Raw genomic sequence first — 113,004 nt, forward strand, 5'->3', positions numbered from 1 at the left:
CGCGGCACGGGGTTCGTGGTGGCGGACCGCCCTCGCGACCAGCTCGGCCTTGCCGCCCCACTGGCGGTAGAGCGTCGCTTTGCTGGTCCTGGTGCACGCGGACACGGCCTCCATGGTGAGGGCGTCGTATCCGACTTTCCCGAGCAGGTCGAGGACGGCTTCGTAGAGTTCGGCAGTGCGCTCGGGAGTGATCCGGCGGCGTCGCCCGGTCGAGGTCTCGGCCATGCGGTTCACCTTCCCCTTACGTGAAACGAAACTGTTTCGTACATTTTACCGCCGGTGCGGCCTCGGACGGTCGGACTCGGGGCCGGTGTCCGGGGCCGGTGCTCGGGGCGGTCAGGTCAGCGGCATGACCTTGCGGTAGGCGGTCACGGCGATGACTGCGACGCAGACGTGCATCACGAGCAGTGCCGCGACACCTGTGGCGCCGCCGTCGCCGAAGAGGAAGAAGTCGGGGACGAAGGACACGGCCACGACGACCGGAGCGAGCCACCGGATCACTGCCTCGGGATCGTCGGACACCTTGCGCACGACGGCCCATCCGGCGGTGCCCGCGAGTACGCCCACCGTGGTCAGGAATATGTAGGAACCCGGCTTCAGCGGCTGGAACCCGTCGGGAGCGCCCGCCGCGTGGGCCACGACCGCGATCACCACGTTCACGAGGGTGGAGAGCACGATGGCGGCGACCGCGCCGCCGGCGACGACGAGAGGGCCTCGGCGGACGGGTGTCTTCTGGGCGATAGCGGTCATGGTGTCTCCAGGGGGAGTGGTGGGGGAAGAGGCTGCCGGATCCCCGACAGGTGTTTGAAACCTCAAGCGCAATCATGTGAGGCATAGCTTGAAAGTTCAAGAGCGATGTGCCGGGGGTGACCCGTGATCCAGCAGGACCGTCACGTCCCCGAGGCCCAGGTGGGTCTGCTCGTCCGGGACGCCCTCGACGGCCAGGGTCGCGTGTTGCCGTGATGTGGCGGGACGCGTGACCGTCGGCGTTCACGGCCCGCTGTGAGACAGTGTGTAACGAAAGAGAGAAGAGAAGCGAGTCCCTCCGGATCCGCGGACGCAGGTGAGAAAAGAGGTGCAGCGATGTCACGGTCCAGCGTCGACCCCCGCGCCCGCCGCAGCCGGGTGGCCGCTCTGGCCGCCGCTGCCGAACTCCTCACCGAGGACGGACCCGAGGGCGTCACCCATGCCGCGGTGGCCAAGCGCGCGGGCGTCGGCCGTGCCACGGTCTACCGGCACTGGCCCGAGGTGGAGTCCCTGCTCCTCGACACGCTGGCCGACGCGGCCCGTCCGTTGCTCACGCTCGACGACGGACCCGTCCGTGAGCAGCTGGTCGGCTATCTCACCCAGCAGGCCGAGTGGCTGAACCAGCCGGTCTCCGCCGCCGTCATCGCCTCCGTCATCGACCGCGCCGAGCGGGACGAGGGGGTACGGCGGATCCGGGAGGAGATGTTCGGCCGGACCGACGAGCACGTGGTCGAGGTGCTCGCCGCCGCCGTCGCGCGTGGCGAGTTCCGGCCCGGCATCGAGGACAACGTCAGGGAACTGGTCGCCCGGATTCTCGGCCCGCTGCTCTTCCGGCGCTTCATGTTCGGCGTGCCGCTCGACGACGACGTGGTCGTCCGTACGGTCGACGCGGCGCTGGCTCCCTGGGCGCCGAAGGACTGAGGTTCCGGCCGCCGGAGACCGAGGTGAGGCGCACCGCACCTCGGCCACATGCTCGTTGGTGTGGCCGTGTGTCCCTCAGGTGACCTCGCTGAGATCCTCGTCGAGCCGTGCCGCGTCTTCGGAGTCTGACGGCCGGTTCGCCACGAGCCGGGTCAAGTGCGCCTCAAGGGCTTCGAGTTGCTCGGGCCCCATCTGCGCCGCCCACCGTTCGCGCACACCGTCGAAGAGCGAGGCGCCGAGCGTCATCATGTCGTGTCCGCGGTCGGTGACCCGGAGCCGCTTGAGGCGGCCGTCGCCCGGGTCGGGCTGCCGTTCGACGTACCCGAGCCGCTCCAGTGCGGCGATCGTTCTGGCGGCACCCTGCTTGGAGACCGAGAGCCGGCGGCCGAGCGCCGAGGCCGTGTCCGCCCCCTCGTCGATGCCGCGCAGGGCGAACTCGTGGCCCGCGCGCACGCCCGGGTGTCCGCGGAGCGCCAGTTCGCCGTGGACGTCGTCCACCATCGATCGGAAGCCGCCGAGAAGCAGCAGCGCGAGTTCGGCGCCCGGTGAACGTGCCATGCGGCGAAGCATACGAGAGCCAGAGGTCGACAACCATGTTGTCGACCTATAGATTGACAACCATGTTGTCGATCGAATCCAGGAGAACGATGCACCCCGCAACCGGCGGCGCCACCGTCCCGGGCGTCGAACACCACCACGCCAGGCTGAACGGCACCGAACTGCACTACATATCGGCCGGGACGAACGGCTCGCCCGTCGTGCTGGTCCACGGCTTCCCCGAGACCTGGTGGGTCTTCCGCAAGCTGATTCCGCTGCTCAGTGAGCGCCACCGCGTGTTCGTTCCCGATCTGCGCGGCTTCGGCGACTCCGCCGTCGCGACCACGGTCCACGACAGTGCGACCGCGGCCCAGGACCTGAGCGAACTGATCGAACGGCTCGACGCGGGCCCCGTCCACCTCACCGGCCAGGACGTCAGCGGTCCCACCACGTTCCGCGTCACCGCCACCCGCCCCGACCTCGTACGAAGCTATGCGGCGATCGAGACCGGGCTGCCCGGGTTCGGTGTCGAACGACTCGCCGACGTCGCCCACGGCGGTGCCTGGCACATCGGCGTGCTCGCCGCCCCGGGCATCCCGGACATGCTGCTCGCCGGACGAGAACGGGCCTTCCTCGCGGAGTACGCGATCCCGTCGCTCTGCGTGGCGCCCAGCGCGTTCACCGACGACGACATCGACGAACTCGTCCGCTCCTACGCACGACCCGGCGCGTTCAACGGCGCGGCCGGACTGTACCGATCGATGCTCCGCGAGGGCGACGAGATCCGCCGACTGGCATCCCGGAAACTCACCACGCCCGTGCTCGCCGTCAGCGGCAGATCGGGAGAGTTCACCCCGGCGACCCTGCGCCAGGTCGCCGAAGACGTCAGCGCTCTCTCCCTCGACGGGATCGGCCACTACACGGCGATGGAGGCCCCCGACAGGCTTGCCGACGGCCTCCTGTCCTTCTACGAGAAGATCGACAACCTGAAGTAGCGCGAGGCGTTCGAGCGCACGGTGAACAGCTGGCGCTCCGGGCCACCGGGCCGTTCGCGGCAGTGGAAGAAAGAGGGGCCGCCCCAGCAGGTCGTTGTGGTGTTGGACGTAGGGCGAGAGCGGGGCGGCGGCCATAGAACGGGCCGGGTGGGGCACGGCACCAGCGTGTTCGGTCTGTCCCTTCAGAGCCGGCAGCTGATCTCCATGCCGTCCTCGACGGGGAACGCGACGCTGCGGTAGCCGTTCGCCGGGTCGCGTACGTAGTCGAGGTAGGGCCGCATGCTCGCGAAGGAGGTGTCGTCGGCCACGACGAGTGTGCCGGGTGCCAGCCGGGGTTCCAGCAGTTTCAGCACGGGCAGGCAGAGATCCTTCCAGCCGTCGAGGAGGACGAAACCGGCTGGGGCGTCGAGGCCGCCGAGCCGGTCCCGGGCGTCGCCCTCCAGCACGGTGATCAGGTCGTCCAGGCCGGTGTCGGCGAAGGTGCGGCGCGCGGCGGCGATCTTCTCCTTGCTGAGTTCGGTGGTGACGACCCGTCCGGCGCCGTTGTCGCGTACGGCGGCGGCCAGGTACAGCGTGGAGATCCCGTACGACATCCCGAACTCGACCACCGTGTCCGGGTGGACGGCGCGGACCAGGCTGTAGAGCAGTTCTCCGCCCGCCGCCGAGATCGGCATGTAGATCTCGGCGGCGGCGTCGGCATGTTCCTGGGGCGACATGGACGCCGTCCCGGATCCCCAGTCGATCCGGGACGCGACGGCGTCGTCCTGCCCGGCTTCCTCGAACATCCTGCGCAGGGCGGCCTGGACGCGGGGCTCGGTGAGTGTGTCTGCGTGATGAGTCATGAGCGCTAGAGTAGACGCAACGTTGCGTCAACTCTAGCGCTTTTGCGTCAGCCCTAGAGTTCTTCGACGCCTCCAGAAGCGAACCCGTCTGCGGAAAGGGCGAGATGACTTCAGGTCCTGGACGACGCCATCACGGCAACCGGCACGGCCGTAGCGAAGAAGCGCGGGTGGCCGTGCTGGAGGCGGCCGACGACCTGCTCGTCGAGCTGGGCTTCGCACGCGTCACCATGGAAGGCATCGCCGCGCGGGCAGGGGTGGCCAAGCAGACCATCTACCGCTGGTGGAGCGCGAAGACCGACGTCCTGATCGACGCCTTCCTCCAGGACGCGGACGAGGACCTCACGCCGTCCGACTCCGGTGACCTCGCCACCGACCTACGGGCCTATCTGCGCCGGCTGGCCCTGTTCCTCGGCGAGTCCGACCCGGGCGCCGTCTTCCGGGCCCTGCTCGCCCAGGCCCAGCACGACCCGGCGTTCGCGCGGGAGTTCCGCTCCCGCTGCCTGGCCCCGCAGCGCCACCGCGACCGCCTGCTGCTGGAACGAGCCGTGACCTCGGGGCGCCTGCCCTCCGATCTCGACCTGGAGACGGAGACGGACCAGCTGGTCGGCCCGCTCTATTACCGCGCAGTGGTGTCGGGCGGACCGGTCGGCGAGGACTTCACCGACGCCCTCGTCGAGGCGTTCCTGCTCCGGCACGGTGGCTAGCGGTGGTCTGTCGACTGCGCGACCTGCTCGCCGCGCGAACGAGACCGGCACCGCGACGAACGACCCTTCCAGCCCGACAACGAAAGTGGCGCGCTCATGCGACAAGTGCGGTACGACCGTTTCGATGGTGTCGACCAGCTGTGGATCGATGAAGTGCCCGAGCCGGAAGGCGCTTCGGGGCAGGCGGTGGTGCGGGTCCACGCCTCGTGCATCAATCCGGGTTCCGTGCCCGCGTCGCTGCACGGAGCGTCGTACACGCCCATCCGGGACCTTGCCGGTGTGGTGGTGGGCGTCGGCGACGGCGTCCGGGAAGTGAAGCCCGGAGACGAGGTGCTCGGCTGGTCACAGGACTGGACGGCGCACGCGGAGTACGTTGCCGTACCGGCGGCGCAGCTGATCGCGAAGCCGGCCGGGCTGTCTTGGGACGTGGCCGGATCCCTCTTCGTCACGCCCATGGCCGGATTGGCCGGAGTCAAAGCCGTTGATCCCTCCGAAGGGGAGGTCGTCGTCGTATCCGCTGCCGCCGGAGGCGTCGGCTTCACCGCCGCGCAGCTCGCGCGGCGCACTGGTGCGACCGTGATCGGTATGTGCAGCCCGTCAAAAGCGGATCATGTGCGCGAACGCGACATCATCCCGGTCTCATTCGTCGGCAACGTCGCGAGCAATGTCCGGGAGGCGGCCGGCGCTCGCGAGATTGACGCTTTCATCGACGCGTTCGGGTCGGGTTACATCCAACTCGCACTGGACCTGGGGATTCCCCGCGACCGCATCAACACCGCCGTCGACTACAAGTCCGCCAAGGAGCAAGGTGTCACGGCGCGCGGGACCATGGACGCCGGAGGCCTCCCCGCCTACCGCATGCTGGCCGAACTCGCCGCCTCGGGTGACCTGGCCGTTCCCGTCGCCGCGACGTACCCGCTGGCCCAGGTCAAGGCCGCGTACACCGCCCTCCTCGCCGAGCGTCGGCCGTTCGGGCGGGTCGTCCTGCACCCGCAGGAGTAATCGCGAACACGGGCGGGAACGGCTGCTTCAGTAGGGTGACTTCGCATGACCGACACCGAGATCGACACCGGCACCGACACCGAGATCGAGATCACCGCGGACCTGGTCCGCGATCTGCTGGCGGAACAGCATCCTGACCTCGCGGGACTGGCCGTCCGTGAGGTGGCGGGCGGCTGGGGCAACCAGATGTGGCGCCTCGGGGACGAGTTGGCCGTACGCATGCAGCGCATGGACCCCACCCCGGAGCTTCAGCTCAAGGAGCGGCGGTGGCTGCCCGTGCTGGCCCCGAGGCTGCCGCTCCCGGTGCCGGTTCCGGTGCGGTTCGGTGAACCGTCCGCGCGCTTTCCCAAGCACTGGACCGTGATGACGTGGGTTCCCGGTGAGCCGTTGGACCACGGGTCGATCAGCCGTGGCGGCCACGCGGCCGACGTGCTCGCGGAATTCCTCCGGGCGCTCCACGGGGAGGCGCCCGCCGACGCGCCGAACGGCGCGGGCTTCGGCGTTCACCCCAAGGAGTGCGCGGACGGCTTCGACCACTTCTTCGGAGCGGTGGCCTCCAGCGGCAGCGACGATGTCGGCAACATCGACGGCATCGACGGCATCGACGCCATTGGCGGTCTCGCGGGCACCGGCGGCCTCGGGGGCGACATCCGCGCCGTCTGGGAGGACGCCGTCGCGGCTCCCGAGTGGGCGGGTCCGCCGGTGTGGGTGCACGCCGACCTTCACCCCGCGAACGTCGTCGTCTCCGACGGAACGCTCGCGGGCGTCGTCGACTTCGGCGCCCTGTGCGCCGGTGACCCGGCCTGGGACCTCGCCGCCGCGTGGGTGCTGCTGCCCGAGGGCACGGCCGCACGGTTCTTCGAGGCGTACGGCCGTGCGGACGAGGCCACCGTCCGGCGCGCCCGTGGGCTGGCCGCCATGAAGTGCCTCTTCCTGATGCTCATGGGGCGGAACGGGGAGCGGGGCCTTCCGGGCGGCAAGCCGAACTGGGGACCTCTGGGCCGTACGGCACTCGACCGGGTTCTGAAGGGCGTGTGACGCGCGGGTCACCGCCAGCCGAGCTCCGGTGCCACGTGGGTCAGGACGCTCTCCAGCACATGGGCGTTGTAGTCGACCCCGAGCTGGTTGGGGACGGTCAGGAGGAGGGTGTCCGCGGCCTGGATGGCCTCGTCCTCCCGGAGCTGCTTCACCAGCACGTCCGGTTCGGCGGCGTACGAGCGTCCGAAGATCGCCCTGGTCTTGTCGTCGATCATGCCGACCTGGTCCCGCGAGTCACGGTCGTGGCCGAAGTAGGACCGGTCCAAGTCGTCGGTCAGGGCGAAGATGCTGCGGCTGACCGACACCCTCGGCTCGCGCGTGTGGCCCGCCTCCTTGAAGGCCTCCCGGTACGCCTCGATCTGCTTGCGCTGCTGGACGTGCAGCGGTTCGCCGGTCTCGTCGTCCTTCAGGGTGGAGCTCTGGAGGTTCATGCCCAGCCGCGCGGCCCAGACGGCGGTCGCGTTCGAGCTGGAGCCCCACCAGATCCGCTCGCGCAGGCCCTCGGAGTACGGTTCGACGCGCAGCGGTCCGGGCGGGTTGGGGAACATCGGCCGGGGGTTCGGCCGGGCGAAGCCGTCGCCCTCGATCACCTTGAGGAACGTCTCGGCGTGCCGGCGGGCCAGGTCCGCGCCGGTCTCCCCCTCCTCGGGGGCGTAGCCGAAGTAGCGCCAGCCGTCGATCACCTGCTCCGGTGAGCCGCGGCTGATGCCGAGCTGGAGCCGCCCGCCGGAGATGAGGTCGGCCGCGCCCGCGTTCTCGGCCATGTACAGCGGGTTCTCGTAGCGCATGTCGATCACACCGGTGCCGATCTCGATCTTCGAGGTCCGCGCGCCGATGGCCGAGAGCAGCGGGAACGGGCTGCCCGCCTGCTGCGCGAAGTGGTGCACGCGGAAGTACGCGCCGTCCACGCCCAGTTCCTCGGCGGCGACCGCCAGGTCGATGGACTGGTGCAGGAAGTCGGCGGCGGACCGGGTCCTGGAATGCGGACTCGGCGACCAGTGGCCGAACGAGAGGAAACCTATCTTCTTCACAGGGGCGACAGCGTCCGGCGGGCGCGATTGATTCCCCTGATCCCCGTGCCGATGCTTCCCTCGACTCCCCGCGCCGAGGCACCGTGACCTGGTCGATCGGCCGGTGACGGGGGTGCCACCGGTTCGGTGCCGGGTCGGCCGCGGGTGGCCGGCTCTGGACCGTTCCATGTGGGCCGGGCCCGACCGGCGTACCTTCTGCTGTGACCCTCAACTTCGCCCCGGGAGCAGCAGCATGAGCGCCAGCGCCAGTTCGACGTCCGGGAGCGGGGCGCGGTCCGACTCGGCCTGGGCACCGCTGGCCCGGCCCGTGTTCCGGGCCCTGTGGATCGCCCAGTTCGTGTCGAACATCGGTACCTGGATGCAGACGGTCGGCGCCCAGTGGCTGCTGCTCGGGCACGGGGCGACCATGGTCACCCTGGTGCAGACGGCGTCGAGTCTGCCGATCGTGATGCTGGCGCTGCCCTCGGGCGTCCTCGCCGACCGGTTCGACCGGCGGGGGCTGCTGCTGGTCGCGCAGTTCGCGATGTTCGCCGTGTCGGCGGTGCTGACCGTGCTCGCCTTCGCGGACGCGCTGTCCGCCGTACCGCTGCTCGTTCTCACCTTCCTGCTCGGCTGCGGCACGGCGTTGATGGGGCCGTCGTGGCAGGCGATCCAGCCCGAGCTGGTGGAGCGGGAGCAGCTCGGGCAGGCGTCCGCGCTGGGCGCGGTGAACATGAACCTCGCGCGGGCGGTGGGTCCCGCGCTCGGCGGTGTGGTGGTCGCGGCGGCCGGCGCGGGCTGGGTGTTCGGCTTCAACGCGCTGTCCTTCCTCGGGATCGCCGCGGTACTGCTGCTGTGGCACCGCCCGAAGACCACCGTCCCCGCCGCTGAACGCGAACGGCTGCTGACCGCGCTGTACGCGGGCCGCCGCTACGTCTGGAACGCTCCAGGTATCCGGCGCGTCCTGCTGCGCACCGCCCTCTTCATCCCCGGCGCGGCGGCTCTGTGGTCGCTGCTCCCGCTGATCGCCGCCGACTCGCTCGGGATGGGGTCGGGCGGCTACGGCCTGCTGCTCGGCGCGGTCGGGTCAGGCGCGGTGGGCGGCGCGTTCGCCCTGCCGTGGCTGCGCCGGCGGCTGGGCGTCAACGGCATCCTGGCCGCCGGTGCCGTCGTGTTCGCCCTCGTCCTGCTGGTCCTCGCCACCGTGCACGTCACCTGGCTCGCGGTCCTGGTGCTGCTGCCCGCCGGAGTCGCCTGGATCGGTGTCCTGTCCACCCTCAACGCGGCCGTGCAGACCCGGCTGCCGGGCTGGGTCCGGGCCCGCGGACTCGCCGTCTACCTGCTGGTCTTCCAGGGCGGCCAGGCCGTCGCCGCCCCCGTGTGGGGCGCCCTCGTCCAGTGGCTGGGCCTGACCACGGCCCTCCTCACCGGCGCCGCCGTCCTGCTGCTCGGCGCACTCACCCTCCGCCGCTGGCGGCTCTACGGCACGGAGGGCATCGACCCCACCCTCTCCGACCACTGGCCCACCCCGCCGCTGGTCTTCGTGCCCGGTCCCTCCGACGGGCCGGTGCTGGTCTCCGTCGTGTACCGCGTCGCACCGGACGACGGTCCCGCGTTCGTCGAGGCGATGGACAACGTGGCCCGTTCCCGCCGCCGGACCGGGGCACTCACCTGGGGCCTGTTCCAGGACGGCAACGAACCCGGCCGGTTCATCGAGAACTACCTGGTCGGCTCCTGGGCCGAGCATCTCGCCCAGCACCACAACCGCCTCACCACCACCGACCGCGCCTTCGAGGACAGGGCCCGTGCCCTGCTCCTGCCCGGCACCGGCCCCGAGGTCACGCACGCCTTCGACGCCGCCACCGTAGGACCGGTCCACTGAGGGTGATCACGTCGACGGCGCAGCCAAGTCCCGCTGCCCGCCGGCCGTCAACTCCCGCTCCGCGCCCGCCGGATCACTCCGGATGCGCCACCGCCTCCTTCTGGAGCCGCACCGCCGCCAACAGGCTCAGCCCCGGTTCCGCCTGCCGCAGGGCCCGCACCGCCTCGACCGAGGCGAGGTCCCCGGTGAAGCCTGCCGCCGTCAGCCGGGACCGCACCCAACCCGCGCGCAGCCGGGGCTCGTCGGCGGCGGCGGTGGACTCGACGAGCGCGACAGCGCGTTCCAGACCGGGGCGTTCCTCGGGCGAGGCGTCGGCCAGTGCCTGACGCAGGGCCGCCGCGATCACGTCCGTGTCCCGGACGGTCAGCACGAAGGTGTTCTTCTTGCTCAGTCCCGTGATTCCTGTCATGGGGAAGAGCTTGATCGTCACTTCCGTTGGCTGCCAAGGGATTTGAGGAGACTCAGAGACTCAGTGCCCGGACCGACTCCCCGCGGCCCGAGCGCCGACCTCAAGGACCGGACGGCCAAGGGGCAGTACCGTCTGTAGGTCCCGCCGGACGCATGCGCCGCCCCTCTGCCCCCACTTCTCGGAGGACCCCATGCCCGTACGCCGTATCGGTCTCGTCGTCCACCAGGGGCGGGCGACGGCCCGGGACGCGGCGCGTGCCGTGCACGCCTGGAGCGAGGCCCACGGCGTGCGCTGCACGGAGATCGACGTGTGGGCCAAGGACCAGCACCGCCGCGCCGGGCGCGAGGAGTCCGAGGCGGCGGGCCGCCCCGACCTCGTCGTCACCCTCGGCGGCGACGGCACCTTCCTGCGCGGGGCCCGTATCGCCGTCAAGAGCGGGGCGGACGTCCTCGGCGTCGACCTCGGCAAGGTCGGCTTCCTCACCGAGGTCCCGGCCCGCGACATCGGCGACGCCCTCGACGCCGTGGACGAGGGGCGGGCCGTCGTGGAGGAACGCATGACGCTGACCATGCGCGCCTCCCGCCCCCTGGACATCCCCGAGGAGATGGAGGCACTGCTGCGCTACGGCCGCGGTCCCGCGCTGCCGCCGCCGCAGGTCAGGCCCGAGACCACGGAGGGCGGCGGCTGGGGATGCGCGCTGGACGTCACTGCCCTCAACGACGTCGTCCTGGAGAAACTCGCCCGCGATCGGCAGGTCGGCGTCGGTGTCTACCTCGCCGGACGCCTGCTGGCGACCTACTCCGCCGACGCGCTGGCCGTCGCCACCCCCACCGGCTCCACGGCCTACAGCTTCGCCGCCGGTGGACCGGTCCTCTCACCCCACATGGACGCCCTCGTCTTCACGCCCATCGCCCCGCACATGACCTTCGACCGGAGCGTGGTCGCCGCCCCCGACGAACCGGTCGGCCTGCGCGTCCTGCCCCACTCCGGCCAGGCCGCCGTCAGCGTCGACGGCCAACTGCGCGGTGTCCTGGACCCCGGGGACTGGATCGGCGTCTTCCGCGCCCCGCAGCGGGTCCGCCTGGTCCGCCTGCGCCCCACCGACTTCTACGGCCGGCTGCGCGACCGGTTCCGGCTCACCGACGCCCCCGCCACCGCCCTGGACGGCCCCGCGGCCCCCTTCTTCCGCCCCGACACCCCGGTCCCGCCGGACCTCGCGGGCATGCGCCTGCCCCCGCCGACCGACGCGCGCTGAAAGGCCGTAGCGGAAGAAGTGCGTCGGAAGCGGGCGTCGTCCGGCCCCGCACGTACGGGCGACTTTCACATGGGCGCCACCGGACCCTTCCCTGACGTTTGTTGCCCTTGGAACACTCGCACCGCGCGCATTTCGCCATGTTCCGGCCGGCCGCGCGTCAGGCTGAGAGGTGTCTCACCCATGTCCGAAGTCAACCGGCGTCGGTTTCTCCAACTCGCTGGTGCCACAACGGCGTTCACCGCGCTGTCGAACAGCATCGAGCGGGCCGCGGCGCTCCCCGCGCACCACGCCTCCGGGAGCATCGAGGACGTCGAGCACATCGTCGTCCTGATGCAGGAGAACCGGTCCTTCGACCACTACTTCGGTTCGCTCAGAGGCGTCCGCGGCTTCGGCGACCCGCGTCCGGTCGTGACCCGGCAGGACGGCAAACCGGTCTGGTACCAGTCGGACGGCACGAAGGACATCCTGCCGTTCCGCCCCGACGCGGACGACCTGGGCCTCCAGTTCATCCAGGACCTCCCGCACAGCTGGAACGACGGGCACGCCGCGTTCGACAACGGCAAGTACGACAAGTGGGTGCCGTCCAAGGGCTCCACGACGATGGCCTACCTGACGCGCGAGGACATCCCCTTCCACTACGCGCTCGCCGACTCCTTCACCATCTGCGACGCGTACCACTGCTCGTTCATCGGCTCCACGGACCCCAACCGCTACTACCTGTGGACCGGTTACACCGGCAACGACGGCCAGGGCGGCGGCCCCGTCCTCGGCAACGACGAGGCCGGCTACAGCTGGACGACGTACCCCGAGCGCCTGGAGAAGGCCGGAGTCTCCTGGAAGATCTACCAGGACGTCGGCGACGGCCTCGACGCGGCCGGCGGCTGGGGCTGGATCCAGGACGCCTACCGCGGCAACTACGGCGACAACTCGCTGCTCTACTTCAAGCAGTACCAGAACGCCCAGCCCGGCGACCCGCTCTACGACAAGGCCCGCACCGGCACCGACGCCACCAAGGGCGAGGGCTTCTTCGACCGGCTGAAGGCCGACGTCAAGGGCGGCAGGCTGCCGAAGATCTCCTGGGTCGTCGCCCCCGAGGCCTTCACCGAACACCCCAACTGGCCGGCGAACTACGGCGCTTGGTACGTCTCCCAGGTCCTGGACGCGCTGACCTCCGACCCCAAGGTGTGGGCGAAGACGGCCCTGTTCATCACCTACGACGAGAACGACGGCTTCTTCGACCACCTCGTGCCGCCGTTCGCGCCGGGCTCGGCCGCGCAGGGCAAGTCGACCGTCGACGTCGGCCCCGACCTCTTCGCGGGCAACGCCAGCCACCCCGCCGGCCCCTACGGCCTCGGCCAACGCGTCCCGATGATCGTCGTCTCGCCCTGGAGCAAGGGCGGTTACGTCTGCTCGGAGACCTTCGACCACACCTCGGTCATCCGCTTCATGGAGCGCCGCTTCGGCGTCCACGAGCCCAACATCTCGCCGTGGCGGCGCGCGATCTGCGGCGACCTGACCACCGCCTTCGACTTCTCCCGCAAGGACACCCGCACGGTCCCGCTGCCGGACACCGACGGCTACCGGCCGCCGGACGACAACCGCCACCCCGACTACGTCCCGACCCCGCCCGCCAACCCCGTGCTGCCGAAGCAGGAACGCGGACTGCGCCCGGCCCGCCCGCTCAAGTACGCGCCCCTGGTGGACGGTTCGGCCGACCCGGGCTCCGGCAGGTTCACGCTCACCTTCGCCTCCGGCGCGAAGGCCGGCGCCAACTTCCTGGTCACCTCCGCCAACCGCACGGACGGGCCCTGGAGTTACACCACCGAGGCCGGCAAGACCGTCTCGGACACCTGGAACTCGGCGTACTCGAACGGCTCGTACGACCTGACCGTGCACGGCCCGAACGGCTTCCTGCGCGTCTTCAAGGGACCCGGCGGGAGCGCGGCACCCGAGGTCACCGCCCGCGACCACGGCGACGACGTCGAGCTGGTCTTCACCAACAAGGGCTCCCACGCGGTGCAGTTGAGGGTCGCGGACGGCTACGGCGGGAAGAGCCGGACCGTGAAGGTGCGGGCGGGCGACAGCGTCCGGCACACCTTCGACCTCGGTGGGAGCAGGCGGTGGTACGACCTGACGGTCACCTCGGACGGCGACGCGGGCTTCCTGCGGCGATTCGCCGGACATGTCGAGAACGGCCGCCCGGGGGTCAGCGACCCGGCGCTCGGGCGGGCGTGACCGTGGCCGTAGCGCCGGTTGTGTTCCGGGGCACTCGCGGTAGTGTGCCCCGGTGACCACGCATTCGAACACACCTGCAGGCTGGTACCCGGATCCGCACGGAGCGCCCCAGACCCTCCGTTACTGGGACGGCGCGAAGTGGACCGACCACACCAACGCGGACCAGCAGGCACAGGGCGCCAAGCAGGCGCCGCCGCAGGCCGTGCCGCAGCAGCCGGCCGGTCCTGACCCGCGGGTTCAGCGGCAGGTGCAGCAGCAGGCCGGGGTCGCCGCGGGCGGCCCCGGCGGCGGCAGCCTGTTCAGCGAGCCGGTCCTCGTGGTGAACCAGAAGGCCAAGCTGATCGAGCTGACCAACGAGTACAAGGTCATGGATCAGAACGGCAATCTGATCGGCACCGTCACCGAGGTCGGCCAGAGCGCGCTGAAGAAGGCCATACGCTTCGTCTCCAGCCTCGACCAGTTCATGACCCACCGGCTGGAGATCCGGGACGCCCACGGGCAGCCGCAGTTGGTGCTGACCCGGCCCGCGAAGATCATGAAGTCCCGGGTGATCGTGTCCCGCCCGGACGGCTCGCCGGTGGGCGAGATCGTCCAGCAGAACATGATCGGGAAGATCAACTTCGGGATGATCGTCAACGGTCAGCAGATCGGCGCGATCAAGGCGGAGAACTGGCGGGCCTGGAACTTCGCCATCGTCGACCACGCGGACAACGAGGTCGCCCGGATCACCAAGACCTGGGAGGGCCTCGCCAAGACGATGTTCACCACCGCGGACAACTACGTCCTCCAGATCCACTACCAGCTGCCCGAGCCGCTGCTGAGCCTGGTGGTGGCGACGGCCCTGACCGTCGACACCGCCCTCAAGCAGGACTCGCGGGGCCTGGGCTGACCCCGGTCACAGCGCGGTGAGGTGCCCCGGCTCGGACCGCCGGTCCGGCTGCCGGGGCATCAACGCCGGTTCCGCGGAGGCCGATCGGGCCTCCAGCGCCAGCACGGCGGCCACGGGATGATCGTGGTCGCCGTACTCGTTCGGCAGCGCCACCGCCGGGGTCACCCGGGTCAGCAGCACCACACCCCACGACGCGAGTCCGGCCCCCGCCAGCGCGAGCAGCACGCCGGCCGCGCCGCCCTGGAGGCGTTCGCCGAGCAGGGCCAGCCCGATCGCGGCGGCGGCCACCGGGTTCGCCAGCGTCACCACCGCGAGCGGGGCACCGAGGCCGCCCCGGTAGGCGGTCTGCGACAGCAGCAGCCCGCCCGCCGCGAACACCGCGACCAGCAGGGCCACTCCGACCACCTGCGTGCTCAGCAGCGGGCCCGAGCGGTCCGTCGCCGCGACCGTCACGGTCTGCGTGAGCGCGGAGGCCACACCCGAGGCGACACCGGACGCGGAGGCGTGCCGCAGCCCGGGCTTCGCGCCGCGCCGGGCCAGCACGCCGATCAGCGCGCAGGTCGCGCCCGCGACCGCCAACGCCTGCGGAACGCTGAGGACTTGATCGGGCTGCGGCCCCGACGCCGTGACCAGCAGCGCCGACAGACCGAGCAGTGTCAGCGCGGTGCCCCGCCACTCGCTCGCGCCGACCCGCCGCCCGGCCACCCGCGCGCCCATCGGCACGGCGGCGACCAGGGTGAGCGCGCCCAGCGGCTGTACGACGGTCAGCGGGCCGTACTTGAGGGCGACGACGTGCAGCAGCGCGGCCGACGCGTTCAGTACGACCGTCCACCACCAGGCGCCGGTGGCGAGCAGCCGCAGCGTGCCCGCGTCGGAGTTGCGGGAGGCCAGCCGCTCCTGCGCCACGGCGGCAGCCGCGTAGGCGACGGCCGAGAAGAGGGAGAGGCCGACGGCGACGAGGGTGGCGTTCATCGGCCCGCTCCGACGAGAACCGGCTCTTCGGGGACCAGCCGTGGCCGGCCCCGGCCGGCCGTGGTCGCCGTCCGGTGCGGGGGACGGATGAACGCGAGGGCGATGCCGAGCATCGCGGTGGCCACGATCGCGTCGAGCCAGTAGTGGTTCGCCGTGCCCACGATCACCGTCAGGGTGACCAGCGGGTGCAGCAGCCACAGCCAGCGCAGGCGCGAGCGGGTCGCGACGATCAGGCCGATCGCGACCATCAGGGCCCAGCCGAAGTGCAGCGAGGGCATCGCCGCGAACTGGTTCGAGAGGTGGTCGCTGGTCGGCGGGCCGTAGACCGAGGGGCCGTAGACCTTGGCGGTGTCGACCAGGCCCGTCGCGGCCAGCATCCGCGGGGGTGCCAGCGGGAACACGAAGGGCAGGACCAGGGCGGCGGAGGTGACGGTCGCCAGGACCCGGCGGGCCCAGACGTAGTGCGCGGGGCGGCGCAGGTACATCCAGACCAGGAAGGCCACGGTGGCCGGGAAGTGGACGGTCGCGTAGAAGGTGTTCGCGAGGTGCACGAGGGTGTCGCTGTGCAGCAGCACCGACTGCACCGAGCCCTCGTCGGGCAGCCGCAGGGTCCGCTCCAGGTCCCACACGTGGCGGGCGTTGTGCAGTGCCTCGGTGGTGTGGCCGGTCGCCAGCTGACGGCCGAACTTGTAGACGAGGAAGAGCCCTGCGACGAGCAGGAGCTCACGGACGAGCGGGGGCCGCGCTATCGCGCTGGTCCCCTTCTCTGCAGGCTCGGTGCGGGCATTCATCCCCCGGCCCCTTCGCTGACGGTGGTGCGTGTGGTGGTGCTGGCCGGGCTTGTGACCCTTCCGGCGGACCGAACTCATCGGTACGGGTTCGTTCCGATACGCCAGTGTACCGATACGAGACGGTACCGATACGGTGGAGTACCGGTACACTGGCGTATCGATAGCGAAACGAGACACACTGGAGAGCGGACCCCCGGTCCGCGGGTCGAGCGAGGAGAAGAGCCATGACGTCGCAGGCTGAGGACGCACCGGACACGGTCGCCGCCTCGCGCCGCTCCAAGATCACGCCCGAGCGTGAGCGGGAGTTCTTCGACGCCGTGCTCGACCAGATAAGAGAGTGCGGCTACGACTCCGTCAGCATGGAGGGCGTCGCCACCAGCACCCGGTGCAGCAAGTCCACGCTGTACCGCCAGTGGGGGACCAAGCCCCAGTTCGTCGCCGCCGCGCTGCGCGCCAACCGCCGGGTGCGCTTCACCGGCATCGACACCGGCTCCCTCGCGGAGGACCTGCGCCAGGCCGCGCGGGCCGCGGGCGCCTGGTCGGCGAAGGACACCAAGCTCGTCGCGGCCCTCGGCCATGCCGTCACCCAGGACAGCGAACTCTCCCAGGCGCTGCGCGAGGCGCTCGTCCACCCCGAGATCACCGCGCTGGAGGACATCCTGCGCCGCGGTGTGGAACGCGGCGAGATCCCGCCGGACCACCCGGCGCTGCCGTACGTCCCCGCCCAGATCTTCGGCGTCCTGCGGGCCCGCCCCGTCCTGGAGGGCTGCTACGCCGACCCCGACTACCTGGTGAGATTCGTGGAGGCCGCGGTGCTCCCCGCACTCGGACTCACCTGAGAATCAGGCCGCCGTCCACGGGATGACCGGACGGTGACCTGGCCGCGCCGCACCGTGGGGACGGGGGCGGCGCGCACCCCCCGGCCGGGTGGGGTTCCTCTTGAGCGGAGAGGCGCCCCACCCGGCCGACCGCGTACCGGGGCGGAACGGGATCAGATCGTCTGGCCGTCGCCGCTGCCCGAGGCCGCCTTGATGCTCGCGGTGATCTCGTCGATCACGGACTCCTTCTGGCCCACGTCGACGCCGAAGCGGACCACGACCATCTGGCCGGTGCTCGCGGGCGAGGGGAACGCGAGCGACTCGACGTAGCCGTCCGCGCCCTTGCTGGTGATCGCCTTCCAGCGCACCAGATAGCCCTTCTGCCCGGCGACGGTGACGGCCTTGGAGGCGAGCACCTCGTGGGAGGTGATGCTGCCGTAGGTCGTACCGCCGTAGGACTCCTTGGCGTTGGCGGCGATGTCCGCCTTCGCGACCTCCTCGGCGGTGGAGCCCTTCGTGCCCAGCAGCACCGCGGGCGCCGAGTACGCCCCGCCGTTGGTGCAGGTCTGGGACGTGTTGCCGGGGCACTTGTACGAGGTGTTCGACGTGACCTGCGCGCCGCCCTCGATGACCTGGCCGTACCAGTCGGACGGCACGGTGAAGCTGATGCCGTCGAGCGAGTCGGTCACCGTGCCGCCCGCGGCGACCTTCGGCTGCGCGGACTGGCTGGGCGCGGGGGTCGCGCCGCCCGTACCACCGGAACCGCCTGTCCCACCGGAGCCGCCGAAGGGGTTGCCCTGGCCGCCGTTCCCGCCGGAACCGCCCGTCCCGCCCTGTCCCTCGGGGCCGCCCTGGCCGCCGAAGCCGCCCTGCCCGTTCGGCGCCTGCTGGTTGCCGGCCCGGTCGCCGTTCCCGCTGCCGTTGCCGGACAGCGCGTAGGCGCCGACGCCGATGGCCGTCAGGACCGCGACGGCCACCGCCACGGCTATGCCCGTGCGCAGATTGCGGCGGGACGCGGCCGGGGGCTGCGCGGGATACGCCGGATACGCCCCGGGGAACGCCGGCTCGGCCGGGGGACCCCATTCGCCGGCCGACCCGGCCGGGCGGGTCCGGTCCGTCCATGCCTTGCCGTCCCACCAGCGCTCGGTGGCGGGACCGTCATTCGTCTGCCCGGGATCGGGGTACCACCCGGGGGGAGTCACCTGCGTCATGTCCCTACCGTATGAGGCGTCGGTGAAAGCGGGATGAGAGGATCCGGCCGCGGTGCGAGGCCGCCGTCGGTCACGCGGTGCCACGCGATCATCGGCCCGGACGGCGCCACAACGAGTTTGAGCTGATGCACAGCTTCGCTCGGCGCCGGACAAGGGTGTTCACGATGTTGCGCAAGTGACCGGAAGTGACTTGATTCCGACCGCTTCTGACTGTTCGTCATGCCCCTATACCCCGCCGTCACCCGATGTGGCAACAGCTGCCCGGACCGGGCTCCGCTCCGGCGGTCCGGCGGCTACGCTCAAGGTCTGTACGTCGTTCGGCCTACTCGGGGAGGAGTCGGGATGACGGAGGACCGGCCTCCGGAGGTCGCCTCGGCCTCCCTGTGGGAGCGTGACAAAGAGGTCGCCGGCGTCGTGGGAGCGATCGACGCGCTGTGCGCGGACCAGTCCTCCTCGGGCAGTCTGCTCGTCGTCCGGGGCGAGGCGGGATTCGGCAAGACCGCGCTCCTCGCGGAGGTCCGCCGGCTCGCCGAGGAACGCCACTGCGCCGTCTGGCAGGCCCGCGGCGGCGAGACCCTCAAGTCCGTCCCCTTCAACGTCGTACGACAGCTGCTGCAACCCGCCCTGCTCTCGCTGATGCCCGAAGAGGCGCGCGAGTACCTCGGTGACTGGTACGACATCGCCGGCCCCGCCCTCGGCATCGCCGAACCCGGCGAACGGCAGGCCGACCCGCAGGGCGTGTGCGACGGCCTGGTCGCCGCCGTCCGCAGACTCGCCAAACGCGAGTGGCCCCTCGTCCTGCTGATCGACGACGCCCACTGGGCCGACCAGGAGTCCCTGCGCTGGCTCGCCGCGTTCGCCGAGCGCCTCGACGACCTCTCCGTGCTGGTCGTGGTTGCCCGCAGGCCCAGCGAGGTCACCGGCGAGCGTGGCCGCTACCTGGAGACGATCGGCGACCTCACCGGCCACCCCGTCACCCACCTCAGCGTCCTGACCCCGAAGGCGACCGCCGGCCTCACCCGCGCCACCGTCGGCCCGCACGCCGACGACCCGTTCTGCCGCGAGGTGTGGGCCGTCACCGGCGGCAACCCGTACGAGACCGTCGAGCTCCTCGCCAAGGTGCAGGACAGCCAGCTCCAGCCGGTCGAGTCCTCGGCCGCCGAACTGCGCGTCCTCAACCGCGCCTCGCGCGGCGACGGACTCGTCGCCCGCCTCGACGGCCTCGGCGCCGAGGCCACCCGGTTCGCCTGGGCCGCCGCCATCCTCGGCACCGGCATCTCCGTGAAGCTGGTCGCCCGGCTCGCCACCATCACCGGCGACGAGGCGGACCGCTGCGCCGAACTGCTGCGCAGCGCCCGCATCCTCACGGCCCCCGACCCCGCCGCCTCCCGGACCGACACCGGCGAGCTGGAGTTCGCCCACCCGCTGATCGCCAGCGCCGTCTACGACTCCATCCCGGGCGGCTGGCGTACGGCCATGCACGGCATCGCCGCCCAGGTCGTCACCGACTCCGGACGCGGCGCCGCGGCAGCCTCCCGGCATCTCCTCCAGGTGCACCCGGAGGAGGACCAGGAACTCGTCGAGCAGCTGCGCGAGGCCGCCAGGGAACACCTCTCCATCGGCGCCCCCGACGCCGCCCGCCGCTGTCTGGAACGCGCCCTGGTGGAGCCGCCGGTCGCCGAGACCCACGCCAGCGTCCTCTACGAACTGGGCTGCGCCACCCTGCTCACCGCGCCCGCCACCACCATCGGCCACATCCAGAGCGCTCTGGCCATGCCGGGCCTCGACGGCCACGCGCGCGTGGACGCCGTCTTCCGGCTCTCCCAGGCACTCACCCACAACAACCAGCTGGAGGAGGCCGTCCGCACCGTGGAGGCGGAGGCCGCCCGGCACGAACCGGGCACCGCCCGGATGCGCCTCCAGGCCGTGCAGTACATGTGGGAGGGCATCCACGCGGGCGAGGGCACCTCCCCGGGACGCTCCGAGCGGCTCGCCGAACTCGCCTCCACCTGCACCGGCCGGGACAACTCCGAGCGCGCCCTGCTCATTCTGCGCGGCTTCGACGCCATGACCCACGGCGAGAACGCCGAGGAGGTCGTCGAGGTCTGCGACCGCGCCCTCGTCAACGGACGGCTCGCCCCCGGACTCGGCTGGACCGACACCGAGTGGGGCCTCGAAATCCTCATGATGCTGGCCAGCGCCTACGCCTACACGGACCGCCTCGACCGCGCGGAGAGCCTGTACAACGAAGCGCTGCGCGCCTACGAGTCGGCGGGCTGGAGCGGCGGCCACCTCTCCCTGGCGCACGCCTACCTCGGTCTCGGCCTGCGCAGGCGCGGCCGGCTCCGGGAGGCGGAGATCTCGCTGCGCGAGTCGCTGCGACTGGCCGAGCGCGTCGGCCGCGGACTGCCCCTGTACTGGTCGGCGACCTGCAACCTGGTCGACACGCTGCTCGCCCGCGGCCATGTCGAGGAGGCCTGGGAGATCGCCGAACAGTACGACTTCGCACCGCCCTACCCGTCCACCATCGTGCTGCCCGACCCCCGTTGCGTGCGCGGCCGGCTGCTGATCGCCGTGGGCCGCACCAAGGACGGCATCAACGAACTGGAGGAGGCCGCGAAGGCGGCCAGCGTACGCAGCCACCACAACCCGGTCCTGGTGCCCTGGGCCATCGACCTCGCCCGGGCCCTCGCCGTCGAGGACCCGAACCGCGCGGCCCAGCTCGCCTCCGACGCCCGCCGCCGCGCCGAACGCTTCGGCACGGACACCGCCATCGGCGAGGCCCTGCGCTGTGCCGCCGCGCTGGAGACGGGTCAGCGTGCGGTACGGCTGGCCGCGCAGGCCGTCGCCTACCTGGAGTCCTCGCCCTGCCAGTACGAGCACGCGGCGGCACGGGTGGAGTACGGGATCGCCGCGCGGTCGGTGGCGGAGATCAACAGGGGCTTGACGCTGGCCCGTTCGTGCGGGGCGGACGGTCTGGCGGCACAGGCGCGGACGGTACTGGAGACGGGACGGGGGCTGCGCTGAGCCACGGTCCGGAGGCGGGCCGGCGGGGGCCGCGACCGGCCCCGACGCACCCGCACCCGTGGCCGTAGACGTGGCCGTGGCCGCGACCGACTCGCCGCGCCACGCCCGCCCTCAGCCGTCGCTCTCCTCCTCCAACACCCGCTGCGCCACGGCGAACGCCGAGTTCGCCGCGGGCACCCCGCAGTACACCGCACTCTGCAACAGCACCGCCCCGATCTCCTCCGCGCTGAGCCCGTTGCGGCGGGCCGCCCGGACATGCATGGCCAGCTCGTCGTAGTGCCCGTGGGCGATCAACGCCGTCAGCGTGACCATGCTCCGCTCGCGCCGAGACAGCGTGGGATCGGTCCAGATCTCCCCCCACGCATAGCGCGAGATGAAGTCCTGGTAGCGCGCGGTGAAGGCGGTCTGCCGGGCCTGCGCCCGGTCGACGTGCTCGTCGCCGAGCACCTCGCGCCGTACCGCCATCCCGCGTCGGGCACCGCCGTCGAGGTGCGCGCGCAGTGCGGTCAGGACGGCCTCGGGGCATTGGGCGGGCGCCAGATGGGAGGCGCCCGGGATCTCGACGAGGGCGGCGCCCGCGACGGCGTCAGCGATCTCCCGGAGATGGGCGGGCGGGGTCGCCCGGTCCTCGCGGCCGGCGATCACCAGGGTCCGCGCGGTGATCCCGGCGAGCCGCTCGCGCAGGTCGAAGGCCGCCAGCGCGTCGCAGCACGCGGCGTACGCGGCCGGATCGGCGTTCCGCTGGTCGGCCACCAGTCGCGGCACGGTGAACCCGGGGGTGAACCAACGGGAGTCGGCGTTCTCGGCCAGCCAGTCCAGTCCCTCGGCGCGCACCCGGGCGGCCCGTTCCTCCCACGGCTTCGATCCGTTGAAGTGCGCGGAGGAGCAGATGACGGCGAGCGACGGGACCCGCTCGGGGTGGTGCAGGGCGAGGTGCAGGCCGACCGCACCGCCCAACGACACGCCCGCGTAGGCGAATCGGTCGATCCCGAGGGAGTCGGCGAGCGCGAGGACCAGGTCGGCGAGGTCGCCGACGGTCGCCCCGGGACCGATGAGTCCGGGTGCCGAACCCCCGTGCCCGGGCAGGTCCCAGCGGATCACCCGGTGGGTGATGGACAGTTCGGGCGCGACCTCGTCCCACAGGGCGTACGACGTGCCCAGCGAGGGCCCGAGCAGCAGCGGGGGAGCGGAGGCTGGGCCCTCGGCACGGAAGTTGAGCAGCTTCTCGGTCAACGTCGCTCCAGCGCACGGTCGGTGAGGGCTCCGGCGGAACCCGTGTAGCGGGCGGGGTCGGTGCGGGCGGGCAGGTCGAGGTCCTGCAACTCGGGCTCCTCGGCGAGCAGTTCGGCCAGCGGGCGGTGCTCCGCGTAGGTCCGCCGGGCGGCCCGGGTCAGCAGCTCCTTGGCCCTGGCCCGGCCGAGCAGCGGCGCCAGTTCGGCGGACAGCCGCTCGGAGACGATCAACCCATGGGTGAGGCCGAGGTGTTCACGCATCACGTCCGGGTGCACCCGCAGTCCCTCGGCCAGTTCGGCGGCATCGCGGGCCGCGCCCCCGGCCAGCCGGAGCAGTTCCCTGAGCGGCTGCCATTCGGCGTGCCAGGCCCCGGCCGGCCGTTCGTCCTCGGCGACCAGCGAGCCGTGGAGGACGGCCGCGAGCTGCGGTGCCTGCCGTGCGGCGGCGGCGATCAGCGTGGCCCGTACGGGATTCGCCTTGTGGGGCATCGCCGACGAGCCGCCGCCGCTGCCCTCGGAGACCTCGGCGATCTCGGTGCGGCCCAGGACGAGGACATCGGCGGCGAGTTTGCCCAGCGCGCCCGTGGTGAAGGCCAGACAGGCGGCGAGATCGGCGATCGGTGTCCGCAGGGTGTGCCAGGGCAACAGCGGCGCGGCCAGGCCGAGTTCGCGCGCGTACGCTGCCGGAAGCGCGAGCGGGTCCGGGGCGCCGTACGCCTCGAAGGCCGCCAACGTGCCTGCCGCGCCCCCGAGTTGGACGGGCAGCCCGTCGCGCACCACTCGCACCCGGTCCCGTGCGTCGAGCGCCAGCGACCGCCACCCGGCGGCCTTCAGCCCGAAGGTCGTCGGTACGGCGTGCTGGGTGAGCGTGCGGCCGGGCAGCACGGTGTCGCGGTGGGCGGCGGCCAGTTCCGCCAGCGCGGTCTCCGTGCGGGTGAGGTCGGCCAGGACCAGGTCGAGGGTGCGGGCGGCGACCAGCATCGTCGCGGTGTCCATGATGTCCTGGCTGGTCGCGCCCCGGTGGACGTGCGGGCCGTACTCCGCGCCGACCGCCTCGGTGAGGTCCGCGACCAGCGGGATCACCGGGTTCCCGCCGCCCCGGGCGCGCTCGGCGAGGGACCTCACGTCGAAGCGGTCCGGGTCGGCCGCGGCCGTCACCGCCGTCGCGGCCTCGGCGGGGGCGAGTCCCAGCGCCGCCTGCGTGCGGGTGAGCGCGGCCTCCGCGTCGAGCAGGGCGCGCAGGTACGCGGTGTCGCCGGTCGCGGTCGCGGCGGGGGAGGCGGCCCACCCGGGGGCGAGCAGGCCGGTGTCCGACGGGTCGGCAGAAGTCACTGGAACTCCAGGAAGACCGTTTCGCCTTCGCCTTGAAGGCGGATGTCGAAACGGTAGGTGCCCCGGCCCTCGTCGCGTGCGATCAGCGTGTCGCGCCGCGCCGGGTCCAGCCCGGACAGCAGCGGGTCGGCGGCGAGCGCGGTCTCGTCGCCCGGGAGGTAGATCCGGGTGAAGAGGTGCACCAGCAGTCCGCGCGCGAAGACGCACGCGCTCAGGTACGGGGCGCTGTGCCCGCGCGCGCCGGGCCGCAGGGTCCGCGCGTACCAGTGGCCGTTCGCGTCGGTCTGGATACGGCCCCAGCCGGTGAACTCCACGCCGGTGCGGCCGAGATGGCCGCCGCTCGCCGGGTCGCGGCGCATCGAGCCGTCGGTCGTGGACAGGTTGCCGTCGGGGTCGGCCCCCCACAGTTCCACGAAGGCGTCCGGCAGCGGCCTGCCCTCGCCGTCGTACACGTGTCCCTGGACGGTGACGGTGTCCGGGTGCCCGACCGGTGCGATGTCGCCGCCGCCGGGGAACGGCAGCGCGTAGCCGTAGAAGGGGCCGACCGTGTGCGACGGGGTCGGGAGCACGGTCTCGGGGCGGCTCGTGTCGATCTTCGTCATGGCGGGTCAGCGTCCTTCTTCGATCCAGGTGGCGTGCGGGCCGTCCAGCACGATGTCCCAGTGGTAGCCCATCGAGAACTCGGGCACGGACAGGCTGTGGTCGTAGGTCGCCACGAGGCGCTGCCGGGCCGCGTCGTCCGTCACCGACTGGATGATCGGGTCGTAGGGGAACAGCGGATCGCTCGGGAAGTACATCTGGGTCACGAGGCGCTCGGTGAACGCCGTGCCGAACATCGAGAAGTGGATGTGCGCCGGACGCCAGGCGTTGACGTGGTTGCGCCAGGGGTAGGGGCCCGGCTGGATCGTGGTGAAGCGGTAGTTGCCCGCGTCGTCGGTCAACGTCCGCCCCACACCGGTGAAGTTGGGGTCCAGCGGGGCGTCGTGCTGTTCGCGCTGGTGCGCGTAGCGGCCGGCCGAGTTCGCCTGCCAGATCTCCACCAGCTGTCCCCGGACGGGCCGTCCGTCGCGGTCCAGCAGCCGCCCGGAGACGGTGATCCGCTCGCCGATCGGCTCCCCGTGGTGCTGCCGGGTCAGATCGTTGTCGATCTCGGTGATGTCCCGCTCGCCGAAGGCGGGGGAGGCCAGTTCCACCAGCTCCGGGTCCTTGGACACGTCGATGGTGACCGGGGGCTGTTTCGGGTGCCGCAGGAGCGAGGAGCGGTAGGGGGCGTAGTCGCGGCGCGGGTGGTGCTCGACCGGGGCGCCGTCCGCGACCCGCTTCTCGTACGCCGCGTGCTCGGCCGCTATTTCGAGGTCGATGTCGTGCTGGGTGAGAGTCATGGGGGTTCCTACCGTTCGAGGACGAGGGCGAGGCCCTGGCCCACGCCGATGCAGAGGGTGGCGACACCGACTCCCGAGCCCTTGCGGGCGAGTTGGTGGGCGACGGTGCCGGCGAGCCGGGCACCGGAGGCGCCGAGGGGGTGGCCCAGCGCGATGGCGCCGCCCTGCGGGTTGAGGATCGCCGGGTCGAACTCGGGCCATTCGGCGACGCATCCGAGCACCTGGGCGGCGAAGGCCTCGTTGAGTTCGAGCACTGACAGATCGTCAAATGCCTTGCCCGCCTTGGCAAGTGCCCGGTTGACGGCCTCGACGGGAGCGAGTCCGAAGTAGTCCGGGTCGAGCGCGTGCACACCGGTCGCCGAGATGCGGGCGAGCGGCTGACGGCCGGTGGCCCGCAGGCCTTCCTCGTCGGTCAGCAGCAGGGCGGCGGCACCGTCGTTCAACGGGGACGCGTTGCCCGCCGTGACCGTCCCCTCCTCCGTGCGGAACGACGGCTTGAGCCGGGCCATCGCCGCCAGGGAGGCGTCGGCCCGTACGCATTCGTCGGCGGCGAACGCGACCGGGTCGCCCTTGCGCTGCGGGACCGGCACGGCCGTGATCTCGCCGTCGAAGAGACCCGCGGCCTGCGCCTCGGCCGCCTTCCGGTGGCTGGCGAGCGCGAACTCGTCCTGCTGCGCGCGGCTGATCTTGTGTTTGTCGGCGATCAACTCCGCGCTCTCGCCGAGCGGGATCGTCCACCGCGGGTCCATGGCCGGGTTGACCATGCGCCAGCCGAGCGTGGTCGAGTACAGCTCGGTGTGCCCGGCGGGGAAGGGCCGGTCCGACTTGGGCAGGACGTACGGCGCCCGGGTCATCGACTCCACTCCGCCGGCCACGGCGATGGAGGCGTCCCCGGTGGCGATGGCGCGGGCCGCCTGGATCACCGCCTCCAGACCGGAGGCGCACAGCCGGTTGACGGTCACGCCCGGCACGGAGGTGGGCAGGCCCGCCAGGAGGGTGGCCATGCGGGCCACATCGCGGTTGTCCTCGCCGGCGCCGTTGGCGTTGCCGAGGTACACGTCCTCGACCCGGGCCGGATCCAACTCCGGGCTGCGGGCGAGGAGTTCGCGGATGGCGTGGGCCGCCAGGTCGTCGGGGCGGACGGCGGCCAGACCCCCGCCGTACCTGCCGAACGGGGTGCGGACGGCGTCGACGATGTAGACGGTGTTCACAACAGTCCTTCCGGGACGGTGAGTTCGGCGTCGGTCCTGGCGACGATCTCCTCGACGGACACACCGGGCGCCGTCTCGGTCAGCACCAGCCCCTCGGGCGTCACGTCGATCACGCCGAGATCGGTGATGACCCGGTTCACGCACGCCTTGCCGGTGAGCGGCAGCGCGCACTCCTTGAGGATCTTCGGGGAGCCGTCCTTGGCCACGTGCGTCATCACGACGATCACGGTGCGGGCGCCGTGGACGAGGTCCATCGCCCCGCCGATCCCGGTGACCAGCTTGCCGGGGACCGCCCAGTTGGCGAGGTCGCCCCCGGCCGAGACCTGCATCGCGCCCAGCACGGCGACGTCGATGTGACCGCCCCGGATCATCCCGAAGGAGAGCGCGGAGTCGAAGAAGGAGGCGCCGGGCAGGACCGTCACGGTCTCCTTGCCGGCATTGATCAGGTCCGGGTCGACCTCGTCCTCGGCCGGATACGGGCCGGTGCCCAGGATGCCGTTCTCGGATTCGAGGATCACCTCGACGCCCGGCGGGAGGTGGTTGGGGATCAGCGTCGGCAGGCCGATGCCCAGATTGACGTACTGCCCGTCCTGAAGTTCGCGGGCCGCGCGGGCCGCCATCTGTTCACGGTTCCAGGCCATCAGCTGCTCACCGTCCGCTGCTCGATCCGCTTGTCGGCGGCCTGTCCGGGGGAGAGGGCCACCACCCGCTGCACGAAGATCCCCGGCAGATGCACCGCGTCCGGGTCGATCCCGCCGGGTTCCACCAGCTCCTCCACCTCGGCGATCGTCACCCGGCCCGCCATGGCGGCGAGGGGGTTGAAGTTGCGGGTGGACTTGTTGAAGACGAGATTGCCGTGCCGGTCGCCCCGCGCGGCGCGGACGAGCGCGAAGTCGGTGCGGATGCCGCGCTCCAGGACGTACTCGGTGCCGTCGAAGTCCCGTACCTCCTTGGGCGGGGAGGCGAGCGAGACGCCGCCGCGGCCGTCGTAGCGCCAGGGCAGTCCGCCCTCGGCGACCTGGGTGCCCACGCCCGCCGGGGTGTAGAAGGCGGGGATGCCCGCGCCGCCCGCGCGCAGCCGCTCCGCGAGGGTGCCCTGCGGGATCAGCTCGACCTCCAGCTCCCCGGCCAGGTACTGGCGGGCGAACTCCTTGTTGCCGCCGATGTAGGAGCCGGTCACGCGGGTGATCCGGCCGGCGGCGAGCAGGACGGCGAGGCCCGACTCCATCGCCCCGCAGTTGTTGGACACCACGCCCAGGGAGCCGACTCCGCGCTCGTACAGCGCCTGGATCAGCACGTTCGGTACACCGCTCAGCCCGAAGCCGCCGACCGCCAGTGTCGCTCCGTCCGGTACATCGGCCACGGCCTCCAGGGCTGTGGCGACCACCTTGTCCATCCGTGTAGCTCCGTCCCGTCCGAGCGCCCGGTCAGCAGTCCATGCGGTTCAGCTCACCGCAGTTCGTCAGGGCACTGAGCATTTCGGTGAAGTTTCCTTCACGCTGCCACTGCGGGGCGCCCGCGTCAAGACCCGGGAGAAGAGGCAGGTCGGTAGCGTGCACAGGCCTGGACTCCGGCCCAGGGGCTGCGGGTATCGTTCAGTGCACGGACGAATACGAGATCGGGAGAGCACATGGGCGCGGTGGACATCAGCCTCCACCCCGGGCACCTCGCCCGGCGGCTCCAGCAGGCGCACTACCTGCTGTGGAACACCATGGTCTCCGAGGAGATCACCTCGCCGCAGTTCGCGGTGCTCAACGCGCTCGTCGCGGAACCGGGGCTCGACCAGCGCACGGTGGGGGAGCGGGTGGGCCTGGACCGGTCCACCATCGCCGAGGTGATCAGCCGGCTGAGCCGCCGCGGGCTCCTCGACAAGGTGCGTGACACGCGCGACGGCCGCCGCTTCCTGCTCCGCGCCACCGACGAGGGCCGCCGCGCGCACCGCAAGCTCGCCGTCCGCACGGCCCGGATGAACCAGGTCTTCCTGGCCCCGCTCACCGCCGGGGAACAGGACGTCTTCCTCGACCTCATCCAACGGGTGTCGGACGCGGCCGAGGGACTGCGCAACCCGGCGGAGCCCCTCACGGCCCGGCACTGACCCCCGACCGTCAGGCCTTCGCGAACACCACCCAGACCTGGCCCTTCGCGAAGTTCACCGGGGTGCCGTCGGAGCTGGTGAACTCCGTTCCGCCCGCGGCCGTCGGACGCTTCCAGTCGACGCCGAAGGTACGGCCGTCCCGCAGCACGTCCGCCTTCCCTGAGCCGACCGTCACGGTGTACGGCGTGTTGTTGCCGAGCACGTCGTGGTAGGCGGACCTGCGGATCTGCACGTACTGGATCACGACCGTCGCCGGGGCCAGCCGCTTGCCGGCGGTCGTCACGGCCGGGGTGCCGTCCTCGGTGACCAGCCAGCGGCGCTGCGACCCGGACCAGGTGAAGGTGAAGCGCGCCGCCGGATAGCGCACGGTCCGAGAAGCCGTCGCCTTGCCGCCCGCCGGGGCCGCGCCGTAGCGGAAACCTGTGGTCAGGGCCGCCGCGCCGGGGGCCGAGGAGAGCAGGTCGGTCGGGCGCAGGTAGAGGTTGTGCGGGGCGGCCTTGGTCACGCCCCGGTAGTAGGCGCTCGCCACCTCGTCGGGCGACGCGGACCGCAGCGGTGCCTTGGCGATCAGCGGCAGCAGCTTGCGCTGTGCCCCGGAGAAGGCGAGCGTCGGGTCGTCGAACTGGCGCAGCAGCTCCAGATCCGAGACGCGGGCGCTGCGCACCGGCCCGACGGACTTGGGCAGCTTGGTGGCGAACACCGCCATCAGCCGACTCAGTCCGCCCTCGACCTGCTCGGCGTAGACGATGTCCGCCGAGTCGAGGCCCGTCTGCGGGCGGGCCGCCGGCACGTTGTCGATCTTCACGGCGAGCACCGGCCCCGCGGCGGGGGCGACCGTGCCGCCGCCGCTCGGGCTCTCGGCGGGGCTCTGCGTGGGGGACTGGCTCCGGCCGCGTCCGTCGTCGGAGGTGCCGCCGTGATGTGCCGTGCAGCCCACCGCGAGGGAGGCCGTCATCGTGACGGCCAGCAGCGCCGCTCTTCTCGCGCCGCGACGCCGGGGCGCCTTCTGTCCCATGCCCACCGTTGCCACCAGTCCGTGTTTTCGCTTGTGCGCTTATAAGTTCATTGGTGGCCATACCCGCTCGGTTGTGATTGTGCGCGTCGAATGGGCCGATCGGCCCAGGGGAAGATCCGGAAGGGTTCGGTCCGGGGCCGGAGGTCCAGAGGCCCGGGGGCCCAACGGCCTGCGTTCAGCCCGGAGGGCCGAGGATCTCCGCGAGGTCGTAGCGCACCGGCTCCTCCAACTGTGCGTAGGTGCAGCTCTCGGGCGTACGGTCCGGGCGCCAGCGGCGGAACCGCGCCGTGTGCCGAAAGCGCGCGCCGTTCTCCATGTGGTCGTACGCCACCTCGGCCACCCACTCCGGCCGCAGCGGCACCCAGGACAGGTCCTTCTTGCCCGACCAACGGCTCGGCGCCCCCGGCAGCCGGGCACTCTCGTGGGCCGCCTCCTGCGCCCAGGCCGCCCACGGATGCCCCGCCGGATCGTCCATGCCCAGCGGCGCCAGCTCCTCGATCAGCTCCGCGCGCCGCTTCATCGTGAACGCGGCCGACACCCCCACGTGCTGAAGGGTGCCCTGGCCGTCGTAGAGACCGAGCAGGAGCGAACCCACCACCGGTCCGCTCTTGTGCAGGCGGTACCCGGCCACCACCACGTCCGCCGTCCGCTCGTGCTTGATCTTGAACATCGCGCGCTCGTCCTGGCGGTAGCGCAGGTCCAGCGGCTTCGCCACCACACCGTCGAGCCCGGCCCCCTCGTACTGCTCGAACCACCGCCGCGCCACCTCGATGTCGGTGGTCGCCGGCGCCAGATGCACGGGCGCGCCCACGCCCGACAGCGCCCGGGCGAGGAGCGACCTGCGGTCGGCGAGCGGCATGTCCATCAGTGACTCGTCGGCCAGGGCCAGCAGGTCGAAGGCGACGAAGGCGGCCGGGGTCCGCTCGGCCAGCGTCCGCACCCGCGACTCGGCCGGGTGGATGCGCTCGGTCAGCGCGTCGAAGTCGAGCCGCCCCTCCCGCGCGATCACGATCTCGCCGTCCAGCACACAGCGCGTGGGCACCCGCTCCCGCAACGCCTCGACCAGCTCGGGAAAGTACCTGGTCAACGGCTTTCCGGTCCGGCTGCCCAACTCGACCTCGGCACCGTCGCGGAACACGACCGCCCGGAAGCCGTCCCACTTCGCCTCGTAGTGCATGCCCGGCGGAATCCTCGCCACCGACTTGGCGAGCATCGGCTTCACGGGCGGCATCACCGGCAGGTCCATGCTTCCGATTCTGCGCCTCCCCCTCGCCCGCCGCCCGGTGTGCGAGGTCCGGGCGGCGGGCCTACGGTGGCTCGCATGGGCGAAGCGGTGGAACTGGAGGCGGGCGGCCGGACCGTACGGCTGTCCAGCCCCGACAAGATCTTCTTCCCGGAGCGCGGCTTCACCAAGCTGGACCTCGCCCGCTACTACATCGCGGTCGGCCCCGGCATCCTGCGCGCCCTGCGCGACCGCCCCACCACCCTGGAGCGCTACCCGGACGGGGTCGAGGGCGAGAACTTCTTCCAGAAACGGGCGCCCAAGAACATGCCCGACTGGATCCCGACCGCCCACATCACCTTCCCCAGCGGACGCAGCGCCGACGAGATGTGCCCCACCGAAGAGGCCGCCGTCCTGTGGGCCGCCCAGTACGGCACGCTCACCTTCCACCCCTGGCCGGTCCGCCGCGCCGACGTCGACAGCCCCGACGAACTCCGCATCGACCTCGACCCGCAGCCCGGCACCGACTACGCCGACGCGGTCCGCGCCGCCCACGAACTCCGCGCCGTACTCGACGAGTTCGGCGGACTGAAGGGCTTCCCCAAGACCTCCGGCGGACGCGGCCTGCACGTCTTCGTCCCCATCGAACCCAAGTGGACCTTCACCCAGGTCCGCCGCGCCGCCATCGCCGTCGGCCGCGAACTGGAACGCCGGATGCCCGAGCAGGTGACGATCAAGTGGTGGAAGGAGGAGCGCGGCGAGCGCATCTTCGTCGACTACAACCAGACCGCCCGCGACCGCACCATCGCCTCCGCCTACTCCGTACGGCCCCGCCCGTACGCCCCGGTCTCGGCGCCGCTGCGCTGGGACGAGGTCCCCACCGCGCACCCCCGCGACTTCGACCTCGCGACGATGCCCGCCCGGTTCGCCGAACTCGGCGATGTGCACGCCGACATGGACGACCACCGCTACTCCCTCGACGCCCTCCTCGAACTGGCCCGTCGCGACGAACACGACCACGGGCTGGGCGATCTGCCGTATCCGCCGGAGTACCCGAAGATGCCCGGGGAGCCCAAGCGGGTCCAGCCGAGCCGCGCGAAGAAGGACCCCGGCACGTCCTCCGCGGGATCATGAACGCATGACCCTCCTGCTGACCCGCAGCGACCTCGGTGACCTGCTGGAGCCCTCGGCCTGTCTCGCCGCGCTGCGCGACGGCTTCCGCGCCGTGGGGGCCGAACCGGCGATCCCCGGCCAACGGGTGCGCACCGACCTGCCGTTCCCTGGCACGGCCACCGCCCTGATGCCCGGGCTGCTGCCCGGCATCGAGGCCTACACCGTGAAGGTCAACGCCAAGTTCCCCGGCGCGCGGCCCGCGTTGCGCGGTGTCATCTGCCTGTACAGCGGTGTGGACGGCGAGTTGCTCGCCCTCCTGGACTCGGCGACGGTGACCGCCTGGCGTACGGGCCTCGCGGCGGCGCTGGGCACCCATGTGCTCGCGGGCCCGGCCGAGGGCGCGGTGGTGGGGGTGATCGGCGCCGGGGCGCAGGCCGAGCTGATGGTGCGCGGGCTGGGCGTCCTGCGGTCCTGCGGCCGACTCGTCGTCCACGACACGGACGTCGAGCGCGCGGCCGACTTCGCCGCACGGCACGGCGGCCGGGTGCTGGGGTCGGCGACGGAGATCGCCTCGGCCGCCGACACCGTGCTCCTGGCGACCTGGTCCCGCACCCCGCTGCTGGCCCTCGCGGACACCCGGGCGGGCCAGCACCTCACCAGCCTCGGCGCCGACGAGCCCGGCAAGCGGGAACTCGCCGCGGACCTGCTCGACGCGGCGCTGCTCGTCGTCGACGACCGCCAACTGGTCGCCGCCGTGGGCGCGTTGGCGCCGGACGCCATCGACACGACACTCGGTGACGTACTGCGCGGCGACCACCCGGGCCGCACCGACACCGCGGCCCGCTCCGTGTACGCCCCGGTCGGGCTGCCCTGGCAGGACCTGGCGCTCGCCTGGCTGGCGTACCGGCGGGCGGAGGCGGACGGGGTCGGGCGCCGGGTGAATCTGCTGGGGTGACTCCGACGACTACGGGGGGCCGGTCGGTCTGGGAGCGCTCTCACCGTCCGCTTCGCCCGCGGCTATCCTGATCCGCAGCATCGAGGAGGGGTCCAGAAGTGACCGAGACAGCACCGCGCCCCACGCTGGAAGCCGTGGCCGCGCGGGCGGGGGTGTCGCGGGCCACCGTGTCCCGGGTGGTCAACGGCGGGGACGGGGTGCGGGAGTCACTCGTCGAGCGGGTCCGGCTGGCCGTGGACGAACTCGGCTACGTCCCCAACCAGGCCGCTCGCAGCCTGGTGACCAGGCGGCACGACGCCATCGCCGTGGTGATCGCCGAACCGGAGACCCGGGTCTTCGCCGACCCCTTCTTCGCCATGCAACTCCGGGGCATCAGCAAGGAGTTGACCGCCCACGACTCCCAACTCGTGCTGCTCCTCACGGAAGGCCGCGCCGATCACGCCCGCGTCGGCCGCTATCTGGCCGGCGGACATGTGGACGGCGCGCTCGTCTTCTCCCTCCACCTCGACGACCCGCTGCCCGGACTGATCCAACGGGCCGGTGTCCCCACGGTGTTCGGCGGCCGGCCCTCGTGGAGCGAGGGCAACCCCGTGTCCGGGCCCACCGTGTACGTCGACAGCGACAACCGGGGCGGTGCCCGCGAGGCCGTACGCCATCTCGTCGGGCTCGGCCGCACCCGGATCGCGCACATCACCGGCGCCCTCGACCAGACGTCCGCGGTCGACCGGCTCGACGGGTTCCGGGACGTCATGGTCGACGTCGACCCCCGGCTCATCGTGGAGAGCGACTTCACTCCGGGCGGCGGCGAGCGCGCCATGCGTGAACTGCTCGACCGCCGCCCGGACGTGGACGCCGTGTTCGCCGCCAACGACCTCACCGCCTACGGCGCCCTGAAGGTGCTGCGCGAGAAGGGGCTGCGGGTGCCCGAGGACGTGGCCGTGATCGGCTTCGACGACATGCTCCCGGTCGCCGAGCAGACCGAGCCGCCGCTCACGACGGTCCGTCAGGACATAGAGGAGATGGGCCGGTTGATGGCGCGCCTGCTGCTGCGCGGCCTCGACCGCGGCGGGCCCGACGACGGCATCGGAGGCGCGCCGTCCAGTGTGATCCTGCCGACCACACTGGTCCACCGCGCCTCCGCGTAGGCCGCTCCCCGGGGCGCCGCCTCAGTCCTGCGGGGGCGCGCTCGTGATGACGGCGAAGCGGGCGCCGTGCGGGTCGGTGAGCTGGGCCATACGGCCGACCCCCTCCATGGTGGCGGCGGGCACGACGACCTTGCCGCCGGTCTCCAGCGCCCTGGCCACGGTCGCGTCCACGTCGGCGACCTCGAAGTAGGCCAGCCAGTACGCGCCCGACGCCGCGCCGTCGGAGTCGAGGTCGAGCGGGACGACACCGCCGAACATCGCGTCCTCACCGGCACCCGCCGGGTTGAGACAGGTGTAGTCACCGCCCGGCATGGGCGCGGCCGAGGTCTCCAGACCGAGCGTGGAGTGGTAGAACGCGGCGGCCGAGGCGACGTCCGGCGTGTACAGCTCGACCCAGTTCAGCGAACCGGGGTCGCCCGCCACGTCGACCCCCTTGGTCCGCCCCGGCTGCCAGATGCCGAACGCGGCGCCCGCCGGGTCCCTGAGGACCGCCATGTGTCCCTCGCCCATCACGTCCATCGGCTGGAACAGGACCGCGCCGTGCGCCTGTTCCACCGCCTTGGCCGTGGCCTCCGCGTCCGGGCTCTGGAAGTACACGGTCCACGCGGACGAGTCGTGCTCCGGGGGCAGCGGCATGCCGCCGGCGACCGTCCTGCCGTCCAGCTGGAAGAAGCCGTAGCCGCCGGCCTCGGGCCCCGCCGACTGGAACTCCCAGCCGAAGAGACCGCCGTAGAAGGAGACGGCGCCGTCGAAGTCGGGCGAGCCGACGTCCAGCCAGTTGGGAGCGCCGTTGACGAAACGGGTGGTGAGCATCTTTGCCCTCCTCGGTGAAGGGTCCCGTGTCGAGGGGGCCCGTTCTCTGCTCTGCCGAGTCTTGCACCGCCCACTGACAATCGCCGCCGGTGCGGCCGCGGTGAGTCGGCCCGGCCGTTTCGTTCACCCTCGGTGACCGCGGAAGTTCTCCGTGTTTTCCTCCGGTTCCGCGCGCCGCCGTGCGCCGCCGGGGGCGCGGCGCCACCATCTAGGTGGCCGGAGGCCCCGGAGCGCGGCGTTGATCCCGCGTTGATCGAACGTTTTTCACCGCACGGCACGCTGCTGGGCATGCACATCGACACGATCACCTCGCCCGACCTGGACTGGCAGCAGGAGGCGTTGTGCGCGCAGACCGGGGCGGACTTCTTCTTCCCCGAGCCCGGCAGCTCCGTCCGGGAGGCCAAACGCATCTGCGGCATGTGCCCGATCCGCTCCGCCTGTCTGGAGTACGCCCTCGACAACGACGAGCGCTTCGGCGTGTGGGGCGGCCTCTCGGAGAAGGAACGCCTGGAACTCAGACGCGCCTCCCGGTGACTGCCACCAGGGCGTTTATCGATGTCCCGCGCTCGGGGGAGTGCGGTTAGGATCCGGGGGCGCACCCGGGCGTAGCGCAGAGGCAGGCGCACGTCTTGGCAAGACGGTCACATCGGTTCGAATCCGGTCCCCGGCTGCGTTCGCGGGCCCTGTGGAGCAGAGGCAGACTCGCCACCCTGTCAAGGTGGATACGCCGGTTCGAATCCGGCCGGGGCCCACTTCGGAGCACGGCCGGGGCGGGAGTCGATGACGGACGAGGGCGGGATCACCGAGGCGGAACTCGCGGCCTTCCACCACACGGTGGGCAGGCTGCGGCAGTTGCCCGTCGACGATCCGGTGCGCCTGCGCGCGGAGCAGGTCGCCGCCTCCTTCGCCCGCGACGGCCGGCTGCGGCGCCGCAAGGCGCGCGGCGACGAGGTGTCCGCCGCCGACGCGGCGGCCGTGGCCGCGACCGCGACGGGCGCGGTGAGCCGCCGCGAGGACGCCGCGCTGCGTTCGGCGCAGGGGCCGGCCGACGGGCCAGTGCCGGTCGGCACCGGGGCCCTCTACCGCAAGCCGCGCGGTTGCTATGTCTGCAAGTCGCCCTATCGGCAGGTGGATTCGTTCTACCACCGGCTGTGTCCCGAGTGCGCCGCCGACAACTCCGCCCGCCGTGCGCTGAGTACGGATCTGAGCGGGCGCCGGGTGCTGCTCACCGGCGGGCGGGTGAAGATCGGTTTCCAGCTGGCCCTGATGATGCTGCGCGACGGCGCGGAGGTGCTGGTCACCTCGCGCTTCCCGCACGACACCGTGCGCCGCTTCCGCGCGGAGCCCGGCAGCGAGAAGTGGCTCGACCGGCTGACCGTGCTCGCCGTTGACCTCCGCGACCCGCGCCAAGTCCTCGGCCTGTGCGAGGAGTTGCGGACGACCGGCGAACCGCTCGACATCCTCGTCAACAACGCGGCGCAGACCGTACGGCGGCCCCCGCAGTCGTACGCCCTGCTGGCCGCGGGCGAGCGCGACGCACTGCCCGAACGGGCCCGCCGGGCACCGGGGTTCACCCCGATGCGGCTGCTTCCGGGCGGGGCCTCGACGCTGCCGGTCGTGCTGCGCGAGGCCGACGAGGCCGGACTGCTGCCCGACCCGTCACCGGAGAACTCCTGGTCCGCGCGGCTCGGCGCGCTCGACCCGGCCGAGGTCCTGGAGACCCAGCTCGTCAACGCGCTCGCCCCCGCCCTGCTGTGCGACCGGCTGCTGCCGCTGCTCCTCGCGTCACCGCGTCCGCGCCGGTATGTCGTCAACGTGACCGCCGTGGAGGGCCGGTTCGCCGTCCGCAACAAGACGGCCGGACACCCGCACACCAACATGGCCAAGGCCGCGCTCAACATGCTCACCCGCACCAGCGCCGCCGAACTCGCCGCACAGGGCGTCCACATGTGCGCCGTCGACACGGGCTGGATCACCGACGAGAACCCCGCCCCCAAGAAGAGCCGCATGGCCGGGGCCGGCTTCCGCACACCGCTGGACATCGTGGACGGCGCGGCCCGCGTCTACGACCCCATCGTGCGCGGCGAGGCGGGGGATCCGGTGTCCGGGGTGTTCCTCAAGGACTACCAGGAGGCGGCGTGGTGAGCGGGGACACGGAGGAGACGGGCGGGACCGGCTTCGCCGGGGTGGTGTACGTCCCGCCGCGTCCGGTCGCCGAACTCGGGCCGCTGCTCGCCTGGTTGCGGGCCGGGCGGCCGGCCGGGGAGCGGCTGGACTTCACCGTGGGCACGGCCCTGCCGGACGGCCGGCTCGACCTGTGCAAACAGGGCCTGGGGCCGGAGGGCGCCGCACGCGTCGCCGAGGCACTGGCCCAAGGCCCCTCGCCCGTACGGCACTTGCTGCTCGGTACGGACGGGCTCGGCGACGAGGGTGCCGAGGCCGTGGCCGCCGGGAGCGGTGCGGTCCAGACGCTCTACCTCGGCTGCAACGGGATCACGGCCGGCGGTGCCTGCCGGATCGCCGACCGGTTGCGGGCCTCGCCGCACGTCGTGACCGGGGTGTGGCTCAAGCGCAACCCCCTGGGCGGCGGGGGTGGGCGGGCGGCGGCCGAACTCATCGAGTCCGCGCGGTCGTTGCGCACCCTCGACCTCGTACAGACCGGCCTCGACGCGGCGGCCGTGACCGTCCTCGCGGACGCGCTGCTGGCCGCCGCCGGCAACGGGCGCCGGATCGAGCGGCTCTTCGTCGGCGGCAACCCGCTCGGCGAGGACGGCGCCGCACCGCTCGCCGCCGTCCTCGCGGCGGGCGCGATCGACGAACTCTACGTATCCGCCGCGCGGTTGGGCGACGCGGGTGCCCTGCGGCTGGCCGCCGCCCTGGAACGGGCACCGTACGGACGGCTCGCGCGGCTGTCCCTCGCCAGCAACGGCATCGGACCGCGGGCCGCCGCACGGCTGGTGACGGCGGCCACCGGGGCCGGGGTCCGGCTGCTGGACCTCGGCCGGGTCCGGGCGGCGGCGGTGCTGGGCGCGGCCGACAACCACGTCGATCTGGACGCCGCCGAGACCATCGCCCACACCCTCGTGGCCGCCGAACACCGCCTCACCCACCTCGTCCTGACCCACACCGGGATGCGCAGCCGCGAGGCCCACCGCCTCCTCGACACGGCACCCCGGGCACTCACCCCCACCCGCTTCGTCCTCGGCCGGGGCGTCGCCGCCAGCGTCAAGCGCCGCCTGGAGACCTTCACCACCGGCCTCCCGGCACCGGCACTCGCCCCCGACGTGGCCGCCGTCCGCAGCGTGCACCGCACGGCGCGGCTGGAGGAGGACTAGAGCGGCCCACTGGGTCGGCGGCGGGCCAGACCCGTGAAGACGTCCGTCCAGAAGCGCTGTTGGTCCGCGGACGCCCCCACCAGATAGGTGGCCCGGAGCTTCGCCGGCAGCAGGGCCACCATGCGGGCCACCACCGCGCGGTGCTTCTTCAGCTGGGACAGCTCCGCGTTGGCGAGGATCTGGTGGACCACGTCGCTGTCGTCGCCGCCCTCGTCGGTGTGCTCGGCGGCGCGGCGCAGCCGGGCCTCCCACCGGTCGGCGTCACGGGCCAGTTCGCGCAGGCCGGTGACCGGGCGGCCCTTGAAGCGGTCGACCAGGGCGGTGAGCGGTACGGGCGCGTACTCGCCGTCGCCGAGGTAGACCGTCGCCATCTCCAGCGGCAGCCCCTTGCGGTGCAGCTTGATCAGCCGCTCCAGGGTGCGCTTGGTGATCCAGGCGCGGCCGTCGTCGTCGATGTCGTGTTTCCACCACTCCAGGACCGTCTCGGCGTCCGCGCCGTACCGCGCGAGCAGCCACTCGTTGGCCGGGATGTCCGCCGGGTCCACCGTCAGCGAGGCCGTGAACCGGGTCGCCTGGGCGATGTTGTTCCGTGCCACCAGCAGCTTCCGGCCCAGGTGGTACGGCGGGTTCTGGACGGCTATCTGGGCCCGCAGGTTCTCGATCCGGCGGCCGGCCAGCGACCACTCCTGGGTGATCTCCATGAGCTTGGCGAACGCGGCCTTGTCCTTGGGGCGGTTGTACTCGTCCCACACGATCGCCTTGGGCTCGGGACCGGTGAAGTTCGCGGCCAGCAGGTTGTCCAGGGTGCCGTCCGACGAGGGGATCGGCGCGCACAGGTCCTCGACGTTCGTCACCGGCAGCGAGAAGTACAGCGGCTCCCGGCCCAGGCCCGCGCGGACCGTCTCCCGGACCAGCTGCGTCTTGCCGCAGCCGGGCGGCCCTTGCAGCAGCACCGTCCAGCGGTTGCGCAGCGCGGCCCGCACCACCTGCCGTACCGGGTCGGGGACCGTGGCCGGGTTGGGCACGCCGAGGGCCTCGGCGACGCGGTCCAGGATCTCCGCCGTGCGGTTCTGCCCCGGCCCGCCGTCCGGGCCGGGCTCGGCCAGCCGCAGCCGCTCGCCGTCGATCAGGGGCAGGCCCCAGCGGAGCGGGAAGCCCTCCTTCGCGTTGGCCAGGACATGGTCCAGCGTGCGCGGGGACAGCAGTTCGCGCAGCGCGGGGGAGAGCGAGGCCCACACGGCGAACACCGGATTCAGGTCCCAGGGGCGGTACTTGGCGGCGAGATGCCGGCGCCAGGACGTGTCGTTCGCCGTGATCCGCATCGTGACCATGCGGTCGAGCAGCGCGAGGTCGCCGCGCCGCACGGAGGTCTCCGACAGCGACTCGTTGTCCGTGAGGAAGACGCCGACGCAGCCCAGGGCCCGCAGATCGTGCTCGCCCAGCGTCCAGTCGCAGGCGATCTGCATCAGCTGCGACTGGATCGTGTCGCCCGCCTGCAACGAGTCGTCGATCAGCAGCACGAACGGTGTGCCAGGCTTCAACTGGCTCATCACCAGCTGGCGCAGGACCAGTTCACCGGAGCGCGGGTCCCGGACCGGCGCGTTGATCAGCAGGTCGTCCGGTGTCAGATTCGCCGCCGGGACGTACACCAGCGTGGTCCCGGGGTGGGCGCGGTCGAGGTGCGAGAAGAACGTCGCCGTCTTGCCGATCCCGTGCTCGCCGAAGATCTGCCCGGTCTGCCCCAGGTCGATCATCGCGTCCACGAAGGACTCGAGACGCGACAGATCGTGCCGGTCGCGCCGGCCCCCGGCTGCCGTCAACTGCTCTGTCTCCGTGCTCATTTACCGCGATCCTGTCGTGACGCGATGGCAGTCCATCGCGGGGGTGTGCGTCTCGGGCCACTCGCTGCCGCCCTCGGTGATCAGCCAGATCCATTTGTCCGGCTCGGCGGGCGCGATCGGCGGCGCGTAGCCGTCGGTGAGCATCACGACCGCGTCCGGGGTGACGTCGAACCGGCGGCCGTTCACCACCGAGCGCCCCTCCACGTAGTCCGCGACCACCTGGAAGCTGGTGCCGCCACCGCCGTGCACCCGCTCGCCGGGCTGGAACGGCATGACCACGGCGTCGAAGGACAGCCAGTGCGCCTCGACCCCGTCGATGCGGCCGACGAGTTCGGTGAGCCAGGTGATCACGTGCTGGGGCATCGAGCCCGAGGTGTCGTAGGCGATCACCAGGACCTTGTCGCGGACCGGGCCGCGGCGGGAGAGCATCGGGTCCTGGCCGAGGGCCGCGAGCAGGGCGCCGCGCTTCTTCGGGTACACCAGCCGCTCGCCGTCGCGGAGTTTCGAGCCGAGGACGTCGACCAGCCAGCGCTGCCACCAGTGGACCGTGCGCGTGCGCGCCGTCTCCCCGCGCAGGACGCCCGCGCCCAGGGTCCCCCAGATCCGGGCGGCCCGCGCGGAGCCCTCCTCCGTACGACCCATCAGGTCGAGCAACTCCCGCTCCGCGCCCGCGTGTCCGCGCCGGGCGGCCAGCAGGGAGTTCAGCAGCGCGGACGAGACGACCGCGTCCACCGTCTCCTGGTCGGCCGGTACCCCGCCCTCCAGCAGGTGCACGCACAGCCGCCGCTCCGGGACCGGGGGACGCGCCATGCGCTTCAGCTCGCCGTAGACCTTCATGTCGGTCGCGACGAACTCGTCGTAGGGGACGGGCTCCAGGCCGTGTGCGGTGAGGTCCTCGTGGTACAGGCCGTGGATCGCGCGCGGGTCGATGCCGGTCGGTCGGCCGTCCAGGAGGGGCAGTTCGCTGCGGCCGAGCCGGACCAGGGCGACGTGGTTGATGGAGACCTCGGCGGCCAGCTCGAAGACCGGGTCCTCGCGCAGCTCGGGGTCGGCGAACAGATGCCGGTGCACCAGGTGCCGGGCCTCGTGGAAGAGCACGAACTTCACGCCGTCCAGGCCGAGTCCGGCGAAGAAGTCCGGGTTGAAGAGCAGCAGGCACGAGCCGTCGCCGGAGGCGACCACGGCCGCCGTGTCCACCGCCGTGGTCGGGATCTGGTGATGGCACTTCGCGTACAGCCAGGACGCCACCGCCGACTCGGTCAGCCCGAAGTCCAGCAGCGCGGCCTCCTTCAGCCGCCGCGCCTCCGCGACCACCGCCGGGTCCGCCGGACGGTACCGCTCCAGTGCCCTGCGGTCGGCCAGATCGACCACAGGGGTACGCCGACCCCGCTCCCCGTAAGCCATCCCACGCCCCCCGCGCCGCAGTTCCCCCGATGGCTCATTGGTACCAGGCGGCACTGACATCGGGCCAAGGCATTACGCTCTGACCTCAAGGGCGGGGTCGTAGCGCAGAGGCAGGCGCACCGGTCTCCAGAACTGGGGCACGCTGGTTCGAATCCAGCCGCCCCGCCCCCCTCGCGGTCCGGCTCAGGCGATGGCGCCCGCCGTCACCACCAGCTCCACCGCGTTCCCGTGGAACGTGTCGATCAGCTGCGCCAGGACCGCCCAGGCGTCCTCGCGGTCGCCCAAGTGGTCGCGCACCAGCGGTCGTAGCGCGTCCTCGGCCTCGCCCACGCGCGCGGGGAACAGCAGCCGACCCGTGGACAGCACGTTCAGCACGTGGGACGCGGGACCCCAGGAGGTCGCGTACTCGGCGGGGCCGTCCAGCACGCCCGCCTGCTCGACGCGGTGGGCGAACCTGCGGTGGGTGCCGAACTGCGCGCGCAGCGCGGGCGGGCAGTCGGGGCGGATCGCCAGGGCCCAGCGCGCGTAGCCCGGCAGCGGGCGGTCGCCGTCCGCTTCGGTGACCGCCCGCCAGTCCGAGCGTTCGACGACCATGGACGCGGCCGTGCGGGCGGCCCGCATGGAGGTGCCCTCGCGCAGGGCGCCGAGGAGACCGAGGCGGGTGTAGCTCTCGGGGACGGGCGGTTCGTCCTGCGGGGTCAGGTTCGCGGGGACGGGCAGCGGGCCCGTGCGGGCGGTGCCGAAGGGCACACCGCGCACGATGGCCCGGCGCATCGCGTTGTCGGCCGAGACGTGCCGCCAGACCCAGAGGTTCAGGTCCGGGTCGTCCTCCTCCAGCACCCACAGCAGCACGGACACCGACACCGGGGTCCTCGTCCAGGACCACAGCGCGGTGCTGTGGCCCGCCGTGAGTTCGGCCGCCGTCGCCGGCTCGGGCAGGCCGGTCCGGCGCCGTATCCGCGCCGCGTCCTCGGGGGCGATCAGGCCCAGCAGGAAACCGGCCGCCGCCCCTGACGTGCTGTTGTCGCGCATGGCGGCATGATGCCGCAGCCGGGCCTGGTCCCGCACCGATGATTCGCGGGCCGCTCGGGTCAGGCGCTCGCGCGGGCCGCCATCCGGGCCTTGCGGGCCGCCAGCTTCTCGTCGAACTTGGCGGCCTCGGAGTCGAGGCCGCCCATGTAGAGGCCGATCTCGTCCTGCGCCTGCTGTCCCTCGGGGCCGAGACCGTCGACGTCCATGACCTTCAGGAAGCGCAGCACGGGCTGGATCACGTCGTCGTGGTGGATACGCAGGTTGTAGACCTCGCCGATGGCCATCTGGGCGGCGAACCGCTCGAAGCCGGGCATGCCGTGACCGGGCATCCGGAAGTTGACCAGGACATCCCGGACGGCCTGCATGGTGAGGTCGGGGGCGAGCTCGAACGCGGCCTTCAGCAGGTTGCGGTAGAAGACCATGTGGAGGTTCTCGTCGGTCGCGATGCGGGCCAGCATGCGGTCGCAGACCGGGTCGCCCGACTGGTGGCCGGTGTTGCGGTGCGAGACGCGCGTGGCCAGCTCCTGGAAGGCGACGTACGCCACGGAGTGCAGCATCGAGTGCCGGTTGTCCGACTCGAAGCCCTCGCTCATGTGCTGCATACGGAAGGCTTCGAGCTTGTCCGGGTCGACCGCGCGGGAGGCCAGCAGGTAGTCCCGCATGACGATGCCGTGCCGGCCTTCCTCCGCCGTCCAGCGGTGCACCCAGGTGCCCCAGGCGCCGTCGCGGCCGAAGAGGGAGGCGATCTCGTGGTGGTAGCTGGGGAGGTTGTCCTCGGTGAGGAGGTTCACCACGAGGGCGATGCGGCCGATCTCGGTGACCTTGGACTGCTCCTTGTCCCAGGCCTCGCCGTCCTCGAAGAAGCCGGGGAAGTTGCGGGCGTCGCTCCAGGGCACGTACTCGTGCGGCATCCAGTCCTTGGTGACCTTGAGGTGCCGGTTGAGTTCGGTCTCGACGACTTCCTCCAGCGCGTACAGCAGCTTGGCGTCGGTCCAGACTGCGGGGCTGCCGAGGTGCGGGGAAGTGATCGTCACGGGGACTCCAGGGGACGTGGTGCACATCTGAACAAACCGGCGAGCGGTGCCGGGGCGTGCGCAACTTACGGAATCGTAGGCTACGAAACCGTAGGTTACGAGACCGTAGGTTAAGCGCGCTGTAAAGATCGCTGTTCAGGCAGCCCGGCGAAGGAAACCCGCACCGCGCCAGGTCCGCAGGTCCCGGCGCCGAACGGGTGGTCCGCTCACCCGGTCAGGCGTACAGGTCCCGGAGCCGCACCGAGAGGCACGTCACACAGCCTTCGAGCTTCTCGAACTCGCTGATGTCCACCACGACCGGCTCCAGACCGAGATCGGCCAGCAGATCGGCCGTCTTGGGCGCGCTCGCCGCCATCAGCAGCTTGTCGCCGCCCAACTGGACCACGTGGGAACCCGCCTCCTCGGGCACCGACAGGAAGCGCGGGAAGAGCGCGGGCCGGTCCACCTTGGGGATGTGCCCGAGCACCGTCCCGTCGGGCAGCGCGGTGACCGCCGACTTCAGGTGCAGCACCTTGCTCACGGGGACGGCGACCACGCGCGCCCCGAGCGGCTCGAACACGGCCCGCAGCTGCTGCACACCGGCCGCGTTCGTCCGCCCGCCCCGGCCGACGTAGATCGTGTCGTCGACCTTGAGGACGTCACCGCCCTCCAGGGTGCCCGGTTCCCAGACCCAGTTCACCGAGCAGCCGAGCCGGGCCACCGCCTCCTCGACCCCGCCGGTCTCCCCGCGCCGGGACTCGGCGCCGGGCCGGGCGATCAGCGCCACGTTCTTGTACATGACCACCGCGTCCTCGACGAACACCGAGTCGGGCAGGTCGTCGGCGGGCTCCACCTCGATGGTCTCCCAGCCGTGCGTACGCAGCGCTTGTACGTACGCCTCCCACTGCTCGACGGCTTGCTCGACGTCGACCTTCTCCCGCTCGATGTGCGTGACCAGCCCTTCGGCCAGGCGCTGGCTGGGGCGGCGGACGAGGGCCTTGTGGCTGGGCACGAGCGGGACTCCGTATCGGCGGGATCGTTTCGGTACCGGCGACGCGGCACCGGTTGGCCATCATGCGTCACCCGTCGGTGCCGACAAAACCCCTGCCGTGAGGCTGTGGCCCTCCTGAGACGCGCCGCACCGCCCTCACACCAGGTGTGCCACCTCCTCCGGCGTGATCGTCCGCAGCTCCCCGTCCAGCAGCAGCCAGCGGGTCACGCCGATGGACTCCAGGAACGGCAGATCGTGACTGGCCACGATCAGCGCGCCCTCGTAGGACTCCAGCGCCGTGGTGAGCTGGCGCACACTCGCCATGTCGAGGTTGTTCGTCGGCTCGTCCAGCATCAGCAGCTGCGGCGCGGGCTCGGCCAGCATCAGCGCGGCCAGCGCGGCCCGGAAGCGTTCGCCGCCGGACAGCGTCGCCGCCTTCTGGTCGGCGCGGGCGCCCCGGAACAGGAAGCGGGCCAGCCGTGCCCGGACCCGGTTGTTGGTGGCGGCCGGCGCGAACCGGGCCACGTTCTCGGCGACGGTCAGCCCGTCGTCGAGGACGTCGAGCCGCTGCGGCAGGAAGCGCAGCGGGACGTGCGCGTCCGCCTCGCCCGACACCGGCGCCAGCTCCCCGGCGATCGTGCGCAGCAGCGTCGTCTTGCCCGCGCCGTTGCGCCCGATGAGCGCGATCCGCTCCGGCCCGCGCAGATCGAGTCCCCCGGCCACCCGCGCGCCGTGGGCGAGTTCGAGGTCCATGAGGGTCAGCACCGTACGGCCCGGCGGCACGGCCGTGTACGGCAGGTCGATCCGGATCTCGTCGTCGTCCCGTACCGCCTCCACCGCCTCGTCGAGCCGTTCCTTCGCCTCGGTGAGCTTCTCCTCGTGCATGATGCGGTGCTTGCCGGCGGACTCCTGTGCCGCCCGCTTGCGCGCCTGCATGATGATCTTCGGTTCGCGCTTCTGGTCGTTCATCTTCTGCCCGTACCGCTTGCGACGGGCCAACTTGACGTGGGCGTCGACCAGTTCGCGCTTCTGCTTGCGGAAGTCGGACTCGGCGACGCGCACCATCCGTTCGGCGGCGTCCTGTTCGACGGCGAGGGCCTCCTCGTAGGCGGAGAAGTTCCCGCCGTACCAGGTGATCTCGCCGGCCCGCAGATCGGCGATCTGGTCGACCAGGTCCAGGAGTTCACGGTCGTGGCTGACCACGATCAGCACTCCCGGCCAGGACGCGACGGCCGAGTACAGCCGTCTGCGCGCGTACAGGTCGAGGTTGTTGGTCGGTTCGTCCAGGAGCAGGACGTCGGGCCGGCCCAGCAGCAGCGCGGCCAGCCGCAGCAGGACCGACTCGCCGCCCGAGACCTCGCCGATGGTGCGGTCCAAGTCGATGTGTCCCAGGCCGAGTTCGCCGAGTGTGGCCAAGGCGCGCTCCTCCACGTCCCAGTCGTCGCCGAGCGCCTCGAAGTGCTCCTCGGCCGCGTCGCCGGCCTCGATGGCGTGCAGCGCGGCGCGGCGCGCGGCGATGCCGAGGGTCTCGTCGACGCGCAGCGAGGTGTCGAGCGTGACGTTCTGCGGGAGGTGGCCGACCTCGCCGGCGACGCGCACGGTGCCGTCGAGCGGGGCGAGTTCGCCCGCGATCAGCTTCAACAGGGTTGATTTTCCTGATCCGTTGACGCCGACGAGCCCGGTTCGGCCGGGGCCGAAGGCGACGTCGAGGTCGTCGAGGACGGGCGTGCCGTCGGACCAGGCGAAGGAGAGGGACGTGCAGGTGACGGATGAACTCATACGGGCCTCGCGGTTGCTCGGTGCGGTCGGGGGGAGACGCGTGGCGAGACACCGCGGGGCGGGAGGCTGGTCCCGGAGGGCATGGAAAAGGCCCTGTACCGGAGGACGGCTCGAACGCCGAGGTCGAACACGACGGACACACCTCGGAGGGTGTGTGACGCGGTGTCTCAGAACCTCAGACGAGCAACGTCCTTCTCCAATCGACGGCAACAGGACCGGGAGAAACGCTACGGAGGGCCTCCGCGACCTGTCAACGCAATTAACCGCGCGGCCCCCGGACAGGCGCCCTGGGCCGACACGTCGGCCGACACATCGACGTCGCTTTCCTGCCAGCCGACGACCGCCCGCGGCTGCTTGAGTGGGGCGCATGACGAACCAGAACACCCTCCGTGACCAGGCGCTGGCCCTGCACGCGCTGCATGTGCCGGGCCGTCCCCTCGTCCTGCCGAACGCCTGGGACGCCGCGAGCGCCCGCCTCGCCGAGGACGCGGGCGCGGCGGCCGTGGCGACCACCAGCGCGGGCCTCGCCTGGGCCCTGGGCGTCCCGGACGGCGACCGGCTGGACCGCGACCGGGCCCTGGCGGCGGTCGCCCGCATCGCCTCGGCCGTGGCCGTACCGGTGAGCGCCGACATCGAGACCGGCTTCGCGAAGGACCCGGAGGGCGTCGCCGACACCGTCCGCGCGGTGCTCGCCGCGGGTGCCGCGGGGGTGAACATCGAGGACGCGCTCTACGGAGGTGAGGGCGTCCTGCGTCCGATCGCGGAGCAGGCGGAAAGGATCGCCGCCGCGCGGGAGGCCGCCGACGCGGAGGGGGTGCCGCTGTTCGTCAACGCGCGCATCGACACGTTCCTGCGGGACGCCGGGGGACTGGACGCGGCCCTGGAGCGGGCCGCCGCCTTCCGGGCCGCGGGCGCGGACGGGATCTTCGTCCCCGGGGTCGTCGAACCGGGAACGGTCAAGGAACTCGTCGACGGGATCGACGGTCCGCTCAATGTGCTGGTCGGCCCCGGCGCGCCGCCGGTCGCCGAACTGGCCGCGCTGGGCGTGGCCCGGGTGAGCGCGGGCTCCACCGTCGCCCTGGCCGCGTACGCCGTGGCCCGCCGTGCCGCGCGGGAGCTGCTGGACACGGGTACCTACGGCGCGCTGACGGGAGGGCTCGGCTACGGCGAGCTCAACGCGCTGCTGGGGCAGGGGAGTTAGCTCAGCAGGCGTCCCGCATCAGCTCGGCGAGGTCGTGGTCCAGGTCGAGCTGGAGGTGTTCGAGACCGACGGGCACCAGCTCGCCGGTGGCCCGCAGGAAGCGCCGGATCTCGGTCGAGCGGACATGCACGACGGCGGTGCCCTCGGGGGCGTGGAACTCCAGGACGGTGCGGTCGAAGCCGTAGGGCCGCACCCGTACGTCGCCATGGCCCTCGGCGCCGTGCAGACCGGCCGCCAGGAGTTCCCGGGCGAAGGTCCAGCACACCTCGACGCCCTCCAGGGTGGCGGGCGCGGGGAAGGTCATCCGGACGGCGAAGGGGTCGCGGCGGTCGTAGTGCAGGATGGCGGGAATGCTCGGCATCCGCGGCGCGGCGGCGACGAGACGGGCCTCCACGGGCTGCTCGATTGCGATGGACAAGGCCTTGCTCCCTTGGGTGACGGTGGCGCGTACTGCGGTGACGACCGGACGGACTCCTGAAAACACTCCGGAGCGGACCGCCGAGTGGATGGGTCCGCACTGGAAGAGACGCCGGAACGAGCCAATCCGTGCACATGAATTTCTAGTGACCTCTGTCACCGCCGCCCATATGCGCCCAAGGTGGGCGCGGGCCGTCTGGACGGCCTCCGGGGAGTGGGCTAGCTTCGCCCGCCATGAGGCGCATGGGGAACACGCGACGGGTGGGACGTACGTACCGCAGAGCGGCGGCCGGGGTGATGTGCGCGGCTGCGCTGGCCCTGCTGAGCGCCGTACCGGCGCAGGCCCGGGAGGCGGCGCACCGGGCTCCGCACTGGGCGCTCAAGGACAGCGGGGCCGCCGATGTGCGCTTCCGGGGCCTGTCGGCGGTCAGCCGCGACACCGCGTGGGTGGCCGGTACGGCGGGCACGGTGCTGCGCACCACGGACGGCGGGGCGAGCTGGCGGAACGTCTCGCCGCCCGGCGCGGCCGACCTCCAGTTCCGGGACGTCGAGGCGTTCGACGCGCGCCGCGCGGTGGTGCTGGCGATCGGCGAGGGCGAGGCCTCCCGGGTGTACCGCACCGACGACGGCGGGGCGACCTGGACGGAGTCCTTCCGCAACACCGACGCGAACGCCTTCTACGACTGCATGACCTTCTTCGACAGCCGCCACGGCCTCGCGATGAGCGACCCGGTCGGCGGGAAGTTCCGCATCCTGTCGACCGGCGACGGCGGCCGTTCCTGGAAGGTGCTGCCCGACGCCGGGATGCCGGCCGCGCTCGACGGCGAGGCGGGCTTCGCGGCGAGCGGCCAGTGCCTGGTGAGTTCGGGGCCCCGGGACGTCTGGCTGGCCACCGGAGGGGGCGCACGCGCGCGTGTCCTGCACTCCGCCGACCGCGGCCTCACCTGGACGGCGGCCGACACGCCGGTCCCGGCCGGTGATCCCGCGCGCGGGGTCTTCGCGCTCGCCTTCCGCGACCGTACGCACGGCCTCGCGGTCGGCGGCGACTACAACGCCGGTCAGCCGTCACCGCTCGCCGCGGCCGTCAGCGGCGACGGAGGCCGCACCTGGCGTTCCGCCACCACCCCGCCGCCCGCCTACCGCTCCGGCGTGACCTGGCTGCCCCGCAGCCGCTCCACCGCCCTCGCGGTCGGCCCCACCGGCACGGACCTCACGACGGACGCCGGCCGCACCTGGCGGACCGTCGACACCGGCTCCTACGACACCGTGGACTGCGCGGCCGACCTGGGCTGCTGGGCGGCGGGGGAGAAGGGGCGCGTGGCACGGCTGGAGGACTGACGGTCCCGGGCGGCGCGCCCCGCCGCCTGGGTTCCCCGTAGGCTCGGCACCACCATGACGACCGTACGCGTTCCCGCGGGCTGGCCCGCGACCGAGGAGCAGGCCCGCGCAGTCCAGGACGAGTTGCGGCGGCGGGTGGTGACCGGCGAACCGGGACCGCCGCCAAGTACCGGGCACGTCACGGGAGTCGACGTCGCCTACGACGACGAGCGGGACGTGGTGGTGGCAGCGGCGGTCGTGCTGGACGCGGCGGACCTCACGGTCCTCGCCGAGGCGACGGCCGTCGGCACGGTCTCCTTCCCGTACGTGCCGGGTCTGCTCGCCTTCCGTGAAGTCCCCACGGTGCTGGCCGCGTTGGAGGCCCTGCCGTGCCCGCCGGGCCTGGTCGTGTGCGACGGCTACGGCCTGGCCCACCCGCGCCGCTTCGGCCTCGCCAGCCACCTCGGCGTCCTCACCGGCCTGCCCACGATCGGCGTCGCCAAGAACCCCTTCACCTTCACCTACGACGACCCGGACGCCCCGCGCGGCGCGGCCTCCCCGCTCCGTGCGGACGCGGAGGAGGTCGGCCGCGCGCTGCGCACCCGCGAGGGCGTGAAGCCGGTCTTCGTCTCCGTCGGCCACCGGGTGACCCTGGACAACGCCTGTGCCCACACCCTCGCGTTGACCCCGCGCTACCGCCTCCCGGAGACGACCCGCAGGGCGGACGCGCTGTGCCGGCGGGCGCTGCGGGAGGCGACCGCCTAGGTAGGTGAGGCGAGTCGGTTCTGAGTATCTGTACGGATGCGGCCGGTCCGGGGTGATCGGCAGGCTGTCCCGCATGACGACGCACCGTTCCCCGAAGCCCGTTGCCCACCCGAGCCAGCCGATCGAGCGGGCCGTGACGATCGCGCTCGTGCTGTCCGTGCTGGCGGGCCTCGCCTGGATCGGCGGAATGATCTACACGCTGTGGCCGTGACCCGGACGGGTGCACCGGGCCGGGAAACCGACGAGCCCCACACCGCAACAACCGGTGTGGGGCTCGGACTTGAGCGCCGGGCAGGCCTTGCACCTGCATCTCCCCGCAGGAAGCGGGACGTCTTTCCTTGGACCACCAACGCGCGACCGGATTCCGGGTGTTCCGGCGACCGGCTCGTGATCAACCTTAGCCCATTCCGGGGGATGGTTCGAACTGGCCTGTCAGCAGGGCCGGTTCGGGGACCGGCGTTCCGCGTCGGCATGCCACCAGCCGGGCGGGGACGGGCCGGTGACCTCGGCGGTGGGCTGGTCCGGATGCAGTCCGAGGCGGCGTAGCGCGTCGGCGCGCACCCGGACGTCGAACCAGCCGTGCCAGTGGCCGTCCGGCCCGGGGCCGCAGGCGAGATCCCATCTCAACTCGCCCCGGGCGAAGGGCATCCAGTCGATGCCGCGCTCGCGCAGTCAGGCGCGTGTGGCCGCCCGCGGGGTGGGGCGGCCGGGTACGTTCTCGTAGGCCGCGACGGTGATCCATTCGGTGTTCGGCGTCTCCATGGGGTCCATCGTGGCACGCGGAACGGGTGCGTTCACCGTGTCGCCGCCACCCGGAAGACGATGCCCGCGGTGCGCAGGCGCTCGATGAGGACGTCGCCCATCGCCACCGCCGTCGTCACCTGGCCCGCTGTGGGCGGGAGTTCGTCGAGGGCCAGGCAGAGGGCCGATTCGGCGAGCATCTTCGCCGTCTCGCCGTAGCCCGGGTCGCCGCCCGAGACCTCGGTGAACACGCGCCGGCCGCCGCCCTCGCCGACGAACCGCACGGAGAACCAGCTCTTCGCGCGCTTCTCCGGGCCCGGTCCGTCGCCCGGCTTGAGGCGGTCGGACAACCAGCGCCGGGCGGGCGGGAGTTGAGCGGCGGCGGCCAGCGCGCCGACCGCAGTGACCCCGCCGAGCGCCACGGGCAGGTGCCGTACGGCCGCGTAGTGGCGGTAGCGGAAGTCGGGGCCGTAGCGGTCCAGGGCCTTCGCGGATCGGTGGACGATCTGCGGGTCGATGGTCGGCAGGGGCACCGCCCAGGAGCCGACCTCCGCCGCGAAGCGCGGTGTCCCGGAGGGCGTGGTGACCCGGCGTCCCACCAGCCGGGGTTCGTGGCGCCGCCTCTCCCGCGCGGCGGCCAGCACCTGCCGCCCGCGCCCGAGTTGGTTCAGCGCCGAGGCGAACGTACCGCCGGAGAACGTCGCGTCGACGGTCACGAAGCCGTCCACCGTCAGGGGCACCCCCTCCGGCAGCTGCCGGACGGTGAAGTACGCGCCCAGGTCGTGCGGGATCGAGTCGAAGCCGGCCCCGTGCACCAGGCGGGCGCCGGTCTCACGCGCGCGTGCGTCGTGCCGGACGTACGTCAGGTCGACGAACTCCGGCTCGCCGCTGAGGTCGAGGTAGTCGGTGCCGGTGTCCGCGCAGGCGGCGACCAGGTGCTCGCCGTAGGTCACGTAGGGGCCGACCGTCGTGGCCACCACGCGCGCGTGCTCGGCGAGTTCGCGCAGCGAGTCCGGGTCGCGGACGTCGGCGCGCAGGACGCCGACCGCCGGGCCGCCGGGCAGTCGTTCGCGCAGCCGCTTCAGTTTCAGCTCGTCCCGGCCGGCGATCGCCCAGCGCAGCCCTTCGGGCGCGTGCGCGGCGAGGTACTCCGCGGTGAGCGCGCCGACGAAGCCCGTCGCTCCGAAGAGCACGATGTCGTAGGGACGGTCTGTCCTGTTCAGCCTGCTCATGACACTCCTGAGTCCCGCGGTCCGCGCCGCTGTCGGTGGCTGAGGCTAGCGTGAAGAGCGCGGGGTCCGACGACGAGCCCGGAGGTGGGAGGCAGGAGGCGGCAGGTGGCCAGTAGCCGTGGCCAGGGGTGGCGGACGGCGGTACTTTGACTAAGCGCTTGCTCGTCAAGGTCTTGTGTCGAGTGGAACGTGTTCTTAACATCATCGGTGTTACATCGGTTGTGTCACAGCTGGGGGCTGGATGACAGCGGCAACGACGCCCGGGTACGGCCCGCTCAGCGGCGTGCGCGTGGTCGAGCTGGCCGGAATCGGACCCGGCCCCTTCGCGGCCATGCTCCTCGCCGACCTCGGCGCCGACGTCGTCCGCGTCGACCGGCCCGGCGGCCCCGCACTCGGCGTCGCCCCCGAGCACGACGTCACCAACCGCAACAAACGCTCGGTACTCGTCGACCTGAAGGCACCCGACGGCCCCGCGCGCGTCCTCGACCTGGTCGAACGCGCCGACATCCTCGTCGAGGGCAACCGCCCCGGCGTCACCGAACGCCTGGGCGTCGGCCCCGAGGCCTGCCACGCCCGCAACCCCCGGCTCGTCTACGGCCGGATGACCGGCTGGGGCCAGGACGGCCCCCTCGCCCACCGCGCGGGCCACGACATCGCGTACATCGCGCCGACCGGCACCCTCGGGATGATCGGCCGCCCGGGGGAGCCCCCGCCCACCCCCGCCAACCTCCTCGGCGACTACGCGGGCGGCTCGCTCTACCTCGTCGTCGGCGTCCTCGCCGCACTGCACCACGCGCGCGTGACCGGCACCGGCCAGGTCGTCGACGCGGCCATCGTCGACGGCACCGCCCACCTCACCGCGATGATCCACGGCATGCTCTCCGCCGGCGGCTGGCAGGACCGGCGCGCCGCCAACCTCCTGGACGGCGGCTGCCCGTACTACGGCACCTACGAGACCGCCGACGGCAGGCACATGGCGGTGGGCGCCCTGGAGCCGCAGTTCTACGACGAGTTCACGCGCCTGCTCGGCCTCCCCGGCTTCGCCGACGCCCGCCGCGACTGGACGCGCTGGGGCGAGCTGCGCGAGGCGGTCGCGGCCCGCTTCCGCAGTCGGACGAGAGACGAGTGGACCGCCGTCTTCGAGGGCACGGACGCGTGCGTGGCGCCCGTGCTGTCGCTGCGCGAGGCCCCCGGGCATCCGCATCTCGCCGCGCGCGGGACCTTCACCGAGCACGGCGGGATCACCCAGCCCGCACCCGCGCCCCGGTTCTCCCGGACACCCACCTCGGTGCGCGGCGGACCCGCCCTGCCGGGCGCCGACACCTCGGACGTCGCCCGTGACTGGGACGTCCCCCGGCTTGCCGACGTCGTTGAGGACTCCGGTCGGGGAACACCTCGACGCGTCCTCGAAAACCCTCAGTGAAAGGCTTGGCAGTGAGCACCGAAGCGTATGTCTACGACGCGATCCGCACCCCGCGCGGGCGCGGCAAGGCGAACGGATCCCTGCACGGCACGAAGCCCATCGACCTGGTCGTCGGACTCATCCACGAGATCCGCGACCGCTTCCCGGACCTGGACCCGGCCGCGGTCGACGACATCGTCCTCGGGGTCGTCAGCCCGATCGGGGACCAGGGCTCCGACATCGCGCGCACCGCGGCCATCGCCGCCGGACTGCCGGACACGGTCGCCGGAGTCCAGGAGAACCGCTTCTGTGCCTCGGGCCTGGAGGCCGTCAACCTGGCCGCCGCCAAGGTGCGTTCGGGCTGGGAGGACCTGGTCCTCGCCGGTGGCGTCGAGTCGATGTCCCGGGTGCCGATGGCCTCGGACGGCGGCGCCTGGTTCAACGACCCGATGACGAACCTCGCCGTCAACTTCGTGCCCCAGGGCATCGGCGCCGACCTCATCGCCACGATCGAGGGATTCTCGCGGCGCGACGTGGACGAGTACGCGGCCCTCTCCCAGGAGCGCGCGGCCACCGCCTGGAAGGAGGGCCGCTTCGAGCGGTCCGTCGTCCCCGTCCGTGACCGCGCCGGGCTCGTCGTCCTCGACCACGACGAGCACCTGCGCCCGGGCACCACCGCCGACTCCCTCGCCCGCCTCAAGCCGTCCTTCGCGGACATCGGCGAACTCGGCGGCTTCGACGCCGTGGCCCTCCAGAAGTACCACTGGGTGGAGAAGATCGACCACGTCCACCACGCGGGCAACTCCTCCGGCATCGTCGACGGCGCCTCCCTCGTCGCCATCGGTTCCAAGGAGGTCGGCGAGCGCTACGGCCTCACCCCGCGCGCGCGGATCGTGTCCGCCGCCGTCTCCGGCTCCGAGCCGACCATCATGCTCACCGGGCCCGCCCCCGCCACCCGCAAGGCCCTCGCCAAGGCCGGGCTGAGCATCGACGACATCGACCTGGTCGAGATCAACGAGGCGTTCGCCGCGGTCGTCCTGCGCTTCGTGCGGGACATGGGCCTGTCCCTGGACAAGGTCAACGTCAACGGCGGCGCCATCGCGCTCGGCCACCCGCTCGGCGCGACCGGCGCGATCATCCTCGGCACCCTCGTCGACGAACTGGAGCGCCAGGACAAGCGCTACGGCCTCGCCACCCTGTGCGTCGGCGGCGGCATGGGCATCGCCACGATCGTCGAGCGCGTCTGAACACCCCAGCGGCAGCAGAGACTTCTACGGAGAACCCCTCATGACCGAGAGCACCACCATCCGCTGGGAACAGGACGACACCGGCGTCGTCACCCTCGTCCTCGACGACCCGAACCAGTCCGCGAACACCATGAACGCGGCCTTCCGCGACTCCCTCGCCGTGATCACCGACCGCCTGGAGGCCGAACGGGACTCCATCCGCGGCATCATCGTCACCTCCGCCAAGAAGACCTTCTTCGCGGGCGGCGACCTGCGCGACCTGATCCGCGTCACCCCGGACACCGCACAGGAACTGCTCGACGGCGGCCTCGCCATCAAGCGGAACCTGCGCCGCATCGAGACCCTCGGCAAGCCGGTCGTCGCCGCCCTCAACGGCGCGGCCCTGGGCGGCGGTTACGAAATCGCCCTCGCCTGCCACCACCGTGTCGCCCTGGACGCGCCCGGCTCGAAGATCGGCTGCCCGGAAGTCACTCTCGGCCTGCTCCCCGGAGGCGGCGGCGTCGTCCGCACCGTACGGCTGCTGGGCATCACCGACGCCCTGCTGAAGGTGCTCCTCCAGGGCACCCAGTACAGCCCGCGGCGCGCGCTCGACAACGGCCTCGTCCACGAAGTGGCCGCCACCCCCGAGGAGTTGACCGCCAAGGCGCGCGCCTTCATCGACGCCAACCCGCAGTCGCAGCAGCCCTGGGACAGGCCCGGCTACCGCATCCCGGGCGGCACCCCGGCCAACCCGAAGTTCGCGGCCAACCTGCCCGCCTTCCCGGCCAGCCTGCGCAAGCAGACGGGCGGCGCGCCCTACCCGGCACCGCGCGGCATCCTCGCCGCCGCCGTCGAGGGCGCCCAGGTCGACTTCGAGACCGCCCAGGTCATCGAGGCCCGCTACTTCGTCGAGCTGGCGGCCGGGCAGACCTCGAAGAACATGATCCAGGCCTTCTTCTTCGACCTCCAGGCCGTCAACTCCGGCGCCAACCGCCCCCAGGGCATCGCGTCCCGCCCGGTCCGCAAGGTCGCCGTCCTCGGCGCCGGCATGATGGGCGCCGGCATCGCCTACTCGTGCGCCCGCGCGGGCATCGACGTCGTCCTCAAGGACGTCACCGCGGAAGCGGCGGCCAAGGGCAGGGGCTACTCCGAGAAGCTGTGCGCCAAGGCCGTCTCCCGGGGCCGCAGCACCCAGGAGCAGGCGGACGCGCTGCTCGCCCGCATCACCGCCACCGCCGACCCGCAGAACCTCGCGGGCTGTGACGCGGTGATCGAGGCCGTCTTCGAGGACACCTCCCTCAAGCACAAGGTGTTCCAGGAGATCCAGCACATCGTCGAGCCCGACGCGCTGCTCTGCTCCAACACCTCCACCCTCCCCATCACCGTCCTCGCCGAAGGAGTCGAGCGCCAGGCCGACTTCGTCGGGCTGCACTTCTTCTCGCCCGTCGACAAGATGCCCCTCGTCGAGATCATCAAGGGCGAGCGCACCGGGGACGAGGCCCTCGCCCGCGCCTTCGACCTGGTCCGCCAGATCAAGAAGACACCGATCGTCGTCAACGACTCGCGCGGCTTCTTCACCTCACGCGTGATCGGGCAGTTCATCAACGAGGGTGTCGCCATGGTCGGCGAGGGCATCGAGCCCGCGTCGGTCGAACAGGCCGCCGCCCAGGCCGGCTACCCGGCCAAGGTCCTCTCCCTGATGGACGAGTTGACGCTCACCCTCCCGCGCAAGATCCGCAACGAGTCCAGGCGGGCCGTCGAGGAGGCGGGCGGCACCTGGCCCGCGCACCCCGCCGAGGCCGTCATCGACCGAATGGTCGACGAGTTCGGCCGCCCCGGACGCAGCGGCGGCGCCGGCTTCTACGAGTACGACGAGAGCGGCAGGCGCGCCGGACTGTGGCCGGGCCTGCGCGAGCACTTCACCCGCGAGGGCGCCACGATCCCCTTCGAGGACATGCAGGAACGCATGCTGTTCTCCGAGGCGCTCGACACGGTCAAGCTCCTGGAGGAGGGCGTCCTGACGTCCGTCGCGGACGCCAATATCGGGTCGATCTTCGGCATCGGGTTCCCGGGCTGGACGGGCGGTGTCCTCCAGTACATCAACGGCTACGAGGGCGGCCTGCCCGGATTCGTGGCCCGCGCGCGTGCGCTCGCCGAGCGCTACGGGGAGCGGTTCACCCCGCCCGCGCTGCTGGTCGAGAAGGCCGAGAAGGGCGAGCGGTTCACCGACGCGCGCTGACGTGCCGACGTACCGCTGAGCGACACGCTGTCCTTGCCTCGCGGGGACGGGACCCCGACGCTGACCTGCGAACCGGTCAGCGGTCCCGTCCCCCGAGGAGCCCCCATGGGTCACCGTCCCGCCCTCGCCTTCCTCGACATCCTGCGCGGCGAGGGCGTGGACCGGATCTTCGGCAACCCCGGCACCACCGAACTCCCCTTCCTGGCCGCCCTGTCGGAGACGGCCGACGCCCCCGAGTACGTCCTCGGCGTCCACGAGGGCGCCGTCGTCTCCATGGCCGACGGCTACGCGCGCGGCACCGGCCGCCCCGCGTTCGTCAGCCTGCACATCGCCGCCGGGCTCGCCAACGGCCTGATCGGGCTGCTCAACGCCCGCCGCTCGCGCACCCCGCTCGTCGTCACGGCCGGCCAGCAGGACCGCCGCCACCTCCAGCAGGACCCCATGCTCTCCGGCGACCTCCTCGGCCTCGCCCGGCCCGCCGTGAAGGCGGCCTACGACATCCAGCACGCCCGCGACCTGCCCCTCGCCCTGCGCCGCGCCTTCGCCCAGGCCCGCCGGCCGCCCGCCGGGCCGGTGTTCCTCTCCCTGCCGATGGATGTGCTGACCGAGGACACCGAGGTCGAGGTCCCCGCCCGCACCGCCCCGCCGCCGCCCGCGCCCGCCGCCGGGCTCGACCGGGCCGCCGTGCTGCTCGGCGGCGCCGCCCGCCCCGCGATCGTCGCCGGGGACGGAGTGGGCCGCGAGGACGCGGTCGGCGCGCTCGTCCGCACGGCCGAGGCCTGCGGGGCGACCGTCCACCACCAGCCGATGGCCGACTGCCTCGACTTCCCCGCCACACACCCGCTGTACGCCGGGATGCTGCCACCCCGCCACGACGCGATCCGGGCCGCCCTCGCGCCCTACGACACCGTCCTGATCGTCGGCGCGCACGCCTTCACGCCCCACCACTACAGTCCCGGGCCCGCCCTGCCGCCGGGCATCACCGTCGTCCAACTCGACTCGGACGCCGACGAGATCGGCCGCAACTTCCCCGCCGACGCCGGTCTCGTCGGCGCCCTCGCCCCCTCGCTGCACCGGCTCGCCGAGCTGCTGCGCGGACAGGTCCCCGACCACACCGCGAAGGCCCGCGTCCTGCGCGCCGGTGAACGGCACAGCGCCGAACGGTCCCGCGCCGAGGCCGCCGCCCGCGCCGCCTACTCGGCGGCCCCCCTCGCACCCTGGGCCGCCGCCCACGCCGTCGCCCGCGGCCTGCCGCCGGACGCCGTCGTCGTCGAAGAGGCCATCACCGTGGGCCTGTTGCTCCGCCGGCTGCTACGACTCGACCGGCCCGGCAGCTACACCCACACCGTCGGCGGCGGCCTCGGCTGGGGCATCGGCGCCGCCGTGGGCCGCTCGCTCGCCGAACCCGGCCGGCCCGTCGTCTCGGTCCTCGGGGACGGCTGCGCGCTCTTCGGACTCCAGGGACTGTGGAGCGCGGCCCGGCAGCAAGTCCCCGTGCTGTTCGTGGTGATGGGCAACGGCGGCTACCGCACCCTCCAGGACACCTACAACGCGATGGGCGGCAGCGGCAGTTGCCCCGGCACCGAACTCGGCGCCCTGGACTTCACCCTGGCCGCGCGCTTCTTCGGCGTCGACGCGATCCGGGCGGACAGCGCGGACCACCTGCGCGAACTGGTCGCCGGGGTCGACGGGTTGACCGGCCCGCTGCTCGTCGACGTACCGCTGCGGACCTCGTAGAGATACCGCTTCGATTGCGGTCGCGACTCACCGTGACCCACACCTTGTCACCCGAGCGCGCGAGCGACCACCATCGGTCCATGACGGACGGGCCGCTGCCGAAGTCGGTGCTCGCGCGCGGGGTGTCACTGCTCCGCGCCTGCGGCGAGGCCGAGTCCGCGCTCTCCCTCGCCGAACTCGCCGTGCGCACCGGCCTCCCCAAGCCGACCGCGCACCGGCTGATCGGCGAACTCGTCCGGCTCGGGCTGGTCGAGCGCATCGCGGACGGCAGCTACCGCATCGGGCTGGCCCTCTTCGTCCTCGGCCAGTCCTCGCCGTCCGTACGGGAGTTGCGGGACGTGGCGCTGCCCTACCTGGGCGATCTGCACGAGGCCACCCACGAGAACGTGCACCTCGCCGTGCCGGACGGCACCGACACCCTCTTCCTGGAGAAGATCACCGGCCGCCGCGCCACCCCGATCGTCTCCCGCACCGGCGGCCGGCTGCCCGCCCACTGCACCGCCACCGGCAAGGTCTTCCTCGCCCAGGACCCCCGCCCGCCGCACCGCACGCTGCCCCGCCTCACCCCGCGCACCCTGGTCCTCCCCGGCCAGCTCGCCCGCGACCTCGCCCTGACCCGGGCCCGCGGCTACGGCGTCAACCTGGAGGAGGCCGAGGTCGGCATCTCGGCGGTCGCGGCCCCCGTCTACGCCCCCGACCGCGGCCCCCGCCCGATCGCCGCGATCTCCGTCACCGGCGGCACCCGCCGCCTGGACGTGGACCGCATCGGGGCCCGGCTGTGCGCGGCGGCGCGGGCGATCAGCCGGAGCCTGTCAGTCTGACGCGGCCACCTCGGGCCGCTGCATCGCGACCGCCAGCCCGTGCTCGGTGAGCTGCCCCCCGCGCACCTCCTCGGTGACCCGGCCGCGCACGAACACCAGCACCCGGTCGCAGACCTCCGTGAGTTCCGCGAGGTCGGTCGAGGCGAGCAGGACGGCCGCGCCGCCCGCCGCCAACTCGCCCACGATGCGGTGCATCTCGGCGCGTACGCCGACGTCGACACCCCGGGTCGGATCGTCCAGGACGACGATCTTGGGGTCGGTCGCGAGCCACTTGGCGAAGACGACCTTCTGCTGGTTGCCGCCGGACAGTCGCGCGACCGGGTCGTAGGGCCCGCCGCGCAGCCGCAGCCGCTCGGTCAACTCGACGGTGCGGCGGACGAGTTCGGAGCGGGCGGGGGCGATCCCGCCCCGGCCGAGCGCCAGCCAGCTGACCGCCGTGGTGTTCTCCCACACCGTCCGGTCCACCATCAGCCCGTAGCGTTTGCGGTCGCTCGGCACGAAGGCCACGCCCGCCCGCACCGCGCCCCGCAGCGAGCGCGGCAGACCCCGCCCGCCGACGTCCACCCGGCCCCCGGCGACCGCCGTACGCCCGCACACCACGGCCAACGCGTCGAGATGGCCCGCGCCTTGCAGCCCCGCGACCCCGACCACCTCGCCCGCCCGCACGGTGAACGTCACGTCGGTCAGCCGTCCGGGCACGGTCACCCCGGACAGCACCACGGGCGGCGGCCGGTCCACCAACGACCGCTGCCGGCGCGGCGGTTGCTCCGGCCGGCCGCCCAGCATCGCCGACACCAGCTCGGGCACGTCGACCTCGGCCCGCTCCACGCCCGCCAGGACGACCCGCCCGTCCCGAAGGGCCGTCACCCGCCGCGCGAAGCGCATCACCTCGTCCAGGAAGTGGGAGACGTACAGGACGGCGATGCCCCGGTCGGTCAGCGCGCGCAGGACGCGCTCCAGGCGGTCGACGGCGGCGGCCGGGAGCGCCGACGTGGGCTCGTCGAGGATCAGCAGCCCCGGGCGGCGCAGCAGGGCGCGGGCGATCTCCGTCAACTGCTGGTCGGCCAGCGACAGTTCGCCCAGTTCGGTGCGCGGGTCCACATCGAGGCCGAGTTCCGAGAGGACCGGGCGGGCCGCCCGGTCCATCGCCCGCCGGTCCAACAGGCCCAGGCGCAGCGGCGGATGCTGCGGGAAGAGGTTCTCGCGCACGGTGAGGTCCGGGAAGAGGCTCAACTCCTGGGAGACGACGGCGATCCGGGTGTCCCCGGCCGACCGCACGGTCCCGCCGTCCGCGCCCAGGACCCCTGACAGGATGCGCACCAGCGTCGACTTCCCGGCACCGTTCTCACCGACCAGCGCGTGCACCTCACCCCCGCGCAGCCGGATCGACGCCCCGTCCAACGCCCGTACGCCGCCGTAGGACTTGACCAGTTCCTCCGCCACGAGGATGTCGTCGTGGGCCATCTCAGCGGGCGTCCTTGAGCGGTTTCAGGCTGGCCGCCTCGTCGCCGAGCAGCTTGTCGATCGTCGGCTTGTACCAGTCGTAGGCCGCCTGCGCGGACTTCTGCCGGGCGATGATGTCGTCGATGTTCGACGAGTCGACGACTCCGCCGGGGGAGAGGAACCAACCGCTCGGCAGTTTCCCCTTCTTGTCGCGCACGGCCTCGATCAGCATCGCCGTCGACAGATAGCCCTTGAGGAAGTGCTGGGGGTCGATGGTGACGAAGTTGGAGCCGTCCTTCACCGCGTCCAGGGTCTTCGGGTCGACGTCGAAGCCGGCCGTGAGCCACTTGCCGTGCTCGGCCTTCTTGATCTTGGCCAGGTTGTAGCTGTCGGCGTCACCGACACCGAGGAACGCGAGCGCGTCCGGGTGCGCGTTCACCTGCGCCGACCAGGCGCTGTAGTTCTGGCCCGGATCGCTGTACGTCTGGAACGGCCCGAGGACCTTGACGCCGGGCGCCTCCTTCTTGAACGTGTCGGAAATGCCCTTGGCCCGGTTGTCGAGCACCGGCGTCCCCGGGTTGGGCACACCGATGACGATCTGCCCCTTCGGGTCGGTGCCGAGCCGCTTCAGGGCCTCCTTCGCCATCAGCTCGCCGAGCGCGTAGTTGTCGTTCCCCACATAGAAGCCGACCTTGCTGCCGTCGGTGGGGGAGGTGTCCAGGGCGACGATCGGGATGCCCTGGCCGACGGCGCGCGCGGCGGGCCGGGTGAAGATCGGCGGGTCGAGGTTCTCCAGGACGATGCCGTCCTTGGCGACGGCGGTGAGGTTCTGGAACAGCTGCACCTCCGCCGGGCCGTCCGTGTTGGGCGGTCCTACGGCCTTGAAGTCGACCTTCCCCGCGTGGCTCGCCGCGCTCTGCGCGCCGAGCACCATCTCGTGGGCGAAGTTCAGGGAGATGTTGGCGACCGAGATCCCCATCTTCAGCCGGCCGCCGCTGCCACCGGAGCCGCCGCTGCCGCAGCCCGCGGTGGCCAGCAGGACCAGGGCGCCGAGCGCCGCGGACCACGTACGTGAACGGGGGTGCATCACGGCCTCCAAAAGGCTGGACCACAGGGGGAGTCGGATCGGGGCGGGGGCTTGGGCCGGGAGGAGCCGGACCGGCACCGGACGGGTACGACGGGAGATCTCACCTGCGACGACGTCCGGTGCGGCGCAGCGCGCTGTCGGCCGCGACGGCGACGAGGATCACCGCGCCGGTCGCGAACGACGTCCAGTTGATGGGCACTTCGAAGAACACCAGACCCGAGGCGACGACCGACAGGATCATCGCCCCGGCCACCGCGCCCACCACCGAGCCCCGGCCGCCGGCCAGCGGGGTGCCGCCGATGATGCACGCGGCGATGGCCTGCAACTCGTAGCCCTGGCCCAGCGTCGGATCCCCGGCGCCGTAGAAGGCGAGCGCCAGCGCGGCGGCGCAGGCCGTGGTGAGGCCGGACAGGGCGAGCGCCTGGATACGGGTGCGGACGACCGGGATGCCGCTGAACGCGGCGGCGTCGGGGTTGGACCCGATCGCCCGCACCCGGGCCCCGAAGCGCGTCCGGGACAGCACGACGGCCAGCACGACGATCACCGCGAGCAGCACCCACAGAGCGAACGGCACCCCGCCCGGATCACCGCCCGCGACCGTGAAGAACGAGTCGTTCAGCGGGAGATCGGTGATCTGCTTGCCGTCCGCGAGCGCCAGCCCGACCCCCCGGAACAGCATCAGCGTGCCCAGCGTGACGATGAACGACGGCAGCGCCAGCAGCGTCGTCACCAGCGCGTTGAAGACACCCAGCGCGATGCCGGTGACCAGGATCACCGGTACCGCCAGCCACGGCGGGGTGCCGTCCCGCACCAGCAGCGCCCCGACGACCAGGCACATCGCGTAGCTGCCGCCGACCGAGAGATCGACCTCGCGCATCGACAGCGCGAAGACCATGCCGCAGGCCATCAGCGAGATGTAGACGGAATTGTGGGCGGTGGACAGGAGGTTGTCCGTGTCCAGGAAGTCCGGGTACGGGATGCCGATCCCGGCGATCAGGAGCCCCAGCACGAGCAGCACGCCGAACTCGTCCCGGACCCAGCGGCGCGGCGACGGAGCCGACCGGCGCCAGAAGGGCTCCGACAGGCCCTGCCCGCCGCCCTGTTCGCGGGCGCGCTCGGCGTCGTCCGCGTCGTCCACGGCACGCTCGGTCTCGGTCATCGGGCACGGCTCCCGTAAGCGGCTGGTGCTGGGGTCGTCACGCAGGGTGGGCCCACCGGGCGGGAGCGGCAACAAGGGCGTTTCAGCGAGTGGAATGGGCCCTTGCCGGAGGGCCGCCGGGTCAGCACACTCGCCCCATGCAGACGCGCACCGCCCTGGTGACCGGAGCGGCGCGGGGCCTCGGGCAGGAGTTCGCGGTCGCGCTCGCCGGGCACGGCTACCGGGTCGCCGGACTCGACCTGGTCCCGCAGCCGGAGACCGCCGAAAAGGTCCCGGACTACGTGGAGTTGATCGGCGACGTCACCGAAGAGGCGCAGATCCAGGCAGCGTTGGACCGCCTCGTCGACCAAGTCGGCGCCCTGCACGTCCTGGTCAACAACGCCGGTGTCTACCCGTCCCGCCCCTTCGAGGAGATCACCCCCGAGGAGTGGCGCCGGGTCATGCGGGTCAACCTGGACGCGCCGTTCCTGCTGGCCCGCGCGGCCCTGCCGTATCTGAAGGCCGCGGGCCGGGGCCGGATCGTCAACATCGTCTCGGCGGCCGTCCTGACCGCACCGCCCACGATGGTGCCCTACGTCGCCTCGAAGATGGGCCTGATCGGCTTCACCCGCTCGCTCGCTGCGGCGCTCGGACCCCACGACATCACCGTCAACGCCATCGCGCCCAGCATGGTGCGCACCGCGACCGCCGAACGGACGGTCGGCGCCGACGGCGGCTTCGAGCACGTCCGCGGCCAGCAGGTGGTGCCCCGCACCCAGGAGCCGTCCGACCTGGTCTCCACCCTGCTGTACGTGGTCGACGAGGGCAGCGGCTTCCTGACCGGTCAGACCCTCAACGTGTCAGGAGGATCCGCCTACTTGTGAGGCGCCGAGCCACTGCTGAAGCTCCTCCCGCAGCGAGCGCTGAAACGCCGTCAGCAGGGCCTGCACCACGAGGGGTTGCATGTGCGCGGACAGCGACTTCACGTCCTGCGCGGCCCGTTGGGAGACCTCCGCGCGCAGCAGCCGCGACAGCTCGTGCGCCGCCGCACGGGAGTGCTCGATCAGGACGTTGCGCGCGGCGAGGATCGCCTCCTGCGAGAACGGCACGTCGAGCAACCGCACCCCGAGCCGCAGCAGCCCGGAGTCGACGCGGTACGCGGCGCCGTCGAGGGCGACCACGTTCATCGCGACGAGACGCTCCACGTCCTCCTCGGTCAGCGACCGGCCCGCCCGCCGCTCCAGCTCCCGCCGGTCCAGGGTCTCCGTGCCCTCCGGCGCCCAGGACGCCACCACCGCCCGGTGGATCGCGAGGTCGTGCGCGCTGAGGTCCGGCGGCAGCTGCCCCACATACCGCTCGATCGCCGCCAGCGTCATGCCCTGATGCTGCAATTCCTCGATCAACGCCAGCCGGGACAGATGCTCCGCCCCGTAGTGCCCGACCCGCCGGGCTCCGATCACCGGCGGCGGCAGCAGTCCCTTGGTGCTGTAGAACCGGACCGTACGCACCGTGGTGCCGGCCCGCGCGGCCAGTTCGTCGATCGTGAACGAGGGCTCCCCGGCGTCGGTCGTCATGCGCAGCAGTATCGCTGCCCCACCGATGCCGTGAAACCACCGGCGGGGCGGCGCCGGGCCGGTGCCGGTGCCAGGGCCGTTGTCAGTGCCGCCGTCTACGGTGGGTGACATGGGGGAGATCAACTATGTCCGGGGTGACGCGACCGTTCCGTCCGTCAAGGGCGTCAAGGTGATCGCGCATGTCTGCAACGACATCGGGGGCTGGGGAAAGGGCTTCGTGCTGGCCGTGTCGCGCCGCTGGCCGGAGCCGGAGAAGGAGTACCGCGCCTGGCACCGAGGCCGCGCGGGCAACGACTTCGGGCTGGGCGCGGTGCAGTTCGTGCGGGTCGAGCGTCATGTGTGGGTCGCCAACATGATCGGTCAGCGGGGGATACGCAGGGGCGGCAAGGGCGTCCCCGTGCGCTACGAGGCGATCGACACGGCCCTGGCACTGCTGGCCGATCGCGCGGCGGAGCTCGGCGCGTCCGTGCACATGCCCCGCATCGGCTGCGGCCTCGCGGGCGGCAAGTGGTCCCGGGTCGAACCACTCGTCACCGAGCGGCTGGCGCGGCGGGGGATCACGGTGACGGTCTACGACCACGACGGCTGATACCGGCACGAAGGCCGATACCGCCACCAGGTCCGGGCCGCCGAATCAACTTGCCCTCGACTGAAAGGAGTTGCAGAATCTTGCGCAAACGGACGGAAGGGTGTGAGGCATGAGCCGAGGCAGCGGCATGGACATCGACGTCCTCGTCCTGGGCGGTGCCGGTGTGGACACCGTCGTCCACGTCCCCGAACTGCCGCTCCCGTACGCCGACAGCTACCTGATCGACCCCGGCATCCGCACCCGCGCCGGCCAGACCGGCGACTTCGTGGCGCTCGGGCTGAGCGCGCTCGGACTGCGCACCCACCATCTCGACATGCTCGGCGCCGACCCCGAGGGCGACCTGGTCCGCGCGTTCCACCGCGACCACGGCATCCCGCTCACCGACGTCCCGCAGCCCGCCGGCACCAAGCGCGCGGTCAACCTCGTGGGCCCGGACGGCCGCCGCCTCTCCCTCTACGACGCGACCCGCGCCCACCCCGACGACCGGCTGCCCGACACCACGGTCCGCGCCCTTGCCGGGGCGAGCCGTCACGCGCATGTCTCCATCACGCAGCCTTGCGCCCACGCCCTGCCCGCGCTGCGCGAGGCCGGGGCGACGATCTCGACGGACCTGCACGACTGGGACGGCGAGAGCGCCTACCAGGAGGAGTTCGCCCGCGCCGCGGACATCGTCTTCCTGTCCACCACCGCGCTGACCGCCACCCCCGAACACGCCGTGCGGGGCATCGCCGAGCGCGGCCGGGCCCGGCTGGTGATCGCCACGGCCGGTGCGCGGGGCGCCTATCTGCTCGCCGACGGCGAACTGACCCGCATACCGGCCGTGTCACCGCCGAAGCCGGTGGTCGACTCCAACGGCGCGGGCGACGCCTTCGCCGCCGCCTTCCTCTTCGGCTGGCTCGACGGACAGCCTCCGCTGCGCTGCGCCCGCTACGGCGCGGTCGCCGGGGCCCACGCCTGCACCGTACCGTCGACGGACGTCGATCCCATCGGTCGCCATGAACTCCTCGCAGGGGCTGAGGAATTGGAGGCCGCCGCGCTCGGCGCGCCGAGCTAGCCCCACGGCCGTAGCGCAGCCGCACCGCAGCCGTACCACGGCCGTGCCGCCGTCAGCCCCCGTGCACGTCGTTCGTCGCGGCGATCCTCTTCCACGACCTCGGCTGGACCGGAGCCGTCGACGACCTCGCGATGGACGCCGTGCGGGCCGCCGGGGCCGCGGGCTTCGACGGCTGGAACAGCCAGGTGTCGAAGAGCGCCGACAGGGACTTCCCGGACACCTGCTCGGCGTACTTCTGGAAGTCCTGGACCGACGCGTTGCCGTACGCGTGCTCCTGGGGCCAGCCCTTGAGGACGGCGAAGAACGCGTCGTCGCCGATCTCGTTGCGCAGTGCCTGGATGGCCAGCGCGCCGCGGTCGTAGACCGGCAGTTCGAACTGGTTGTCCGGGCCGGGGTCGCCGGGCGCGATCGTCCAGAACGGGTCGTCGGCCGGGTGCGAGGCGTAGACGTAGTCGGCGAGCTGTTGCGTGGTGCCCTCGCCCTCGTGCTCGGACCACAGCCACTGCGCGTAGCGCGCGAAGCCCTCGTTGATCCAGATGTCCTTCCAGCCCTTCAGCGACACGTCGTCGCCGTACCATTGGTGGGCCAACTCGTGTACGACGACCGAGGTGTTGGCGCCGTTCGCGAACTGCTTCTGGCTGTAGTAGACGCGCGTCTGGGTCTCCAGCGCGTACCCGGTGGTCGTGTTGGGGACGTACCCGCCGGCGCTGCTGAAGGGGTACGGCCCGAAGTAGCCGCTGAGCCAGTCGACGATCTCCCCGGTCCGTTCCACGCTCGCCCGCGCGGACCCGTCGTTGTCGCCGAGGTCCTTGCTGTAGGCGTTGAGGACCGGGACCCCGCCCTCCGAGGTACTGGTCGTGATGTCGAACCTGCCGATGGCGAGCGTGGCCAGATAGGTGGCCTGCGGCTTGTTCTGCCGCCAGTTGTAGCGGGTCCAGCCGAGCTGTGAACTCGTCGACTGGAGCGTGCCGTTGGAGATCGCCTGGGTGCCGTTCGGCACGGCCACCGACACGTCGTAGGTCGCCTTGTCGCTGGGGTGGTCGTTGCTCGGGAACCACCACCACGCCGACTCGGGCTCGTCCGCCGCGACCGCGCCGTCCGGGGTGCGGTGCCAGGTGTTGAACCCGTAGGCGCTCTTCGTGGACGGCACCCCGCTGTAGCGGACCACGACCGTGATCGGTGTGCCGCTCGGCAGCGGGGTCTTCGGGGTGATCTCCAGCTCGTGCTGGCCGGAGGTCGCGAAGGTCGCCTTCGCGCCGTTCACCCGCACCTCGCTGACATCGAGGAGGAAGTCCAGGTCGAACCGCGACAGGTCCTGCGTGGTTTTGGCGAGGATGGTCGCCGTACCCGACAACTCGTCGGTGGCGGGCTGGTATTGCAGCCTGAGGTCGTAGTGCGAGACGTCGTAGCCGCCGTTGCCGTAGGCCGGGTAGTAGGGGTCGCCGATCCCCGGAGCGCCGGGGGAGTAGCCGGCCGCCGAGGCTGGGATCGCCAGCAGCAGGGAGGCCGCCGCGAGCGCTCCCGGCGCGATGATTCTGCGGTGCACGAGAACTCCAAGTCGTAGGGCTCCGCCGGAGGCCGGGGAGCCGTGGGGGTCCACGAAGGTCGAAGTGCCGTAGAGCTGTGGTGCGGTAGAGCGGTAGAGCCGTGGTGCCGTGGTGCCGTGGTGTCTCTGGGGCGAAGGGGTCGTCCTGTCCTCAGTCTGTTCGAAGGCTATTCAGTCCCTGTGCGACCGCGCCTGTCCACGGCACCTCCTGTCACACGATCGCCATTCGGCCGACATGACTCCGAGTGCCTCTTCCAGCACGGGAGTTGACCGATGTACCGTCCGCGCATGCCGAAACGCACGCGCTTCACGATCTGGAGATCGCTCGCGACGGCGGCGACCGCCGCCCTCCTGGCCGCCTTCCTCACCCCGGCAGTGGCCCAGAGCGCCCCGCAGGAAAGCCAACCCGTCTACTCCTACGCGAACGCCATCCGCGAGGCCGTCTGGGTGGACACCGGACTCGACGGCGACGGCGACGGGAAGACCGACCGGGTCGCCGTCGACATCGTCCGGCCGAGCGAACCCGCCCGCCAGGGCCGCAAAGTGCCCGTCATCATGGACGCCAGCCCCTACTACTCCTGCTGCGGACGCGGCAACGAGAGCCAGCTGAAGACCTACGACGCGAGCGGCAACGTTGTCCAGATGCCGCTGTTCTACGACAACTACTTCGTCCCGCGCGGCTACGCCTTCGTCGGCGTCGACCTCGCCGGCACCAACCGCTCCGACGGCTGCGTCGACGTCGGCGGCCGTTCCGACATCCAGTCCGCGAAGGCCGTCGTCGACTGGCTCAACGGCCGCGCCAAGGCCTACACCACCCGCACCGGAACGGTCACCGCGCGGGCGAGCTGGACCAACGGCAGGACCGGGATGATCGGCAAGAGCTGGGACGGCACCATCGCCAACGGCGTCGCCGCCACCGGCGTCAAGGGGCTGAAGACCATCGTCCCGATCAGCGCCATCTCCTCCTGGTACGACTACTACTTCGCCAAGGGCGCCCCGCTCTACGACTCCGGCCCCGACTGGCTGTCCGACGCCGTCGAGAGCCCCGACGCGCAGGCCAAGTGCGCCGCCGTCCAGCAGAAGATCGTCGACGGGGCACCGCGCACCGGTGACTGGACCCCCTTCTGGACCGAGCGCGACTACGTGAAGGACGCCGCCAAGGTCAGGGCCAGCGTGTTCCTCGTGCACGGGATGCAGGACCTCAACGTCCGCACCAAGAACTTCGGCCAGTGGTGGGACGCCCTCGCCAAGAACGGCGTCGAGCGCAAGATCTGGCTCTCCCAGACCGGCCACGTCGACCCCTTCGACTACCGCCGCGACGCCTGGGTCGACACCCTGCACCGCTGGTTCGACCACGAACTCCTCGGCTACGACAACGGGATCGACCGCCAGCCGATGGCCGACGTCGAACGTCACCCCGACCAGTGGGAGACGTCCAAGGTCTGGCCGCCGAGCGGCACCGCGGCCACCACCCTCCACCCGGCGCAGGGCACCGCGGCCGGCGTGGGCACGCTCGGCCTGGGCAAGGGCACCGGGACCGAGAAGTTCACGGACGACCCGCGGGAGAGCGAAACCGACTGGGCCGCCGCGATCGACAGGTCGACGGCGGACAAGGCGGGGTTCGTCACCGGCCCGCTCAAGAAGGACCTGCGGCTCTCCGGCTCCTCCAAGGTGACGATCACGGCGACACCCACCACCGCCACGGCCCATCTCTCCGCCGTCCTGGTCGACCTGGGCCCCGACACCATCCGCGACTACGCCGACTCGGCCGAGGGCATCACCACGCTCACGAACCGCACCTGCTGGGGCGAGAGCACGGCCGGTGACAGCGCCTGCTTCCTGGCAACCCGGGCCAGGACCACGGCAGTCGACTACAACGTGTTCAGCCGCGGCTGGGCCGACCTCGGCCACTACGCCTCCGCCACCAAGGGCGTACCGCTCACCCCCGGCAAGGCGTACACGATCACGCTCGACCTGGCGGCGACCGACCACGTCGTCCCGGCCGGCCACCGTCTCGCCCTGATCGTCGCGGGCACCGACAAGGACCTCATCGACCCCCCGTCCACCACTCCGACCCTCACCCTGACCCTGTCCCGCACCTCGGCCCAACTCCCGCTCGTCGGCGGCGCGTCGGCGTTCGCGAAGGCCACCGCGGGCACCAAGTCGGCGGCCTCCGCCACCGACCCGCTCACCGGCGTACGGTCACCGCGCGCCGCACAGCGGGTCCCGGGCAACTGATCAACCCTCCGGAAATCCAGGACTCCGGAAATCCTGGACTCCGGGAATCCGGGAACGGGACGGCGGCGCCGCTGCGCGCCGCCGTCCCGCACCTCAGTCCCGGCCGGTCCGCACCAGGTCCGCCGCTTCTCGCGCGCACCCCCAGGCCACTGTGATGCCCGCCCCGCCGTGACCGTAGTTGTGCACCAACACCCTTCCGTCCGGCAGTACTTGACGTTCCAGCCGGACGGCGGGCCGGGCCGGGCGCAGGCCCACGCGGTGGGCCAGGACCCGGGCGGTGGCGATCTCCGGGCGGACCGCCGCGCAGCGGGCGACGATCGCCTCGGCGGTCGCGGGGTCGGGCTCCGTCGACCAGACGTCGTCGTCGGCGGTGCCGCCCAGGATCAGGCCGAACGGCTGCGGGAAGAAGTACGTGGACGTGTCCGACGCGTGCTCGGCCGCCGTGAACCAGGTGGTGATGCCCGGGTTCTCCACCACGACCAGCTGACCGCGCACCGGCCGCATCGAAGGGTCGGGGACCAGGTCCAGGGAGGCCAGGCCGGTGCAGTTGACCACGACGGGCGCCGGTACCCCGGTGAGGTCCGTGACCGATACCTCCTCGACCGTCCCGCCCGCCCGCAGGAACCGGTCCCGCAGCCACGGCAGATGGGCCGACATGTCGATCAGGGGCAGCCGCCCCCACAGCCCGTCGCCCCCGTACTCCCCGGCCCGCGCCGCCCGCAGCCCCGGCACCCGGCGCGCCCACGGCCCCAGTTCGTCCAGCCGGGTCCCGCCCTGTACACCCTCGACCATGCGTACGCCCGTCTCCTCGGGCCGCGCCGCCAACTCCTCGTACACACCCAGCGATTGGAGCGCCCACTCGCCGACGAGCGCCTCCGGCTCGATCCGGTACGGCCACCACAGCGCGCCCGCGACCGCCGAGGTCGTCAGCTCGACGCCGTCCCGCGTCCACACCCGGACCCGTACACCGCTCTCGGCCAGCACGACGGCCGTCGTCAGTCCGATGACGCCCCCGCCGACCACGATGACTTCGTCCCTCACACCGCTCTCCATGCGCGGACCGTAGCGGAACGCCCCATGCCGTGCTGACATCGCCACCGCGCTGGGGATACTCACAGCATGTCTGCCGAACACGCGCTGCCCGCCGCGTACGCGGCCTTCGGCCTGGCACCGGCGATGCGCGCCGGTGACGTCCTCGCGGGCGGCGGCCACCAGGCGCACCGCGACTTCGTCGACTTCCTCGTCGACGGCCGCCCGCTGCTCTTCCAGCTCGCCGACCTGGACGCCGTCTCCCCGCTCGCCTCCGACATCCCGCCCGCGATCTTCACCGCCCAGGTCCGCAGCCTCCTCCTGGAGGCCGACGCACCGCTGCCGGACGGACGCCACATCATCTACGGCTGCCCCGAGTGCGCGGACCTGGCCTGCGGCGCCGTCACCGCCGTCATCGAACGGGACGGCAGCGACTACCTCTGGCGCGACTTCGCCTGGCAGACCGGCGAGCACGCCGACCTGGAGCGCGACGGCTACCACGGCATGGGGCCCTTCCGCTTCGCCGGTACCGAGTACCGCGCGGCCCTCGGCTCCCTCATCGACGGCACCGAGCCCCCGGCCGGCGCCCGCCGGGTCCTCCTGGTCGGCGCCCGCGTCGCCGTCCTCAACAAGCTCGCCGCCGCCCTGCGCGCCATCGGCATCGGCGCCGACATCACCGGCGACGCGACCCACGTCCCCGCCGACGAACTCCGCGGCTACCGCGCCGTGGCCTTCGGCCGGGCCGTCACCGAGGATCAACGGGCCGCCGTACGGGCCGCGTTCGACCGTGCGGGAGTCGAGGCCGCCTACGTCGACGGACTCGCCCCCGTCGTCCCGCTCCTCGTCGCCCAGATCGAACACGCCCTGGACCGGCGCCCGTCGGAGCAGCACCGGCTGACCCGCCTGGTCGCCGCCGGCGGCGAGGCCGACGTAGAGGTCACCTCCCCGTGCCGGGTGCGCGTCACGGCGTACCGCCTCGACCGGCTGCACCGCAGCCACACCCGGGACGTCTTCGACGGAGTCCTGGAACCGGGCCGCCACCGCATCGCCCTCGACACCGCAGCCGTGAAGGGCGAGTCCTTCGTGGTGGCCCGCACCACGGGGAGCGTGCTGGTGGCGGCGATGGCGCGCTGAACCGCGCGGCGCGGCCGGGGAAGGGGACCGATTAGGATCGGCGGTCTGATGACTGCCACTCTCGTCGCCAAGAATCTCGCCGCCGGACACGGCGACCGCGCCCTGTTCACCGGGCTCGACCTCGTCGTCGCCCCCGGCGACGTGATCGGCCTCGTCGGTGCCAACGGCGCCGGCAAGTCCACCCTCCTGAAGCTGCTTGCCGGACTGCTCGCACCGGAGGAGGGCGAACTGCGCCTCTCCCCGCCGACCGCGACCGTGGGACACCTTCCGCAGGAGCCGGAGCGGCACGCGGACGAGAGCGTGCGGGCGTTCCTGGCGCGCCGCACCGGTGTCGCCGAGGCCCAGCGCACGATGGACGAGGCCACCCAGGCCCTGGTCGACGGAGCGCCCGGCGCCGACGACGCCTACTCCGCGAGCCTGGAGCGCTGGCTCGACCTCGGCGGCGCCGACCTCGACGAACGGGCCGAGGAGATCGCCGACACCCTCGGCCTCTCCATCGACCTCGACCAGCCGATGACCTCCCTCTCCGGCGGCCAGGCGGCCCGAGCGGGCCTGGCCTCCCTCCTCCTCTCCCGCTACGACGTCTTCCTCCTCGACGAGCCCACCAACGACCTGGACCTCGACGGCCTGGAACGCCTCGAACGCTTCGTCTCCGGCCTGCGCGCCGGCACGGTCGTCGTCTCCCACGACCGCGAGTTCCTCACCCGCACCGTCACCAAGGTCCTCGAACTCGACCTGGCCCAGAACCAGGTCAACCTCTACGGCGGCGGCTACGAGGCCTACCTGGAGGAGCGCGAGGTGGCCCGCCGGCACGCCCGCGACGACTTCGAGGAGTACGCCGACAAGCGCGCCGCCCTCCAGGACCGCGCCCAGATGCAGCGCGGCTGGATGGACAAGGGCGTCAAGAACGCCCGCCGCAAGGCGAGCAACGACAACGACAAGATCGGCCGCAAGTTCCGCAGCGAGGCCAGCGAGAAGCAGGCCGCGAAGGCCCGGCAGACCCAGCGCATGATCGAACGCCTCGAAGTCGTCGAGGAGCCCCGCAAGGAGTGGGAGCTGCGCATGGAGATCGCCTCCGCGCCCCGCTCCGGCTCGGTCGTCGCGACCCTGCGGGACGCCGAGGTACGGCGCGGCGACTTCAGCTTCGGGCCGGTGTCCCTCCAGATCGACTGGGCGGACCGGGTCGCGGTGACCGGCGCGAACGGCGCGGGCAAGTCGACGCTGCTCGCCGCGCTGCTTGGCCGGATCCCGCTGGACTCGGGGGCCGCCACGCTCGGCTCGGGCGTCCTGGTGGGCGAGGTCGACCAGGCGCGGCAGTTGTTCCACGGCACGGAGTCGCTGCTCGACGCGTTCTGCGCGGCCGTCCCGGACACCGAGCCGGCCGAAGTCCGCACGCTGCTCGCGAAGTTCGGCCTCAAGGCGCACCACGTGACGCGTCCGGCCGGCACCCTGTCACCGGGTGAGCGCACCCGCTCGGCCCTGGCGCTGCTCCAGGGCCGGGGCGTCAACCTCCTGGTCCTGGACGAGCCGACGAACCACCTGGACCTGCCGGCCATCGAGCAGCTGGAGTCGGCACTCGACGCCTACGAGGGCACGCTGCTGCTGGTCACGCACGACCGGCGGATGCTGGACGCGGTCCATGTGACCCGGCGCCTGGAGGTGGCGGACGGCAAGGTGACGGAGCAACGGTGAACTCCGCGTGGCCCGTTCACCACGGGTCCGTCGTGGCTGGCCGCGCGGTTCCTTGTACCTCTGAAGGAGCGCGGCCAGAACCGGAGTCGCGGCGCTCGGCCTCCCGCGCGGCACGTTCCACCCGGCCCCGGTGCTCCGCCCACCAACTCGCCCCGCCCGGAGCCATATTGTCACCCTCGGCCCGCTGCCCCACCGCTCCGTCGACGAGTTCCCGTACGACGTCGGCGTGCCCCGCGTGCCGGGAGGTCTCGTAGACCATGTGGGCGAGGGCGCGGTGCAGGGTGATCTCGCTTCCCCGCTCACCGGGCATACGGCCGACCGCGTCCAGGGGCAGCGCCTCGATCGTCTCGTCCGCGTGGGCCCAGATCCGCCGGTAGTCCCCGACGATCCGCTCCCGCGTCTCGTCGGGCGTCGCCCACAGATCCGCGTTGGGCTCGGCGTTCCCGGCGATCCACAACTCCGGTGCGTCGGCACTGTGGTGAAGGATGACGCGGCGCTCGGCCTTGAAGTCCGGTGCGATCATCCGCCCCCATTGTTCAGGAGGGCGCTGCGCGCCCTGTAAGGGGCGCGGGGAACTGCGCGGCCAGCCCCCACTGGCCCGCAGCGCCCCACGATCCGACCGGCGGAGCCGTCAGCGCTTGCCCTTCTTGCCCGGGTCCAGCAACCCCGCCTTGCGCAGCGCGTCGGCCATCGCGCTGTTGGCCGGCGGCGGAGCCGCCTGGCGTGAGCCACCGCCCTGGCCGCCACCCTGGCGCTGCTGCTGGCGTTGCTGCGGCGGACGCCCGCCGCGCTGCCTGCGCTCGCCGCCCCCGCCCTGCTCCCGCCGGTCACCGCCGGAGGCGGCGGCCTCGTCCTCCAGGCGCAGCGTCAACGAGATCCGCTTGCGCGGGATGTCGACGTCGAGCACCTTCACCTTGACGATGTCCCCCGGCTTCACCACGTCCCGCGGGTCCTTGACGAACGTCTTCGACAGCGCGGAGACATGCGCCAGTCCGTCCTGGTGGACACCGACGTCGATGAACGCCCCGAACGCGGCGACGTTCGTGACGACTCCTTCCAGGACCATCCCGGGCGCGAGGTCGGAGATCTTCTCGACGCCGTCCTTGAAGGTCGCCGTCTTGAACGCGGGCCGCGGGTCGCGCCCCGGCTTCTCCAGTTCCTTGAGGATGTCGGTCACGGTCGGCAGACCGAACGTCTCGTCCACGAACTCCGTCGGCTTCAGCGACCGCAGCACCGCCGTGTTGCCGATCAGTGAAGCGACCTCGCTGCCCGCCGTCTTCACCATCCGCCGCACGACCGGATACGCCTCGGGGTGCACGCTGGACGCGTCGAGCGGGTCGTCGCCGCCCCGGATGCGCAGGAAGCCCGCGCACTGCTCGTAGGCCTTCGGGCCGAGCCGTGCCACGTTCTTCAGCTGGGTGCGCGAGGTGAAGGGGCCGTTGGCGTCGCGGTGCGACACGATGTTCTCGGCGAGGCCGGAGGTGATGCCGGAGACCCGTGAAAGCAGCGGCGCGGAGGCCGTGTTGACGTCCACGCCGACGCCGTTCACACAGTCCTCGACGACCGCGTCCAGTGAACGCGACAGCTTCACCTCGGACAGGTCGTGCTGGTACTGGCCGACCCCGATCGACTTGGGGTCGATCTTCACCAGCTCGGCCAGCGGGTCCTGGAGCCGGCGCGCGATGGAGACGGCGCCGCGCAACGACACGTCCATGTCGGGCAGTTCCTGCGAGGCGAACGCGGACGCCGAGTACACGGACGCGCCGGCCTCGGACACCATCACCTTGGTGAGCTTCAACTCCGGGTGCTTGGTGATGAGTTCACCGGCGAGCTTGTCGGTCTCGCGGGACGCCGTGCCGTTGCCGATCGCGATCAGGTCGACCGAGTACTGGGCGGAGAGGCGCGCCAGCTTGGCCAGGGCCTCGTCCCACTTGTTGGCCGGGACATGCGGGTAGATGACGTCGGTGGCGACGACCTTGCCGGTCGCGTCGACGACGGCCACCTTCACGCCCGTACGGAAGCCGGGGTCCAGACCGAGCGTCGCGCGCGTGCCGGCCGGGGCGGCCAGCAGCAGGTCGCGCAGGTTGGACGCGAACACGTTGACCGCCTCGTCCTCGGCCGCGGTGCGCAGCCGGAGCCTGAGGTCGATGCCGAGGTGCACCAGGATGCGGGTGCGCCAGGCCCAACGGACCGTGTCCTGGAGCCACTTGTCGCCGGGACGGCCCCGGTCCTGGATCTGGAAGCGGTGGGCGACCATCCCCTCGTAGGAAGAAGGCCCCTCGGTGGCTTCCTCGGGTTCCAGGACGAGATCGAGGACCTCCTCCTTCTCGCCGCGCAGCATCGCGAGGACGCGGTGCGAGGGCAGCGCGGTGAACGGCTCCGCGAAGTCGAAGTAGTCGGCGAACTTGGCGCCCGCCTCCTCCTTGCCGTCCCGCACCTTCGCGGCCAGCCGCCCGCGCCCCCACATCCGCTCGCGCAGCTCGCCGATCAGGTCGGCGTCCTCCGAGAACCGCTCGGTGAGGATCGCCCGCGCGCCGTCCAGGGCGGCCTGCGGATCGGCGACGCCCTTGTCGGCGTCGACGAACGCGGCCGCGGCGGCCAGCGGTTGCACGGTCGGGTCGCCCAACAGGCCCTCCGCGAGCGGCTCAAGCCCCGCCTCGCGCGCGATCTGGGCCTTCGTCCGCCGCTTGGGCTTGTAGGGGAGGTAGATGTCCTCAAGGCGCGCCTTCGTCTCCGCCGCCCGGATCTGCCCCTCCAGCTCCTCGGTGAGCTTGCCCTGCTCGCGCACCGATTCGAGGATCGCGGTCCGCCGCTCCTCCAGCTCCCGCAGATACCGCAGCCGCTCTTCGAGCGTGCGCAGCTGCGCGTCGTCGAGCATCTCGGTCGCTTCCTTGCGGTAGCGGGCGATGAAGGGCACCGTCGAACCGCCGTCGAGCAGCTCGACGGCGGCCTTCACCTGCCGCTCCCGTACGCCGAGCTCCTCGGCGATCCTGCCTTCGATGGACCCTACGAGGGGTGTCGTCACGCCCGTACCGCCTTCTCCACTGAGGTTGCGCGGCAATTGTGGCAGGTGGCACCGACACTCGGGGATCAGGGCGCGGTCCCGGCCGCGCGTCGGCTAGCTCTTGCCCAGCAGATTCCCCGGGAACGCCCCGGCGGCCAGCGCGCGGCGGGCGAATCCGGACCCCAGCTCGGTCAGCCGCAGGACCCCCTCGGCGCCCAGGTGCGCGTACGGTGCCCGGTCCAGCCGGTCGGTCTCCGCCTCGATCCCGGCGCGCAGCGCGACGCCCGCCTCGGTCAACTCGCCGTCGCCGTCGAGCACTCCGCGCCCACGCAGCCGTTCCACGGCGGCGTCCCACTCCTCCTGGCTCCAGCCGCGCGTGCCGAACACCCACTTCGGGGCCATGCCCTTGCCGGTGGCGGTGTGGGTCACCACCGCCTCCAGGCCGTCGAGCTCGGCGGACATCAGGACGGCCAGGTGACCGTCGCCGCGGTGCTCGCGCAGCAGGGTGGCGGCGTGGAAGTAGGCGAGGTGCGGCTCCTCGGGGACCGGGAGGTCGGCGTGGGCGGCGTACAGGGGGCGGGCGGCGCGTGTGCACGCCTCGGTGGCCCGCAGCGCCAGCCGTGCGGCCTCCGCCATCTCCGCCGACCCGGCCACGTCGTCGTCCAGGAGCCGGCGCACGGTCGCGTCGACGGCACGCGCGCGTGCCTCAAGGGCCTGCTCCGGGGAGGCGGTCTCCCACACGGCGGGCACGTGCCGGGCCACGAGTTCGTACTTGTAGTTGTAGAAGGCCGCCGCCACCACGCCGGGTCCGACGCGTCCCAGCGCCGCCGCCCGTACGGCGAAGTTGACGGCCCTGGAGTCCGTGACGCCGAGCTCCGACATCTCCCTCGCCAGGTCGGGTGAGAAGTAGAGGGTGGCGTGCAGGGAGTTGAGCGCGTTGTGGCAGCGGCGCCCGGCACGGGGATCTACGGCGGCAGTAGTCATGACGGTCACGTTACCGACTGGTCGGTACGCGCTCCAGGGGGTGGGCGTCGGATGGCGGGAAAGGTGGGGTGTCCGACGGTCCGCACCGGGCGCCGCCTCATCCCCGGGCCGGCCAGGTGAAGCGCGCCGCCCGGCGTTCCAGGAACGCGGCGACCCCCTCCGCGGTGTCGCCGCTGCCGCGCGCCTGCTCCGCCCAGTGACCGTCCCGGTCCGTACGGCCGTCCGCGAACTCCTTCGCCGCGGCCTGCGTCAGCCGTGAGCGGGCGGCCAGTACCCGGGTGAACTCCGCGACCCGCGCCGCGAGTTCGCCCTCGGGCAGCAACTCGTCGAGGAACCCGGTGCGCAGCGCCCGCTCCGCGTCGATCAACTCGCCCGAGAACAGCAGGTACTTGGCGGTTCCCGGACCCACCAGCGACACCAACCGCCGGGTGGAGGAGGCCGGATACACGATCCCGAGCTTCGCCGGAGTCACCCCGAACAGCGCCCCCCGCTCCGCGAACCGCAGATCGCAGGCCGCCGCCAACTGCGCGCCCCCGCCCACGCAATGACCCCGGATCGCGGCCAGCGTCGGCTTCGGGAAGGCCGCGAGTGCCTCCTCCGCCTGTACCGCGAGGCCCTGCGCCGCGGTCGCCGACCCGCGCAGTGTGGAGATGTCGGCCCCGGCGCAGAACGTCCCGTCCTCGCCGGTCAGCACCAGCGCCCGTACCTCCGGGTCGGCCGCCAGGGTGTCGAGCAGCGGCGGCAGCGCGCGCCACATCGCGGCCGTCATCGCGTTGCGCTTGCCGGGGTGGTGGATGACGACGGTGGCGACCGAGTCGGCCACCTCGTGCAGCAGGCGGGGCTCCATGTGCCGGATGCTACGTACAAGCCGAAGAGTTCGCGAAGTCGGCATGATCGGGACAGGACCGATCCGGAAAGCAGCCGTACCGTACCCGAACGGGCGGAAGACGCCCGATTACCGCTGACTTCTGTTCAGTCGGGCGGGGCGGCGCGGGTCGGTGCCAACACTCGTCGTGTGGTGACAATCGAGCGCAAGGGCGGCGACCGGACGATGGACGACCACGGGCGTGGGTCGGGCCCCTGCTCAGAGGGCGGCAGAGACGATCCCCCGGCCCCCGCCCCGCCGGGTCCGCTGCCCTACGAGGGAGTCTGGCGGTTCACCGCCTCCGCCGTGGACGCCTCCGTCCCGCAGGCACGGCACGCCGTACGGGACCTGCTGCTGCGCCAGGGCGTGCCGCTGACGGACGACCTGTTGCAGGGCCTGTTGCTGATCGTCTCCGAGCTGGTCACCAACGGGGTCAAACACGCGGCACTGCTCTCACCGGTGCTCGCGGTGGAGGTCGCCGTGGGCGCCGAGTGGGTGCGGGTGTCCGTCGAGGACAACCACCCCTACCGCCCGACCGCCCTGGTCGCCGACCACGACGAGACGGGCGGCCGGGGACTGCTCCTGGTACGCGAGGTGACCCGGGAGGCGGGCGGTGTCTGCGACGTCGAGCACACGGCGAGCGGCGGCAAGGTGATCTGGGCCGCGCTGCCGCTCACCGGTGTGCGGGTGCCCTAGGGCCTGTCCGGCGGATCATGCCGCGGACGCCGGGTCCGTCACGCCCACCCGCGGCGTTGTCGTCGGTCGCCGACTCCCCAGACTCGGCTCCGCTCGACCGGGGGACCCATCGCGTCGCCTCCCTGCTCTGCTCCGCCTTGCGGCTGGGCGCACCGGACCCCGCCCACCTGGGCCGATCGGGCACCGATGCCTTCCTGCTGCCTGATCCGCTGGACAGGCCCTGGGCCGGGTCCGCGAAGTCCCGCCTGCCGCGCGACGGGCGGACGACGGGAGTTCGCGGACCCGCCCTGGGCCCGGCCCTCACCAGCCCGCGGACGGGCCCGTCAGTTCCCTGACCGCTGGACGGGCCGCGTCCAGCACCGTCATGAACCAGGAAGAGAAGGTGTCCTTCGCGTGCCGCTCCGCCAGCTCGGCGGGGGTCACGTACGCGGTCGTGGCCACTTCCTCCGGGTCCGGCCGCAGGGGGGCCTGCACCATGCCGACGAAGAGGTGGTTGAACTCCTGCTCCACCAGTCCCGAGGCCGGGTCCGGGTGGTTGTAGCGCACCGTGCCCGCCTCGGCGAGCAGCGAGGGCGACACCCCGAGCTCCTCGTACGTCCGCCGGGCCGCCGCCGCGAAGGGCGCCTCGCCCGGGTAGGGGTGACCGCAGCAGGTGTTGGACCACACACCGGGGGAGTGGTACTTGCCGAGCGCCCGCTGCTGGAGCAGCAGCCGGCCCTGCTCGTCGAAGAGGAAGACGGAGAAGGCGCGGTGGAGCCGGCCCGGCGGCTGGTGGGCGGAGAGCTTCTCCGCGGTGCCGATCGTCACGCCGTTCTCGTCGACCAGTTCGAGCAGGATCGCTTCGACGGTGCCGTTCGACTCGGCGGTGCCGTTCGACGAAGTGTGCGTCGCGGTGGCAGGTGTGGTCGGCATACCCATCCTTCACATCGGTCTTCAAAGCCAAGTCTGCCGTACGAATCCGGCACTCCCGGCAGTTCATCGTGCCCGGCGCGGCGACGGGGGAACCGTCCGGGGGGTGGGGTCAGGGCAGTGTGGACACAGGTGTGCGCCGGACGGTTGCGTTCCGCCCGACCTGGTCGTTCTCCCTCGGATTCGGTCGGTTTCCGTCAGCCGTCGATGGGCCGCGGCCCATGGTCCGCGGCCCATGGTCCGTGATCCGTGGTCCGTGATCCGTGGTCAGCCGTCAGTGGCAGAGCTTCGCCTCGTGCTCCGCGTGGCCGCCGGGCTCCAACTGGAAGGTGCAGTGCGCCACGTCGAAGTGGTCGCCGAGGCAGCCCTGGAGTTCGTGGAGCATCTTCTCGTTGCCGATGGCGTTGAGCACGTCCGAGCCGACGACCACGTGCGCGGAGAGCACCGGCAGACCCGAGGTGATCGTCCAGGCGTGCAGATCGTGGATGTCCTCGACACCGTCCAGGGCCAGGAGGTGGGCGCGCACCTCCCGCATGTCGACGTCCTTGGGCGCCGACTCCAGCAGTACGTCCAGGGTCTCGCGCAGCAGCTTCAGCGTGCGGGGCACGATCATCAGGCCGATGGCGAGCGAGGCGATCGGGTCGGCCGCCTGCCATCCCGTGGTCAGGACCACCAGGGCCGAGACGATCACCGCGAGGGAGCCCAGCGCGTCGGCGGCCACCTCCAGGAACGCGCCGCGCACGTTCAGGCTCTCCCGCTGGCCGCGCACCAGCAGCGTGAGGGAGATCATGTTCGCGACCAGGCCGACCAGACCGAACACGACGGTCAGCCCGCCCCGGGTGTCGGCCGGCTCGACGAACCGCTGGACCGCCTCGTACAGGACGTAGCCGCCGACGCCGAGCAGCAGCAGGCAGTTGGCGAGCGCGGCGAGGATCTCCGCGCGGGCGTAGCCGAAGGTGCGGTTGCCGGCCGCCGGGCGGTTGGCGAAGTGGATGGCGAGCAGCGCCATGCCCAGGCCCAGCGCGTCCGTCGCCATGTGGGCCGCGTCCGCGATGAGCGCGAGGGAGTCCGCGAGCAGCCCGCCGACCACCTCGACCACCATCACCGTGAGCGTGATCCCCAGTGCGACCCGCAGCCTGCCCCGGTACGCCGAGGCGGCCGTACCGGTGCCGGGAGCGCCGTGCGTGTGGGAATGCCCGTGGTCGTGCCCTGCCCCCATGAAAGCCGCCCTCCTGATGCCTGCCCTGCTGCACAGTGAACTACGGGTGGGGGGTATGGGGCAACGCGGCACTGAACACCGTTGTCATGTGCCCTGACCTGCGTAAACGGTCCGCAGGTCAGGCCGGTGCGGAGGGTGTGCGGGCGGGCGCGGAGGACGGCCCCCGCCGGCAGTCGTCTCCGAGGACCGTCGCCACGTACCGCCTCCATGGGCCGTCGCCAGGGCGTCCGCGGAATGCCCGGCGATGTCCGTTCCGTCAGGTGCGGTTTGTCGGCCGGGGGCCGAATCCCTGATGATGATCTCGGCGGAGGCGCCTACAGATCCTGTTGATCAGCCTATGAACGGCCGGTGAACACGGGCTTGAGAGCATCCGATAGCCTCTGCCGACATGCCGCCCGGGTGCCACCCGAAGGGCGCCACCACCATGCACATGACCGGCGCCCACGCGTCGGTACCAGGGAGTGAGTTCGGTTGTCGACCGCCATCCTCACCGGCCAGCCGGTCCCCGGATCGTCGATCGAGGACGACCTGCGCTCGCTCGGGTTCGACGTCCGGATCGCCGCCGACACCGCCGAGGCGGAAACGCTTCTGGCGGCCGTCCCCGGCGACCGGCGCGTCGCCGTCGTGGACGCCCGGTTCGTCGGCCACCGGCACGCGCTGCGCCTCGGCCTCACCGACCCGCGCTTCCCGCTCGCCGCGGTGCCCGGCGCCGTCACCGCGCAGCCCGCCGGCCGCCAGGCCCTGACCCGCGCGATGGCCCGCGAGAACTCGGCCGGCGGCGGTACGACCCTCCTCGACAACCTCGCCGACCGCATCGTCACCGCCCTCGACGCCGACGGCTCCGACGTGCACCGCCCCGAGCTAGGCAGCCTCGTCGCCACCGTCCCCGCCGACCCGCAGGCCGGCAGCGAGGCACGGCAGGCCGTCGCCGCCGTGGACGAGGAGGCCGTACGCCTGAAGTCGGCCGTGAAGTCCCGCGACGGCTTCTTCACCACCCACTTCATCAGCCCGTACTCCCGTTACCTCGCGCGCTGGTGCGCTCGCCGCGGCCTCACCCCGAACCAGGTCACCACCGCGTCCCTGCTCACCGCGCTGATCGCGGCGGGCTGCGCGGCCACCGGCACCCGCGCCGGGTTCGTCGCGGCCGGTGTCCTGCTGATCGCGTCCTTCGTCCTGGACTGCACCGACGGCCAGCTCGCCCGCTACTCCCTCCAGTACTCCACCCTCGGCGCCTGGCTCGACGCCACCTTCGACCGCGCCAAGGAGTACGCCTACTACGCGGGCCTCGCGCTCGGAGCGGCCCGCGGCGGCGACGACGTATGGGCGCTCGCGCTCGGCGCGATGGTCCTCCAGACCTGCCGGCACGTCGTGGACTTCTCCTTCAACGAGGCCAACCACGACGCCACCGCCAACACCAGCCCCACCGCCGCCCTCTCCGACAAGCTCGACAGCGTCGGCTGGACGGTCTGGGTGCGCCGGATGATAGTCCTGCCCATCGGCGAACGATGGGCGATGATCGCCGTCCTCACGGCCGTGACCACACCCCGGATCACCTTCTACGTCCTCCTCGTGGGCTGCGCCTTCGCGGCCACGTACACGACGGCGGGCCGGGTGCTGCGCTCGCTGACCCGCAAGGCGAAGCGCACCGACCGGGCGGCGGGCGCGCTGGCCGACCTCGCGGACAACGGACCGCTCGCGTCCTTCGTGGCCCGCGTCAACCCGGGCCGCCTCGGCGCCCCGCTCCTGATCGCCCTCGCCGGTACGGCGGTCCTCGCCGTGTCCCTCTTCTCCGGCGTCACCTGGGCCCCCGTCGCGGGCGCCTTCGTCTACGCGCTCGCCGCCGGGCAGGCCCTGTACCGCCCCCTCAAGGGCGCCCTCGACTGGCTGATCCCCCCGCTCTTCCGCGCCGCCGAATACGGCACCGTCCTGATCCTTGCGGCCAAAGCGGAGGTGAACGGAGCGCTTCCCGCGGCTTTCGGCCTGGTGGCCGCCGTCGCCTACCATCACTACGACACGGTGTACCGCATCCGCGGCAACGCCGGGGCGCCCCCGGCCTGGCTGGTGCGCGCCATCGGGGGGCAGGAGGGGCGGACGCTGCTCGTCACCGTTCTCGCCGCCGTGCTCACCGCGTCGCAGTTCCCGGTCGCGCTCACGGTCCTGGCCGTGGCCGTGGCCCTGCTGGTGCTCGTCGAGAGCATCCGCTTCTGGGTGTCCGCAGGGGCGCCCGCCGTACACGATGAAGGAGAACCCGCATGATCGGCCTCGTGCTGGCGGCCGGCGCCGGACGGCGTCTGCGCCCCTACACCGACAGCCTTCCCAAGGCTCTGGTGCCGGTGGGGCCCGCGGGCATAGAGGGCGAACCGACAGTCCTGGACCTCACCCTCGGCAACTTCGCCGAGATCGGTCTGACCGAGGCCGCGATCATCGTCGGCTACCGCAAGGAGGCCGTCTACGAGCGCAAGGCGGCCCTGGAGGCCAAGTACGGCCTCAAGCTCACCCTCATCGACAACGACAAGGCCGAGGAGTGGAACAACGCCTACTCCCTGTGGTGCGGACGTGACGCCCTCAAGGACGGCGTGATCCTCGCCAACGGCGACACCGTCCACCCCGTCTCCGTCGAGAAGACGCTGCTCGCGGCGCGCGGCGACGGCAAGCGGATCATCCTCGCGCTGGACACCGTCAAGTCCCTGGCGGACGAGGAGATGAAGGTCGTCGTCGACCCCGCCAAGGGCATGACACGGATCACCAAGCTGATGGACCCCGCCGAGGCGACGGGCGAGTACATCGGCGTCACCCTCATCGAGGGCGACGCCACCGCCGAACTCGCCGACGCGCTCAAGACGGTGTGGGAGACCGACCCGCAGCAGTTCTACGAGCACGGCTACCAGGAACTCGTCAACCGCGGCTTCCGGATCGACGTGGCCCCGATCGGCGACGTCAAGTGGGTCGAGATCGACAACCACGACGATCTGGCCAGGGGACGGGAGATCGCGTGCCTGTACTGACCCGGCTGATCCCCTCGCCCGTCGTCGTGGACATCCGCCCGGGTGCCCTCGACGACCTCGGGTGCGTGCTCGCCGACGAACGCATCTCGCACTCCGGCAAGCTCGCCATCGCCGTCAGCGGCGGCTCGGGCGCCCGGCTGCGCGAGCGGATCGCGCCCAGCCTGCCCGGCGCCACCTGGTTCGAGGTCGGCGGCGGCACCATCGACGACGCGGTCCGGCTGGCCAACGACATAAAGGCCGGCCGCTACGACGCGGTCGTGGGCCTCGGCGGCGGAAAGATCATCGACTGCGCCAAGTTCGCGGCGGCCCGCGTCGGCCTTCCGCTGGTCGCGGTCGCCACCAACCTCGCGCACGACGGCCTGTGTTCACCGGTCGCGACCCTCGACAACGACGCGGGCCGCGGCTCCTACGGTGTGCCCAACCCGATCGCGGTGGTCATCGACCTGAACGTGATCCGTGAGGCCCCCGTCCGCTTCGTGCGCTCCGGCATCGGCGACGTCATCTCCAACATCTCCGCGGTCGCGGACTGGGAACTGGCCAACCGCGTCAAGGACGAGAAGATCGACGGCCTCGCCGCGGCGATGGCCCGGCAGGCCGGTGAGGCGGTGCTCCGCCACCCCGGTGGCGTCGGCGACGACGGCTTCCTCCAGGTCCTCGCCGAGGCCCTGGTCCTCACCGGTGTCGCCATGTCGGTGTCGGGCGACTCCCGCCCCTCCTCCGGCGCCTGCCACGAGATCAACCACGCCTTCGACCTGCTCTTCCCCAAACGCGCCGCCGCCCACGGCGAGCAGTGCGGACTGGGCGCGGCCTTCGCGATGTACCTGCGCGGAGCCCACGAGGAATCCGCGTACATGGCCGAGGTGCTGCGCCGGCACGGACTGCCGGTGCTTCCCGAGGAGATCGGCTTCACCGTGGACGAGTTCGTCCGCGCCGTGGAGTTCGCTCCGGAGACCCGCCCCGGCCGCTACACGATCCTCGAACACCTCGACCTGAAAACCGACCAGATCAAGGACAACTACGCCGACTATGTCAAGGCCATCGGTAGCTGAACTCCGTCCCGTCGTCCACCCCGCAGGGGTGAAGGACCGGCGCAGCGGTGAGCACTGGATGGGGCGCCTCTACATGCGTGAGGTGTCCCTGCGGGTCGACCGCTACCTGGTGAACACCAGGGTCTCGCCCAACCAGCTCACGTACCTGATGACCGTCTTCGGCGTCCTCGCCGCCCCGGCACTGCTGGTGCCGGGGATCACGGGCGCCGTGCTGGGCGTGGTCTGCGTCCAGATGTACCTGCTACTGGACTGCGTCGACGGCGAGATCGCCCGCTGGCGCAAGCAGTACTCCCTCGCCGGCGTCTACCTCGACCGGGTCGGCGCCTATCTGACCGACGCGGCCGTGCTCGTCGGCTTCGGGCTGCGCGCCGCCGACCTGTGGGGCAGCGGCCGTATCGACTGGCTGTGGGCCTTCCTCGGCACGCTGGCCGCGCTCGGCGCGATCCTGATCAAGGCCGAGACCGACCTCGTCGGTGTCGCCCGGCACCAGACCGGCAAGGCCCCGGTGCAGGAGTCCGCGGCCGAGATGCGGTCCTCCGGGATGGCGCTGGCCCGCCGGGCCGCGTCCCTGCTGAGGTTCCACCGGCTGATCCTCGGCATCGAGGCGTCCCTGCTGATCCTGCTCCTCGCGATCGTCGACCAGGTCCGCGGCGACCTGTTCTTCTCGCGGCTCGGCGTGGCCGTACTGGCCGGTATCGCGCTGCTCCAGACCCTGCTGCACCTGGTGTCGATCCTCGCGTCGAGCAGGCTGAAGTGAGCGGCATGAAGGTCGGCGCGGTGATCATCACCATGGGCAACCGGCCCGACGAACTCCGCGCCCTGCTCGACTCGGTCGCCAAGCAGGACGGCGACCGGGTCGAGGCGGTCGTCGTCGGCAACGGCTCGCCCGTCCCGGACGTACCGGACGGCGTGCGGACCGTGGAGCTGCCCGAGAACCTCGGCATCCCCGGCGGGCGCAACATCGGCCTGGAGGCCTTCGGGCCCTGCGGTCGCGATGTCGACATAGTGATGTTCCTCGACGACGACGGGCTGCTCGCCCAGCACGACACCGCCGAACTGTGCCGGCGGGCCTTCGCCGCCGACCCCCGGCTCGGCATCATCAGCTTCCGCATCGCCGACCCGGACACCGGCCTCACCCAGCGCCGCCACGTCCCCCGGCTGCGCGCCTCCGACCCGATGCGCTCCTCCCGGGTCACCACCTTCCTCGGCGGCGCCAACGCCGTCCGCACCCAGGTCTTCGCCGAGGTCGGCGCCCTCCCGGACGAGTTCTTCTACGCCCATGAGGAGACCGACCTCGCCTGGCGGGCGCTCGACGCCGGCTGGCTGATCGACTACCGGTCCGACATGGTCCTGTACCACCCGACGACCGCTCCCTCCCGGCACGCGGTCTACCACCGCATGGTCGCCCGCAACCGGGTCTGGCTGGCCCGCCGCAACCTGCCCGCGCCCCTCGTCCCCGTCTACCTCGGGGTCTGGCTGCTGCTCACCCTGCTGCGCCGCCCCTCGCGGCCCGCCCTGCGGGCCTGGTTCGGCGGGTTCAAGGAGGGCTGGACCACTCCGTGCGGGCCGCGCCGGCCCATGAAGTGGCGTACGGTCTGGCGGCTGACCCGGCTGGGCCGGCCCCCCGTGATCTGACCGTTCCGACGGTGCGTGACCGCGCGTTCGGCGCGCGGACGCCCCTTCGAAGGGTCCTGCGGCGGATTCGTGTCGCGTCCTGTAGCACAATTCCGTAAGACGAACGCAAGACGATCGTAAGACGCATCCGAACATGAAGGCTTCCACCCTTGAGTGAGACAACGCATGACGGCGGAGTCGCGGTGAGCCCGCGCCCGTCGCCCGACGCAGGCCTCACGGCGCCGCAGCTCGCCGCCAAGTACGGGCTGACCGTGAGCGGCGCCCGCCCCGGACTCGTCGACTACGTCCGCCAGCTCTGGGGGCGACGTCACTTCATCCTGGCCTTCTCCCAGGCGAAGCTGACGGCCCAGTACAGCCAGGCGAAGCTCGGCCAGCTCTGGCAGGTGGCCACCCCGCTGCTGAACGCGGCCGTCTACTTCTTCATCTTCGGCGTCATCCTGAAGGCCAGCCGGGGCATGTCGCGGGACGTGTACATCCCGTTCCTGGTGACCGGCGTGTTCGTGTTCACCTTCACCCAGAGCTCGATCATGGCGGGTGTCCGCGCGATCTCCGGCAACCTCGGCCTGGTGCGCGCGCTGCACTTCCCGCGCGCCTCGCTGCCGATCTCCTTCGCGCTCCAGCAGCTCCAGCAGCTGCTGTTCTCGATGACGGTGCTCTTCATCATCGTCGTCGGGTTCGGCAGCTACCCCAGCCTGTCCTGGCTGCTGATCCTCCCGGTCCTGCTGCTCCAGTTCCTCTTCAACACCGGGCTCGCGCTGATCGTGGCGCGGATGGGCGCCAAGACCCCGGACCTCGCCCAGCTGATGCCGTTCATCCTGCGCACCTGGATGTACACCTCGGGCGTCATGTTCTCCATCAGCAAGATGATGGAGGGCCGCTCCGAGGTGTTCATCCGCTTCCTCCAGGTGAACCCGGCCGCCATCTACATGGACCTGATGCGCTTCGCGCTCATCGACGGCTACGGCTCCTCGAACCTTCCGCCGCACGTCTGGGCCATCGCCGCCTTCTGGGCCGTGGTCCTGTTCGCCGGCGGCTTCGTGTACTTCTGGCAGGCGGAGGAGAGGTACGGCCGTGGCTGAGCCCAGCACCGAGCAGAACCCGGTGGACCAGACCCCGGGGGCGCTGATCCCCACCGTCGTCGCGGACGAGCTGCACATCGTCTACCGCGTGCACGGCGCCAAGACCGGCAAGGGCAGCGCCACCGCCGCCCTCAGCCGCATAGTCAAGCGCGGCGAGGAGCGCGGGGTGCGCAAGGTGCACGCCGTCAAGGGCGTCTCCTTCGTCGCCTACCGGGGCGAGGCCGTCGGCCTGATCGGCTCCAACGGCTCCGGCAAGTCGACCCTGCTGCGGGCCATCGCCGGGCTGCTGCCGGCCGAGAGCGGCCGGGTCTACACCAACGGCCAGCCCTCACTGCTGGGCGTGAACGCGGCTTTGATGAACGACCTCACCGGCGAGCGGAACGTCATCCTGGGCGGTCTCGCCATGGGCATGAGCCGTGAACAGGTCAAGGAGCGCTATCAGGAGATCGTCGACTTCTCCGGGATCAACGAGAAGGGCGACTTCATCACCCTTCCCATGCGCACCTATTCCTCCGGAATGGCCGCCCGGCTGCGCTTCTCCATCGCCGCCGCCAAGGACCACGACGTCCTGATGATCGACGAGGCACTGGCCACCGGTGACCGAAAGTTCCAGGTCCGTTCCGAGGAACGCATTCGCGAGCTGCGCAAGTCCGCGGGCACGGTGTTCCTGGTCAGTCACAACAACAAGTCCATCCGCGACACCTGCGACCGGGTGCTGTGGCTGGAACGCGGTGAACTGCGGATGGACGGGCCGACCGAAGAGGTCCTGAAGGAGTACGAGAAGTTCACGGGCAAGTAGTCCACCCGTCCTATGGGCGCGAAAGCCCGGAACGCTTCCCAGGGCCCCGCCGGAACTGCTCCGGCGGGGCCCCGCGTCTGCAAAGGAAACGTCAACTCGGCCCGGGCCAAGGAATCTTGACGCCAATCGGTGTGTTGTTGTGATGTGCAGGACACCCCGAGGAAGCTCGATGCGTTGTACAACGTAAGCTGTACCGGTGCCGAATAGCGGCAAGTGGGGCGATAATGCGCGACACCCTCATGCGGGTCACCGTGCGGACGACTGGGCGGCGTGTCCGAAATAGTGTGTATTGGGTCGGCAGTGTAGAACGGGAGATGTGACGGCAATGGCTACGGAAACTCCCCAGCTCACCGAAGCATGCGCCGTCCCCGTCCCTGGTCGTGAGCGGTGACGGGAAGCGGCACCGCCGCCACCGGTGACCCGGAGCGCGGCACACTCGACAAGGCCGCGGGCGAGAACTTCCCCGTGGCGCCTTTCTTCCTGCCCAGGGCCTGGCGCACCGACCTGATGGCGGTCTACGGCTTCGCCCGCCTCGTCGACGACATCGGCGACGGCGACCTCGCCCCCGGCGGTGCCGACGCCAGGCTGCTGGGCGTGTCGCCCGAGGAGGCGGAGGACCGCCTCGTCCTCCTCGACGCCTTCGAGGCCGATCTGCGCCGGGTCTTCGACGGCACCCCCGGCCACCCCCTGCTGCGCCGCCTCCAGCCGACCGTCCGCCGGTGCGCGCTCACCCCGGAACCCTTCCTCGGCCTGATCGCGGCCAACCGCCAGGACCAGCTCGTCACGCGCTACGAGACCTACGACGATCTCCTTGCCTACTGCGAACTCTCCGCCAACCCGGTCGGCCGCCTCGTCCTCGGCGTCACCGGCACCGAGACCCCCGAGCGGGTCCGGCTCTCCGACGCGATCTGCACCGCACTTCAGATCGTCGAACATCTGCAGGACGTGACCGAGGACCTCGGCCGCGACCGCATCTACCTGCCCGCCCAGGACATGAAGCGCTTTCACGTCCAGGAAGCGGATCTCGCCACGCCCTCCGCGGGCGCGTCGGTGCGCGCACTGGTCGCGTACGAAGCGGAACGCGCCCGCGATCTCCTGAATGAAGGCGCCCCCCTGGTGGGTAGCGTCCACGGCAGACTCAAGCTGCTGCTCGCGGGGTTCGTGGCGGGGGGACGTGCGGCGATCGGAGCGATCGTCGCCGCCGAATACGACGTACTTCCCGGCCCGCCCAAACCCGGCAAGATCCAGTTGCTGCGTGAGGTGGGCGTGACTCTGCGAGGAGAGGGGTGATCCGGACCGTGGAGTCTGCACCGCACATGTCCGCGCCGGTACTCGCCGCCTACAGCTACTGCGAGGCCGTCACCGGACAGCAGGCGCGCAATTTCGCGTACGGCATCAGACTGCTGCCCACGCCCAAGCGCCGCGCCATGTCGGCGCTGTACGCGTTCTCACGGCGCGTCGACGACATCGGCGACGGCGCGCTGGCGACCGAGGTGAAGTCGGCGCGGCTGGAGGACACCAGGGCGCTGCTGACCCGGGTCCGCGAGGGCAAGGTCGAGGAGGACGACACCGACCCGGTCGCGGTCGCCCTCGCGCACGCGGCCGAGGCCTTCCCGATCCCGCTCGGCGGCCTGGACGAGCTGATCGACGGCGTCCTGATGGACGTCCGGGGCGAGACCTACGAGACCTGGGACGACCTGAAGGTCTACTGCCGCTGTGTCGCGGGCGCGATCGGGCGGCTCTCGCTCGGTGTGTTCGGCACGGAGGCGGGGGCGCGCGGCGCCGAGCGCGCCTCCGAGTACGCCGACACGCTGGGGCTCGCGCTCCAGCTCACCAACATCCTCAGAGACGTCCGCGAGGACGCCGAGGGCGGCCGGACCTATCTGCCCGCCGACGACCTCGCGAAATTCGGCTGCTCGGCCGGGTTCGACGGGCCGACCCCGCCGGAGGGCTCCGACTTCGCGGGCCTCGTCCACTTCGAGGTGCGACGGGCCCGCACCCTTTTCGCCGAGGGCTACCGGCTGCTCCCCATGCTCGACCGCCGCAGCGGCGCCTGTGTCGCCGCCATGGCCGGCATCTACCGCCGTCTCCTGGACCGCATCGAGCGCGAGCCGGAGGCCGTGCTGCGCGGCCGTGTCTCGCTGCCCGGCCGCGAGAAGGCCTACGTCGCCGTGCGCGGCCTGTCCGGACTGGACACCCGCCACATCACGCGCAGGACCCTCAGGAGGCGCACCTGATGGACAAAGTGGGCCAAGGTGATGTCACCGGAGAAATGCGGCACGCAACCCTCCGGTGCGCGACGGCGTCCCTGACTGCGACGACCTGCCATGGAGGGTTCGCGCACCACGGTGGGCGTACAGGGGGGAGTGCACGATGAGCGACGGGACGCAGGCCGACGGGCCGCGCTCGGACCCGTCGACGGGTGGGACCGCACGGCATGCCGTCGTGGTCGGCGGCGGGCTGGCCGGCGTCACCACCGCGCTCGCGCTCGCCGACGCCGGAGTCCGCGTCACCCTCCTCGAAGGCCGGCCGCGGCTGGGCGGGCTCGCCTTCTCCTTCCAGCGCGGCGACCTCACCGTCGACAACGGACAGCACGTGTATCTGCGCTGCTGCACCGCCTACCGCTGGTTCCTGGACCGCATCGGCGGCACGGCGCTGGCTCCGTTGCAGGATCGTCTCGACGTGCCCGTACTCGACGCGAACCGCCCCGAGGGACGCAGACTCGGCAGACTGCGCCGCGACCCGCTGCCCGTACCGCTGCATCTGGGCCGCAGCCTCGCCACCTACCCGCATCTCTCGCTCGCCGAGCGCGCCAAGGTCGGCCGTGCCGCGCTCGCCCTGAAAGGGCTCGACCTCGGCGATCCGGCTCTGGACACGCAGGACTTCGGCAGCTGGCTGGCCGCACACGGTCAGTCGGCGCGTGCCGTCGAGGCACTGTGGGACCTCGTGGGGGTCGCCACCCTCAACGCGGTGGCCGGCGATTCCTCGCTGGCGCTGGCCGCGATGGTGTTCAAGACCGGTCTGCTCTCCGACCCGGGCGCGGCCGACATCGGCTGGGCCCATGTGCCGCTGGGCGAACTGCACGACCGGCTGGCCCGCAAGGAGCTCGACTCCGCGGGCGTGCGCACCGAAGTCCGTACACGCGTCACCTCCGTCTCCACTGACGAAAACGGGCGCCTGCGCGTTCAGGTTCCCGGCGAGATTCTGGAGGCCGACGCCGTCGTCCTCGCCGTACCGCAGCACGAGGCCCACGAGCTGCTGCCCGAGGGCGCGCTCGACGCCCCCGAGCAGCTGCTCGCCATCGACACCTCGCCGATCCTGAACGTCCACGTCGTCTACGACCGCAAGGTGCTCGCCCGGCCCTTCTTCGCCGCGCTCGGCAGCCCCGTGCAGTGGGTGTTCGACCGCACCGACGCCTCCGGGCTGAAGGACGGCCAGTACCTGGCGCTGTCCCAGTCCGCCGCGCACGAAGAGATCGACCGGACCGTCGCCGAACTGCGCGAGCGATACCTCCCCGAACTGGAGCGGCTGCTGCCCGGAGCGCGCGGCGCCCGGGTGCAGGACTTCTTCGTGACCAGGGAGCGCACCGCGACGTTCGCTCCCGCCCCCGGCGTCGGACGGCTGCGGCCCGGCGCCCGCACCAAGGCCCCCGGCCTGTACCTGGCCGGAGCGTGGACCGCCACCGGGTGGCCCGCGACCATGGAAAGTGCGGTCCGCAGTGGGGTGAGCGCGGCGGACGCCGCACTCGCTGCCCTGGGCCGGCCCCGCCCTCGTCGGCTCTTCGAGTTCGAGGAGGCGGCGTGATGCTCGACGAGCACGCGGCTGGCCCCCGCACCCCCGGTACCGCGACAAGAGGAGAGACTGTGCCCACTGTGCCCCCGGCCGAGACGGCCGCTGCGAGGACCGCGGTGGACGTGTCCGCGCTCCTGGAGCGCGGCCGGACCCTTGCCACACCGGTGCTGCGGGCCGCCGTGGACCGTCTGGCACCGCCCATGGACACCGTCTCCGCGTACCACTTCGGCTGGATCGACGCCGAGGGCAGGCCGGCCGCCGGTGACGGCGGCAAGGCCGTGCGCCCCGCGCTCGCCGTGCTCTCCGCCGAGGTCACCGGTGCCGCGCCCGAGGTCGGCATCCCCGGCGCCGTCGCCGTCGAGCTGGTCCACAACTTCTCGCTGCTGCACGACGACCTGATGGACGGCGACGAGCAGCGCCGCCACCGCGACACCGTGTGGAAGGTGCACGGCCCCGCGCAGGCCATCCTGGTCGGCGACGCCCTGTTCGCGCTCGCCAACGAGGTCCTGCTGGAACTCGGCACCGTCGAGGCCGGCCGCGCCACCCGCCGTCTCACCACCGCGACCCGCGCCCTCATCGACGGCCAGGCGCAGGACATCTCCTACGAGCACCGCGACCGCGTCAGCGTCGAGGAGTGCCTGGAGATGGAGGGCAACAAGACCGGCGCCCTGCTCGCCTGCGCCTCCTCCATCGGGGCCGTGCTCGGCGGCGCGGACGACCGCACCGCCGACGTGCTGGAGCAGTACGGCCACCACCTCGGCCTGGCCTTCCAGGCCGTCGACGACCTCCTCGGCATCTGGGGCGACCCGGAGGCCACCGGGAAGCAGGCCTGGAGCGATCTGCGCCAGCGCAAGAAGTCGCTGCCCGTGGTGGCGGCGCTCGCGGCGGGCGGACCCGCCTCCGAGCGGCTCGGCGAGATCCTCGCCGCCGACGCCAAGAGCAGTGACTTCGAGAACTTCTCCGAGGAGGAGTTCGCGGCCCGCGCCGCGCTCATCGAGGAGGCCGGCGGTCGCGAGTGGACCGCCGAAGAGGCACGCCGTCAGCACACCATCGCCATCGAGGTCCTGGACACCGTCGACATGCCCGACCGGGTGCGGGCGCGGTTCACGGCGCTCGCCGACTTCGTCGTCGTACGAAAGAGATGATCACTATCGGTCGAATAGCCCTCGCGTAGTCGCCGGCCGGTGCTGCGGAGATACGAGTACCGGCCGACGGCGGACCCAGCAGAGACATGCCACTGCACGAAGGGGAAGCCATGACAGCGACGACCGACGGAAGCACCGGGGCCATGCCGCCCCGTGTTGCCGCGGCCAGCGAAACCGACATCAACACCCCCGTGGCGGCCGGGGTGCACGACGCCGCCGCACTCGCCGTACAACGCGCCACCGACTTCCTCCTCGCGCAGCAGGACGCGCAGGGCTGGTGGAAGGGCGACCTCGACACCAACGTCACGATGGACGCCGAGGATCTGCTGCTCCGTCAGTTCCTGGGCATCCGCGACGAGTCGACGACCCGGGCCGCCGCCCTCTTCATCCGCGGCGAACAGCGCGAGGACGGCACCTGGGCCAGCTTCTACGGCGGGCCCGGCGAACTCTCCACCACCATCGAGGCGTACGTCGCCCTCCGGCTGGCCGGCGACGCGCCGGACGCCCCGCACATGGCGAAGGCCTCCGCGTGGGTCCGCGAGCGGGGCGGGATCGCCGCGGCCCGCGTCTTCACCCGGATCTGGCTCGCGCTGTTCGGCTGGTGGAAGTGGGACGACCTGCCCGAACTCCCCCCGGAACTCATCTACTTCCCCTCCTGGGTACCCCTCAACATCTACGACTTCGGCTGCTGGGCCCGGCAGACCATCGTGCCGCTGACGGTGGTCTCCGCGCAGCGCCCGGTACGGCCCGCGCCCTTCCCGCTCGATGAGCTGCACACCGACCCGGACCACCCGAACCCGGTCAAGCCCCTTGCCAGGGCGGCGAGTTGGGACGGCGCCTTCCAGCGGCTCGACAAGGCCCTGCACCTCTACCGCAAGGTCGCGCCGCGCAGACTGCGCAAGGCCGCCATGAACACGGCGGCCCGCTGGATCATCGAGCGCCAGGAGAACGACGGCTGCTGGGGCGGCATCCAGCCGCCCGCCGTGTACTCGGTGATCGCCCTGCACCTGCTCGGCTACGACCTCGAACACCCCGTGATGCGCGCGGGACTTGAGTCGCTGGACCGGTTCGCGGTCTGGCGCGAGGACGGGGCCCGGATGATCGAGGCCTGCCAGTCCCCGGTGTGGGACACCTGCCTGGCGACCATCGCGCTGGCCGACGCGGGCGTGCCCGCCGACCACCCCCAACTGGTCAAGGCCGCCGACTGGATGCTCGGGGAGGAGATCGTCCGCCCCGGCGACTGGGCGGTCAAACGCCCCCAACTGCCGCCCGGCGGCTGGGCGTTCGAGTTCCACAACGACAACTACCCCGACATCGACGACACCGCCGAGGTGGTGCTCGCGCTGCGCCGGGTCGCACACCACGACCCGGAACGCCTGGACCGGGCGGTCGGACGCGCGGTCCGCTGGAACCTCGGAATGCAGTCCAAGAACGGCGGTTGGGGCGCCTTCGACGTCGACAACACCAGCCCCTTCCCCAACCGGCTGCCGTTCTGCGACTTCGGCGAGGTGATCGACCCGCCGTCGGCGGACGTCACCGCGCACGTCGTCGAGATGCTCGCCGTGGAGGGCCTCGCCCACGACCCGCGCACCCGGCGCGGCATCGAGTGGCTGCTCGCCGAACAGGAGCCGGACGGCTCGTGGTTCGGCCGCTGGGGCGTCAACTACGTCTACGGCACAGGGTCCGTGGTGCCCGCCCTCGCCGCAGCCGGGATCCCCGGCACGCACCCGGCGATCCGGCGCGCGGTGACCTGGCTGGAGAACGTGCAGAACGACGACGGCGGCTGGGGCGAGGACCTGCGCTCCTACAAGTACGCCAAGGAGTGGAGCGGCCGGGGCGCCTCGACCGCCTCGCAGACGGCCTGGGCGCTGATGGCCCTGCTGGCGGCGGGGGAGCAGGACTCCAAGGCCGTCGAGCGCGGCATCGCATGGCTCGCGGCCACCCAGAGGGAGGACGGCTCCTGGGACGAGCCCTACTTCACCGGCACCGGCTTCCCGTGGGACTTCTCCATCAACTACCACCTCTACCGGCAGGTCTTCCCGCTCACCGCGCTCGGGCGCTATGTGCACGGAGAACCGTTCACCCGGACCCTCTCCCCGGCCGGCTCCCCGACCAAGGGGCGCTGATGGGCACCCGGTCCGCCGGTCCGCCGCTGCTGATCGCCTGCGCGCTCGGCATCGAGCACCTCGCCCTGCGCACCGGCGACCGCTCCGGCGCCGGCGGGCCGCTCACCCTGCTGCGGACGGGCATGGGCCCCGGGGCGGCCGAAGAGGCGGTCACCCGGCGCCTCGCCGACCCGGCGCTGTCCGAGGCCGCCGTACTGGCCACGGGCTTCTGTGCCGGACTCGCCCCCGGGATGCACCCCGGTGACCTGGTGGTCGCCGAGGAGACCCGGGACCCGCGCGGAACCGTTCCGTGCGTCGCCACCGAGCTGCTCGTCAAGGAACTGGTGCGGGCCCTGCCCGGACGCACCGTCCACACCGGCCCGCTCACCGGTTCCGATCATGTCGTGCGCGGACAGGAACGGTCCGATCTGCTCGCGACCGGCGCAATCGCGGTCGACATGGAATCGGCCGCCACGCTGCTGAGCGCCGTGCGGACGGGCGCGCGCCCGGTTGCGGCCGTACGGGTGGTCGTGGACGCTCCTGAACATGAACTCGTCCGGATCGGCACGGTGCGCGGTGGAATATCGGCTTTCCGCGTTCTTCGATCCGTTCTTCCCGCTTTTTTCGAATGGCACCGTTCTTTGCTGCTCCCTCGGAGGTGAGCCAGATGGCCATGCCGCTGCGCCAGTCCATCAAGGTCGCTACTTACTTGGCTGAACAGAAGCTCCGCAGGCGGGACAAGTTCCCGCTGATCGTGGAGCTGGAACCGCTCTTCGCGTGCAACCTGAAGTGCGAGGGCTGCGGCAAGATCCAGCACCCGGCGGGCGTGCTCAAGCAGCGCATGCCGGTGGCGCAGGCCGTCGGGGCGGTGCTCGAATCCGGTGCGCCGATGGTGTCCATCGCCGGCGGCGAACCCCTGATGCACCCTCAGATCGACGAGATCGTGCGGCAGTTGGTGGCGAAGAAGAAGTACGTCTTCCTCTGCACCAACGCCATGCTGCTGCGCAAGAAGCTCGACAAGTTCACCCCCTCCCCGTACTTCGCGTTCGCGGTGCACATCGACGGGCTGCGCGAGCGGCACGACGAGTCCGTGGCGAAGGAGGGCGTGTTCGACGAGGCGGTGGAGGCGATGAAGGAGGCCAAGAAACGCGGCTTCCGGGTCACCACCAACTCCACCTTCTTCAACACCGACACCCCGCAGACCATCATCGAGGTCCTGAACTTCCTCAACGACGACATCAAGGTCGACGAGATGATGATCTCGCCCGCCTACGCCTACGAGAAGGCGCCCGACCAGGAGCACTTCCTGGGGGTCGCGCAGACCCACGAGCTGTTCAAGAAGGCCTTCGCGGGCGGCAACCGCCGCAAGTGGCGGCTCAACCACTCCCCGCTCTTCCTGGACTTTCTGGAGGGCAAGGTCGACTTCCCGTGCACGGCCTGGGCGATCCCGAACTACTCGCTCTTCGGCTGGCAGCGCCCCTGCTACCTGATGAGCGACGGGTACGTGCCCACGTACCGGGAGCTGATCGAGGAGACCGACTGGGACAAGTACGGCCGCGGCAAGGACCCGCGCTGCGCCAACTGCATGGCGCACTGCGGCTACGAGCCCACCGCCGTCCTCGCCACCATGGGCTCCCTCAAGGAGTCGCTGCGGGCCATGCGCGAGACCGTCGCCGGAAACCGCGAGTGACGTCGTGACCGCCGTAGCCCTGGGCGTCCCCGAGCTGCCGGTCCGGCCGATCGCCGCGCGACGTGTGTCGCGGCGGATCCAGGTCGGACCGGTGGCGGTCGGGGGCGGGGCCCCCGTCTCGGTCCAGTCGATGACCACGACCCGTACGTCGGACATCGGCGCCACCCTCCAGCAGATCGCCGAACTCACCGCGTCCGGCTGCCAGATCGTCCGCGTGGCCTGCCCCACGCAGGACGACGCGGACGCGCTCGCGACCATCGCGCGCAAGTCGCAGATCCCGGTGATCGCGGACATCCACTTCCAGCCGAAGTACGTGTTCGCCGCAATTGAGGCCGGGTGCGCGGCAGTTCGCGTGAACCCGGGCAACATCAAGCAGTTCGACGACAAGGTCAAGGAGATCGCGCGGGCCGCCAAGGACCACGGCACGCCGATCCGGATCGGGGTCAACGCCGGTTCGCTGGACCGGCGGTTGCTCCAGAAGTACGGGAAGGCGACGCCCGAGGCGCTCGTCGAGTCGGCCCTGTGGGAGGCGTCCCTCTTCGAGGAGCACGGCTTCCGCGACATCAAGATCTCGGTCAAGCACAACGACCCCGTGGTGATGGTCAACGCCTACCGGCTGCTGGCCGCGCAGAGCGACTATCCGCTGCACCTCGGGGTCACCGAGGCGGGGCCCGCCTTCCAGGGCACCATCAAGTCGGCGGTCGCCTTCGGGGCGCTGCTCAGCGAGGGCATCGGCGACACGATCCGGGTGTCGTTGTCGGCCCCGCCGGTGGAGGAGGTCAAGGTCGGCCTCCAGATCCTGGAGTCGCTGAACCTCAAGCCCCGCCGGCTGGAGATCGTCTCGTGCCCGTCCTGCGGGCGTGCCCAGGTGGACGTCTACAAGCTCGCCGACGAGGTCACGGCCGGGCTTGAGGGCATGGAGGTCCCGCTGCGCGTCGCGGTCATGGGCTGTGTCGTCAACGGGCCCGGCGAGGCGCGGGAGGCGGACCTCGGCGTCGCCTCCGGCAACGGCAAGGGACAGATCTTCGTCAAGGGCGAGGTCGTCAAGACCGTGCCCGAGTCGAAGATCGTGGAGACCCTCATCGAGGAGGCGATGAAGATCGCCGAACAGATGGAGCAGGACGGCGTCGCGGCGGGGGAGCCGGCCGTCACCGTGAGCTGAACCAGCACGGACCGAAGGGGGCCCGACGTGACGATTCTGGAGAGCATCCGCCAACCACGCGACCTGAAGGCGCTGTCCGAGGCGGAACTCGGCCAACTGTCCGAAGAGATAAGGGAGTTCCTGGTCCACGCGGTGGCCAGGACCGGCGGCCACCTGGGCCCCAACCTGGGTGTGGTGGAACTGACCGTCGCGCTGCACCGGGTCTTCGAGTCACCGGTCGACCGCATCGTCTGGGACACCGGCCACCAGAGCTATGTGCACAAGCTTTTGACGGGCCGTCAGGACTTCTCGAAGCTGCGCGGCAAGGGCGGTCTGTCCGGCTACCCCTCGCGCGAGGAGTCCGAGCACGACATCGTCGAGAACAGCCACGCCTCCACCGCGCTCGGCTGGGCCGACGGCCTCGCCAAGGCCCGCCAGGTGCAGGGCGAGAAGGGCCATGTCGTCGCGGTCATCGGCGACGGCGCGCTCACCGGCGGCATGGCCTGGGAGGCGCTCAACAACATCGCCGCCGCCAAGGACCGCCCGCTGATCATCGTCGTCAACGACAACGAACGCTCCTATTCGCCCACCATCGGCGGCCTCGCCAACCACCTGGCCACCCTGCGCACCACCGACAGCTACGAGAAGGTCCTCGCCTGGGGCAAGGACGTCCTGCTGCGCACCCCGGTCGTCGGCACCACGCTCTACGAGTCCCTGCACGGGGCGAAGAAGGGCTTCAAGGACGCGTTCGCCCCGCAGGGCATGTTCGAGGACCTGGGCCTGAAGTACGTCGGCCCGATCGACGGACACGACATCGGCGCCGTCGAGTCCGCGCTGCGCCGCGCGAAACGCTTCCACGGCCCGGTCCTGGTGCACTGCCTCACGGAGAAGGGGCGCGGCTACGAACCCGCCCTCGCCCACGAGGAGGACCACTTCCACACCGTCGGCGTGATGGACCCGCTCACCTGCGAGCCCCTCGTGCCCTCCAACGGCCCTTCCTGGACCAGTGTGTTCGGCGAGGAGATCCTGCGCATCGGGGAGGAGCGCGAGGACGTCGTGGCCATCACGGCGGCCATGCTGCACCCGGTCGGCCTCGGCAAGTTCGCCGCGCGCTTCCCGGACCGGGTGTGGGACGTGGGCATCGCCGAACAGCACGCGGCGGTGTCGGCGGCCGGGCTGGCCACCGGCGGACTGCATCCCGTCGTCGCCGTCTACGCCACCTTCCTCAACCGCGCCTTCGACCAGCTCCTGATGGACGTGGCACTGCACCGCTGCGGGGTGACGTTCGTCCTGGACCGCGCCGGGGTGACCGGAGTCGACGGGGCCTCGCACAACGGCATGTGGGACATGTCGATCCTCCAGGTCGTGCCCGGCCTGCGGATCGCCGCCCCGCGCGACGCCGACCAACTCCGCGCCCAGCTGCGGGAAGCGGTCGCCGTGGACGACGCGCCGACCCTGGTCCGCTTCCCGAAGGAGTCGGTCGGACCGGAGATCCCCGCGATCGACCGCGTCGGCGGCCTCGACGTCCTGCACCGGGGCGCGGAGACACCCGACGTGCTGCTCGTCGCCGTAGGAGTCATGGCTCCCGTCTGCCTCCAGGCCGCCGAACTCCTCGCCGCCCGGGGCATCACCAGCACGGTGGTGGACCCCCGTTGGGTCAAACCCGTCGACCCGGCGCTGCCCGGCCTCGCCGCCGAGCACCGCCTGGTGGCCGTCGTCGAGGACAACAGCCGGGCCGCGGGCGTCGGCGCCGCCGTGGCGCTGGCCCTCGGAGACGCCGAAGTCGACGTCCCCGTACGGCGGTTCGGCATCCCGGAGCAGTTCCTCGCACACGCCAAACGCGGCGAGGTGCTCGCCGACATCGGCCTCACACCCGTCGAGGTCGCCGGACGGATCAGCGCAAGCCTGGCGGTCAAGGACACGACCGGCCGCGCAGCCAAGGAGAAACCCGAATGACCGAGGAGTTCGACCTCACCGCGCTCTTGGCCGGGCGCGGAGCCGAGCGCTACGAACTGCACGCCAAGTACCTCAACCACCAACTCCCGCGCATGCTGCACACCATCGGCTTCGACAAGGTCTACGAGCGCGGCGAGGGCGCCTATTTCTGGGACGCGGAGGGCAACGACTACCTCGACATGCTCGCCGGGTTCGGGGTGATGGGCCTGGGCCGCCACCACCCCGTCGTCCGCAAGGCGCTGCACGACGTCCTCGACGCCCAGCTCGCCGACCTCACCCGCTTCGACTGCCAGCCGCTGCCCGGTCTGCTCGCCGAGAAGCTGCTCACCCACAGCCCGCACCTGGACCGGGTGTTCTTCGGCAACAGCGGTACCGAGGCGGTCGAGACCGCGCTCAAGTTCGCCCGCTACGCGACCGGGAAGCCGCGGATCCTGTACTGCGACCACGCCTTCCACGGCCTGACCACCGGCTCGCTCTCCGTCAACGGCGAGGACGGCTTCCGCGACGGCTTCGCCCCGCTGCTGCCCGACACCGCCGTACCGCTCGGCGATCTCGACGCCCTGGCACGGGAGTTGAAGAAGGGCGACGTAGCCGCCCTGGTCGTCGAACCGATCCAGGGCAAGGGCGTCCACGAGGCACCGCCCGGCTATCTGCGCGCCGCACAGGAACTCCTGCGCCGCCACAAGGCGTTGCTCATCGCCGACGAGGTGCAGACCGGGCTCGGCCGCACCGGCGACTTCTACGCCTACCAGCACGAGGACGGCGTGGAACCGGACCTGGTGTGCGTGGCCAAGGCGCTCTCCGGCGGCTATGTGCCGGTCGGCGCCACCCTCGGCAAGGACTGGATCTTCAAGAAGGTCTACTCGTCCATGGACCGCGTGCTGGTCCACTCGGCGAGCTTCGGGTCCAACGCCCAGGCCATGGCGGCCGGCCTCGCCGTGCTGTCCGTCATGGAGAACGAGCAGATCGTCGCCAACGCCCGTGCCACCGGCGACCGGTTGAGGACCCGGCTGGCCGCGCTCGTCGACAAGTACGAGCTGCTCGCCGACGTACGCGGCCGGGGCCTGATGATCGGCATCGAGTTCGGCAAGCCCAAGTCGCTGAAGCTGCGCAGCCGTTGGACCATGCTCCAGGCCGCCCGCAAGGGCCTGTTCGCGCAGATGGTGGTCGTACCGCTGCTCCAGCGGCACCGCATCCTCACCCAGGTCTCCGGCGACCACCTGGAGGTCATCAAGCTGATCCCGCCGCTGATCGTCGGCGAGCGCGAGGTGGACCGGTTCGTCGAGGCCTTCACGGCCGTGATGGACGACGCGCACAGCGGCGGCGGACTGATGTGGGACTTCAGCAGGACGCTCGTGAAGCAGGCGGTCGCCAACCGCTGAGCCGCGAGAACCGAGGTTTTTGCCTCTGTGGCAAGAAATTTGCCGCAGGGGCAAAAGTCCGGCTGAATGGAGGCATGAGCCCCTCCGACACCGAGGCCGAGCCCGGGACCGAGCCGGAACCGCCGGCCGGACCGTCCGACGACCTGCCGGCCACCGTCGCACCCCAGCTCCGCGCCCTGCGCCGCCGCGCCTCCCTCACCCTGGAGGCCGCCGCCCGCTCGGCCGGGCTCTCGCCCGCCCATCTCTCCCGGCTGGAGACCGGGCAGCGCCAGCCCTCGCTGCCGATGCTGCTGGCACTCGCCCGTATCTACGGTACGACAGTCTCGGACCTGCTCGGCGAGACGGTCACCGACCGGGAAGCCGTCGTACGCGCCGCCGACATGGAACCGACCCGCGCGGGCGGCTGGACGTACTGGCAGGCCGGCGCCCCCGGCCGCGGGATGCAGTCGCTGCGCGTCCGCATCCCCCACGGCTCCCAGGGCGACATCGTGCGCGTGCACCCCGGCGAGGAGTGGCTCCACGTCCTCACCGGCCGGCTGCGGCTGCGGCTCGGCGACACCGCGCACGTCCTCGGGCCCGGCGACAGCGCGCACTTCGACTCGCTCACCCCGCACCGGCTCGCCGCCGCCGACGAGAGCGGCGTCGAGGTCCTGTTCGTGCACACCCTGTTGCAGAGTCCCACGGCCGCCCTGTGCCTGGGCCCGATCACCGGAGAGACGTCATGAGCGGCAACAACATCGAGGACAGGTTCCCGCGCGCCCTGTGGGTACGGCTGCTCATCTACATCGCCGTGGGCCACCTCTTCGCGGCCTTCATCTACCTGTTGTTCTCGGTCGGCGCCAAGTAGCCCGCCGCGGGCGCCGGTTCAGTCGAGCAGGCGCTCGCGCAGCCGCTCCCGGATCTCCGGAGTGATCCCCAACCCCTGTTCCAGATAGGCGTCGACACTGCCCCAGGTCTCCTCGACGGTGTCGAAGGCCGCCGTCAGATACTCGGCGCGGGCGTCGAAGAGCGGGCTCAGCAGCTCCATCACCTCGGGGGTGTAGCCCGCCGAGGAGGGGTCGCTGCGCCGCACCTTGTAGCGGCGGTGCTTGGCGTTCGACTCCAGGTAGTCGGCGACGATCGCCTCGCGCTCCACCCCGAGGGCGAGCAGCGTCACGGCTATCGACAGGCCCGCGCGGTCCTTGCCGGCCGCGCAGTGCATCAGCGCGGGGACGCTGTCCTCGGCGAGCGCGTGCAGCACCTGGGAGTGCTCGGCGGTGCGCTCGGTGACGATCGTGCGGTACGAGGCGATCATCCGGTCGGCGCCCTTGCCGTCGCCGAGGACCTCGCGCAGCTGCTCCGTCTCGCCGTCGCGGACCATCTTCCAGAACTCGGAGCCGTCCGCCGGGTCGGACAGCGGCAGATTCACGTTGCGCACACCGGGCAGTTCGACATCGGGGCCCTCCAGCTTCTGGTCCGACGCGTTGCGGAAGTCGAAGACCGTGTGCAGGCCCAGCGAGCCGAGGAACGCGGCGTCCTCCTCGGTCGCGTGCGCGAGATGGCCGCTGCGGAACAGCACGCCGTGGCGCACCCTGCGGCCGTCCACCGTCGGAAGCCCGCCCACGTCCCGGAAATTGCGCACTCCGGACAACTCCGGCTCGGTCGACGGAATCTGCTGCGTCACGAGGGCTCCTCCCACTCGGCCCGGCGGCGCGGCTCACCGGCGGGCACCCTGTCGACGATACGACATGCACATCGCGCCCCGGAGGCCGTTGACGGCGCTGACCAGGGTCTCCCGCCGGGCCGGGCCGACCTCGCTCACCCGGACGTGTGAAGCGACTTTCCACAGGCCATGACTTCTCCCCAGACGTTGCCTCGCGGGTCCCGCACCCTTGATGATGTTGACGCTTGAGTGGACATGTTCGAATCTGTGAGGGACTTGATGCTGGAGACCGCCGAGAACGGCCGTACATGGGTGCTGTCCGGCCCCACGAGCAGTTACGCCGTCCATCTCACCGAACGCGACGAACTGCTCCATCTCCACTGGGGCCCCCGCATCGCACTCGCCGACGCCGAGGAACTCGCCGCCCGCCCGCTCCCCGGCGGCTCCTCCTTCGAGTCCCCGCTCGACGGCCGCGAGGAGTACCCGGTCGAGGGCGGCCCCCGCTTCGTCCGCCCCGCCCTGTCGGTGCGCACGGCCGAGCGGCGCGGCACCGAGTGGACCTTCGACGGCCACGAGACGGACGGCGACGAACTGCGCCTCCGCTTCCGCGACGCCGGACTGGCCATCACCCTGCACTACCGCACGCGCGGCGACGTCGTCGAGCGCTGGACCGTCCTCGACAACGACGGGACCGAGCCGCTGGAGCTGCTGCGCGCCGACTCCGCCACCTGGACACTGCCCGACCGGGAGGACTGGCAGCTGTCGCACGTGCACGGACGCTGGGCCGCCGAGTCACGACTCGTGCGCTCCCCCCTCACCTACGGTGAGAAGGTCATCGGCAGCCGGCGCGGCCACACCGGACACCAGTACCTCCCCTGGGTCGCGCTCGACACCGACGCGACCGAGGAGCGCGGCGAGGTCTACGGCTGCGCCCTCGGCTGGTCGGGGTCCTGGCGGATCGCCGTGGCCCAACTCCCGGACGCGCGCGTGCAGATCACCGGCGGCGCCGGGTACGACGAGTCCGGGCTGCTGAGCCTCGCGCCCGGGGAGTCCTTCACGACGCCCCTCTTCGCGGCCCTGTGGAGCGACGCCGGCTTCGGCGGCGCCAGCCGCACCTGGCACACCTACCAGCGGACGTACGTCGTGCCGGACGCCGACCAGGACCGCCCGGTGCTCTACAACTCCTGGGAGGCCACGCAGTTCGACATCTCCGAGGAGCAGCAGGAGGTGCTCGCGCAGCGCGCGGCGGCGGCCGGTGTCGAACTGTTCGTGGTCGACGACGGCTGGTTCGGCGCCCGCACCAGCGACCGCGCCGGACTCGGCGACTGGACCCCCAACCCGGACCGCTTCCCGGCCGGCCTCAAGCCGCTCGCCGACCGCGTCCACGCGCTGGGCATGCAGTTCGGCATCTGGGTCGAGCCCGAGATGATCAACCCGGACAGCGACCTCTACCGCGCCCACCCGGACTGGGTGCAGTACCAGGAGGGGCGCAGGCGCACGGAGTTCCGCAACCAGCTCGTCCTCAACCTGGCCCGCGAGGACGTCCAGGAATACCTGTGGGAGCAGCTCGACGGGCTGCTCTCCAGCGCCCCGATCGACTATGTGAAGTGGGACTTCAACCGCTGCTTCACGGACGCGGGCTGGCCCGGCGACGCCTATCCGCAGCGCCTCTGGGTCGACCATGTGCGCGCCCTGTACGCCCTGTTGGACCGGCTGCGGGAGGCCCACCCCGGGGTGGCCTTCGAGTCCTGCTCGGGCGGCGGCGGCCGGATCGACCTCGGCATCCTGAGCCGTACGGACCAGGTGTGGACCTCCGACAACACCGACCCGCTCGACCGGCTCGCCATCCAGCACGGCTTCAGCCAGATCCACCCCGCGCGCGTGATGGCCGCCTGGGTCACCGACAGCCCGAACACCCAGCTCAACGACCGGGTCAGCAGCCTGCGCTTCCGGTTCGTGAGCGCCATGGCCGGGGTGCTCGGCGTGGGCGGCGACCTCTCCGAGTGGACCGAGGAGGAACTCGCCGAAGCCCGCGAGTGGATCACCCTCTACAAGGAGATCCGGCCGCTGGTGCAGCACGGCGACCTCCACCGGCTGCGCCCGCCGACCGGCGGACTGAGCGCCGTGCAGTACACGCGCGGCGACGAGAGCGTGGTCCTCGCCCTGCTCCAGGCGCAGCACTACGGCGAGCCGGTCCCGGCGCTGCGGCTGCGCGGGCTCGACCCGACGGCGTCGTACGAATGCCTCGAAACGGGCGAAGTCCACCGTGGTGCCGTGCTGTTGCACCACGGGCTGCGGACCGGGCTGCACGGTGACCTCGATGCGACGGTTCTCCGGCTGCGTCGTATCTGAGCCTTCTACCCGAATTGCAGGCTTCGTCACAACTCGCTCTGGATTAAGGGAACCTGAGAGGTTGTACGTGAGCAGCGTCATATCCGTGACCGTACGTCGCTCGTCATGTTCACGTAATTGACATGCTTTTCCAGGGGAATTGAAGGCGAAGTCGGGTGGGAATTCACGGAGGGTGACTGTGAATTCCCACAGGAGATCACAAGAAACCCAAAACCGTGGAACCTCCTGCTTGTCCCGTTGCGTCTTCCTCGCTTACGTTCGCCACCAATCCGGACGGACGCCCAATCCTGCCGCCGACCGGACTCCGCACACACCCACCCGTATGCGGCAGGAGCGGGGGACCCACAGGTAGTACGCCTGTTCCGGTCTCCGGAACGGGCTTGGGGTAAAGCCGCGACCAGCGCGCGGCCGGGCATCTCCAGCCCGCACCCGACAGCTCACCCCGCAGGCGCCGGAGAGGAATTCGCCATGCCCGCGAAGGGTAAGCACCGCCGTCCCAAGTCCCAGCGCCTCACCCGCTCGATAGCCGTGGCCGGAACCGGGGGCGCCGCGCTCGCCCTTCCGCTCATGGGAGCCGGCGGCGCGCACGCGGCCACGTCGACCTCCGTTCCGGAAAAGGCCGTTCAGTCCGTTCCGGCGGCCGAGAAGTCGGTGACGCGGAAGGCGGCCACGGCGAAGACCGAGGGCGTCAGGACGTATTCGGTGAAGGCGGGCGACTGGCTCGCGAAGATCGCCGACGAGCAGGACGTCACCGGCGGCTGGAAGAAGATCTACCAGGACAACCGCGAGGCGATCGGCTCGGACCCGTCGCTGATCCATCCCGGCCTGAAGCTGTCCCTCGGCGGGAAGGCCACCACGGACACGGACGCGAGCACCACCAAGTCCTCCAGCGGTTCCTCGACTTCGTCGTCCAAGTCGTCTTCGTCGTCTTCCTCGTCCTCTTCCTCCTCGTCGAAGAAGGACACGTCGGCGACGCAGAGCTCCGACACCACCAGCACCGCCGGTGGCTACACCCTCCCCGTGACCGGCGGCACCATCGGTACCGGCTACCACGTCGCGGGCAGTATGTGGTCCAGCGGCTATCACACGGGTGTCGACTTCGTCGTCCCGACCGGCACCACCGTCAAGGCGGTCGCCGCGGGCACGGTCGTCTCGGCGGCCTACGACGGCGCCTACGGCAACGAGGTCGTCATCCGGCACGCGGACGGCGAGTACTCGCAGTACGCCCACATGTCGCAGCTGTCCGTCTCGGCCGGCCAGACCGTGACCGAGGGCCAGCAGATCGGCCTCTCCGGCGCGACCGGCAATGTGACCGGCCCGCACCTGCACTTCGAGATCCGGACCACGCCGTACTACGGCTCGGACGTGGACCCGGTCGCCTACCTCCGCTCGCACGGCGTCACCGTCGGCTGACTCGGTCGGCCGACTCGGGAGGCCGGGGCTGAGACCGTTCCCGGGGTCAACGTCCCTGGCCAGGGGCTTATTCCGACTTTGGACAACCCTTTACAAGTGGCTTATCTCACCGCCCGTCAACCCCATATTACGATCGCGTAGGTCACACTCCAGGGTGAACTATGGTTGCCGTGGCTAACGATTCGAAGAGTGACAACAGATCAGTGATCGGGTCGTACGTGGCGGTGGGGGACAGCTTCACCGAGGGCGTCGGCGACCCCGGGCCCGACGGGGCGATGGTCGGCTGGGCCGACCGGTTCGCGGTACTGCTCGCGGACCGGCGGCCCGAGGGCGACTTCGCGTACACCAACCTCGCGGTACGCGGGAAACTGCTCGACCAGATCGTGGCCGACCAGCTCACCCGGGCCAAGGAGATCGGCCCCGACCTGGTCTCCTTCTGCGCGGGCGGCAACGACATCATCCGTCCTGGCACCGACCCCGACGAGGTCGCCGAGCGCTTCGAACGCGCGGTCGCCGACCTCACCTCCGCGGTTGGCACCGTCCTGGTGACGACCGGCTTCGACACCCGCGGTGTGCCGGTCCTCAAGCATCTGCGCGGCAAGATCGCCACCTACAACGGACATGTGCGGGCCATCGCCGACCGCTACGGCTGCCCGGTGCTCGACCTGTGGTCCCTGAAGACGGTCCAGGACCGGCGGGCCTGGGACGACGACCGGCTCCACCTCTCTCCCGAGGGCCACACGCGCGTGGCGCTCCGCGCCGGTCAGGTCCTCGGCGTCGAGGTCCCGGCCGACCCGGACCAGCCCTGGCCGCCGCTCCCGCCGCGCGGCCCGCTCGACGTCCGCCGCGACGACGTGCACTGGGCGCGCGAGTACCTGGTGCCGTGGATCGGCCGCCGCCTGCGCGGCGAGTCCTCCGGCGACCACGTCGAGGCCAAGGGCGCGCTGTCGCCCGACGACATCAAGACACGGATCGACTGGGTGGCCTGACAGCCCGACGCATACGGCTGCCGTGCCGAGACACCCACCACCGCTCGGCACGGCGAACCACCTGCCCCGCCCGCACGGGGGCCGGACCGACGCGCTCCCGGTGTGCTCGGCCCGGGACGCGTCCGGGGTGTCCGGGAGCGGCGCGCCGAACAGCACTGCCCTAGCGCCTTGCGCGGATTCGGCAGCGGGTTTCGTCGCAGGCGAGTGTCAACCACGTAGGAGGCGGAGCGACTCGCCCCGGGTGAACCGCCCGGGACGTGTGCGGGGCGTTCTGGAGTGACACGCGGAGCGACCCGCTCCCGGTGTGCTCCGCCCGGGACGTGTCCGGCGCGTGCCTGAGGTGTCGTGGAGCGGCACGCGGAGCAGCGCGGCCCTGCTTGCGCGCGGATTCGGCCGCAGTCTTCGTCGCCGGCGTGCGCCGACCAGGTGGAAGGCGGACCGACCTGCCCTCGGTATGAACCGCCCGGGACGGGTCCGGGGGGAGTCCGGGAGCAGTACGCGGAATGGCACGGCCCTCCTCGCGCGCCGACTCAGCCGCGGTCCTCGTCACCCACCAACCCGTGTCGACGTCCAAGACGGCGGGCCGAACCCCCCGTACGGCTCAGGACGCCGTCAACGCCGCCCGTTCCAGGCCGAGTTCGCGGGCCAGTGCCTCGTCGACCCACTCCAGGGCCCGGGTCCGGGACACCGCGCCCGCGTACGCCGTCATCTGTACCGCCAGGCCGTCGAGGAGGGCCGTGAGGCGCAGGGCCGCGGCGTTCGGGTCCGCGCAGTCGAACTCGCCCGCGATCACACCCTCGGCGACGACCTCCGCGAGCGCCCGCTTCCACTGCCGGTCGAGATCGCGCGTCACCTCCAGCAGCGCCGGTTCGCGCAGCGCCGCCGCCCAGCCCTCGATCCACAGCCGCCAGCCCTTGGCCTGCCCGGTCGGCGCGTACCAGCGCAGCGCCGCCCGCAGCCGGCGCAGCGCGGTCGTACGGCGGCCCAGCAGTCTGCGCAGATGCGCGAGGTCGTCCTCGGCGGCATGGGCGAACGCGGCGGCGACGAGCTTCTCCTTGGTCGAGAAGTGATAAAGCACCAGCGCGTTGCTCACCCCGAGCGCCGAGGCCACGTCGGCGATCCTGACCGCCGCCACGCCCCGCGCCTCGATCTGTTCGACGGCGGCCCGCAACAACTCCGCCCGCCGCTCCGCCACGTCCAACCGCACTCTCGCCACCCGAACACCCTATTCCGTGTCCCGCGAGAACGTCGGCCCCTGCCTCACCGGTACCAGCCGAACCGCTCCGCGATGACCGGCAGCCGGTCGGCGACGATCGCGTGCGCGGCGGCACGCGGGGTCGTGCCGTCGGCCTCCGCGCGGGCCAGCATCAGCTCGATCAGGGCGCGCATCGAACGCCGGGTGTGGGCGAACGCCTCGTCCGCGTCCGCGCCGATGTCGCCGAACAGGGTCCACCACCACCAGGCGTTCGTCCCGGAGTTCACGACGACGTCCGGCAGTACGACGACCCCGCGCGCCGACAACAGTTCCTCGGCCTCCGGCAGCACCGGCATGTTGGCCGCCTCGACGATCCACCGGGCGGTGACCGACCCCTGGTTCGTGGTGTCGACCGCGTACGACACCGCGGCCGGAACCAGCACCTCCGCCTCGACGGACAGCCAGTCCCCGCCCGGGAGTTCGCGGTCGCCGGGACGAAGGACGGCCCGGTCCACGGTGCCGTACGCGTCCCGCGCCGCGAGCAGCGCGTCCACGTCGAGTCCGGCCGGGTTCACGATCGTGCCCTTGACATCGGCGACGGCCACCACTGCCAGCCCCGCGCGCGCGAGGAACCGCGCCGTCGCCCCGCCCATGGTGCCCAGGCCCTGCACGGCGACCCGCGTCCCCGCATACGGCACACCCGCCCGGTCCAGCGCGGCGAGCACCGACTCGGCCACCCCGCAGCCGCCGACCAGTTCGTCGAGCCCGATCCCGTCCACCTCGACCGCGAACGCGTCCGCGAGCCGCCGCCGCGCCGCCACCTCGTCGTCGAGCAGCGGATACACGGCCTGGATCGAGGACACGAGCCCCGCCTCCGCGGCGGCCCGGTCCACCAGATCCTGACTGAGCCCGAGGTCCTCGCCGGTCGTCCAGAAACTCTCGACGTACGGCCGCATGGCCCGCAGATAGCGGACGAGGAGGCCGTACGACACCGGGTCCTGCGGGTCGCAGTCGATGCCGCCTTTGGCGCCGCCCAGCGGGATGTACCGGCCCGCCGGGTCGTAGTGCAGCGCCTCCTTCATGGTCATGCCGCGGGCCAGGCCCGCCACCTCGTCGAGGGTGCAGCCCGGCCGCATCCGCAGTCCGCCGCTGGACACACCCCGCACCAGCCGGTCGACGACCAGGAAGCCCTGGCGGCCGGTGACGTGGTCGGTCCAGGTGAGCGACATCAAAGGGGCGGTCATACGGACTCCTCGCGGCAGGGGCCGACAGGACGGGTGCCGAAGCGCGTACCGGACGGCGGTTACTGAACGGCGAGTCAGTATGGGAAGCGGCGCCGGGTCCTGTCAACGCATGACCTGATTCCGCGCCGCGCCGTCAACCCTGGGGCCGGAACTTTGGTCTTTCCTTGGAATACCGGCCCCGCCCAGCCGATCCACCGGCGTTGTCACAGGGGTCGACCATAATGGAAAGCCTGACCGACTCCACCTGGAGGGACCGTGACCGGAATCCGTACCCTGAGCTCCGGGCTCCGCGCGTTGCAGCCCGCGGCCTTCGGCGCGGACCCGAGCGGCGAACGCCTGGCCCGCATCCGCAGATCGCCCCACTTCAAGGACGGGGTCTTCCAGAACCCCGGGGGCAACACGAACGTCCGCCCCTCCGGCGGCGCGATGCGCGGCATGGGCAAGGCCTACCTGGACAAGGAGGCACGCGTCCACCGCGCCCCCGACGGCACGCTGCCGGTGCACGCCACCACCCTCGCCGACCTGGCCAGGCCCGCCGCCACCGGGCTGCGCCTGACGTGGATGGGCCACTCCAGCGTCCTCGCGGAGATCGACGGCCACCGGGTCCTCTTCGACCCGGTCTGGGGCGAGCGCTGCTCCCCGTTCCCGTTCGCCGGCCCCAAGCGGCTGCACCCGGTGCCCCTGCCGATCGCCGCGCTCGGACCGGTCGACGTCGTGGTCATCTCGCACGACCACTACGACCACCTGGACATGCCCACGATCAAGGCGCTGGCCGACACGGACACCCTGTTCGCGGTGCCGCTCGGTGTCGGCGCCCACCTGGAGCACTGGGGTGTCTCGCCCGAGCGGCTGCGCGAGCTGGACTGGCACGAGGAGACCCGGGTCGGCGGTCTCACCCTGACCGCGACCCCGGCCCGCCACTTCTGCGGCCGGGGCCTGCGCAACACCCAGCACACCCTGTGGGCCTCCTGGGTCGTCGCCGGTGACGAGCACCGGATCTACCACAGCGGCGACACCGGCTACTTCGAGGGCTTCAAGGACATCGGCGCCGCGCACGGTCCGTTCGATGCCACGATGATCCAGATCGGTGCCTACAGCGAGTTCTGGCCCGACATCCACATGACACCCGAGGAGGGCCTGCGCGCCCACCTCGACCTCCAGGGCGGGCAGGCGCACGGGGTGCTGCTGCCCATCCACTGGGCCACGTTCAACCTGGCGCTGCACGCGTGGGCCGAGCCCGGTGAGTGGACCGCGGACGCGGCGGAGGCGGCGGGCCAGGCAGTGGCCACTCCGCGCCCGGGCGAGCCCTTCGAGCCCGGCGCCGAGCTGTCGACGGACCGGTGGTGGACACCGTTCGAGGGCACGCTCGCGCGGCCCTGGCGGAGCGCGGAAGCGGAACCGGTCGGGGTGGAGCCGAAGGCGGCGGCGAACGCGGCGGAACTCGACCTGGCCAACGAGCGCTGACGGGGACGGGCGGGCGACCGGCCGGCCCGGAGGGAGCCGGGCGGGAGCGCTCCGGCCAGTGCGGCGAGCGGGCGTCGGCGGGTTCGCAAGACCCCGCCGACCTTGCGGCCCCGCCTGGCCTGCCGGTTCCGCCAGTTCCGCCGGTCCCGCCTGGCTGGTCCCGCCGATGTCACGTCACCGCAGGGCGGCGAGCCGGCGTACCCCCGTGTAGGCCCCCGTCATGAGTGAGAGCACCAGCAGCGGGAGCCCCAGGAAGATCACCGGGTTCACCCAGCCCGGCACCAGCTCGGTGCCCACGCCGCCCGACGTGACGCACTGCGAACTGACCGGCAGCGTCAGCCGCGTCACCACGTGGTCGCCCGCCGCGCCCCGGGCCGCGCACATCTGGTCCGGGTCCAGGATGTAGAACCCCGACATGGCGCCCCACGCGTAC

Annotated in this window: 101 protein-coding genes, 3 tRNA genes, 1 pseudogene and 1 riboswitch (2 of these 106 running past the window's edge); of the genes and pseudogenes, 61 read left to right on the forward strand and 44 right to left on the reverse strand. The window is 71.8% G+C overall.

The window, feature by feature from the left end:
• Positions 1-225, reverse strand: a pseudogene (locus ACIQPR_RS07605) (TetR/AcrR family transcriptional regulator) (its annotated part extends 363 nt beyond the left edge of the window); the annotation flags it as partial.
• A gap of 111 nt (positions 226-336) precedes the next feature.
• A complete protein-coding gene (locus tag ACIQPR_RS07610) occupies positions 337-750 on the reverse strand; it encodes a DUF6069 family protein (RefSeq protein WP_403643492.1) in 414 nt (137 codons plus the stop codon).
• 333 nt (positions 751-1,083) lie between these two features.
• Between ACIQPR_RS07610 and ACIQPR_RS07615 the strand changes: the two genes are divergently transcribed.
• On the forward strand, positions 1,084-1,668 hold the full coding sequence (locus ACIQPR_RS07615) for a TetR/AcrR family transcriptional regulator (protein WP_403643495.1): 585 nt from the start codon (positions 1,084-1,086) through the stop codon (positions 1,666-1,668).
• A 75-nt stretch (positions 1,669-1,743) separates the two neighbouring features.
• Here the strand turns inward: ACIQPR_RS07615 and ACIQPR_RS07620 are convergent, their stop codons facing one another.
• Complete coding sequence (locus tag ACIQPR_RS07620) at positions 1,744-2,226, reverse strand: MarR family winged helix-turn-helix transcriptional regulator (protein ID WP_403643497.1); 483 nt, start codon at positions 2,224-2,226, stop codon at positions 1,744-1,746.
• A gap of 89 nt (positions 2,227-2,315) precedes the next feature.
• Between ACIQPR_RS07620 and ACIQPR_RS07625 the strand changes: the two genes are divergently transcribed.
• Entirely contained in the window at positions 2,316-3,200 is an 885-nt protein-coding gene (locus ACIQPR_RS07625) for an alpha/beta fold hydrolase (RefSeq protein ID WP_403643500.1), read from the forward strand.
• Positions 3,201-3,382: 182 nt separating this feature from the next.
• Here ACIQPR_RS07625 and ACIQPR_RS07630 read toward each other — a convergent pair whose 3' ends face one another.
• Complete coding sequence (locus ACIQPR_RS07630; RefSeq protein ID WP_403643502.1) at positions 3,383-4,042, reverse strand: O-methyltransferase; 660 nt, start codon at positions 4,040-4,042, stop codon at positions 3,383-3,385.
• Positions 4,043-4,146: 104 nt separating this feature from the next.
• Between ACIQPR_RS07630 and ACIQPR_RS07635 the strand changes: the two genes are divergently transcribed.
• The 3 genes from ACIQPR_RS07635 to ACIQPR_RS07645 all read left to right on the forward strand — a co-directional run bounded on the left by ACIQPR_RS07635 (position 4,147) and on the right by ACIQPR_RS07645 (position 6,786).
• Positions 4,147-4,746, forward strand: a complete 600-nt coding sequence (locus tag ACIQPR_RS07635) for a TetR/AcrR family transcriptional regulator (protein ID WP_403643505.1) — start codon at positions 4,147-4,149, stop codon at positions 4,744-4,746.
• Between the two features lie 105 nt (positions 4,747-4,851).
• Positions 4,852-5,748 carry an alcohol dehydrogenase catalytic domain-containing protein gene (locus ACIQPR_RS07640; protein ID WP_403643508.1) on the forward strand — a complete coding sequence of 299 codons (897 nt, stop codon included), beginning with the start codon at positions 4,852-4,854 and terminating at the stop codon, positions 5,746-5,748.
• Positions 5,749-5,793: 45 nt separating this feature from the next.
• A complete protein-coding gene (locus ACIQPR_RS07645) occupies positions 5,794-6,786 on the forward strand; it encodes an aminoglycoside phosphotransferase family protein (RefSeq protein WP_403643511.1) in 993 nt (330 codons plus the stop codon).
• A gap of 8 nt (positions 6,787-6,794) precedes the next feature.
• Here ACIQPR_RS07645 and ACIQPR_RS07650 read toward each other — a convergent pair whose 3' ends face one another.
• Complete coding sequence (locus tag ACIQPR_RS07650) at positions 6,795-7,817, reverse strand: LLM class flavin-dependent oxidoreductase (RefSeq protein ID WP_403643513.1); 1,023 nt, start codon at positions 7,815-7,817, stop codon at positions 6,795-6,797.
• Positions 7,818-8,049: 232 nt separating this feature from the next.
• Here ACIQPR_RS07650 and ACIQPR_RS07655 point away from each other — a divergent pair, with 232 nt between their 5' ends.
• On the forward strand, positions 8,050-9,678 hold the full coding sequence (locus ACIQPR_RS07655; RefSeq protein WP_403643516.1) for an MFS transporter: 1,629 nt from the start codon (positions 8,050-8,052) through the stop codon (positions 9,676-9,678).
• Positions 9,679-9,751: 73 nt separating this feature from the next.
• On the opposite strand, the gene ACIQPR_RS07660 is transcribed toward ACIQPR_RS07655, so the two are convergent.
• On the reverse strand, positions 9,752-10,087 hold the full coding sequence (locus ACIQPR_RS07660; RefSeq protein WP_403643519.1) for a hypothetical protein: 336 nt from the start codon (positions 10,085-10,087) through the stop codon (positions 9,752-9,754).
• Positions 10,088-10,277: 190 nt separating this feature from the next.
• Between ACIQPR_RS07660 and ACIQPR_RS07665 the strand changes: the two genes are divergently transcribed.
• The 3 genes from ACIQPR_RS07665 (at position 10,278) to ACIQPR_RS07675 (ending at position 14,466) form a co-directional block, all read left to right on the forward strand.
• The gene (locus ACIQPR_RS07665; RefSeq protein ID WP_403643522.1) at positions 10,278-11,342 is read left to right on the forward strand and encodes an NAD(+)/NADH kinase; all 1,065 of its coding nucleotides are present in this window, start codon (positions 10,278-10,280) and stop codon (positions 11,340-11,342) included.
• Positions 11,343-11,522: 180 nt separating this feature from the next.
• Positions 11,523-13,577: a phosphocholine-specific phospholipase C gene (locus tag ACIQPR_RS07670; protein WP_403643525.1), complete on the forward strand. Its 2,055-nt coding sequence runs from the start codon at positions 11,523-11,525 to the stop codon at positions 13,575-13,577.
• A gap of 52 nt (positions 13,578-13,629) precedes the next feature.
• Complete coding sequence (locus ACIQPR_RS07675) at positions 13,630-14,466, forward strand: phospholipid scramblase-related protein (RefSeq protein WP_403643528.1); 837 nt, start codon at positions 13,630-13,632, stop codon at positions 14,464-14,466.
• A 6-nt stretch (positions 14,467-14,472) separates the two neighbouring features.
• Here ACIQPR_RS07675 and ACIQPR_RS07680 read toward each other — a convergent pair whose 3' ends face one another.
• The gene (locus ACIQPR_RS07680) at positions 14,473-15,438 is read right to left on the reverse strand and encodes a hypothetical protein (RefSeq protein WP_403643530.1); all 966 of its coding nucleotides are present in this window, start codon (positions 15,436-15,438) and stop codon (positions 14,473-14,475) included.
• Positions 15,435-16,229 (reverse strand): phosphatase PAP2 family protein, encoded by a 795-nt coding sequence (locus ACIQPR_RS07685; RefSeq protein WP_403643532.1) that lies wholly within the window; start codon positions 16,227-16,229, stop codon positions 15,435-15,437. Before ACIQPR_RS07685 ends, ACIQPR_RS07680 begins: the two co-directional genes overlap by 4 nt.
• A gap of 224 nt (positions 16,230-16,453) precedes the next feature.
• Here ACIQPR_RS07685 and ACIQPR_RS07690 point away from each other — a divergent pair, with 224 nt between their 5' ends.
• Positions 16,454-17,068, forward strand: coding sequence for a TetR/AcrR family transcriptional regulator C-terminal ligand-binding domain-containing protein (locus ACIQPR_RS07690; protein WP_403643534.1), 615 nt, complete (start codon positions 16,454-16,456; stop codon positions 17,066-17,068).
• A gap of 152 nt (positions 17,069-17,220) precedes the next feature.
• On the opposite strand, the gene ACIQPR_RS07695 is transcribed toward ACIQPR_RS07690, so the two are convergent.
• Positions 17,221-18,258 carry a DUF2510 domain-containing protein gene (locus ACIQPR_RS07695; RefSeq protein ID WP_403643537.1) on the reverse strand — a complete coding sequence of 346 codons (1,038 nt, stop codon included), beginning with the start codon at positions 18,256-18,258 and terminating at the stop codon, positions 17,221-17,223.
• 342 nt (positions 18,259-18,600) lie between these two features.
• Here ACIQPR_RS07695 and ACIQPR_RS07700 point away from each other — a divergent pair, with 342 nt between their 5' ends.
• Positions 18,601-21,285: an ATP-binding protein gene (locus ACIQPR_RS07700; protein WP_403643540.1), complete on the forward strand. Its 2,685-nt coding sequence runs from the start codon at positions 18,601-18,603 to the stop codon at positions 21,283-21,285.
• Positions 21,286-21,396: 111 nt separating this feature from the next.
• Here ACIQPR_RS07700 and pcaD read toward each other — a convergent pair whose 3' ends face one another.
• From pcaD to ACIQPR_RS07735, 7 genes are read right to left on the reverse strand one after another with little or no spacing between them, the layout of a single operon-like run.
• On the reverse strand, positions 21,397-22,518 hold the full coding sequence (gene pcaD, locus ACIQPR_RS07705; protein ID WP_403643542.1) for a 3-oxoadipate enol-lactonase: 1,122 nt from the start codon (positions 22,516-22,518) through the stop codon (positions 21,397-21,399).
• Positions 22,515-23,849, reverse strand: coding sequence for a 3-carboxy-cis,cis-muconate cycloisomerase (pcaB, locus tag ACIQPR_RS07710; protein ID WP_403643544.1), 1,335 nt, complete (start codon positions 23,847-23,849; stop codon positions 22,515-22,517). Before pcaB ends, pcaD begins: the two co-directional genes overlap by 4 nt.
• Entirely contained in the window at positions 23,846-24,451 is a 606-nt protein-coding gene (gene pcaG / locus ACIQPR_RS07715) for a protocatechuate 3,4-dioxygenase subunit alpha (protein WP_403643547.1), read from the reverse strand. Before pcaG ends, pcaB begins: the two co-directional genes overlap by 4 nt.
• A gap of 6 nt (positions 24,452-24,457) precedes the next feature.
• Positions 24,458-25,231, reverse strand: a complete 774-nt coding sequence (pcaH, locus tag ACIQPR_RS07720; protein ID WP_403643550.1) for a protocatechuate 3,4-dioxygenase subunit beta — start codon at positions 25,229-25,231, stop codon at positions 24,458-24,460.
• A gap of 8 nt (positions 25,232-25,239) precedes the next feature.
• Positions 25,240-26,442: a thiolase family protein gene (locus ACIQPR_RS07725; protein WP_403643553.1), complete on the reverse strand. Its 1,203-nt coding sequence runs from the start codon at positions 26,440-26,442 to the stop codon at positions 25,240-25,242.
• Positions 26,439-27,083: a CoA transferase subunit B gene (locus ACIQPR_RS07730; RefSeq protein WP_403643556.1), complete on the reverse strand. Its 645-nt coding sequence runs from the start codon at positions 27,081-27,083 to the stop codon at positions 26,439-26,441. The genes ACIQPR_RS07725 and ACIQPR_RS07730 overlap by 4 nt, the downstream gene beginning before the upstream one ends.
• Entirely contained in the window at positions 27,083-27,838 is a 756-nt protein-coding gene (locus tag ACIQPR_RS07735) for a CoA transferase subunit A (protein ID WP_403643558.1), read from the reverse strand. The genes ACIQPR_RS07730 and ACIQPR_RS07735 overlap by 1 nt, the downstream gene beginning before the upstream one ends.
• 234 nt (positions 27,839-28,072) lie before the next feature.
• Here ACIQPR_RS07735 and ACIQPR_RS07740 point away from each other — a divergent pair, with 234 nt between their 5' ends.
• Positions 28,073-28,537 carry a MarR family winged helix-turn-helix transcriptional regulator gene (locus tag ACIQPR_RS07740; protein ID WP_403643560.1) on the forward strand — a complete coding sequence of 155 codons (465 nt, stop codon included), beginning with the start codon at positions 28,073-28,075 and terminating at the stop codon, positions 28,535-28,537.
• Positions 28,538-28,547: 10 nt separating this feature from the next.
• Here ACIQPR_RS07740 and ACIQPR_RS07745 read toward each other — a convergent pair whose 3' ends face one another.
• Both ACIQPR_RS07745 and ACIQPR_RS07750 read right to left on the reverse strand, forming a co-directional pair.
• Positions 28,548-29,552, reverse strand: coding sequence for a DUF3048 domain-containing protein (locus tag ACIQPR_RS07745; RefSeq protein ID WP_403643562.1), 1,005 nt, complete (start codon positions 29,550-29,552; stop codon positions 28,548-28,550).
• 175 nt (positions 29,553-29,727) lie between these two features.
• Positions 29,728-30,798 carry an ATP-dependent DNA ligase gene (locus ACIQPR_RS07750; RefSeq protein ID WP_403643564.1) on the reverse strand — a complete coding sequence of 357 codons (1,071 nt, stop codon included), beginning with the start codon at positions 30,796-30,798 and terminating at the stop codon, positions 29,728-29,730.
• A 75-nt stretch (positions 30,799-30,873) separates the two neighbouring features.
• Between ACIQPR_RS07750 and ligD the strand changes: the two genes are divergently transcribed.
• The 3 genes from ligD to ACIQPR_RS07765 all read left to right on the forward strand — a co-directional run bounded on the left by ligD (position 30,874) and on the right by ACIQPR_RS07765 (position 33,987).
• A complete protein-coding gene (gene ligD, locus ACIQPR_RS07755) occupies positions 30,874-31,908 on the forward strand; it encodes a non-homologous end-joining DNA ligase (protein ID WP_403643566.1) in 1,035 nt (344 codons plus the stop codon).
• A gap of 4 nt (positions 31,909-31,912) precedes the next feature.
• Positions 31,913-32,842, forward strand: coding sequence for an ornithine cyclodeaminase family protein (locus ACIQPR_RS07760; RefSeq protein WP_403643569.1), 930 nt, complete (start codon positions 31,913-31,915; stop codon positions 32,840-32,842).
• A gap of 98 nt (positions 32,843-32,940) precedes the next feature.
• A complete protein-coding gene (locus tag ACIQPR_RS07765; protein ID WP_403643571.1) occupies positions 32,941-33,987 on the forward strand; it encodes a LacI family DNA-binding transcriptional regulator in 1,047 nt (348 codons plus the stop codon).
• Positions 33,988-34,008: 21 nt separating this feature from the next.
• Here ACIQPR_RS07765 and ACIQPR_RS07770 read toward each other — a convergent pair whose 3' ends face one another.
• Positions 34,009-34,800: a VOC family protein gene (locus tag ACIQPR_RS07770; protein WP_403643573.1), complete on the reverse strand. Its 792-nt coding sequence runs from the start codon at positions 34,798-34,800 to the stop codon at positions 34,009-34,011.
• Positions 34,801-35,088: 288 nt separating this feature from the next.
• Between ACIQPR_RS07770 and ACIQPR_RS07775 the strand changes: the two genes are divergently transcribed.
• The 5 genes from ACIQPR_RS07775 (at position 35,089) to ACIQPR_RS07795 (ending at position 38,135) form a co-directional block, all read left to right on the forward strand.
• Positions 35,089-35,334 carry a WhiB family transcriptional regulator gene (locus ACIQPR_RS07775; protein ID WP_403643575.1) on the forward strand — a complete coding sequence of 82 codons (246 nt, stop codon included), beginning with the start codon at positions 35,089-35,091 and terminating at the stop codon, positions 35,332-35,334.
• A 65-nt stretch (positions 35,335-35,399) separates the two neighbouring features.
• Positions 35,400-35,470 (forward strand) — tRNA-Ala (locus ACIQPR_RS07780).
• Between the two features lie 9 nt (positions 35,471-35,479).
• Positions 35,480-35,551 (forward strand) — tRNA-Asp (locus ACIQPR_RS07785).
• Positions 35,552-35,580: 29 nt separating this feature from the next.
• Positions 35,581-36,945, forward strand: coding sequence for an SDR family NAD(P)-dependent oxidoreductase (locus ACIQPR_RS07790; RefSeq protein WP_403643576.1), 1,365 nt, complete (start codon positions 35,581-35,583; stop codon positions 36,943-36,945).
• Positions 36,942-38,135: a ribonuclease inhibitor gene (locus ACIQPR_RS07795; RefSeq protein WP_403643578.1), complete on the forward strand. Its 1,194-nt coding sequence runs from the start codon at positions 36,942-36,944 to the stop codon at positions 38,133-38,135. Before ACIQPR_RS07790 ends, ACIQPR_RS07795 begins: the two co-directional genes overlap by 4 nt.
• Here the strand turns inward: ACIQPR_RS07795 and ACIQPR_RS07800 are convergent.
• On the reverse strand, positions 38,132-39,976 hold the full coding sequence (locus tag ACIQPR_RS07800) for an AAA family ATPase (protein WP_403643580.1): 1,845 nt from the start codon (positions 39,974-39,976) through the stop codon (positions 38,132-38,134). The genes ACIQPR_RS07795 and ACIQPR_RS07800 overlap by 4 nt on opposite strands.
• The gene (locus tag ACIQPR_RS07805; RefSeq protein ID WP_403643583.1) at positions 39,977-41,380 is read right to left on the reverse strand and encodes a hypothetical protein; all 1,404 of its coding nucleotides are present in this window, start codon (positions 41,378-41,380) and stop codon (positions 39,977-39,979) included. It abuts the gene before it with no gap.
• Between the two features lie 91 nt (positions 41,381-41,471).
• On the opposite strand from ACIQPR_RS07805, the gene ACIQPR_RS07810 reads away from it, so the two are divergent.
• Positions 41,472-41,547: transfer RNA gene (locus tag ACIQPR_RS07810), tRNA-Trp, on the forward strand.
• Positions 41,548-41,563: 16 nt separating this feature from the next.
• Here the strand turns inward: ACIQPR_RS07810 and ACIQPR_RS07815 are convergent.
• From ACIQPR_RS07815 to ACIQPR_RS07830, 4 genes are all read right to left on the reverse strand, one after another.
• Positions 41,564-42,412 carry a hypothetical protein gene (locus ACIQPR_RS07815; RefSeq protein WP_403643585.1) on the reverse strand — a complete coding sequence of 283 codons (849 nt, stop codon included), beginning with the start codon at positions 42,410-42,412 and terminating at the stop codon, positions 41,564-41,566.
• A 59-nt stretch (positions 42,413-42,471) separates the two neighbouring features.
• A complete protein-coding gene (locus ACIQPR_RS07820) occupies positions 42,472-43,446 on the reverse strand; it encodes an acyl-ACP desaturase (protein WP_403643588.1) in 975 nt (324 codons plus the stop codon).
• A 214-nt stretch (positions 43,447-43,660) separates the two neighbouring features.
• The gene (ddaH, locus tag ACIQPR_RS07825; protein ID WP_403643591.1) at positions 43,661-44,437 is read right to left on the reverse strand and encodes a dimethylargininase; all 777 of its coding nucleotides are present in this window, start codon (positions 44,435-44,437) and stop codon (positions 43,661-43,663) included.
• A gap of 135 nt (positions 44,438-44,572) precedes the next feature.
• Entirely contained in the window at positions 44,573-46,195 is a 1,623-nt protein-coding gene (locus ACIQPR_RS07830) for an ABC-F family ATP-binding cassette domain-containing protein (protein WP_403643593.1), read from the reverse strand.
• Between the two features lie 367 nt (positions 46,196-46,562).
• Between ACIQPR_RS07830 and ACIQPR_RS07835 the strand changes: the two genes are divergently transcribed.
• A complete protein-coding gene (locus ACIQPR_RS07835) occupies positions 46,563-47,396 on the forward strand; it encodes an isocitrate lyase/phosphoenolpyruvate mutase family protein (protein ID WP_403643596.1) in 834 nt (277 codons plus the stop codon).
• 1 nt (position 47,397) lies between these two features.
• Here ACIQPR_RS07835 and ACIQPR_RS07840 read toward each other — a convergent pair whose 3' ends face one another.
• A complete protein-coding gene (locus ACIQPR_RS07840; RefSeq protein WP_403643599.1) occupies positions 47,398-47,814 on the reverse strand; it encodes an SsgA family sporulation/cell division regulator in 417 nt (138 codons plus the stop codon).
• Positions 47,815-48,056: 242 nt separating this feature from the next.
• Here ACIQPR_RS07840 and ACIQPR_RS07845 point away from each other — a divergent pair, with 242 nt between their 5' ends.
• From ACIQPR_RS07845 to mmpA, 3 genes are all read left to right on the forward strand, one after another.
• Positions 48,057-49,151: a WD40/YVTN/BNR-like repeat-containing protein gene (locus ACIQPR_RS07845; RefSeq protein WP_403643601.1), complete on the forward strand. Its 1,095-nt coding sequence runs from the start codon at positions 48,057-48,059 to the stop codon at positions 49,149-49,151.
• Positions 49,152-49,205: 54 nt separating this feature from the next.
• The gene (locus ACIQPR_RS07850) at positions 49,206-49,895 is read left to right on the forward strand and encodes an endonuclease V (RefSeq protein ID WP_403643604.1); all 690 of its coding nucleotides are present in this window, start codon (positions 49,206-49,208) and stop codon (positions 49,893-49,895) included.
• Positions 49,896-49,968: 73 nt separating this feature from the next.
• Positions 49,969-50,106 (forward strand): morphogenic membrane protein MmpA, encoded by a 138-nt coding sequence (mmpA, locus tag ACIQPR_RS07855; RefSeq protein ID WP_403643606.1) that lies wholly within the window; start codon positions 49,969-49,971, stop codon positions 50,104-50,106.
• 221 nt (positions 50,107-50,327) lie between these two features.
• Here the strand turns inward: mmpA and ACIQPR_RS07860 are convergent, their stop codons facing one another.
• Positions 50,328-50,543: a hypothetical protein gene (locus ACIQPR_RS07860; RefSeq protein ID WP_403643608.1), complete on the reverse strand. Its 216-nt coding sequence runs from the start codon at positions 50,541-50,543 to the stop codon at positions 50,328-50,330.
• Positions 50,544-50,689: 146 nt separating this feature from the next.
• Positions 50,690-51,868, reverse strand: a complete 1,179-nt coding sequence (locus ACIQPR_RS07865; protein ID WP_403643611.1) for a saccharopine dehydrogenase family protein — start codon at positions 51,866-51,868, stop codon at positions 50,690-50,692.
• A gap of 241 nt (positions 51,869-52,109) precedes the next feature.
• Between ACIQPR_RS07865 and ACIQPR_RS07870 the strand changes: the two genes are divergently transcribed.
• The 5 genes from ACIQPR_RS07870 to ACIQPR_RS07890 all read left to right on the forward strand — a co-directional run bounded on the left by ACIQPR_RS07870 (position 52,110) and on the right by ACIQPR_RS07890 (position 59,293).
• Entirely contained in the window at positions 52,110-53,291 is a 1,182-nt protein-coding gene (locus tag ACIQPR_RS07870; protein WP_403643614.1) for a CaiB/BaiF CoA transferase family protein, read from the forward strand.
• An 11-nt stretch (positions 53,292-53,302) separates the two neighbouring features.
• Positions 53,303-54,517: an acetyl-CoA C-acetyltransferase gene (locus tag ACIQPR_RS07875; protein WP_403643617.1), complete on the forward strand. Its 1,215-nt coding sequence runs from the start codon at positions 53,303-53,305 to the stop codon at positions 54,515-54,517.
• Positions 54,518-54,557: 40 nt separating this feature from the next.
• Positions 54,558-56,735, forward strand: a complete 2,178-nt coding sequence (locus ACIQPR_RS07880) for a 3-hydroxyacyl-CoA dehydrogenase NAD-binding domain-containing protein (protein WP_403643620.1) — start codon at positions 54,558-54,560, stop codon at positions 56,733-56,735.
• Between the two features lie 105 nt (positions 56,736-56,840).
• Positions 56,841-58,472 carry a thiamine pyrophosphate-binding protein gene (locus tag ACIQPR_RS07885; RefSeq protein WP_403643623.1) on the forward strand — a complete coding sequence of 544 codons (1,632 nt, stop codon included), beginning with the start codon at positions 56,841-56,843 and terminating at the stop codon, positions 58,470-58,472.
• An 80-nt stretch (positions 58,473-58,552) separates the two neighbouring features.
• On the forward strand, positions 58,553-59,293 hold the full coding sequence (locus tag ACIQPR_RS07890) for an IclR family transcriptional regulator (RefSeq protein ID WP_403643626.1): 741 nt from the start codon (positions 58,553-58,555) through the stop codon (positions 59,291-59,293).
• Here ACIQPR_RS07890 and ACIQPR_RS07895 read toward each other — a convergent pair.
• The 3 genes from ACIQPR_RS07895 to ACIQPR_RS07905 form a co-directional block, all read right to left on the reverse strand.
• Positions 59,285-60,757 carry a sugar ABC transporter ATP-binding protein gene (locus tag ACIQPR_RS07895; RefSeq protein WP_403643628.1) on the reverse strand — a complete coding sequence of 491 codons (1,473 nt, stop codon included), beginning with the start codon at positions 60,755-60,757 and terminating at the stop codon, positions 59,285-59,287. The genes ACIQPR_RS07890 and ACIQPR_RS07895 overlap by 9 nt on opposite strands.
• Before the next feature lies 1 nt (position 60,758).
• Positions 60,759-61,823, reverse strand: coding sequence for a sugar ABC transporter substrate-binding protein (locus ACIQPR_RS07900; RefSeq protein ID WP_403643631.1), 1,065 nt, complete (start codon positions 61,821-61,823; stop codon positions 60,759-60,761).
• 100 nt (positions 61,824-61,923) lie between these two features.
• On the reverse strand, positions 61,924-62,982 hold the full coding sequence (locus ACIQPR_RS07905; protein WP_403643634.1) for an ABC transporter permease: 1,059 nt from the start codon (positions 62,980-62,982) through the stop codon (positions 61,924-61,926).
• A gap of 137 nt (positions 62,983-63,119) precedes the next feature.
• On the opposite strand from ACIQPR_RS07905, the gene ACIQPR_RS07910 reads away from it, so the two are divergent.
• Positions 63,120-63,845 (forward strand): SDR family NAD(P)-dependent oxidoreductase, encoded by a 726-nt coding sequence (locus tag ACIQPR_RS07910; RefSeq protein WP_403643637.1) that lies wholly within the window; start codon positions 63,120-63,122, stop codon positions 63,843-63,845.
• On the opposite strand, the gene ACIQPR_RS07915 is transcribed toward ACIQPR_RS07910, so the two are convergent.
• A complete protein-coding gene (locus ACIQPR_RS07915) occupies positions 63,822-64,535 on the reverse strand; it encodes a MerR family transcriptional regulator (protein ID WP_403643640.1) in 714 nt (237 codons plus the stop codon). The two genes, ACIQPR_RS07910 and ACIQPR_RS07915, sit on opposite strands and share 24 nt — an antisense overlap.
• Positions 64,536-64,644: 109 nt before the next feature.
• Here ACIQPR_RS07915 and ACIQPR_RS07920 point away from each other — a divergent pair, with 109 nt between their 5' ends.
• Positions 64,645-65,124, forward strand: coding sequence for an Appr-1-p processing protein (locus ACIQPR_RS07920; protein WP_403643643.1), 480 nt, complete (start codon positions 64,645-64,647; stop codon positions 65,122-65,124).
• 109 nt (positions 65,125-65,233) lie between these two features.
• Positions 65,234-66,178, forward strand: coding sequence for a PfkB family carbohydrate kinase (locus ACIQPR_RS07925; RefSeq protein ID WP_403643646.1), 945 nt, complete (start codon positions 65,234-65,236; stop codon positions 66,176-66,178).
• Between the two features lie 52 nt (positions 66,179-66,230).
• Here the strand turns inward: ACIQPR_RS07925 and ACIQPR_RS07930 are convergent, their stop codons facing one another.
• On the reverse strand, positions 66,231-67,724 hold the full coding sequence (locus ACIQPR_RS07930) for a M1 family metallopeptidase (RefSeq protein ID WP_403643648.1): 1,494 nt from the start codon (positions 67,722-67,724) through the stop codon (positions 66,231-66,233).
• Between the two features lie 288 nt (positions 67,725-68,012).
• Here ACIQPR_RS07930 and ACIQPR_RS07935 point away from each other — a divergent pair, with 288 nt between their 5' ends.
• Positions 68,013-69,962: a Xaa-Pro dipeptidyl-peptidase gene (locus tag ACIQPR_RS07935; RefSeq protein WP_403643651.1), complete on the forward strand. Its 1,950-nt coding sequence runs from the start codon at positions 68,013-68,015 to the stop codon at positions 69,960-69,962.
• 93 nt (positions 69,963-70,055) lie between these two features.
• Here the strand turns inward: ACIQPR_RS07935 and ACIQPR_RS07940 are convergent, their stop codons facing one another.
• Positions 70,056-71,015 (reverse strand): NAD(P)/FAD-dependent oxidoreductase, encoded by a 960-nt coding sequence (locus ACIQPR_RS07940; protein WP_403643653.1) that lies wholly within the window; start codon positions 71,013-71,015, stop codon positions 70,056-70,058.
• Positions 71,016-71,099: 84 nt separating this feature from the next.
• Here ACIQPR_RS07940 and ACIQPR_RS07945 point away from each other — a divergent pair, with 84 nt between their 5' ends.
• Both ACIQPR_RS07945 and ACIQPR_RS07950 read left to right on the forward strand, forming a co-directional pair.
• Positions 71,100-72,125: an oxidoreductase gene (locus ACIQPR_RS07945; protein ID WP_403644746.1), complete on the forward strand. Its 1,026-nt coding sequence runs from the start codon at positions 71,100-71,102 to the stop codon at positions 72,123-72,125.
• 48 nt (positions 72,126-72,173) lie between these two features.
• The gene (locus ACIQPR_RS07950; protein WP_403643655.1) at positions 72,174-73,817 is read left to right on the forward strand and encodes an ABC-F family ATP-binding cassette domain-containing protein; all 1,644 of its coding nucleotides are present in this window, start codon (positions 72,174-72,176) and stop codon (positions 73,815-73,817) included.
• Positions 73,818-73,833: 16 nt separating this feature from the next.
• On the opposite strand, the gene ACIQPR_RS07955 is transcribed toward ACIQPR_RS07950, so the two are convergent.
• The 4 genes from ACIQPR_RS07955 to ACIQPR_RS07970 form a co-directional block, all read right to left on the reverse strand.
• Positions 73,834-74,340 (reverse strand): DUF664 domain-containing protein, encoded by a 507-nt coding sequence (locus ACIQPR_RS07955; RefSeq protein WP_403643658.1) that lies wholly within the window; start codon positions 74,338-74,340, stop codon positions 73,834-73,836.
• A gap of 108 nt (positions 74,341-74,448) precedes the next feature.
• Positions 74,449-76,842: a Tex family protein gene (locus tag ACIQPR_RS07960; RefSeq protein WP_403643661.1), complete on the reverse strand. Its 2,394-nt coding sequence runs from the start codon at positions 76,840-76,842 to the stop codon at positions 74,449-74,451.
• Between the two features lie 93 nt (positions 76,843-76,935).
• A complete protein-coding gene (locus tag ACIQPR_RS07965) occupies positions 76,936-77,805 on the reverse strand; it encodes a hypothetical protein (protein ID WP_403643664.1) in 870 nt (289 codons plus the stop codon).
• Between the two features lie 97 nt (positions 77,806-77,902).
• Complete coding sequence (locus ACIQPR_RS07970; RefSeq protein ID WP_403643667.1) at positions 77,903-78,652, reverse strand: enoyl-CoA hydratase/isomerase family protein; 750 nt, start codon at positions 78,650-78,652, stop codon at positions 77,903-77,905.
• Positions 78,653-78,856: 204 nt separating this feature from the next.
• Here ACIQPR_RS07970 and ACIQPR_RS07975 point away from each other — a divergent pair, with 204 nt between their 5' ends.
• Positions 78,857-79,366, forward strand: a complete 510-nt coding sequence (locus ACIQPR_RS07975) for an ATP-binding protein (protein WP_403644749.1) — start codon at positions 78,857-78,859, stop codon at positions 79,364-79,366.
• A 300-nt stretch (positions 79,367-79,666) separates the two neighbouring features.
• Here the strand turns inward: ACIQPR_RS07975 and idi are convergent, their stop codons facing one another.
• Positions 79,667-80,278 (reverse strand): isopentenyl-diphosphate Delta-isomerase, encoded by a 612-nt coding sequence (gene idi / locus ACIQPR_RS07980; RefSeq protein ID WP_403643670.1) that lies wholly within the window; start codon positions 80,276-80,278, stop codon positions 79,667-79,669.
• Between the two features lie 271 nt (positions 80,279-80,549).
• Complete coding sequence (locus tag ACIQPR_RS07985; protein ID WP_403643673.1) at positions 80,550-81,494, reverse strand: cation diffusion facilitator family transporter; 945 nt, start codon at positions 81,492-81,494, stop codon at positions 80,550-80,552.
• 471 nt (positions 81,495-81,965) lie between these two features.
• Between ACIQPR_RS07985 and ACIQPR_RS07990 the strand changes: the two genes are divergently transcribed.
• From ACIQPR_RS07990 to ACIQPR_RS08085, 20 genes are all read left to right on the forward strand, one after another.
• Positions 81,966-83,750 (forward strand): DUF5941 domain-containing protein, encoded by a 1,785-nt coding sequence (locus ACIQPR_RS07990; RefSeq protein ID WP_403643675.1) that lies wholly within the window; start codon positions 81,966-81,968, stop codon positions 83,748-83,750.
• A complete protein-coding gene (locus ACIQPR_RS07995) occupies positions 83,747-84,499 on the forward strand; it encodes a sugar phosphate nucleotidyltransferase (protein WP_403643678.1) in 753 nt (250 codons plus the stop codon). Before ACIQPR_RS07990 ends, ACIQPR_RS07995 begins: the two co-directional genes overlap by 4 nt.
• Positions 84,487-85,548, forward strand: a complete 1,062-nt coding sequence (locus tag ACIQPR_RS08000) for an iron-containing alcohol dehydrogenase family protein (protein ID WP_403643681.1) — start codon at positions 84,487-84,489, stop codon at positions 85,546-85,548. The genes ACIQPR_RS07995 and ACIQPR_RS08000 overlap by 13 nt, the downstream gene beginning before the upstream one ends.
• A complete protein-coding gene (locus ACIQPR_RS08005) occupies positions 85,526-86,305 on the forward strand; it encodes a CDP-alcohol phosphatidyltransferase family protein (RefSeq protein WP_403643684.1) in 780 nt (259 codons plus the stop codon). Before ACIQPR_RS08000 ends, ACIQPR_RS08005 begins: the two co-directional genes overlap by 23 nt.
• A 5-nt stretch (positions 86,306-86,310) precedes the next feature.
• A complete protein-coding gene (locus tag ACIQPR_RS08010; RefSeq protein WP_403644752.1) occupies positions 86,311-87,183 on the forward strand; it encodes a glycosyltransferase family 2 protein in 873 nt (290 codons plus the stop codon).
• A 149-nt stretch (positions 87,184-87,332) separates the two neighbouring features.
• Complete coding sequence (locus ACIQPR_RS08015; RefSeq protein ID WP_403643688.1) at positions 87,333-88,262, forward strand: ABC transporter permease; 930 nt, start codon at positions 87,333-87,335, stop codon at positions 88,260-88,262.
• Positions 88,255-89,061 carry an ABC transporter ATP-binding protein gene (locus ACIQPR_RS08020; protein ID WP_403643691.1) on the forward strand — a complete coding sequence of 269 codons (807 nt, stop codon included), beginning with the start codon at positions 88,255-88,257 and terminating at the stop codon, positions 89,059-89,061. The genes ACIQPR_RS08015 and ACIQPR_RS08020 overlap by 8 nt, the downstream gene beginning before the upstream one ends.
• 387 nt (positions 89,062-89,448) lie before the next feature.
• On the forward strand, positions 89,449-90,351 hold the full coding sequence (gene hpnC, locus ACIQPR_RS08025) for a squalene synthase HpnC (protein ID WP_403643694.1): 903 nt from the start codon (positions 89,449-89,451) through the stop codon (positions 90,349-90,351).
• Positions 90,348-91,298 carry a presqualene diphosphate synthase HpnD gene (gene hpnD / locus ACIQPR_RS08030; protein ID WP_403643697.1) on the forward strand — a complete coding sequence of 317 codons (951 nt, stop codon included), beginning with the start codon at positions 90,348-90,350 and terminating at the stop codon, positions 91,296-91,298. Before hpnC ends, hpnD begins: the two co-directional genes overlap by 4 nt.
• A gap of 35 nt (positions 91,299-91,333) precedes the next feature.
• A complete protein-coding gene (locus ACIQPR_RS08035; protein WP_403644755.1) occupies positions 91,334-91,438 on the forward strand; it encodes a DUF6380 family protein in 105 nt (34 codons plus the stop codon).
• Positions 91,435-92,865: a hydroxysqualene dehydroxylase HpnE gene (gene hpnE / locus ACIQPR_RS08040; protein ID WP_403643700.1), complete on the forward strand. Its 1,431-nt coding sequence runs from the start codon at positions 91,435-91,437 to the stop codon at positions 92,863-92,865. Before ACIQPR_RS08035 ends, hpnE begins: the two co-directional genes overlap by 4 nt.
• Positions 92,865-93,998: a polyprenyl synthetase family protein gene (locus tag ACIQPR_RS08045; protein ID WP_403643702.1), complete on the forward strand. Its 1,134-nt coding sequence runs from the start codon at positions 92,865-92,867 to the stop codon at positions 93,996-93,998. The genes hpnE and ACIQPR_RS08045 overlap by 1 nt, the downstream gene beginning before the upstream one ends.
• Before the next feature lie 110 nt (positions 93,999-94,108).
• Complete coding sequence (gene shc / locus ACIQPR_RS08050) at positions 94,109-96,124, forward strand: squalene--hopene cyclase (RefSeq protein WP_403643705.1); 2,016 nt, start codon at positions 94,109-94,111, stop codon at positions 96,122-96,124.
• On the forward strand, positions 96,124-96,765 hold the full coding sequence (locus ACIQPR_RS08055; protein WP_403643708.1) for a 1-hydroxy-2-methyl-2-butenyl 4-diphosphate reductase: 642 nt from the start codon (positions 96,124-96,126) through the stop codon (positions 96,763-96,765). The genes shc and ACIQPR_RS08055 overlap by 1 nt, the downstream gene beginning before the upstream one ends.
• A 5-nt stretch (positions 96,766-96,770) precedes the next feature.
• A complete protein-coding gene (gene hpnH, locus ACIQPR_RS08060) occupies positions 96,771-97,793 on the forward strand; it encodes an adenosyl-hopene transferase HpnH (protein WP_403643711.1) in 1,023 nt (340 codons plus the stop codon).
• Between the two features lie 4 nt (positions 97,794-97,797).
• The gene (ispG, locus tag ACIQPR_RS08065; protein WP_403643714.1) at positions 97,798-98,955 is read left to right on the forward strand and encodes a flavodoxin-dependent (E)-4-hydroxy-3-methylbut-2-enyl-diphosphate synthase; all 1,158 of its coding nucleotides are present in this window, start codon (positions 97,798-97,800) and stop codon (positions 98,953-98,955) included.
• Between the two features lie 27 nt (positions 98,956-98,982).
• Entirely contained in the window at positions 98,983-100,890 is a 1,908-nt protein-coding gene (dxs, locus tag ACIQPR_RS08070) for a 1-deoxy-D-xylulose-5-phosphate synthase (RefSeq protein WP_403643717.1), read from the forward strand.
• Positions 100,887-102,272: an aspartate aminotransferase family protein gene (locus ACIQPR_RS08075; RefSeq protein ID WP_403643720.1), complete on the forward strand. Its 1,386-nt coding sequence runs from the start codon at positions 100,887-100,889 to the stop codon at positions 102,270-102,272. The genes dxs and ACIQPR_RS08075 overlap by 4 nt, the downstream gene beginning before the upstream one ends.
• Before the next feature lie 74 nt (positions 102,273-102,346).
• Positions 102,347-102,997 (forward strand): helix-turn-helix domain-containing protein, encoded by a 651-nt coding sequence (locus ACIQPR_RS08080; RefSeq protein WP_403643723.1) that lies wholly within the window; start codon positions 102,347-102,349, stop codon positions 102,995-102,997.
• Entirely contained in the window at positions 102,994-103,119 is a 126-nt protein-coding gene (locus tag ACIQPR_RS08085) for a DUF6126 family protein (RefSeq protein WP_019069690.1), read from the forward strand. The genes ACIQPR_RS08080 and ACIQPR_RS08085 overlap by 4 nt, the downstream gene beginning before the upstream one ends.
• 18 nt (positions 103,120-103,137) lie before the next feature.
• Here ACIQPR_RS08085 and ACIQPR_RS08090 read toward each other — a convergent pair whose 3' ends face one another.
• The gene (locus tag ACIQPR_RS08090; RefSeq protein WP_403643726.1) at positions 103,138-103,935 is read right to left on the reverse strand and encodes a tyrosine-protein phosphatase; all 798 of its coding nucleotides are present in this window, start codon (positions 103,933-103,935) and stop codon (positions 103,138-103,140) included.
• A gap of 258 nt (positions 103,936-104,193) precedes the next feature.
• Between ACIQPR_RS08090 and ACIQPR_RS08095 the strand changes: the two genes are divergently transcribed.
• The 3 genes from ACIQPR_RS08095 to ACIQPR_RS08105 all read left to right on the forward strand — a co-directional run bounded on the left by ACIQPR_RS08095 (position 104,194) and on the right by ACIQPR_RS08105 (position 108,668).
• On the forward strand, positions 104,194-106,266 hold the full coding sequence (locus ACIQPR_RS08095; protein WP_403644758.1) for an alpha-galactosidase: 2,073 nt from the start codon (positions 104,194-104,196) through the stop codon (positions 106,264-106,266).
• 301 nt (positions 106,267-106,567) lie between these two features.
• Positions 106,568-106,730: riboswitch (cyclic di-AMP (ydaO/yuaA leader) on the forward strand.
• A 4-nt stretch (positions 106,731-106,734) separates the two neighbouring features.
• A complete protein-coding gene (locus ACIQPR_RS08100) occupies positions 106,735-107,679 on the forward strand; it encodes a peptidoglycan DD-metalloendopeptidase family protein (RefSeq protein ID WP_403643729.1) in 945 nt (314 codons plus the stop codon).
• A gap of 203 nt (positions 107,680-107,882) precedes the next feature.
• Positions 107,883-108,668: an SGNH/GDSL hydrolase family protein gene (locus ACIQPR_RS08105; RefSeq protein WP_403644761.1), complete on the forward strand. Its 786-nt coding sequence runs from the start codon at positions 107,883-107,885 to the stop codon at positions 108,666-108,668.
• Positions 108,669-109,269: 601 nt separating this feature from the next.
• Here ACIQPR_RS08105 and ACIQPR_RS08110 read toward each other — a convergent pair.
• Both ACIQPR_RS08110 and ACIQPR_RS08115 read right to left on the reverse strand, forming a co-directional pair.
• Positions 109,270-109,884: a TetR/AcrR family transcriptional regulator gene (locus tag ACIQPR_RS08110; RefSeq protein ID WP_403643731.1), complete on the reverse strand. Its 615-nt coding sequence runs from the start codon at positions 109,882-109,884 to the stop codon at positions 109,270-109,272.
• A 44-nt stretch (positions 109,885-109,928) separates the two neighbouring features.
• Complete coding sequence (locus ACIQPR_RS08115; RefSeq protein WP_403643734.1) at positions 109,929-111,107, reverse strand: Glu/Leu/Phe/Val dehydrogenase dimerization domain-containing protein; 1,179 nt, start codon at positions 111,105-111,107, stop codon at positions 109,929-109,931.
• Between the two features lie 255 nt (positions 111,108-111,362).
• On the opposite strand from ACIQPR_RS08115, the gene ACIQPR_RS08120 reads away from it, so the two are divergent.
• Complete coding sequence (locus ACIQPR_RS08120) at positions 111,363-112,571, forward strand: MBL fold metallo-hydrolase (RefSeq protein WP_403643737.1); 1,209 nt, start codon at positions 111,363-111,365, stop codon at positions 112,569-112,571.
• A gap of 174 nt (positions 112,572-112,745) precedes the next feature.
• Here ACIQPR_RS08120 and ACIQPR_RS08125 read toward each other — a convergent pair whose 3' ends face one another.
• Positions 112,746-113,004: the 3' portion of a hypothetical protein gene (locus ACIQPR_RS08125; protein WP_403643740.1), read on the reverse strand. 128 nt of this gene lie beyond the right edge of the window; only the last 259 of its 387 coding nucleotides appear in the window; its start codon lies off the right edge, out of view; the stop codon is at positions 112,746-112,748.

The sequence above is a fragment of the Streptomyces sp. NPDC091280 genome (genome assembly GCF_044768565.1).
Classification (GTDB): domain Bacteria; phylum Actinomycetota; class Actinomycetes; order Streptomycetales; family Streptomycetaceae; genus Streptomyces.

Excerpts from the sequence above, each read along its gene's own strand:
- ACIQPR_RS07610 (WP_403643492.1), bottom strand. The coding sequence starts at position 750 with ATGACCGCTATCGCCCAGAAGACACCCGTCCGCCGAGGCCCTCTCGTC.
- ACIQPR_RS07615 (WP_403643495.1), top strand. The coding sequence starts at position 1,084 with ATGTCACGGTCCAGCGTCGACCCCCGCGCCCGCCGCAGCCGGGTGGCC.
- ACIQPR_RS07620 (WP_403643497.1), bottom strand. The coding sequence starts at position 2,226 with ATGGCACGTTCACCGGGCGCCGAACTCGCGCTGCTGCTTCTCGGCGGC.
- ACIQPR_RS07625 (WP_403643500.1), top strand. The coding sequence starts at position 2,316 with ATGCACCCCGCAACCGGCGGCGCCACCGTCCCGGGCGTCGAACACCAC.
- ACIQPR_RS07630 (WP_403643502.1), bottom strand. The coding sequence starts at position 4,042 with ATGACTCATCACGCAGACACACTCACCGAGCCCCGCGTCCAGGCCGCC.
- ACIQPR_RS07635 (WP_403643505.1), top strand. The coding sequence starts at position 4,147 with ATGACTTCAGGTCCTGGACGACGCCATCACGGCAACCGGCACGGCCGT.
- ACIQPR_RS07645 (WP_403643511.1), top strand. The coding sequence starts at position 5,794 with ATGACCGACACCGAGATCGACACCGGCACCGACACCGAGATCGAGATC.
- ACIQPR_RS07655 (WP_403643516.1), top strand. The coding sequence starts at position 8,050 with ATGAGCGCCAGCGCCAGTTCGACGTCCGGGAGCGGGGCGCGGTCCGAC.
- ACIQPR_RS07660 (WP_403643519.1), bottom strand. The coding sequence starts at position 10,087 with ATGACAGGAATCACGGGACTGAGCAAGAAGAACACCTTCGTGCTGACC.
- ACIQPR_RS07665 (WP_403643522.1), top strand. The coding sequence starts at position 10,278 with ATGCCCGTACGCCGTATCGGTCTCGTCGTCCACCAGGGGCGGGCGACG.
- ACIQPR_RS07670 (WP_403643525.1), top strand. The coding sequence starts at position 11,523 with ATGTCCGAAGTCAACCGGCGTCGGTTTCTCCAACTCGCTGGTGCCACA.
- ACIQPR_RS07680 (WP_403643530.1), bottom strand. The coding sequence starts at position 15,438 with ATGAACGCCACCCTCGTCGCCGTCGGCCTCTCCCTCTTCTCGGCCGTC.
- ACIQPR_RS07685 (WP_403643532.1), bottom strand. The coding sequence starts at position 16,229 with ATGAATGCCCGCACCGAGCCTGCAGAGAAGGGGACCAGCGCGATAGCG.
- ACIQPR_RS07690 (WP_403643534.1), top strand. The coding sequence starts at position 16,454 with ATGACGTCGCAGGCTGAGGACGCACCGGACACGGTCGCCGCCTCGCGC.
- ACIQPR_RS07695 (WP_403643537.1), bottom strand. The coding sequence starts at position 18,258 with ATGACGCAGGTGACTCCCCCCGGGTGGTACCCCGATCCCGGGCAGACG.
- ACIQPR_RS07700 (WP_403643540.1), top strand. The coding sequence starts at position 18,601 with ATGACGGAGGACCGGCCTCCGGAGGTCGCCTCGGCCTCCCTGTGGGAG.
- pcaG (WP_403643547.1), bottom strand. The coding sequence starts at position 24,451 with ATGACGAAGATCGACACGAGCCGCCCCGAGACCGTGCTCCCGACCCCG.
- pcaH (WP_403643550.1), bottom strand. The coding sequence starts at position 25,231 with ATGACTCTCACCCAGCACGACATCGACCTCGAAATAGCGGCCGAGCAC.
- ACIQPR_RS07730 (WP_403643556.1), bottom strand. The coding sequence starts at position 27,083 with ATGGCCTGGAACCGTGAACAGATGGCGGCCCGCGCGGCCCGCGAACTT.
- ACIQPR_RS07735 (WP_403643558.1), bottom strand. The coding sequence starts at position 27,838 with ATGGACAAGGTGGTCGCCACAGCCCTGGAGGCCGTGGCCGATGTACCG.
- ACIQPR_RS07740 (WP_403643560.1), top strand. The coding sequence starts at position 28,073 with ATGGGCGCGGTGGACATCAGCCTCCACCCCGGGCACCTCGCCCGGCGG.
- ACIQPR_RS07745 (WP_403643562.1), bottom strand. The coding sequence starts at position 29,552 with ATGGGACAGAAGGCGCCCCGGCGTCGCGGCGCGAGAAGAGCGGCGCTG.
- ACIQPR_RS07750 (WP_403643564.1), bottom strand. The coding sequence starts at position 30,798 with ATGGACCTGCCGGTGATGCCGCCCGTGAAGCCGATGCTCGCCAAGTCG.
- ligD (WP_403643566.1), top strand. The coding sequence starts at position 30,874 with ATGGGCGAAGCGGTGGAACTGGAGGCGGGCGGCCGGACCGTACGGCTG.
- ACIQPR_RS07760 (WP_403643569.1), top strand. The coding sequence starts at position 31,913 with ATGACCCTCCTGCTGACCCGCAGCGACCTCGGTGACCTGCTGGAGCCC.
- ACIQPR_RS07770 (WP_403643573.1), bottom strand. The coding sequence starts at position 34,800 with ATGCTCACCACCCGTTTCGTCAACGGCGCTCCCAACTGGCTGGACGTC.
- ACIQPR_RS07775 (WP_403643575.1), top strand. The coding sequence starts at position 35,089 with ATGCACATCGACACGATCACCTCGCCCGACCTGGACTGGCAGCAGGAG.
- ACIQPR_RS07790 (WP_403643576.1), top strand. The coding sequence starts at position 35,581 with ATGACGGACGAGGGCGGGATCACCGAGGCGGAACTCGCGGCCTTCCAC.
- ACIQPR_RS07800 (WP_403643580.1), bottom strand. The coding sequence starts at position 39,976 with ATGAGCACGGAGACAGAGCAGTTGACGGCAGCCGGGGGCCGGCGCGAC.
- ACIQPR_RS07805 (WP_403643583.1), bottom strand. The coding sequence starts at position 41,380 with ATGGCTTACGGGGAGCGGGGTCGGCGTACCCCTGTGGTCGATCTGGCC.
- ACIQPR_RS07815 (WP_403643585.1), bottom strand. The coding sequence starts at position 42,412 with ATGCGCGACAACAGCACGTCAGGGGCGGCGGCCGGTTTCCTGCTGGGC.
- ACIQPR_RS07830 (WP_403643593.1), bottom strand. The coding sequence starts at position 46,195 with ATGAGTTCATCCGTCACCTGCACGTCCCTCTCCTTCGCCTGGTCCGAC.
- ACIQPR_RS07835 (WP_403643596.1), top strand. The coding sequence starts at position 46,563 with ATGACGAACCAGAACACCCTCCGTGACCAGGCGCTGGCCCTGCACGCG.
- ACIQPR_RS07845 (WP_403643601.1), top strand. The coding sequence starts at position 48,057 with ATGGGGAACACGCGACGGGTGGGACGTACGTACCGCAGAGCGGCGGCC.
- ACIQPR_RS07850 (WP_403643604.1), top strand. The coding sequence starts at position 49,206 with ATGACGACCGTACGCGTTCCCGCGGGCTGGCCCGCGACCGAGGAGCAG.
- mmpA (WP_403643606.1), top strand. The coding sequence starts at position 49,969 with ATGACGACGCACCGTTCCCCGAAGCCCGTTGCCCACCCGAGCCAGCCG.
- ACIQPR_RS07860 (WP_403643608.1), bottom strand. The coding sequence starts at position 50,543 with ATGCCCTTCGCCCGGGGCGAGTTGAGATGGGATCTCGCCTGCGGCCCC.
- ACIQPR_RS07865 (WP_403643611.1), bottom strand. The coding sequence starts at position 51,868 with ATGAGCAGGCTGAACAGGACAGACCGTCCCTACGACATCGTGCTCTTC.
- ACIQPR_RS07870 (WP_403643614.1), top strand. The coding sequence starts at position 52,110 with ATGACAGCGGCAACGACGCCCGGGTACGGCCCGCTCAGCGGCGTGCGC.
- ACIQPR_RS07880 (WP_403643620.1), top strand. The coding sequence starts at position 54,558 with ATGACCGAGAGCACCACCATCCGCTGGGAACAGGACGACACCGGCGTC.
- ACIQPR_RS07885 (WP_403643623.1), top strand. The coding sequence starts at position 56,841 with ATGGGTCACCGTCCCGCCCTCGCCTTCCTCGACATCCTGCGCGGCGAG.
- ACIQPR_RS07890 (WP_403643626.1), top strand. The coding sequence starts at position 58,553 with ATGACGGACGGGCCGCTGCCGAAGTCGGTGCTCGCGCGCGGGGTGTCA.
- ACIQPR_RS07895 (WP_403643628.1), bottom strand. The coding sequence starts at position 60,757 with ATGGCCCACGACGACATCCTCGTGGCGGAGGAACTGGTCAAGTCCTAC.
- ACIQPR_RS07900 (WP_403643631.1), bottom strand. The coding sequence starts at position 61,823 with ATGCACCCCCGTTCACGTACGTGGTCCGCGGCGCTCGGCGCCCTGGTC.
- ACIQPR_RS07905 (WP_403643634.1), bottom strand. The coding sequence starts at position 62,982 with ATGACCGAGACCGAGCGTGCCGTGGACGACGCGGACGACGCCGAGCGC.
- ACIQPR_RS07910 (WP_403643637.1), top strand. The coding sequence starts at position 63,120 with ATGCAGACGCGCACCGCCCTGGTGACCGGAGCGGCGCGGGGCCTCGGG.
- ACIQPR_RS07915 (WP_403643640.1), bottom strand. The coding sequence starts at position 64,535 with ATGACGACCGACGCCGGGGAGCCCTCGTTCACGATCGACGAACTGGCC.
- ACIQPR_RS07920 (WP_403643643.1), top strand. The coding sequence starts at position 64,645 with ATGGGGGAGATCAACTATGTCCGGGGTGACGCGACCGTTCCGTCCGTC.
- ACIQPR_RS07925 (WP_403643646.1), top strand. The coding sequence starts at position 65,234 with ATGAGCCGAGGCAGCGGCATGGACATCGACGTCCTCGTCCTGGGCGGT.
- ACIQPR_RS07935 (WP_403643651.1), top strand. The coding sequence starts at position 68,013 with ATGCCGAAACGCACGCGCTTCACGATCTGGAGATCGCTCGCGACGGCG.
- ACIQPR_RS07940 (WP_403643653.1), bottom strand. The coding sequence starts at position 71,015 with ATGGAGAGCGGTGTGAGGGACGAAGTCATCGTGGTCGGCGGGGGCGTC.
- ACIQPR_RS07950 (WP_403643655.1), top strand. The coding sequence starts at position 72,174 with ATGACTGCCACTCTCGTCGCCAAGAATCTCGCCGCCGGACACGGCGAC.
- ACIQPR_RS07955 (WP_403643658.1), bottom strand. The coding sequence starts at position 74,340 with ATGATCGCACCGGACTTCAAGGCCGAGCGCCGCGTCATCCTTCACCAC.
- ACIQPR_RS07965 (WP_403643664.1), bottom strand. The coding sequence starts at position 77,805 with ATGACTACTGCCGCCGTAGATCCCCGTGCCGGGCGCCGCTGCCACAAC.
- ACIQPR_RS07970 (WP_403643667.1), bottom strand. The coding sequence starts at position 78,652 with ATGGAGCCCCGCCTGCTGCACGAGGTGGCCGACTCGGTCGCCACCGTC.
- ACIQPR_RS07975 (WP_403644749.1), top strand. The coding sequence starts at position 78,857 with ATGGACGACCACGGGCGTGGGTCGGGCCCCTGCTCAGAGGGCGGCAGA.
- idi (WP_403643670.1), bottom strand. The coding sequence starts at position 80,278 with ATGCCGACCACACCTGCCACCGCGACGCACACTTCGTCGAACGGCACC.
- ACIQPR_RS07985 (WP_403643673.1), bottom strand. The coding sequence starts at position 81,494 with ATGGGGGCAGGGCACGACCACGGGCATTCCCACACGCACGGCGCTCCC.
- ACIQPR_RS07995 (WP_403643678.1), top strand. The coding sequence starts at position 83,747 with ATGATCGGCCTCGTGCTGGCGGCCGGCGCCGGACGGCGTCTGCGCCCC.
- ACIQPR_RS08005 (WP_403643684.1), top strand. The coding sequence starts at position 85,526 with ATGTCAAGGCCATCGGTAGCTGAACTCCGTCCCGTCGTCCACCCCGCA.
- ACIQPR_RS08010 (WP_403644752.1), top strand. The coding sequence starts at position 86,311 with ATGAAGGTCGGCGCGGTGATCATCACCATGGGCAACCGGCCCGACGAA.
- ACIQPR_RS08035 (WP_403644755.1), top strand. The coding sequence starts at position 91,334 with ATGCGGCACGCAACCCTCCGGTGCGCGACGGCGTCCCTGACTGCGACG.
- hpnE (WP_403643700.1), top strand. The coding sequence starts at position 91,435 with ATGAGCGACGGGACGCAGGCCGACGGGCCGCGCTCGGACCCGTCGACG.
- ACIQPR_RS08045 (WP_403643702.1), top strand. The coding sequence starts at position 92,865 with ATGCTCGACGAGCACGCGGCTGGCCCCCGCACCCCCGGTACCGCGACA.
- shc (WP_403643705.1), top strand. The coding sequence starts at position 94,109 with ATGACAGCGACGACCGACGGAAGCACCGGGGCCATGCCGCCCCGTGTT.
- ACIQPR_RS08055 (WP_403643708.1), top strand. The coding sequence starts at position 96,124 with ATGGGCACCCGGTCCGCCGGTCCGCCGCTGCTGATCGCCTGCGCGCTC.
- hpnH (WP_403643711.1), top strand. The coding sequence starts at position 96,771 with ATGGCCATGCCGCTGCGCCAGTCCATCAAGGTCGCTACTTACTTGGCT.
- ACIQPR_RS08075 (WP_403643720.1), top strand. The coding sequence starts at position 100,887 with ATGACCGAGGAGTTCGACCTCACCGCGCTCTTGGCCGGGCGCGGAGCC.
- ACIQPR_RS08080 (WP_403643723.1), top strand. The coding sequence starts at position 102,347 with ATGAGCCCCTCCGACACCGAGGCCGAGCCCGGGACCGAGCCGGAACCG.
- ACIQPR_RS08085 (WP_019069690.1), top strand. The coding sequence starts at position 102,994 with ATGAGCGGCAACAACATCGAGGACAGGTTCCCGCGCGCCCTGTGGGTA.
- ACIQPR_RS08095 (WP_403644758.1), top strand. The coding sequence starts at position 104,194 with ATGCTGGAGACCGCCGAGAACGGCCGTACATGGGTGCTGTCCGGCCCC.
- ACIQPR_RS08100 (WP_403643729.1), top strand. The coding sequence starts at position 106,735 with ATGCCCGCGAAGGGTAAGCACCGCCGTCCCAAGTCCCAGCGCCTCACC.
- ACIQPR_RS08115 (WP_403643734.1), bottom strand. The coding sequence starts at position 111,107 with ATGACCGCCCCTTTGATGTCGCTCACCTGGACCGACCACGTCACCGGC.